Below are 111,699 nucleotides of genomic sequence, written 5' to 3'. Positions count from 1 at the left end.
TGATCAGTCAGTTCTTGCGGTCGCTCACTGGGGTCGGGAGGTCGGCATGGGGGCGCTCCTGTGGTTGTTGATTCCGCTCATCGCAGCGATCGGAGCCGGTCTGTGGGGCAGTTGGGCCAACCGGACCCGCAAGGTTCGCGGGGACGGGCCCGAGCTCGACGGGTACGCCCGCTTCCGTGAGGCCATGGAGAAGCCGCCCTCCCGTACGTGACATGACAGAGGTGGGGCTGACGGTGCGCTGACAGGACCTTCCCGTACTGTCTTGGCATGCCACGCCGCACCGCGACGATGCTCGCCTCCACCCTGATGCTGATCGCGCTCCTGTGCGCGGGAGTCTTCATTCCCGTGCCGTACTCGGAGATGTCCCCGGGACCCACGGTCAACACGCTCGGGAACCACGACGGCGAGCCGGTGCTGCAGATCTCCGGGCGCAAGAGCTACGCGGCCGACGGCCACCTCAACATGACGACCGTGCGGGTCACCAGCGCCGACTACAAGATGAACCTCGTCGAGGCCGTCTACGGCTGGCTGGCCCACGACAGCAAGGTCGTGCCGCACGACACGCTCTACCCGGACGGCAAGACCGAGGAGCAGTCGACCCAGGAGAACGCCGAGGAGTTCAGCCAGTCCCAGGAGAGCGCCAAGGTCGCCGCCCTCAAGGAACTCGGCATCCCGGTGAGGAGCTGGGTGATCGTCTCGACCGTGGTCAAGGGCTCCCCGGCGCAGGGCCGGCTGCACGCCGGAGACGTGATCAAGGCCGTGGACGGTACGGCCGTGAAGCAGCCCTCCGACGTCGCCAAGCTGGTGACCAGGCACCAGCCCGGCGAGAAGGTCGACTTCACGATCGTGCCCGCCAAGGAGAAGGCGGCCGCCGAGAAGAAGAACACGACGGCGACCACGACCCGCGACGTCACGATCACGACCACCACCTCCGACGACAGCGGCAAGAAGCGCGCCATCGTCGGGATCTCCGCGGGGACCGATCACACCTTCCCGTTCACCATCGACATCAAGCTCGCCGACGTCGGCGGTCCGAGCGCCGGTCTGATGTTCGCGCTCGGCATCTACGACAAGCTCACCCCGGGCAACCTGACCGGCGGCAGGTTCGTGGCCGGCACCGGCACGATCGACGACAGCGGCAAGGTCGGCCCGATCGGCGGCATCGAGATGAAGACGGTCGGCGCGCGCGACAAGGGCGCCCAGTACTTCCTGACACCGGCCGACAACTGCAAGGCCGCCGCCAAGGACACCCCGAGCGGCCTCACCCTGGTCAAGGTGAACACCATCGAGGACGCCCTCGGCGCGCTGAAGGACATCCGCACCGGAAAGACCGCCGACCTGCCGAAGTGCACGGCCAAGTAGCCCGAAGGGCTGCGGCGGCCTACTCCTCGAAGGTCGCGGCCAGGGCCTGCGCCAGGCCCGGCACCAGGTCGGAGCCCGTGACGACCTCCGTCGGGGTGTCCTTCTCGCGCAGCCGCAGCGCCGAGTCACGGGCACCGTCGCGCAGCACCGCCACCGTCATCCGGACCTCCTGACGGTCCGGGTGCCCGGCCACCCACTTCGCCAGCCCCGCCTCGTCCAGCCCCTCCGGGACCTGGGACTCGGCCGACGGCGGCAGCATCAGCCGCTCCACGGTGAGCGCGCAGCCGGCCACCGCGTCGGGCCAGGCGATCGTCGCGAGGAACTCGTCCAGCGGCTTGCCGGCCGGGATCTCGTCCTGCTCGACCGGGGTGAGACCGGTGGTGTCGGGTTCGTCCGCAAGGCCCAGCTGGGCCGCGAGCGCGGGCTCCTGGGACCGCAGCCGAGCGGTGTCTACGAGGGCGAAGAGGCGGGCGGGCTGGTCCCAGCCGAGGCCGGAGGCGTACTCGTCGATCTCGAGTACGGCCCGGGTGAGGGGGCTCGCTGCCATGGGAGTGTTGGACATGGTCACAATCCTGCCTCGTTCATGGCCGGAATCGGGAACCGAGTAAACGGTGAGTAAGTTGCATAGGTGTGGGCCCGCGATCACGGGGGGCCACGGAGGGGCTCACGAACACGCGGGGGCCTGACGAACCGACAGCGACTTCGAGGTGCGCACCTTGGCTTTCCAGATGCCGGACCGCGGCGGAGGCCCGACGGGGCCACGGATCAGAGTGGGCCGCCCGTCCCGGCGAGTCCGGACCCTGCTGATGACACTGGGCGTCCTCGCCGTCCTCGGCATGGCGTTCACCATGTTCGCGGGCTTCTGGACGGACTGGCTCTGGTACCGCTCCGTGAAGTACTCGTCCGTCTTCACCACCACCCTGTGGACCAAGATCGGACTGTTCTTCGTCTTCGGTCTGCTGATGGCCCTCGCGGTCGGGGTCAACATCTGGCTCGCGCACCGGCTGCGGCCGCCGCTGAGCGCCATGTCCATGGAGCAGCAGAGCCTGGACCGCTACCGGATGGGCATCGCCCCGTACAAGACCTGGCTGCTGCTCGGGATCACCGCCCTGGTCGGTCTGATCGCCGGCGCCTCGGCGTCGAGCCAGTGGCGCACCTGGCTGATGTGGGTCAACGGCGTGCCCTTCCACCAGAAGGACCCGCAGTTCCACCTCGACGTGTCCTTCTACGCCTTCGACCTGCCCTGGTACCGCTTCCTGCTCGGCTTCGGCTTCGCCGCCGCGATCCTCTCCCTGATCGCCGCCGCGCTCACCCACTATCTGTACGGCGGCCTAAGGATCACCTCCCCGGGCGCGCGCGCCACCGCCGCCGCGACCGGCCACCTCTCGGTGCTGCTCGGCATCTTCGTCGCCCTGAAGGCCGTCGCCTACTGGCTCGACCGGTACGGCCTCGCGGTCAAGTCCAGCGACTTCAAGGCGACGGACAACTGGACGGGCCTCAGGTACGTCGACGCGAACGCCTATCTGCCGGCGAAGACGATCCTGTTCTGCATCGCCGTCATCTGCGCGCTGCTGTTCTTCGCCACCCTGTGGCGCCGCACCTGGCAGCTGCCCGTGATCGGCTTCGGCCTGATGGTGCTCTCGGCGATCCTCATCGGCGGGCTCTACCCCGCGATCGTCCAGAAGTTCCAGGTCCAGCCCAACGAGCAGGCCAAGGAAGCGCCGTACGTCCAGAAGAACCTCAAGGCGACGCGTGAGGCGTACGGCATCGACGACACCAAGGTGACCGACTACTCGGGGACGAGCACCACCAAGGACAAGTCGAAGCTGCGCGACGGCGTCGACGACGCGGCGAGCATCCGCATCCTGGACCCGAACATCGTCTCGCCGACCTTCCAGCAGCTCCAACAGATCAGGAACTACTACGCGTTCCCGAACAATCTGGACGTCGACCGCTACAGCAAGGACGGCAAGGAGCAGGACACCGTCATCGGTCTGCGCGAGCTGAACCTCAACGGCATCCCGAAGAACAACTGGATCAACGACCACTTCCGCTACACCCACGGCTATGGAGTGGTCGCCGCCAAGGGCACCGAGGTCCAGGACGGCCAGCCCGTCTTCACCGAGTCCGACCTGCCGTCCACGGGTGACCTCGGGAAGTACAAGCAGCAGATCTACTACGGCGAGAAGACCACCACCTACTCGATCGTCGGCGGTCCCCAGCAGGAGATCGACTACTCCGACGACAGCGGTGAGAAGACCACCAGCTACAAGGGCAACAGCGGCGTCAACCTCGCCAACCCGATCAACCGGGCCGCCTACGCGGTCGCGTTCAACGAGCCGCAGATGCTCTACTCCGGAGCGATCGGCAAGGGTTCGCGGATCCTGTACAACCGCACTCCCAAGGAGCGCGTCGAGGCGGTGGCGCCCTGGCTGACCATCGACGGCGACGCCTATCCGGCGGTGGTGCACGGCCGTATCCAGTGGATCGTCGACGCGTACACGACGACCAACGGATACCCGTACGCCTCCCGGACGACCCTCGGCGACACCACCGCCGACTCGCTGACCGCGACCAACACCAACCGTGCGGTGGTGGCCCAGCAGAACCAGGTCAACTACATCCGCAACTCGGTGAAGGCGACCGTCGACGCGTACACCGGCGAGGTCAAGCTCTACCAGTGGGACACCGCGGACCCCGTCCTGAAGACGTGGATGAAGGCCTTCCCGGGCACGGTGAAGCCGAAGCAGGACATCTCGCACGAGCTGCAGGCCCACTTCCGTTACCCGCAGGACCTGTTCAAGGTGCAGCGCGAGCTGCTCAGCCGCTACCACGTGACGGACGCGCAGACCTTCCTCACCGGCAGCGAGGTGTGGCAGGTGCCGGACGACCCGACCAACAAGTCGGGCAACGCGGTGCCGCCGTACTACCTGAGCATGAAGATGCCCGGCCAGTCCTCGCAGGCGTTCTCGCTGACGACGACCTTCACGCCGAACGGCCGGGACAACCTCAGTGCGTTCATGGCGGTCGACGCCGACGCGAGCACCAGTGACTACGGCAAGATCAGAATCCTGAAACTGCCGACGAGCACCACCGTCGACGGACCCAAACAGGTACAGAGCAAGTTCAACTCCGAACAGAACATCGCCGCGGCGATCAAGCTCCTCAAGGGCGGCGACTCCGACATCGAGTACGGCAACCTGCTGACGGTGCCGCTCGACGGAGGACTGCTCTACGTGGAGCCGGTCTACGTACGCGGTGGTGGACTCAAGTACCCCCTGCTGCGCAAGGTGTTGGTGACCTACGGAGGCAACACCGCCTTCGAGGACACCCTCGACCAGGCCCTCAACAAGGTCTTCGGAGCGGAGAGTTCGACCCCGCCGCCGTCGGACACGGGGACGACCCCGCCGCCGACGTCGAACAACCCCACGGTCCAGCAGGCGCTGAACGACGCCCAGAAGGCCTTCGACGCCGGCCAGGAAGCCCTGAAGAAGGGCGACTGGCAGGCCTACGGCCAGGCGCAGAAGGACCTCCAGGACGCCCTCAAGCGGGCCGAGGACGCGCAGTCCAAGGCCGGCGGGACGAGTGGCGGCGGCAACAAGAGCAGCAGCAGTCCCAGTCCGAGCCCGAGCGGCAGCTCCGGCAGCGGCTGATCATGCCCGCCCCGCGTCGTGGTACGGTTGCCACACAACGACGCGGGGTGGAGCAGCTCGGTAGCTCGCTGGGCTCATAACCCAGAGGTCGCAGGTTCAAATCCTGTCCCCGCTACTGCAGTCGAAGGCCCGGATCCTCAAGGATCCGGGCCTTCGTGGTGTGCGAACGCATGTGCCGGTCAGGGGGATCGTCATGCCGCCTCCGGGAGTTGGGGGAACTGTGTTTGACTTGTCTCTCTGTGGGCATGTCGACAAAACGCTGAAGTGACCTCACTGGCTGCGGTATACCAGGTGTACCCAGGTTGCAGGTGGTGCGACGATGGACGTTATGGGGGACAAGGCAACTCTGTTCGAGACAGGGCGATTTGTGCAGCCTTCCGAACCGGGCGAAGCCGGGGAGGTGGCTGAGGAGGCCGTCGAGGAAGTTCGTCAGAGGCTCGCCGCCGAGGCCGGCGATGTCGAGGCGATGAGTGTCCTCGGGGCCATGCTGCTGCGCCGTGGTGATCTCGACGGAGCCGAGCCCCATCTGCGTGCCGCCACCGCCGCGGGGGACCGCGCCGCGGCCAACAACCTGGGAGTCCTTCTCCACCAGCGGGGATACGCCGACGACGCGGCCGGCTGGTGGCGGATCGCCGCCGTCGCCGGGTCCGCGGCCGCCGCCCATGCGCTGGGCCGTCACCACCGCGAGCGCGGGGACGAGCCCGCCGCCGAGTACTGGCTGCGGCAGTCCGCCGAACAGGGGCACGCCCTGGGCGCCTACGCGCTCGCCGACCTGCTGGAGCACCGAGGGGACGGCGGAGCCGAGGACTGGATGCGGGCCGCGGCGGAGCGCGGGCACCGGGAGGCGGCGTACCGCCTGGCGCGCGCACTCGACCGCAGGGCGGCCCACCAGGGCGAGGACGGGGCCGACAACGGTGTCGCACTGCTGGCCCAGGCCGAGCAGTTCTACCGGCAGGCCGCCGCGCGCGGACACCGGCGGGCCGCGCTGCACCTCGGCGCGATCCTGGAGAAGCGCGGTGAGCTCAAGGAGGCGGGGCGCTGGTATCTGACGTCCGCCAAGGACGGCGAGGCGCGCGCCGCCTGCGCGCTGGGGTTCCTGCTGCGGGACGCCGGAGACACCGAGAGCGCCGCCGTGTGGTGGCTGAGGGCCGCGCAGGACGGGGACGGCAACGCCGCCAACGCGCTCGGCGCCCTCCACGCCGAGCGTGGGGAGACGCAGACCGCCGAGCGCTGGTACCGCGCCGCGATGGACGCCGGTGACGACAACGGCGCCTACAACCTCGGGCTGCTCTGCGCCCAGCAGGGCCGGACCGCGCAGGCCGAGCAGTGGTACCGCCGGGCCGCGTACGCCGGACACCGGGAGGCGGCGAACGCCCTGGCGATCCTGCTGCTGCAGGGCGGCGACACGACCGGCGCCGAGCCGTGGTTCTCCAAGGCCGCGGAGGCCGGGAGCGTGGACGCCGCGTTCAACCTGGGCATCCTGCACGCCGGGCGGGCCGAGGACGACATCGCGCTGCGCTGGTACGAGCGTGCCGCGGCAGCAGGGCACACCGAGGCGGCGCTCCAGGTCGGCATGGCGCGGCTGCGGGACGGGGACGAGCGGGCGGCGGAGCGGCATCTGCGCTGCGCGGCAGGAGGCGGCAGCGCGGAGGCCGCGTACCGGCTGGCGACCGTGCTGGACGCCCGGCGGCCGCCCGCGCCCGCGCATGAGCTCGGGGAGTCCGTGCACGAGAAGACCGAGTGCGAGGAGTGGTACGAGCGCGCGGCCTCCCAGGGGCACCGGCGGGCGCAGGTGCGGGTCGGGATGATGGCCGCGGCCCGCGGCGACGTGGTGGAGGCGGCGCGGTGGTACCGCGCGGCCGCCGAGGCCGGGTCCCGCAACGGCGCCTTCAACCTCGGGCTGCTGCTGGCCCGCGAGGGGAGCGAGCCGGAGGCGGCCGTGTGGTGGACACGGGCCGCCGACGCGGGGCACGGGCGGGCCGCGCTGCGGCTGGCCCTGGTCTACGCGCGTCGGGGGGAGCTCGCGGAGGGGCAGCGGTGGGCGGACCGGGCGGTGTCCCTGGGGCCGGCGGAGGTGTCGGAGCGGGCGGCGCGGTTGCGGGACGCGTTGCTGGAGGAGCTGTCGGCGTAGCGGCTGAAAATCCACACCTGCGCCGGGCCCGCCGTAAGCGATTTGCCTCTGGTCGCGGGCTTCACGTAATGTTGCGTTCACCGACGCGGGGTGGAGCAGCTCGGTAGCTCGCTGGGCTCATAACCCAGAGGTCGCAGGTTCAAATCCTGTCCCCGCTACTGAAGGCCGAGGGCCGGAATCCAGTGAATGGATTCCGGCCCTCGGTGTTTCGCTGCTCTTGGTGCTTCCGTGCTCTTGGTGCTTCCGGGCTCTGGTGTCGCAGAGGCTGGTTACGCCGCCGCGCAGTTGGGGCAGATGCCGCGGTACGTGACCTCGACGTCCGAGACCGTGAAGCCGAAGCGCTCCGTGTCGGGGAGGTCGGCGAGCGGGTTGCCGCTCGGGTGGACGTCGCGGATCGCGCCGCACTGGGCGCAGACCAGGTGGTGGTGCGGCCGGTGCGCGTTCGGGTCGTACCGCTTGGCGCGCTTGTCGGTGGAGACCTCGAGCACCTCGCCGAGGGAGACCAGCTCACCCAGCGTGTTGTAGACGGTCGCGCGGGAGATCTCGGGCAGCTTGGCGACGGCCCGGGAGTGGACCTCGTCGGCGGTCAGATGCACATGCTCGCCGTCGAGAACCTCGGCCACGACGCGCCGCTGCGCGGTCATCCGCCATCCGCGTCCGCGCAGCCGTTCCAGAAGGTCGCTCATGAAATCCAGCCTAACAGCAGGGGGACCATTTTCCGAACAGGTGTGAGTTTGGATCGCTGCTCGAATTGGACTCGGTCCAATCTGGTTTCCGGTCCCCCTGCGTGGTCAGGCGGGCACGTGCTGCCGTGCCGGTGCCCAGCAGCGGATGATGTCGCGGACGGAGACGATGCCGGCCGGCTCCCCGTGGTCAAGGACGATGAGATGGCGGAAGCCGCCGTGGGCCATGGCGCGGGCCGCCTCCTCCAGCGTCCAGGACGGGGCGGCGAAGACGACGTCGTTGGTGGTGTGGTCGTGGGCTCGCTCGGTGTCGGGGCTCTGGCCGAGGCCGATGGAGTTGAGGATGTCACGTTCGGTGAGGATGCCGATACCACCGGCGTCGGGGTCCAGGACCAGGGCCGCGCCGACCCGGCGGGCGGACATCAGGGCTGCGGCCTGGCGGAGGGTGTGGGCGGGGCCGATGGTCAGAACCACCGTGCTCATGGCGTCGCGGACGAGCATGGACTTCAGCCACCTCCAAAGGAATCCACTTGGTTCCGGCCCGGCGCCGGAGGCGCCTATGGGAACTTCACAAGTTCACAAGTGGGGGGACTCTCAGGGTCGCAGGTAAAGCGGGGGTCAACAAGAGGGCGCGTGCGGCCAATTGAGGGCGCACGCGCTCATCTGTGCTTTTGCGGGTGCTCCTCAGTAGCGCTCGTTGAGATAACCCAGCAACTCGTCGTGCAGCAGGCCGTTCGAGGCGGCCGCGTTGCCGCTGTGCGGGCCCGGGCGGCCGTCCAGGCCCGTGAAGGTGCCGCCCGCCTCGGTGACGATGATCGTGTTGGCGGCCATGTCCCACAGGGAGAGCTCCGGCTCGGCGCAGATGTCGACCGAGCCCTCGGCGACCATCATGTACGGCCAGAAGTCGCCGTACGCGCGCGTGCGCCACACCTCGCGGGTCAGGTCCAGGAAGCCGCCCAGCCGGCCCTGGTCCTCCCAGCCGGACAGGGAGGAGTACGCGAACGAGGCGTCCGACAGCTTCGCGACCCGGGAGACCTGCAGACGGGAGGCGGAGGAGAGGCTGCGGCCCGTGTAGGCGCCATGACCCTTCGCGGCCCACCAGCGGCGGCCCAGAGCGGGCGCGGAGACCACGCCGACGACGGGCTGGAAGCCGGTCTCGCCCGCCTCCATCAGGGAGATCAGGGTCGCCCACACCGGGACACCGCGTACGTAGTTCTTGGTGCCGTCGATCGGGTCGACCACCCAGCGGCGGGGGCCCGTGCCCTCCAGGCCGTACTCCTCGCCGAGGATCGCGTCGCGTGGGCGGGCGCGCTGGAGCTGGCCGCGGATGAGCTCTTCCGCCGCCTTGTCCGCCTCGCTCACCGGAGTCATGTCCGGTTTCGTCTCGACCTTGAGGTCGAGCGCCTTGAAGCGGGACATCGTTGCCGCGTCGGCGGCGTCCGCGAGGACGTGGGCGAAACGGAGATCGTCGAGGTAGTCCGGCATGGAACGAACGCTATCCGGCGAGGTCGCGGTGGGGCCACCAGGCCATGCTCACGGTTTGGCGGCACATTGCTGCCTTCGGGGGCGGCACACGGCGGCCGGGAGGCGCCCCCGCGTGCGCTCGCGAACCCTTGACAGTGCCCTTGTGCGCGTCAAATCTGGGCGCAGAGCCGCTCGCCCCAGGGAGGCGATGATGCCTGCAGCGCGGGAATCCCTACTGGACGCCGCGTACACGGCGCTGGCGCGCCGACCGTGGTCCGCCGTACGGATGGTGGACGTCGCCTCGGCCGCCGGAGTGTCCCGGCAGACCCTCTACAACGAGTTCGGCAGCAAGGAGGGGCTCGCCAGGGCACTGGTGAGAAGGGAGGCGGACGGCTATCTCGCCGGGGTCGAACGTGCGCTCGCCACGCACAGCGACGCCCGCGACCGGCTCACCGCGACCGCCGAATGGACCGCGTCGACGGCGCGCGAGAACGCACTCGTACGGGCCATGCTGACCGGCTGCTGGAGTGAACGGCTGCCCTCGCCGACGCTGTCCGCGGTGCCGTCCTCCTCGGCGGTGCCGGCGCAGCGCCGGGCGGACGGTCCGCTGCCGTCGCCCGGCGACTTCGTGGCGATGGTCCGGGACCGGGCCGTGGCGGTGCTGTCGAAGCCGGGGGCGGTCAAGTCGGACACGGCGGATCTGGCGCGCTCCTGCGAGCTGGTGGTGCGGCTGGCCCTGTCCTGTGTGGCGGCGCCGCCGGGGGAGGGCGGGGTGGCGGACCTGGTCCGCACGGCCCTGCCCCGGCAGGCGGTGTGACGGGTCGCAGGGTCGCCCGCTGCTCGAAGTGACCGGTTTCGGCGCCGACTTCGGCAGGCGAGCGGCTGTACGCGGGCCGACCGCGCGCCGGAGCGCGGCGAAGTCCCCCGGCCAGTAGGGGAGTCGGGGTCCGCCGAGGAGGGAACTGCTCGACGGGCAGTGGCTGGTGGGCGCCGGAGAACGGGAGTTGACGACTTCGGGCGGCGGTCTGCGGCCGCCCGAAGTCGTCTAGTGGGCGGATCCGGAGAGCTGGAGGCCGATCACGCCCACGATGACCAGGCTGATCGAGACCAGCTTCAGCGTCGACACCAGGTCGCCGAGGAAGACCATGCCGTAGATCGCGGTGCCCGCCGCGCCGATGCCGGTCCACACGGCGTAGGCGGGGCCGACGTCCAGCTTCCTCAGGGACAGGGTGAGCAGACCGAAACTGCCCAGGGCGAAGGCGCAGAACGCGATCGTCGGCCACAGGCGGGTGAATCCGTGGGAGAGCTTGAGGCACACGGCGAAACCCGTCTCGAGCAACCCGGCCACCACTACCAGCAGCCACGCCATGTGCTGTCCTCCCGTATGTCCGGCTCGGTGCGATTATGCACTTACCGGGCTCGGCGCCTCACAAACACCGCGGAGGTCAGTCGCCCTCCTTGCGCTCCCGCGTGGACAGCAGCCGGCGCAGCGAATAGAGCCGGGCCGGGTCGGCGTGACCCTCGGCCACCCACTCGTCCAGCGCGCAGTCCGGCTCGTCGTGACTGCACGCGCGTGGGCAGCCCTCCGTCCCCGGCTCCAGGTCGGGGAAGGCATGGATGACGCGGGACGGGTCGATGTGGGCGAGGCCGAAGGACCGCACGCCCGGCGTGTCGATCACCCAGCCGTCGTCGCCGCTGAGCGGGAGCGCCAGCGCCGAGGTGGTCGTGTGGCGGCCGCGGCCGGTCACCGCGTTCACATGGCCGGTCAGCCGCCGGCGGTCCTCCGGGACCAGCGCGTTGACCAGGGTCGTCTTGCCGACGCCCGAGTGGCCGACGAACGCCGTGATCCTGCCGTCGAGTTGCTCGCGCACGCGGTCCGCCGCGTCGCCGTTCTCCAGCTCCTCGCGGCTGGTGACGACGTAGGGGATGTCCAGATCGCCGTACAGCTCCAGGAGCTTGTCGGGCGGGGCCAGGTCCGACTTGGTCATGACCAGGAGAGGTTCCAGGCCGCCGTCGTAGGCCGCGACCAGGCAGCGGTCGATCAGGCGCGGGCGGGGTTCCGGGTCGGCCAGGGCGGTGACGATGGCGAGCTGGTCGGCGTTGGCGACGACCGCGCGTTCGTACGGGTCGTCGTCATCGGCGGTGCGGCGCAGCAGCGAGGTGCGCTCCTCGATGCGGACGATGCGCGCGAGGGTGTCCTTCTTGCCGGACAGGTCGCCGACGAGGGCCACCCGGTCGCCGACGATCGCCGCCTTCCGGCCGAGTTCGCGGGCCTTCATCGCCAGCACGATCCGGTCGTCGACCAGGCAGGTCAGACGGCCCCGGTCGACGGTGAGGACCATGCCCTCGGCGGCGTCCTCGTGCTTGGGCCGGATGTTGGTGCGCGGCCGGTTGCCCTTGCGGTTAGGGCGGCTGCGGATGTCGTCCTCGTCGGTGTGCTTGCCGTAGCGGCGCATGGCGGAAGTCCCTACGCCCCGAGCATCCCGGCCCACATGTCGGGGAAGTCCGGCAGGGTCTTCGCCGTCGTCGCCACGTTCTCGATCTGCACACCCTCGACCGCGAGGCCGATGATCGCGCCGGCCGTCGCCATACGGTGGTCCTCGTACGTGTGGAAGATCCCGCCGTGCAGCTTGCGGGGGCGGATGTGGAGGCCGTCGGCGGTCTCGGTGACGTCACCGCCGAGCTCGTTGATCTCCTTGGTGAGCGCGGCCAGCCGGTCCGTCTCGTGCAGCCGCAGATGGGCCACGCCGCGGAGGGTGGAGGGGGAGTCCGCGAGGGCCGCGACCGCGGCGATGCCCGGGGTCAGCTCGCCGACCTCGCTCAGATCCACGTCGATACCCCGGATCGCGCCCGAGCCGGTGAACTCCAGGCCGTACTCGGTCAGTTCGCAGGAACCGCCCATGTCGGTGAAGATCTCCCGCAGCTTGTCGCCGGGCTGCGTGGTGCGGGACGGCCAGTCGGGGATCACGACCTTGCCGCCGGTCACCAGGGCGGCCGCCAGGAACGGCTGCGCGTTGGACAGGTCCGGCTCGATGGTCAGGTCCCGGCCGAGCAGCGCGCCCGGCGTCACCCGCCACACATTGGGCTCGCCGCCCGACTCCGGGGTGTCCACCTGGGCGCCGACCGCGCGCAGCATGTCGACGGTCATACGGATGTGCGGCAGGGAGGGCAGGGAGCTGCCGACGTGACGGACCTCGACACCCTGGTTGAAGCGGGGGCCGGACAGCAGCAGGGCGCTCACGAACTGGGAGGACGACGAGGCGTCGATCTCCACCGGGCCGCCGTCCAGGGCGCCCCCGCCGTGCACGGTCAGCGGCAGCGCGCCGCGGCCGTCGTCGTCGATGCGCGCGCCGAGCACGCGCAGGGCGTCGATGACGCCGTTCAGGGGGCGCTCGTACGACCTCGGGTCGCCGTCGAAGCGGATGGGGCCGTCGGCGAGCGCGGCCACCGGGGGCAGGAAGCGCATCACGGTGCCGGCGTTGCCGACGTCGACCGTGGCCGGGCCGTGCAGGCCCGTGGGGAGCACCCGCCAGGTCTCGCCGGTGCCGTCGGGGCCCACGCCCTCCTCGATGCCGACACCCAGCGCCCGCAGGGCGCCCGCCATCAGCAGCGTGTCGCGGGAGCGGAGGGGGCGGCGCAGCCAGCCGGGTTCGCTTGCCAGCGCCGCCAGGACGAGGGCGCGGTTGGTGACCGACTTGGACCCCGGCACGTGGACCGTCGCGTCGACGGCTCCGCTCGCGGTGGGGGCGGGCCAGAGGGCGGTGTGTGCGGGGTTTGTGGCCATGGGGCCACTTTATAAGCAGGGGGTTGCGCAGGACGTCTTGCGTCTGCGGCGCCATCGTGGCTGTTCGCGCCCCGCGGCGGAGCCGCTGATCGAACGGCCCCGCGCCCCTGCGGGGCGGCTGGTCATTGCGCCAGCAGCCAGCGCCCTCCGCCTATCAGCGAGCACAGGCTCACCGCGTGGAACAGGAACAGCCACAGGCCCGCCGGGACATGCGTCAACCGCGACAACTGGTCCGCGTCCGAGTCCCCGGCACTCCCACGGCTCCGCTTCGCCTGCAGTTCGAACGCCGGGCGTACCCCGCCGACCAGCAGGAACCACACCACCGCATACGCGAACGCGGCCTGCACCTGCGGTCCCGCCAGCCAGGACACCAGGAGGAACGTGCCGCCGGTCAGGACCACCGTCAGGGCGCCGTACGCGTTGCGGATCATCACCAGCATGGCGACGAGCAGGGCCGTCGCCAGCCACAGCAGCAGGGTGATGTGGCCGACGGCGAGCAGGGCCGCGCCGCCCAGGCCGAGGAGCGGGGGAGCGGTGTAGCCGGCGGCCGCGGTGAGGATCATCCCCAGGCCGTGCGGCTTGCCCCGGCTGACGGTGAGGCCGCTGGTGTCGGAGTGCAGCCGTATGCCTGTCAGCCGGCGTCCGGTGACCAGGGCGATCAGGCCGTGGCCGCCCTCGTGGGCGATGGTGATGGCGTTGCGCGAGATGCGCCAGACGTTGTGCGGGACGACCACGGCCAGCGCGGCGACCAGGGTCGCGATCACCACCCAGAGGTCGGGGTCCGGCTGGCTGCCGGAGACCTGGTCCCAGAGGGAGGCCAACGAGTCGGATGCGTGGGTGTGCATGTTCGGCTGTGGCTCCCTGGAGTCGTATCGAATCTGGCAGTGTGGCACGTATGTGCGGACGGTATGCAGCGAGTCGTGGGCCCGAGGATCTCGCAGGAATCTTTGAGATCGAGAAGTGGGAACCCGAGGAGACCCTCGCGCCCGACTACAACGTGGCCCCCACCAAGGAGGTCTACGCCGTCCTGGACCGCCCTCTTAAGGACGTCGACGACCCGCGGCCGGTTCGGCAGCTGCGCAAGCTGAAGTGGGGCCTGGTGCCGAGCTGGTCGAAGACCCCCGAGGGCGGCGCCCGCATGATCAACGCCCGGGCCGAGACCGTCCATGAGAAGCCGTCGTACAAGCGGGCCTTCGTCTCCCGTCGCTGCATCATCCCCGCCGACGGCTACTACGAGTGGGTCACCGGCAAGGGCGAGCGGGACCTGGAGGTCGAGGGGAAGAAGAAGCGGCCCCGCAAGCAGCCGTACTTCGTGCTGCCCGCCGACGGGTCGGTCTTCGCCATGGCCGGGCTGTACGAGTTCTGGCGGGACAAAACACTGCCGGACGACCACCCGCAGGCCTGGTGGGTGACCTGCTCCGTGATCACGACCGAGGCGGAGAAGACACCGCTCGCCGTCGCCCCGGCAGAGGGCCCGCACGCGCTCGCCGACATCCACCCCCGGATGCCGCTGATGCTCACCCCGGACCGCTGGGACGCCTGGCTCGACCCCTCGCGCACCGACCCCGAGGACCTGCGGTCGCTGCTGGATCCGCCGCCCGCCGGGCTGATGCGCGCCTACCCCGTGTCCACCGCGGTCAGCAACGTCCGCAACAACGGGCCGGAGCTGCTGAAGGAACTCGAAGGCCCCGAAGAAGGCACACTTTTCTGATGTGACAGATCTGACAGAAGTGACACAGGACGTCGAGACCGATGCCGGTCCCGCCCGCATCACCTGGCGCCACGCCGACCGGCCGCGGCTCGTCCTCGCCGTCAGCCACGGCGCCGGCGGCGGCATCGGGGCACGGGACCTCCAGGCCCTCGCCCGGGTCCTGCCCGGACAGGGAGTGACCGTCGCCCTCGTCGAGCAGCCCTGGCGGGTGGCCGGCAAGAAGCTGGCGCCCGCCCCGAAGACGCTCGACCTCGGCTGGCGCGGGATCTGGCCCGCGCTCGCCGAGCCCGGACTGCCGGTGGTCTCGGGCGGACGGAGCGCGGGGGCCAGGGTCGCCTGTCGTACGGCCGTCGAGCTCGGCGCCCGTGCCGTCCTCGCCCTCAGTTTCCCGCTGCATCCGCCGGGCAAGCCGGAGAAGTCCCGCGCCGACGAACTGCTGGGCTCCGGGGTGCCCACCCTCGTCGTACAGGGCGGGAACGACCCCTTCGGACGGCCCGAGGAGTTCCCGAAAGGGGCGTACGAGCTGGTCGAGGTCCCGTACGGCGATCACGGGTTCGCCGTGCCCAAGCGGGCGGAGATCACCCAGGAGCAGGCGCTGGAGATCATCACGGACGGCGTCACGCGGTGGACCGCGTCACTCGGGTGACGGCGGGGAATGCCGCGAGGACGGCCACTGTTGAGGCGGACAGAAGTGCTGGAGACCAGCACCGATCGTCGTAGGAGAGGAAGTCCGCCGCATGGGTTCGACCATCTGCCCGAGCCGCAGCAGCCGCACTGACCTGGACTGGACGGTGCTGACTGCGGCCAAGACCACCCCTATTCGAGGGGCGGCGGGGACGGGTCGTCGTCTATCCTCCGATTCTGGCGACACCGGTTTCGGTGCTGCCCGGAATCTTGAGGAGGTGGGTCCGGTCACTGGGATCGACGCAGGGACCGACAACGGCCAGGCGGAGCTGCCCGAGGGCCAGGGCATCAGCGCGGAGTCGACCGCGGAGCGCAGCGCGCGCTTCGAGCGGGACGCGCTCGAATTCCTCGACCAGATGTACTCGGCCGCCCTGCGCATGACGCGCAACCCTGCCGACGCCGAGGACCTGGTGCAGGAGACGTACGCGAAGGCGTACGCGTCCTTCCACCAGTTCCGCGAAGGCACCAATCTCAAGGCGTGGCTGTACCGGATCCTCACCAACACCTTCATCAACTCGTACCGCAAGAAGCAGCGTGAACCCCAGCGCTCCGCGGCCGAGGAGATCGAGGACTGGCAGCTCGCCCGCGCCGAGTCGCACATGTCGACCGGTCTGCGCTCCGCGGAGTCGCAGGCGCTCGACCACCTGCCCGACTCGGACGTGAAGGAAGCACTCCAGGCGATCCCCGAGGAATTCCGCATCGCCGTCTACCTCGCCGATGTCGAGGGCTTTGCGTACAAGGAGATCGCGGACATCATGGGGACACCCATCGGTACGGTGATGTCCCGGCTGCACCGGGGCCGCCGTCAACTGCGCGGCATGCTCGAGGACTACGCGCGCGAGCGCGGACTGGTCCCGGCCGGCGCCGGAGAGTCGGACGAAGCGAAAGGCTCGGGCTCATGAGCTGCGGAGAGCCGCACGAGACGGACTGCAGTGAGGTCCTCGACCATCTCTACGAGTTCCTCGACAGTGAGATGCCGGACGTCGATCGCGACAAGTTCAAGCAGCACTTCACGGAGTGCTCGCCGTGCCTGGAGAAGTACGGCCTGGAGCAGGCCGTGAAGAAGCTGGTCAAGCGGTGCTGCGGCCATGACGACGTACCGAGCGACCTGCGCGCCAAGGTCCTGGGGCGGCTGGACCTGATCCGCTCCGGACAGGCCGTCCCCGAGCACGACATCACCGCGACCCCGCAGGAGTCCTGAACTCCCCCGGACCTTCGTCCGGAATGCCTGGAACGGGCTGTCGTCACTCGAACGTGCTAATCCGCGGTTCATAAGCCCGCGGACTCCCCTCGGCCCGCCCTAGTCTCCTCAGCCGGAGCAGGTTTCGGCCGGAAGGGGCGTGATGGAGGCGGTTCCGGCACGGGCACGCGCGTACGTCGCCTGTACGGTCCTCGGGGCGCTGCTCTGTCTGCTTCCGCTGCTCGCCGTCCACACCTCCTGGCGGGCGGTCGCCCTGCTCGCCCTGCTGTACGCGGGCTGCGAGCAGGCCGCCGCCCGATGGCGCTTTGCCGGAACGTTCTACCCCGTACTGCTTGCCGGTGCCTTTCTGTTGCCGCCCCCGGCCGCCGCCCTGGTGGCGCTGCCGGGGGCGCTGCTGTCCCGGGTCGACCAGCGGCCGCGCCGGCTGCGGCGGAGCTGGCGCGCCGCCCAGCTGGTGCTCGGCGTGTGGGCCGCGGGCCGGGTGCACTGGTCGCTGGGCGGGCGGGACGCGGTCGTCGCCTCCGACTTCCCGTACGCACTCGTGCCCGCGGGCGCCGCGGTGCTGGCCTTCTGCCTGGTGCTGACCACCCTCGACGGCGGGATCCGCGCGCTGGCCGAGCGGGTGCCGGTACGCCGGGCCTGGCGGGGGCTGTTCGTACGGTCCCTCGCGCCCGTGGTGGTGCACGGTCTCGCCGGGCTGATGATGGCTGTCCTGTGGCGCAGCCCGTACGGGCCCGTCGCCGCGCTGCTGGTGCTACTGCCGATGTGTGTGTCCTGGTGGGTGTTCACGCAGTACCACCGGGAGCGCGCCGCCCACCGGGCGACGATCCGGGCGCTGGTGCAGGCCGTCGACATCAAGGACGAGTACACGCGCGGCCACAGCGAACGGGTCGGCCAGGCCTCCATGATGATCGCCCGGGAACTCGGCATGGACGACGAGCGCGTCGAGGTCCTCCGGTTCGCCGGGATCCTGCACGACGTGGGCAAACTCGGCGTCCCCACACGGCTGTTGAGGAAGGACGGGCCGCTGACGCCCGAGGAACGCCGGGTGATCGAGCTGCATCCCGAGTACGGCCACGAAATGGTGCGCGGAATCGGTTTTCTGGGCGAGGCCAGGGCCGCCGTACTCCACCATCACGAACGCCTTGACGGCAGCGGATATCCGTACGGGCTGCGCGGAAGCCAGATCCCCGAGTCGGCGCGGGTGGTGGCCGTCGCGGACGCCTTCGACGCGATGACGTCCACGCGGTGCTACCGGCGCGCCCGGCCGGTCCCGGCCGCCCTGGAGGAGCTGGAGCGGTGCGCCGGGGCGCAGTTCGACCCCCGCATGGTCGCGGCGCTGGCGCAGGCGCTCGGCCGCTGCGGCTGGCATCCCACGGTCACCGCGGAGGAGCAACCCCACGTGCCCGCACCCGCAGCGGCCGTCTCCAGCCGACCGGGGGCCCGCGGGTGAGCGCCCGGTGGCCGCGGTGGAGCGCCCCTGCGTGCCCGTGCCCGCCGGGGTTGTCTCCGGTGGGCCGGGGGCGTGGGGATGGGCCGGGGCCCTGGGGTCGGGGCCCGGTGGTCGCGGCGGAGCGTCCCTGCCCGCCCGTGCCCGCCGAGGCCGTTCCAGTCCGCAGGCGGCCTGGGGACGGGCGCCCGGCTGCCGTGGCGGGGCGCCCTGTGTGCCCGTGCCCGCCGGGGTTGTCTCCAGTGGGCCGGGGACCTGGGGATGGGCGCCTGGCAGTCGTGGCGGGGCGCCCTGTGTGCCCGTGCCCGCCGGGGTTGTCTCCAGTGGGCCGGGGACCTGGGGATGGGCGCCTGGCAGTCGTGGCGGAGCGTCGCTGCCTGCCCGTGCCCGCCGCGGGTGTCTCCAGTCGGCCGGGAGGTCACGGATGAGCGCCCGGTGGTCGCGGCGGCGCAGCTCTGCCTGTGAGCGCCCGGTGGTCGGGGCTGAGCAGCCCCGTCCGCCCCGGCGTGGGGAGGCCGTTTCCAGTAGGCGCGGAGGGCTCGGATGAGCGGCCGGCCACCGCTCACGCTCGTCATCCACGCCTGCGCCGGCCTTCTCGCCGTCGGCTCCCTCGCCGTCACCCACCGGGCCGGACTGGAGGAGCGCTCCACGGCCCTCGCCTTCGGTCTGCTCGTCACCATCGGTGAGCTCAGCCGCTGGACCGGCGCCCGGGTCAGGGAGGCCGCGCCGCTCGGGGCCGCGGGCGCGATGTCGTACGCCCTGCTCGGGGAGAACGCCGGGCAGCCCACCCACCACGGCGTCACCCAGGTCGTCGCCGTCGTCCTCGCCGCCGCCCTCATCGGCAGCGTGCCGCACATCGCCCGCGGACGCGGGCCCGTGCTCGACCATCTCGCGCGGCGCGTGCTCACCGTCGGGTTCGCCGCCGTCTGCTTCCAACCCCTGTACAACCGGGGGGCGTTCGGCGAATGGCACGGCCCCGCCTACGCCCTGCTGCTCCTCGCCCTCCTCGCGCTCACCGCACTGTGCGACGCCGTGCTCGCCGCCGCACTCGCCCACTCCCGTACCCGGTGGCCCTTCGGCCCGCTGCTGCGGGACGAGCTGCACGCCCTCCTCGGCATCGGCTCCGCCGTGTGCGCCACGGGCGCCGTGATGGCTCTCGCGGTCGCCGTCGTCGGGCTGTGGGCGCTGCCCGTGTTCTCGCTGCCGCTGCTGCTGACCCAGCTGTCCTTCAAGCGGTACGCGGCCGTGCGGACCACCTACCGGCAGACCATCACCTCCCTCGCCCGCGCCACCGAGATCGCCGGGTACACGCCCGCCGGGCACGCCCGCCGGGTGGCCGCCCTCAGCCGTGCCGTCGGTCGCGACCTCGGACTCACCCGTCCCGAACTGACGGTGCTGGAGTACGCCGCCCTCATGCACGACATCGGCCAGCTCAGCCTGGTCGACCCGGTACCGGCGGGCGCCACCGCCGGCCTGCCCGCGGCCGAGCAGCGCCGTATCGCCCTGCTCGGCGGGGCCGTCGTACGTCAGACCGGGGTCGACTCGGCGGTCGCCGTGGTCGTCGAGCGGCAGGCCGACCCCTACCGGGAGCAGCCCCTTGCCGCCCGGATCGTGCGGGCCGTCAACGCCTACGACGAGAAAGCACGCGACGCGGGGCCCGGCGGGCCCCTGACGGCGCTGGAGGAGCTGCGGCTGGCCACCGCCGGGGACTATGCGCCCGAAGTGGTGGAATCGCTGGCCCGGGTCCTCGCACGGGACTGTCTGACCCTGCCCGCGGCTGGGTAACCCATGGGTAATGAGCGCCCTTCCAGCCGTACGTGGTTGGATGCGAATGAGAGGGTGTGTCCGGGGGCAGCACTAGCCAGCCCACTCCACGGAACTGGCAGGGAATCGTGAGGATCTTCGGCAAGGGACGGCACCGGCCCTCCGCCTCCTGGCGGCAGGCCACCGACCGGGCTTTCACGCTGATCGGCGACGGCCGGTACGAGGACGCGGGCGCTCTGCTGACACGTGCCGCCGACCTGGAGCCCTGGCTCTCCGAGTCCTGGTTCAACCTCGCCCTGCTGCACAAGTTCCGGCACGACTGGGAGCAGGCACGCGCGGCAGGCCTGCGGGCCGTCGCGCTGCTCGACCGGGAGACCGGCGCCCCCGACTGGTGGAACGTCGGCATCGCGGCCACCGCCCTGCAGGACTGGCCGCTGGCCCGGCGGGCCTGGCAGGCGTACGGGCTGCGGGTGCCGGGGGCTGCCGCGGCGAACGGCGAGCCCGTCGGCATGGAGCTCGGCAGCGCTGCCGTACGGCTGTCCCCGGAGGGGGAGGCCGAGGTGGTGTGGGGGCGGCGGCTGGACCCCGCGCGGATGGAGGTCCTGTCCATTCCGCTGCCGTCCTCCGGTCGGCGGTGGGGTGAGGTCGTGCTGCACGACGGGGTGCCCCACGGGGAGCGGACGACCGCCGCCGGGCATGCCTACCCGGTGTTCGACGAGATCGAGCTGTGGGCGCCGTCGCCCGTGCCTACGTGGGTGGTGCTGCTTGAAGCCGCCACCGAGGCGGACCGGGATGCTTTGGAGCAGCTGGCTGCGGATGCCGGTTTTGCGGCGGAGGACTGGTCGTCGTCCGTGCGGCTGCTGTGTCGGATGTGCTCCGAGTCGCGGATGCCCTCCGATGAGGGTGATGGGGAGCATCTTGACCCCCATGACCACAGTGAGCCCGGGCATCCCGGTCCGTTGGGGCATCGGACCGATGGGCAGTTGTGGGTGCCTGAGCGGGAGTGTGGGGTGGCTGCTCCGGCTTCCCTGGTCAGGGGGCTGTTGGACGGGTGGGTCGCCGACAGCCCTGACTCCCGGGACTGGCGGGATCTCGAAGAGGTCTGTTAGCGCCTTTGCCGGGTGCGGGTTCGTTGTGGCTGGTCGCGCCCACGCGGCGGAGCCGCATATCGACACAGTCCCGCGCCCCTTGCGGGGCGCTTCCCCGTACCCTGTATCAGCAGCGAACCCCGGTTTTTGAGGAAGGCATACGTCGGCATGGCGCAGCAGGACACCGAAAAGCAGCACGCGGGCGTGCTCCCCGTCGACGACGAGGGCTTCGTCATCGACACCGAGGAGACCGAGGAGCGCGAGAACGCCTGGCGGGCGGCCGGGACCTCGCGGCCCATCACGGTCGTCGGGAACCCGGTGCTGCACAAGGAGTGCAAGGACGTCACCGAGTTCGGCGAGGAGCTGCAGCAGCTGGTCGCGGACATGTTCGCCTCGCAGCGCACCGCCGAGGGCGTGGGCCTGGCCGCCAACCAGATCGGCGTCGACCTGAAGGTCTTCGTCTACGACTGCGGTGACGACGAGGGCGTCCGGCACGTCGGTGTCGTCTGCAACCCCAAGCTGGTCGACCTGCCCGCCGAGCGGCGCCGTCTGGACGACAGCAACGAGGGCTGCCTGTCCGTGCCCACCGCGTACGCACCGCTCGCCCGTCCCGACTACGCCGAGGTGACCGGCCAGGACGAGAAGGGCAACCCGATCAAGGTCCGCGGCACCGGCTACTTCGCCCGCTGCCTGCAGCACGAGACCGACCACCTGTACGGCTACCTGTACATCGACCGCCTGTCCAAGCGTGAGCGCAAGGACGCGCTCAGGCAGATGGCCGAGAACGAGCCGCGCTACCCCGTCGTCGCGAACGACTGAGGCGCCCGGCGAGGGTCAGGCGGCCGCCTCGGGGCCCCTGAAGGTGCGCCGGTAGGCGTTCGGGGTCGTCCCGATCGCCTGGACGAACTGGTGGCGCAGCGCCGCCGCGTTGCCGAACCCCGCCCGGCCCGCGATCGCGTCCACCGTCTCGTCCGTGCCCTCCAGCAACCGCTGGGCCAGCAGCACGCGTTGGCGCAGGATCCACCGGTAGGGCGTCGTCCCCGTCTCCTGCTGGAAGCGGCGGGCGAAGGTGCGCGGCGACATGTGGGCGCGGTCGGCGAGCTGCTCGACCGTGACGTCCTCGTCGAGGTGCCGCTCCATCCACACCAGCACCTCGGCGACCGTGTCGCCGTGCGAGCGGGGCAGCGGGCGCTCGATGTACTGGGCCTGCCCGCCGTCCCGGTGCGGCGGCACCACCATCCGCCGGGCGATCTTGTTGGCGACCTCCGGGCCCTGTTCCTTGCGGACGATGTGCAGACAGGCGTCGATGCCTGCCGCGGTGCCCGCCGAGGTGATCACCGGATCCTCGTCCACGTACAGGACGTCGGGCTCGACCGTCAGCCGCGGGTACGCCCGCGCCAGCTCCTCCGCGTGGTGCCAGTGGACGGCACAGCGCCGGCCGTCGAGCAGCCCGGCCGCGGCGACCACGAAGACTCCGGAGCAGACGCTGAGGATCCGTGCGCCCCGGCCGGCCGCGCGCCGCAGCGCGTCAAGGAGCTCGGGCGGGAACTCCCGGGTCTCGAAGCAGGCGCCGGCCGGCACGGCGATGAGATCGGCCTCCTCCAGCCGCTCCAGACCGTGCTCGACGTTCATGGAGAAGCCCGCGCGCGTGCTCAGCACCGGGCCCTCTGCCGAGGCGACCGCGAAGTCGTAGACGGGCAGCCCGTCGTCGCTGCGGTCGGTGCCGAACACCTCGCAGACGACGGCCAGTTCGAAGGGGTTCACGCCGTCCAGGACGACGGCGGCGACGTTCTGCAGCATGCCACCAGTGTGCCTCGGCATTGGCAGTTTTTCGAGGGTCTACGGCAGTCCTGCCACTGTTTGTCAGGAGCTATCGGCGCGACAGTGGTGTCCATGGATACGGCACACCTCGAAGGACTGATCGGAATGCTGACCGTTCTCGCCCTCCTCGTTCTCCTGGTCCTCCCGTCCGTGCTCGGTATCGCGCGCGACCGGCGCATCGACCGGCAGATCCGCGAGGCCGAGCAGGCCCGCCGGCAGGCCGAGGACCGCGCCCCCGCGGGGCGTCCCGCCCGTCGGCCGCGCTACTTCACCACCACGGTGACCCACCACTCCTGAATCCCCAGGCACGAGACCCGGCCGGACTGGGCGGCGCACAGCGGCCGCGTGGACTCCAGCCGGGTCTTCCCGTCCGCCACGGCCTTGAAGGCGGCGCTCGCGTCGCCGGGTTGCAGGACGAAGCCGCTGTTGGTGGCCCGCAGGACGGAGCCGCTCGCGGTGACCGGCTTCCAGGGCCGCTTCGCGGTTCCGTCCAGGCTGATCCGGACGGTGTCGCCCACCGCCAGACAGACCGTGCGGCCGCTGTCGGCGGCGCCGAGCGTCGACGCCGTCGTACAGCCGCCCGAGGGACTCGGCGGCGGGCTCTTCTTGGGTGTGGGGGAGGACGACACGCTGTTGCTGTCGCCGCCCTTGCCGCTGTCGGTCTGGTTGCCGCAGCCGGCCAGGGCGAGGGTGAGTGCCGCGAGGGCGAGGGTCGTGTGGCGGATCGTTCGGCGCATGGGGGGCCTCCTCACCTCTGTGACGTGTGACCCCGACGTCCGGATCCACACCGGAGCCCCGGCCGCGAAGGCGGCGACCGGGGCCCGGGATCACTCAGGACGGATCGGGATCAGCTGGTCGTGACGGCGGTGTCGTCGACGACGAAGCTGGTCTGGAGCGAGGAGTCCTCGACACCGCTGAACTTCAGGGTGACGGTCGAGCCCGCGTAGGAGCTCAGGTCGAAGGACTTCTGTACGTAGCCGGAGGCGGCGTTGACGTTCGAGTACGTCGCCAGGGTGGTCGAACCGGCGCTGACCGTCAGCTTGTCGTACGCGGTGGAGCCGGTCTCCGCGGTGTCGATGTGCAGGTAGAAGGTGTAGGTCGCCTTGCAGCCGCTCGGCACGGTCACCGACTGGGACAGCGTGTCGGTGTGCGAGGAGCCGTAGCCGTCCAGCCAGGCGTAGTACGAACCGGCGTGCGCCGACTCACTGCTGGAGTTGGTGATGACCCCGCTGGACGCGGTCCAGGTGGTGTTGCCCGACTCGAAGCCGGGGTTGCCGAGGAGCTGCGTGGAGGAGCAGGTGCCGCCGCTGGAGCCGACCGTCCAGCTGAAGGAGGTCGAGCCGGAGGCGCCGGTGGAGTCCTTGGCGGTGACGGTGACCTGGTAGGTGCCGGCGGTGGACGCCGTACCGGAGATCAGGCCGCTGGAGCTGCTGATCGACAGCCCGGTCGGCAGGCCGCTCGCGCTGTAGGTGAGCGTCGCGCCCGCGCTGTCGCTCGCGCTGATCTGAAGGCTGACGGAGCTGCCGGTCGTCGTCGACTGGCTGCCCGGGTTGGTGACGGTCACCGTGTTGCCGGAGGCGCTGCCCGAGGTGAAGGCGGTGGTGCCGTTCGGGGTGCCCCAGCCGGTCGGGCCGTCGTAGCCGGTCTGAGCGGTGCAGAAGTAGGACGTGGAGCAGGAGCCGTTGTTGCCGCTGGTCACGTCGTACAGGTTGCTGGTGTGGCTGTAGGGGTACTTCGCCGGGTAGTCGCTGGAGCCGGGGGCGCCGGCCAGGGCGTACACGCCGGCGATGATCGGCGCCGAGGCGCTGGTGCCGCCGTAGACCGCCCAGCCGGAACCGCCGTACGTGTCGTAGACCGCGACGCCGGTGGCCGGGTCGGCGACGGCGGAGACGTCGGCCTCCATGCGCTTGCTGCAGCCGGTGTCCGTCTGCCAGCTCGGCTTCGGGTCGTAGGCGGAGCAGCCGGATCCGGTGCCCTCGGTGGAGTTGGTGTGCCACACCGACTCGGTCCAGCCGCGGGAGTTGGAGGACGTGGACAGGGCCGTACCGCCGACCGCCGTCACGTACTGCGAGGTCGCCGGGTACTCGGCGCCGTAGGCGGAGTCGCCCGCGGAGACGGTGATCGCGACACCCGGGTGCTTGAAGTACGAGGTGTCCTCGCTGGTCTGGGAGGAGGACTCGGAGCCGCCCCAGCTGTTGGAGACGAACTTCGCGCCGAGCGAGACGGCCTCGTTCTCGGCGATGCCGAGGTCGGTGTCGTTGGCGGAGTTGGCCTCGACGAGGATGATGTTGCAGTTCGGGCAGACCGCGCTGACCATGTCGAGGTCCAGCGCCTCTTCACCGGCCCAGCCGGTGTCGTTGCTGGGCAGCGAGGTCGTGGAACCGGTCTGGCTGACCTGCTTGAAGCAGCCGTTGGCCTTGGTGCACGAGGACAGGCCGTACGTCGAGCGGTAAGTGGCCAGGTCCGACTCGGCGTTGGGGTCGTTGTAGGCGTCCACCACGGCAACCGTCAGGCCTGAGCCGCCCGTTGACGGCAGGTTGTAGGCGCTGTGCAGGTTGGCCGGGGAGAGGCCGGAGGGAGCGGCGGCGGCGACCGCGGAGGCCAGCCGCTGCTTGATGTCGGTACGGCGCTGGGCGAAGCAGGACGCGTGGCCGGGGGCGGCGGTGGCGCACAGGTGCTGGGTCGGCACCTTCTGGCCGGCCTTGCCGGTCGAGTGGAACGTCTGCCGCTCGGGGGAGGTGAGGGCCTTGGCGTTCTGGGCGGTCCGCGTGGGGTGCGTCGCCGCGGGTGCCGCATGGGCCGGTGCGGCCACGAGGCCGGCGAGGCCGAGAGCGAGGGCGGGTATGGCGGTGGCCAGGAGTCTTCGCAGGCTCCGTCTGGGCTTTTCACGCATGGGGGTACTGCCTCCGTCGTTGGAGTGGGGTTCTCGACGCTGGTGGCAGGCCTGTGACGCGCGTAGCGGCGGCGGTGCGCGATGCCGTCATGGGCATGACACTTGGAACATCCTGGGCCGGTGTTGTGTGTACATGGCAGGACGGCCAGAAAGTAGCCGGAGGCGAGGAGCCCGGAACAGATGGGCCGGAAGAACTTTGCCGCTCCGTGGGAGGTCCATGGCCGTCCGATGGATGCCCTATGGACGCTCCATGGACGAGTCCCGGTGGGGCCAGTCCAGCACGGTGAGTTCCGGCCATTGCCCGCGCCAGCGCGCGGCCTTCGCTTCGTATACGGAACGCGGGGCGAGCACGGGGTTCGGCCGCACGAGGAGGTTGAAGACGTCGGAGAGGCCGTGCGGTGCGTAGACCCGCCACCGGCCGCCGGCCTCCAGCCGTACGCCCAGGCAGCAGGTCGTGGCGGCGAAGCCGTCGATCGCCGCCTCGGTGGAGTCGTACGGCGGGCACGGCACCCCGAACCTGTCCTCGTACCAGAGGTGCACGCGTGCCTCGTTGCGGATCTCGACCTCGGCCGGGAGACCCGCGAAGATCTCCCGGCCGGCCTTGATCACTGCGTCCTCGGCCTCCCAGGACAGGTCGTCGGCGTCGAAGTAGAAGACGTCGTAGTCCTTGATGCCGGCGGTGGGCGGCCGGTCGGTGACGACGTTCCAGACGGTCTGGAAGAGGCACCCGGCGGTGAGGTACCAGCCGGGCAGCGCCATCGTCGCGGTCCGCTCCAGCACCTCGGTCAGGACGCTGTTGCGGGACAACACCGCGCGCAGGGAGTCGAGTTGGTCATCGAGAGGGAGACGGCTGATCACCCTCCTGGCTTACCACAGGCGGGGCCTGCCGCAGCCGGGAGCGGTCAGAAGTCCTCGTCCAGGTCGACCGTGCCCTCGACCGCCACCTGGTACGCCGAAGGGCGGCGTTCGAAGAAGTTGGTGAGTTCCTGGACGCCCTGCAACTCCATGAAGGAGAAGGGGTTTTCGGAGCCGTACACCGGGGCGAAGCCGAGGCGGGTGAGGCGCTGGTCGGCGACGCATTCCAGGTACTGGCGCATCGACTCGGTGTTCATGCCGGGCAGACCGTCCCCGCACAGGTCGCGCCCGAACTGCAGCTCGGCCTCGACGGCTTCCCGCAGCATGTCCGTCACCTGCTGCTCGAGCTGGTCGTCGAAGAGGTCCGGCTCCTCCTTGCGGACGGTGTCGACCACGTCGAACGCGAAGCTCATGTGCATCGTCTCGTCGCGGAAGACCCAGTTGGTGCCGGTGGCCAGACCGTGCAGCAGGCCCCGGCTGCGGAACCAGTAGACGTACGCGAAAGCACCGTAGAAGAACAGGCCCTCGATGCAGGCGGCGAAGCAGATCAGGTTGAGCAGGAAGCGGCGGCGGTCGGCCTTGGACTCCAGGCGGTCGAGGCTGTCCACCGAGTCCATCCACTTGAAGCAGAACTGGGCCTTCTCGCGGATGGAGGGGATGTTCTCGACGGCCGCGAAGGCGGCGGCGCGGTCCTCCGGGTCGGGCAGATAGGTGTCCAGGAGGGTCAGATAGAACTGGACGTGGACCGCCTCCTCGAACAGCTGGCGGCTCAGATAGAGCCGCGCCTCCGGGGAGTTGATGTGCTTGTACAGGGTCAGCACCAGGTTGTTCGCCACGATCGAGTCGCCCGTCGCGAAGAAGGCGACCAGGCGGCCGATCAGGTGCTGCTCGGCGGGCGTGAGCTTCGCGAGGTCGGCCACGTCCGAGTGGAGGTCGACCTCCTCCACGGTCCAGGTGTTCTTGATGGCGTCCCGGTAGCGCTCGTAGAAGTCCGGGTAGCGCATGGGGCGCAGGGTCAGCTCGAAGCCCGGGTCGAGGAGATTGGCGTTACGGGTGGTCATTACTGGCAGGCCTCGCAGGACTCGGGGTTTTCCAGGGAGCAGGCGACCGCTTCGGGGTCGGCTGCTTGCTGCACGGGGACGGTCGCCCGGGCGGCTCGGGCGATCCGCGTCGCCGGGCGGGAGCGCAGGTAGTACGTCGTCTTCAGGCCCTGCTTCCAGGCGTACGCGTACATCGAGGAGAGCTTGCCGATGGTCGGCGTCTCCAGGAACAGGTTCAGGGACTGGGACTGGTCCAGGAACGGGGTGCGGGCGGCGGCCATGTCGATGAGCCCGCGCTGCGGGATCTCCCACGCCGTGCGGTACAGGGCGCGTACGTCGGCCGGGATCCAGGCGAAGTCCTGCACCGAGCCGTTCGACTCGCGCAGCGCCTCACGGGTGCGGGCGTCCCAGACGCCGAGCTCCTTGAGGTCCTTCACCAGGTAGGAGTTGACCTGGAGGAACTCGCCGGAGAGGGTCTCGCGCTTGAAGAGGTTGGAGACCTGCGGCTCGATGCACTCGTACGCGCCCGCGATCGACGCGATGGTGGCGGTGGGGGCGATCGCGAGGAGGAGCGAGTTGCGCATGCCGACGGCGGCGATGCGTTCCCTGAGGGCCGCCCAGCGCTCCGGCCAGGTGAGTTCGGTGTCGTAGTGGTCGGGGTGCAGGACACCGCGGGCCGTGCGGGTCTTCTCCCAGGCGGGCAGTGGACCGCTCCGCTCGGCGAGGTCGGCGGAGGCCTCGTAGGCGGCGAGCATGATGCGCTCGGCGATCCGGGTGGACAGGGCCTTCGCCTCCGGTGAGTCGAAGGGCAGGCGCAGCTTGAAGAAGACGTCCTGGAGGCCCATCGCGCCCAGGCCCACGGGGCGCCAGCGGGCGTTCGAACGGCCCGCCTGCTCGGTGGGGTAGAAGTTGATGTCGACCACGCGGTCCAGGAAGGTCACGGCCGTGCGGACCGTCTCGTCCAGCCGTTCCCAGTCGATGTCCCCATCGGCCACGAACGCGCCGAGGTTGACCGAGCCCAGGTTGCAGACCGCCGTCTCGCCGTCGTTCGTGACCTCCAGGATCTCGGTGCAGAGGTTGGAGGAGTGGACGACATGGCCCGGCTCGGCGGTCTGGTTGGCGGTGCGGTTGGCGGCGTCCTTGAAGGTCATCCAGCCGTTGCCGGTCTGCGCGAGGGTGCGCATCATGCGGCCGTAGAGGTCACGGGCGGGGATGGTCTTCTTCGCGAGCCCCGCGTCCTCTGCCTTGCGGTAGGCGGCGTCGAACTCCTGGCCCCACAGGTCCACCAGCTCCGGCACGTCCGCCGGGGAGAACAGGGACCACTGCTCGTCGGCGTTCACGCGGCGCATGAACTCGTCCGGGACCCAGTGCGCGAGGTTCAGGTTGTGCGTACGGCGGGCGTCCTCACCGGTGTTGTCGCGCAGCTCCAGGAACTCCTCGATGTCGGAGTGCCAGGTCTCCAGGTAGACGGCGGCCGCGCCCTTGCGCCGGCCGCCCTGGTTCACGGCGGCGACCGAGGCGTCGAGGGTCTTCAGGAACGGGACGATGCCGTTGGAGTGGCCGTTGGTGCCGCGGATCAGGGAGCCGCGGGCGCGGATGCGGCTGTACGACAGGCCGATGCCGCCGGCGTGCTTCGAGAGGCGGGCGACCTGGTGGTAGCGGTCGTAGATGGAGTCCAGCTCGTCCAGCGGGGAGTCGAGGAGGTAGCAGGACGACATCTGGGGGTGCCGGGTGCCGGAGTTGAAGAGGGTGGGGGAGGACGGGAGGTAGTCGAGGCGGCTCATGAGCCGGTAGAGGGCCGCGACTTCCTCGAGTGCGCGTGTGGTGTCGTCCTCGGCCAGTCCGCTCGCCACCCTCAGCATGAAGTGCTGGGGCGTCTCGACGACCTTTCGGGTGATGGGATGCCGGAGCAGATAGCGGCTGTGCAGGGTGCGCAGGCCGAAGTAGCCGAAACGGTCATCGGCCTGAGGGTCGATGAGCGCGTCGAGGCGGTCGGCGTGGACCCGTACGAACTCCGCCGTGCGATCGGCGATGAGGCCCTCGCGGTGCCCGACGGCGACGGACTCGGTGAAGGACCTGACGCCCTGGGAGGCGGCCTCGGCGGCGATGCCGATCGTCAGCAGCCGGGCGGCCAGCTGCGAGTAGGCGGGGTCCTCGGAGATGAGGCCGGCGGCCGCCTCCGTGGCCAGTTCGCGCAGCTCCGTCTCGTCCGCGCGGGCGGACCGGCCGCGCAGCGCGGCGGCGGCGACCCGGCCGGGGTCGGCGTCGGGGAGGTCGGCGGTCAGCTCGGTCAGGGTCCGCAGCAGCGCGGCCCCCAGGCCGTCGTCGGCCACGGCGGCGCTGGCTGAAACCGGGTCTGCTGGCGCGATGGTCACGTGAGGCTCTCCCTCGCTCGGCACGGGGGCCTTGCGGAGGGCAGGGGGCAGTCACGAGCGCGCACGGCGTCGCGTCCACCGGCCCACTCCACGAGGCCCGGACGTCGAAGCACCCGGGCCACGGCGGCCGGGCGCACTGTCGGCAGGTCCTCGGACTGACGCCCATATGTGTGCGAACACGTATGGGTACACCGTTGCGGGACAGTTCCGGATTCGCACCGGATTCCCCTGCGGCGACAGCGAGCATGAGCATACATCTTGTGCCGGGTGTGGGTAGCACCCCCATATGTTGTGTCGCGGCGACTTCGGAGCGTGTCAGAGCGTCAACTCATAGGCGAGGAGGGTGAAGTCCTGACCCGGGATGGGCTTCCAGTCGCGCTCGGGGGCGCGGACGAAGCCGGCGCGTTCGTAGATGCGATGGGCGGCGTGCATGACCGGCTGGGTGCACAGGACGATGCCGGTGCGCTCCGCGGCTCTTGCCCGGTCGATGCAGGCGCGTACGAGGGCTTCTCCGGCGCCTCGGCCACGGGCTGCCCGGTCGACGGCGAGCATGCGTATCTCGGCCTCTCCCGGGCCGGCCAGATCCGCCATGGGGCCGGTGGACGGGACGTAGGTGACGCCGCCGACCGGCCGGCCGCCCAGGTCGGCCGCCAGCACCTCGGCCGCCGCCGCCCGCTTGGCGACGTCCCTCAACTCGGCGAGATACCAGTCGCTTTCGCCGAAGGTGAGCAGACCGTCCTGGAGATAGGCCTGGGCGGTGATCTCGCCGAGGACCTCGTACTCGCCGGGTTCCGCCTGTCTGATCACGATGTCCATGGTCCCGAGTGTGCCGGACGGGTACGACAACGGGCCGCCGGATTTCTCCGACGGCCCGCCGATCGCCGTAACCGCTAGTGGGACGCGCCCGCAGTCGCCGGGGGCAGCTCCACCTGGACGCCCGGGTCGCCCGCGTCCGCCGTGTAGTCCCCCGGCTTCGTCTCGTCGACGCCCTCGGGGGCCTTCAGGGCCTTCAGGACGAAGGTGAGCACCACCGCGACCACCGCGTTCAGGACGAACGCCGTCAGGCCGATGTAGCCCATCTCGCCGAGGCCCGGGATGTTCGCGTTGGAGCCGCCGAAGTGCTTCTGGCCCGGGTTGGTCGGGGAGGCGACACCGTAGGCGGCCAGCGTGCCGTAGACCATGCCGACCGCCCAGCCCGCGAGCAGCGCCCAGCGGTGGAACCAGCGCGTGAACAGGCCGCCGACCAGGGCCGGGAAGGTCTGCAGGATCCAGATGCCGCCCAGCAGCTGGAAGTTGATCGCGACCGTCTTGTCCATCGTCAGGACGAAGACCAGGGCACCCACCTTCACCAGCAGCGAGACGATCTTGGAGACCTTGGTCTCCTGCTCCGCCGTCGCGTCGGGCTTGATGAAGTCCTTGTAGATGTTGCGGGTGAAGAGGTTCGCGGCCGCGATGGACATGATCGCCGCGGGGACGAGCGCGCCGATGCCGATCGCGGCGAACGCCACGCCCGCGAACCAGCTCGGGAACATGTTCTCGAACAGCTGCGGAATGGCCAGCTGACCGTTGGTGACCTTGACCCCGGCCGCGATCGCCATGAAACCGAGCAGCGCGAGCAGGCCCAGCATCAGCGAGTACAGCGGAAGGATGGTGGTGTTGCGGCGGATCACGTCACGGCTCTTCGAGGACAGCGTCGCGGTGATCGAGTGCGGGTACATGAACAGCGCGAGCGCGGAGCCCAGCGCCAGCGTGGCGTACGTCCACTGGTTCGCCGCGGCCGGGACGAGTCCGCCCGCGCCGGCCGCCGCGTACTTCCCGCCCGCCTTGGAGAAGATCTCGTCGAACCCGCCCAGCTTGATCGGGATGTAGATGATCGCGACGGCGATGACGATGTAGATCAGCGCGTCCTTGACGAACGCGATCAGCGCGGGGGCGCGCAGGCCCGAGGAGTACGTGTAGGCCGCCAGCACACCGAAGGCGATCAGCAACGGCAGGTCCTTCACGAACCAGTTGGAGTTCGCGCTGCCGCCGACGCCCATCACGTCGAGGACGGCCTGGATGCCCACCAGCTGCAGCGCGATGTACGGCATCGTCGCCAGGATGCCGGTCACGGCCACCGCCAGCGACAGCCCCTTCGAGCCGAAGCGGCCGCGCACGAAGTCCGAGGTGGTCACGTACCCGTGCCGGTGCGAGACCGACCACAGCCGGGGCAGGAACGTGAAGATCAGGGGGTACACCAGGATCGTGTAGGGCACGGCGAAGAAGCCGGCCGCGCCCGCCGCGTAGATCGCCGCGGGTACGGCGACGAAGGTGTACGCCGTGTACAGGTCGCCGCCGAGCAGGAACCAGGTGATCCAGGTGCCGAACGACCGTCCGCCCAGGCCCCATTCGTCGAGGCTCTGCTCGTTCTCGGCCTTGCGCCAGCGCGCGGCCAGGAAGCCCATGACCGTGACGGCCAGGAAGAAGAAGATGAAGACGCCGAGCGCGACGCCGTTCACGCCGGTCTTCACTTGCTGCCTCCCCGGCGTGCCCGCTGGTCGCGCTGCCACAGCTTGTACGCGGTCATGGTCAGCGCCGTGGAGATCAGTACCCACAGCATCTGGTACCAGTAGAAGAACGGGATGCCACCGAGCGCAGGGTCGGTCTTGGCGTAGGAGCCGACCCACAGCATCGCCACGAAGGGCGCGACGAGGCAGATGGCGATGACGACGCGGACCGGTGTCACCACCGGGGGTCTCACTTCTGGCGTTTCAGACATACCGCGACTCCGTCCCCTCACTGATCACCTGTGTAACGCGCAGGCAATCTAGGTCACGCTGTTACGGGTGCGGAAGACCTCGTCCGCATATCGGTATGTCGATTCCGTGAAGGTCCGACATCGGTGCGACATCGCTGTCAGCAGCAGCGGAAACCCTGCCGAGGATCCGCCTCCTGACGGTCCGTCCGCATCCGCTCGAACTCACGCCGGGACGGCACCCGCGCGCCCGGAAGGGTCTTGCGCAGATGCGCGACATAACGGTCGTACGCCGACTCGTCCGTCAGCTCCCGCACGTACCAGCGCACCCCCCTAATCGCCCGGCGCAGCAGTACCGACGGCAGCACGGCGCTCCTCCTCCTTCTCCTCCCGGGTCGCGATCAGCCCCGCCGGGGCGGTGATCCTCGACTCGACGTACGGCGACTCGCTCAGCGAGGAGAGCGCCGGCCGGCGGATGTGCCGGACGCAGACCCGCAGGGCGTCCGCGATCACCACGACGATCAGGACGGCCAGAACCGCCGAAAGGACGCCGTCCACCGTCGAGTTGGTGACCACGGTGTGCATGTCGTCCATGTTCTTGGCGGGCGGCAGCACCTTCCCGGCGTCGATCGCGTCCTGGAACACGGACCGCTGCTTGAAGAACCCGACCTTGGGGTCGCTGGAGAACACCTTCTGGTAGCTGGCCGTCAAGGTCACGGTCGCGTCCCAGGCCAGCGGAATCCCGGTGATCCAGGCCCACTTGAGGCGCCCCGACTTCACCAGCAGGGTCGTGCAGACCGCCAGCGCGACCGCGGCCAGCAGCTGGTTGGAGATGCCGAAGATCGGGAACAGCTGGTTGATGCCGCCGAGGGGCTCGTGCACGCCCACCCACAGGAAGTACCCCCACAGCGCGCACACGGCCGCGCTGGTGAGGACCAGGCCCGGCTTCCAGCTCACGTTCCTGAACGGCCGGACGACGTTGCCCAGCATGTCCTGCAGCATGAACCGGCCCACCCGCGTACCGGCGTCCAGCGCGGTCAGGATGAACAGCGCCTCGAACATGATCGCGAAGTGGTACCAGAAGGCCCTGAGGCTCCCGCCGGTGACCTTGGAGAAGATCTCCGAGACACCGATGGCGAGCGTGGGCGCGCCGCCGGTGCGGGAGAGCAGGCTGGACTCCTCGACGTTCTTCGCCGCCTGGGCGAGGTCGGCCGGTGAGATGTGATAGCCCCAACCGGTCACCACCTGGGAGGCGTTCTGCACGGTGGTGCCGATAGCGCCGGACGGTGCGTTCATCGCGAAGTACAGCCCCGGGTCGATGATGCTCGCCGCCACCAGCGCCATGATCGCGACCGACGACTCCATCAGCATGGAGCCGTAGCCGATCATCCGGACCTGCGTCTCCTTCTGGATCATCTTCGGCGTCGTACCGGAGGAGATCAGCGAGTGGAAGCCCGACAGGGCGCCGCAGGCGATGGTGATGAAGACGAAGGGGAACAGGGACCCGGCGAAGACCGGGCCGTCGCCGCGCGAGGCGAAGTCCGTCACCGCGTCCATCTTCAGCGTCGGCAGCGCGATGACCACGCCCAGCGCGAGCAGCGCGATCGTGCCGATCTTCATGAAGGTGGACAGGTAGTCGCGGGGCGCGAGCAGCATCCACACCGGCAGGATCGAGGCGATGAAGCCGTACGCCACCAGCCAGACGACCAGGGTCGAGGGCGCGAGGGTGAACGTGCCGGCCCAGGACGACTCGGCGACCCAGCGGCCCGCGACCAGCGCGAGCAGCAGCAGCGCCACCCCGATCAGGGACACCTCGGCGACCCGGCCGGGGCGAAGTACCCGCAGATAGAAGCCCATCAGCAAGGCGATCGGGATGGTCATCGCGATGGAGAAGGTGCCCCACGGCGAGGAGGCGAGCGCGTTGACGATGACCAGCGCCAGCACCCCGAGCAGGATGATCATGATGGCGAAGGCCGCGATCAGCGCGGCGGCACCGCCGAAGGGGCCGATCTCCTCGCGGGCCATCTGGCCGAGCGACCGCCCGTCGCGGCGCGTGGAGAAGAACAGCACCACCATGTCCTGGACCGCGCCCGCGAAGACCACGCCGGCGATGATCCAGATCGTGCCGGGCAGATAGCCCATCTGCGCGGCAAGCACCGGACCGACCAGGGGCCCGGCGCCGGCGATCGCCGCGAAGTGGTGGCCGAGCAGGACGCGGCGGTCGGTGGGGTGGAAGTCGATGCCGTTGTCGAGGCGTTCGGCCGGGGTGGCCCGGGTGCCGTCGACCTTGAGCACCTTGTACGCGATGAACTTCGCGTAGAAGCGGTAGGCGATCGCGTAGGTGCCGAGGGCGGCGGCGACCATCCAGGCGGCGGAGACGTTCTCGCCCCGGGAGAGCGCGAGCACGGACCAGCCCGCCGCTCCGACCAGGGCGACGAGGGTCCAGATGACGATGGAGCGGACGTTCGCGGTACGCACGAGGCGGTCCTCCCGTCCAGACGGAGTCGGGAGGACCGTAGAACAGGAGTCGCGCCGGCGCTACACCGCGTGCAGTACTACGGCGACTCAGTCCTGAGGGCGCTTCAGCCGGGCCACGAACTTGTAGCGGTCCCCCCGGTACACCGACCGCACCCACTCCACCGGCTCGCCCGTCTTGTCGTACGAGTGGCGGGAGAGCATCAGCATCGGCAGGCCCACGTCCGTGCCGAGCAGGCCCGCCTCGCGCGGGGTGGCCAGTGAGGTCTCGATGGTCTCCTCGGCCTCGGCGAGATGGACGTCGTAGACCTCGGCCAACGCCGTGTAGAGGGACGTGTACTTGACCAGTGAGCGGCGCAGCGCCGGGAAGCGCTTCGCGCTCAGGTGGGTCGTCTCGATGGCCATCGGCTCGGCGTTGGCCATGCGGAGGCGTTCGATACGGAGCACCCGGCCGCCGGCCGTGATGTCGAGGAGCTCGGCGAGGCGGTCGTCGGCGGTGATGTAGCCGATGTCCAGCAGCTGCGAGGTGGGCTCCAGGCCCTGGGCGCGCATGTCCTCGGTGTACGAGGTGAGTTGCAGCGCCTGGGACACCTTCGGCTTGGCCACGAAGGTGCCCTTGCCCTGGATGCGTTCGAGGCGGCCCTCGACGACCAGCTCCTGCAGCGCCTGCCGCACCGTCGTGCGCGAGGTGTCGAACTCGGCGGCGAGGGTGCGCTCGGGCGGTACCGGAGTGCCGGGGGACTGTGTCTCCGTCATGTCGAGCAGGTGTTTCTTCAGGCGGTAGTACTTGGGCACGCGAGCGGTACGGACACCTGCCCCGCCGTCGGTCTCCGCACTGCTGACGTCGCTGCTCATGCTCTGCCTTCCCGGCTCCGGATGCGGGTCACTTCGTGATCCCTTCTGTATACCGTCGCCAGCTCTTTTGGTCTAGTCCACGGAGGGCCCAGTGGTCTAGCGGACGAGAGTACTCCGGCACCGCTGATTTCGCTGCCTTCTTACTTAAAGGTTCCTGTATATGTAGCTCGCATAACAGCTGGTCAGAGCCGTTTCGAGCACTCTTGACAGGCTTCCTGGTCTGGTCCAAGCTCCCGGTACTGGTCTACACCATTGGTTCAGGTCCCGGCGCATGAGCGGGGAGGTGTGGGCATCCCTGAGGAGGGTGGCGTGAAGCGCAAGCTCATAGCCGCGATCGGTATCGCGGGCATGATGGTCTCCATCGCGGCGTGTGGCAGCAACGACGGCAAGGGTTCTTCCAACAGCGGCGCGGACGCCAAGGAGCTGACTGTCTGGCTCACCGTCGACGCCCAGAACAACTGGCCGAACCTGGTGAAGGCCGCCGACGCGGCCGTCCAGAAGAAGCACCCCGGTATCAAGATCAACCACGAGTACTACGGCTGGCCGGACAAGAACACCAAGCTGGACGCGGTCCTCGCCACCGACAAGGCCCCCGACGTGGTCGAGATGGGCAACACCGAGATGCTGGGCTACATGGTCAAGGGCGCCTTCGCCCCCCTGGACCCGGCGAAGTTCAGCAACTCCGCCGCCTGGCTGGACGGCCTCAAGGCCTCGGTGACGTACGGCGGCAAGACCTACGGCGTGCCGTACTACGCGGGCGGCCGGGTCGGCAACTGGCGCAAGGACGTCTTCGCCGCGGCGGGCGTCAAGTCCACGCCGAAGACGTACGCCGAGCTCACCGCCGACCTCGACAAGGTGCAGAAGAAGGAGGGGGACAAGTTCTCCGCCTGGTACCAGCCCACCCGTGACTGGTACGCGGCCATGTCCTTCGTCTACGACGCCGGTGGCTCCATCGCCAAGGAGGAGGGCGGCCAGTGGAAGGCCAACCTCTCCTCGCCCGAGTCGGTCAAGGGCCTCACCGAGTTCAAGAACGTCATCGACAAGTACATGCACGGCGACAAGACCAAGGACGAGTCCGACCGTTACATCGTCTACGGCCAGGGCAAGTCCGGCATGATCTTCGGTGCCGCCTGGGAGGGCGCGACCGCCGCCGACCCGAAGAACGACAAGACCGGCAAGCTCAAGGACAACCTCGAGAACTTCGTGGTCCCCGGCCCGTCCGGCAAGAACCTCCCGGTCTTCCTGGGCGGTTCCGACCTCGCCGTCCCGGTCAAGTCCAAGGCGCAGGCCGTCGCCGCCGAGTGGATCAACGCGTTCACCGGCCCCTCCGGCCAGAAGGGCCTGATGGCCAAGGGCAACCTGCCCAACAACAAGACCGACCTCGCGACCCTGAAGAACGACCCCGCGACGGCGGTCCCGGCCACCGCGGCCGAGTCCAACTGGTTCGTCCCGATGGCACCCGGCTGGGGCCAGGTCGAGAAGGCGCAGATCCTGCAGACCATGCTGCAGACCATCGGCACCGGCAAGAAGTCGGTCGAGGCCGCCGCCAAGGACGCGGACGCCGCGATCGACAAGGTCATCAACACCAAGTGACCTGCAAGCGGGGTTCCGCCCGGGCGGAACCCCGCTCTCCGTACGACCTGAGGGACCGCTGAGGAGCGCGCGATGAGTGCCGCAGACACGACCACCCCTGCCAAGGTGCCGCCGCCGCGGCAGGCGCCGCCACCGCCGCCGGTCGCGGGGAACCCACGCAGAGCCCGGACTTCGAGCGGCGCGACCACCCCCTGGGTGCTGCTCGCCCCCTGTCTGCTGATCCTGGGCCTGGTACTCGGCTATCCGCTGGTCCGCCTGGTCACCCTGTCCTTCCAGAAGTTCGGCCAGTCCCAGCTGTGGGGCTTCCAGCCGGCCGAGTGGGTCGGGTTCGACAACTTCACCGGGGTGCTGGGCGACGGCGAGTTCTGGCAGGTCGTGCTGCGCACGATCGTCTTCGCGGCCGGTTCCGTCGTTTTCACGATGGTGCTGGGCATGCTGATCGCCCTGCTGCTGCAGCGGGTCTCCGGCTGGATGAAGACGCTGGTCAACATCGTGCTGGTGGCCAGCTGGGGCATGCCGATCATCGTCGCCACCACCGTCTTCAAGTGGCTGTTCGACGCCGACTACGGCATCCTCAACGCCCTGCTCAGCAAGGTCCCCGGCGTCGAGATGATCGGCCACAACTGGTTCGCCAGCGGCCCGCAGGGCCTGGCCGTGATCATGCTCCTGGTGGTCTGGGGAGCCGTTCCCTTCGTCGTCATCACCCTCAGCGCCGGCCTCACCCAGGTCCCCGCCGAACTGGAGGAGGCGGCCCGCCTCGACGGCGCCGGCTCCTGGGGCGTCTTCCGTTACGTCACCCTGCCCGTCCTCAAGCCGATCATCGTGATGCTCACGACCCTGTCGGTCATCTGGGACATGGGCGTCTTCCCGCAGGTCTTCGTGATGCGAAACGGCCATCCCGAGCAGGAGTTTCAGCTCCTGACCACCTACTCGTACGACCGTGCCTTCGTGGTCAACGACTATGCGCAGGGCTCCGCGATCGCCCTGATCACCGTGGTGCTGCTGCTCGGCGTGGTCGCCGTGTACATGCGCCAGATGCTGAAGATCGGAGAGGTCGAATGAGCGCGATCACCACCGGGCGGCCCGCGACCACGGACGGCCGGCCCCGGAAGACCAAGGCCGGCTGGAACCTCCTCGGCCTCCTGGTCTTCCTCACCGCCGGCTTCCCCGTCTACTGGATGCTCAACACGGCCATCAAGCCGGCCAAGGACACCATCGACCCCGACCCGAGCCTGTTCCCGACCGGTTTCACCCTCGACAACTTCCGCCGGGCGCTGGCCATCGCGGACTTCTGGGGCCCGGTCGGCCGCAGCCTGATCGTGTCCCTCTCGGTGGTGGCGATCGGCATCGTCGTCGGCCTGCTGGCGGCGCTCGCCATCTCCCGGTTCGCCTTCCGCGGCCGCAAGATCGTGATCGTCGGCATCCTCGCGGTCCAGATGGTCCCGCTGGTCGCCATGATCATCCCGATCTTCCTGCTCCTCAACGACCTGGAGCAGTACGACAAGCTCTCGGGCCTGATCATCACGTATCTGACCTTCATCCTCCCCTTCACCGTGTGGACGCTGCGCGGCTTCATCGTCAACATCCCGAAGGAGCTGGAAGAGGCGGCGATGGTCGACGGTTGCAGCCGCACGGGCGCCTTCATCCGGGTCGTCTTCCCGCTCCTGGCCCCCGGCATGGTCGCGACCTCCGTCTACGGCTTCATCCAGGCCTGGAACGAATACCTCTACGCCCTGATGCTGCTCAGCCAGGAGCACCAGACCGCGACCGTCTGGCTCGGCAACTTCACCACCAAGCACGGCACCGAATACGCCCCGATGATGGCCGGAGCCACGATGATGGCCGTGCCGATCGTCGCCCTGTTCCTCCTCGTCCAGCGCAAGATGGCCGCGGGCCTGACCGCCGGCGCAGTGAAGGGATAACGCCACCCGATGACGACAATCGCCAGCGGCACAGACACCCTGACGCGCGACGCCCTCACCGTCCTCCAGCCCGGCTTCACGGGAACGACGGCCCCCGACTGGCTGCTGCGCCGCCTCGGTGAAGGACTCGCCTCCGTGGGCCTCTTCGGCCGCAACATCGCTTCCCCCGAACAACTCGCGGCCCTCACCGCCCAGTTGCGCGCCGAACGCGACGACGTCCTCGTCGCCATCGACGAGGAGGGCGGCGACGTCACCCGGCTCGAGGTCCGCACCGGCTCCTCCTTCCCCGGCAACAACGCGCTGGGCGCGGTGGACGACGTGGAGCTGACGCGGCAGGTGGCCACGGAACTCGGCCGCCGCCTCGCAGCCTGCGGCGTCAACCTCAACTGGGCTCCCTCGGCCGACGTGAACTCCAACCCGTCCAACCCCGTGATCGGCGTCCGCTCCTTCGGCGCCGACACCGACCTGGTCGCCCGGCACACGGCTGCCTATGTCACCGGCCTGCAGTCCGCCGGGGTCGCCGCCTGCACCAAGCACTTCCCGGGCCACGGCGACACCGCCGTCGACTCCCATCACGCACTCCCGCGCATCGACGTGGACACATCGGTGCTCCAGAACCGCGAACTGACCCCCTTCCGCGCGGCGATCGCGGCCGGCACCCGCGCGGTGATGAGCGCGCACATCCTGATCCCCGCCCTGGACCCGGACCGGCCGGCGACCCTCTCGCCGCACGCGCTCACGGAGTTGCTCCGCGGTGAACTCGGCTACGACGGCCTCATCGTCACCGACGGCATGGAGATGCAGGCCATCGCCGGTACGTACGGCATCGAGCGCGGCAGCGTCCTCGCCGTGGCCGCCGGCGCCGACGCGATCTGCGTGGGCGGCGGCCTCGCCGACGACGAGACGGTACGGCGCCTGCGCGACGCCCTCGTCTCCGCGGTCCGCGCCGGCGAACTCCCCGAGGAACGCCTGGCGGACGCGGCGGAACGGGTCCGGGCGCTGGCCCGCTGGACCGCCGCCGCGGCGGCCGCGGACACGGAACGCACCCCCGACACCGAAGTGGGCCTCCGCGCAGCCCGCCGCGCCCTGAGGACGACCGCGGCGGAGCCCTTCACCCCGCTGACCGAACCGCCCTACGTCGCCGCCCTCACCCCCGTCGCCAACATCGCGGTCGGCGACGAGACCCCCTGGGGCGTCGCGGCGGAACTCTTCCGCCTCCTGCCCGGCACGGAGACGGGCACCTTCGCCGGCGAGGACGCGGCCCGCACCGCCCTGGCCGCGGCCGGCTCCCGCCGCATCGTGGCCGTGGTCCGCGACGAACACCGCCACCCCTGGATGACATCCGCCCTCGACACCCTGCTGTCGGCCCGCCCCGACACGATCGTGGTCGAGATGGGCCTCCCCCAGGCCACCCCCCGAGGCGCCCTCCACATCGCCACGCACGGCGCGGCCCGGGTGTGCGGCAGGGCGGCGGCGGAGGTCATTGCGGGGGTGTAGCGACTACGACGAGTCAGGCGCCGGTCCTTTCAAGGGATCGGCGCCTGCACGTTTTCAGGGGCGCGGGGCTGTATTGATGTGCGGCTCCGCCGCGTGGGCGCGAGCAACCCACCACGACCCGCAGCCCGAAGATCACAGATCCCGGCAGACGAAACCGCCCTAAATCCCCTGCCAGTCGGGCTTGTTGGCAAACGTGTGCCGGAAGTAGTCCGCGAACTTCAGCTTGGAAGCCGCCCCCTCATCGACGACAACCGTCGCATGCGGATGCAACTGCAATGCCGAAGCAGGACACACCGCGGCCACCGGCCCCTCGACAGTGGCGGCGACCGCGTCGGCCTTCCCCTCGCCGGTGGCGAGCAGCACCAGATGCCGTGCCTCCAGGATCGTCCCGATCCCCTGAGTGATCACGTGATGCGGCACCTGCTCGATGTCCCCGTCGAAGAACCGCGCATTGTCCACCCGGGTCTGCTCGGTCAGCGTCTTGATCCGGGTCCGCGAGGCCAGCGAGGAGCACGGCTCATTGAACCCGATGTGCCCGTCGGTCCCGATCCCGAGCAACTGCAGATCCACCCCGCCGGCCTCGGCCAGCGCCCTGTCGTACGCGGCGCACGCCAACTGCACGTCCTCGGCCGTCCCGTCGGGACCCATGAACGCGTCCATCCCGATCCCGAGCGGCTCCAGCACCTCGCGCCCGAGCACCGAGCGATACGACTCCGGATGCTCGGCCGGCAGCCCCACATACTCGTCGAGCTGCGCGATCCGCGCCCGCGAGGTGTCCACGGCACCGGAGCGCACCTTGGCCGCGAGCGCCTCGTAGACGGGCAGCGGGGTGGAGCCGGTGGCCACACCGAGCAGCGCCGCCGGCTTGCGCCTCAGAAGCTGCGCCATGGCCTCGGCGATGAGCTCGCCGCCCGACTTGGCGTCCGGAACTATGACAACTTCCACGCTGGCCTGCCGATCTGAAGAAACGGTCTGGAGAGGGGGGCTCAACCGGCACCCGGAACGGGCTGTGTGGTTTAGACCAATCTAACAGAGCCGCCCCTTGTGGCCCAGGTCGAGCGGGGTCATCGTCTTTCCATGCGGAGGACAGGCGCCATTCGCCGTGGGGGAGTGGAATGGGGGCGGCGCCGCCCCGCGCAGCACCCCGCAGCACTCCGCAACCGACCCGCAAGGAGCCCACCATGACCGCCGCGACACCGGACCCCCGGACCGACGTCCCGGGCCGGATCATGGCCCGTGAGATGGCCGAGCAGCCCGCCGTGCTGCGCCGCATCCTGGAGGAGGGCGCCCCCGGCATCCGGCAGGTGGCCCAGGAGATCGCCGCCCGCAAACCCCGCTTCGTCCTGCTGACCGCCCGCGGCACCTCCGACAATGCCGCCCTCTACGCCAAGTACCTCCTGGAGATCCGCCTCGGCCTGCCCTGCGGCCTGACCTCGATGTCCACCACCACCGCGTACGGCGCGCGCCCGGACCTCACCGACGTCCTCGTCGTCACCGTCAGCCAGTCCGGCGGCTCCCCGGACCTGGTGGCCTCCACCCGCGCCGCCCGCGAGGCGGGCGCGATCACCCTCGCCGTGACCAACAACCCCGGCTCACCGCTGGCCGGCGTCTCCGAGTACCACGTCGACATCATGGCCGGGCCGGAGAAGGCCCTCCCCGCGACCAAGACCTATACGGCCTCCCTCCTCGCTCTCTACCTCTTCGTCGAAGGCCTGCGCGGCGGCGACGGCGCCCCCGCGAAGGTACTGCCGGACCTCGCCCAGCAGTTGCTGGCCCGGCAGGACGAGGTCCGCGCCCTCGCCGCCCGCTACCGCTTCGCCGAACGCATGGTGATCACCTCTCGCGGCTACGGCTACCCCACGGCCAAGGAAGCCGCCCTCAAGCTCATGGAGACCAGCTACATCCCCGCCCTCTCCTACTCCGGCGCCGACCTCCTGCACGGCCCCCTCGCCATGGTCGACAACGTCTCCCCGGTCATCGCGGTCGTCACCGACGGCAAGGGTGGCGAGGCCCTCCAGCCCGTCCTCGACCGGTTGCGCGGCCGTGGTGCCGACCTGTTCGTCCTCGGACCCGGCAACCAGGTCGAGCAGGCGTCCGCCGGCTTCGTCCTGCCCACCGAGGGCGTGGCCGAGGAGGTCCAGCCGATCCTGGAGATCATCCCGCTCCAGCTGCTGGCCCACGAGATCACCATCGCCCGCGGCCAGGACCCGGACGCCCCGCGCGCGCTGGCGAAGGTGACCGAGACCCACTGAGCCTGTGGACGGCCGCCGGCCGAGTCCTGTCCGCGGGCGGCCGCCACCGGCCTCGTAGGAACCCTTACGTCAGCGAACCCCCCGTCGCGTCCACCCAGCTTCCCGTCACCCACCGGCCGGCGTCCGAGGCCAGGAACGCCACCACGTCGGCGACGTCGGCCGGCTCGCCGACCCGGCCCAGCGCGGAGAGCCCCGCCCCCCACTCCCACGCGCCCGGGCTGCCGTGCAGAACCTCGTACGTGTTGTCCGTGTCTATGAGTCCCGGCGCCACCGAGTTCACGGTGATGCCCCGGGGCCCCAGCACCTTGGACAGGTCGCGCGAGAGAACGTCCAGCGCGCCCTTGGTCATCGAGTACGCCATGTTGTGCGGCATCGCGGCGCTCCTGGCCAGCCCCGACGAGATGTTGACGACCCGGCCCCCGTCCCGCAGGCGCGCCGCGCCCTGTTGGACGAGGAAGAACGGCGCCTTCACGTTCACCGCGAAGAGCTTGTCGTACTCCTCCTCGTCCATCTCCTCGATCGGCCGCGACTTCCCGATCCCCGCGTTGTTCACCAGGATGTCCAGCCCGTCCGCATGCCGGTCGAACTCCGCCCACAGGGCGTCCACGTCCCCCGGCAGTCCCAGCTCCACCCCGATCGCGAACGCCGAGCCGCCCGCCGCCTCGATCGCGGCCACTGTCGCCTTCGCCGCCGCCTCGTTCCTCCCGTAATGGACCGCGACCCGAGCCCCCTCGCGCCCCAGCCGCTCGGCGATTCCGCGCCCGATCCCCCTGCTCGCCCCCGTGACGAGTGCGGTCCTGCCAGCAAGCACACCCATGTCGGCGCCCCTCTCACGCAATATCTAGCGGTCGCTACAAAAAGACCGTACAGCAGCCCGCCGACATTTCTCTAGCGCCCCCTATACAATTCACTCCATGGTGGGCAGTGAGGACACGAAGGCAAAGACGCAGGCCGCATCCAAGCCCCGCGGCCGCCCTCGCTCCTTCGACCGCGAGACCGCGCTGGAGAAGGCGGTCATGGCCTTCTGGGAGCACGGATACGAGGCGACCTCCGTCTCAGACCTGACCCGCGTCATGGGCATCGGTGCGCCGAGCCTGTACGCGGCCTTCGGTGACAAGCGTGCGCTGTTCGACGAGGTCGTGACCGTGTACGGCGCCCGCTACGGCTCCTTCGCCGACCGGGCCCTTGCCGAGGAGCCCACCGCCCGCGCGGCCGTGGAGCGGATGCTGCGGGAGGCCGCCGCCGAGTACACGGCCCCCGGCCGACCCCACGGCTGCCTCATCATCCACGCGGCCACGAACTGCACGAGCCCCGAGGTCGAGGCGTCACTGCGCGAGCGGCGCAATGCCAACATCGCCGCCCTCGAGAGTCGTCTGAGGGCCGACATCGCATCGGGGGAGCTGCCGCCCGGCACCGATGCCGCCGCACTCGCCCGGCACACCGGCGCCATCATCCAGGGCATGTCCCAGCAGGCGCGGGACGGCGCGAGCCGTGAGGAGCTGGAGGCGCTCGCGGAAATTGCCATGTCCATCTGGCCCCGCACATGAACCCACACGGGTTAGGCTGCGTGGTGAACGCCAGGGCGTTCGACCAGTCGTAGCAGCCGCAGAACTGACAACAACAAACAGGCTCCAACGCATGGACACAGGTAGTGGTCTAGTCCACAATGCGTAAAGAGCGTGTACGCACGAGCTTCCGTCTTCCCCGCACAGGAAGACGGACGGAGGATCCGGAGCTCTCTGCCCTGACTGCCCCGGCTCCTCATCCTTCGGCCATCCGGGACCGCACACCCCGCGGCCGATATTGCTCCGGGCTGCGGTGCCGGGAGGGTTGAGGGTCCCTCCCAGGCGCCGCGGCCCGCGGGTGTTTCCAGGGCCCGTACGGACCTCCGGTCGTATTTAGGACCTGCACATACCCCCAGGTACGCTCACACACGTGCCCTCCATGAACGAACTGGTCCGCCAGCACACCGCCCTCGACGACTCCGACCTCGAGTGGCTCCATCTGCTGGTCTCGGAGTGGCAGCTGCTGTCCGACCTCTCCTTCGCCGACCTGGTCCTGTGGGTCCCCACCCGCGACGGCACGCGCTATGTCTCCGTCGCCCAGATGCGCCCCAACACCGGCCCCACCTCCTACCAGGACGACATGGTCGGCCACCTCGTCCCACGCGGCCGCCGGCCCATGCTGGACGCGGCGCTGGACGAGGGCCGGATCGTGCGCGAGGGCGACCCCGAGTGGCGCGAGGAGGTCCCCGTCCGGGTCGAGTCGATCCCCGTACGACGGGACGGTCGCGTCCTCGGTGTCATCGCGCGCAACACCAACCTCCTGACCGTACGCACCCCGAGCCGCCTCGAGCTGACGTATCTGCAGAGCGCCTCGGACCTGGCGCAGATGATCGCGGCCGGCTCCTTCCCGTTCGCGAACCAGCAGATGGACATGGATGCCGCGCCGCGCGTCGGCGACGGACTGATCCGCCTCGACGCGGACGGCCTCGTCCAGTACGCCTCCCCGAACGCGCTGTCGGCCTACCACCGCATGGGCCTCGCCTCCGATCTCGTCGGCCAGCACCTCGGCAAGACCACCGCCGAACTCGCCCCGACCCGCGGGCCGGTGGACGAGGCGCTCTCCAAGGTGGCCAGCGGCTGGGCGCCCCGCGAGTTCGAGATCGAGGCCAGGGACGGGGTCATCCAGTTCCGCGCGATCCCGCTCAAGCCCAAGGGCACCCGTATCGGTTCGCTGGTCCTGCTCCGTGACGTCACCGAACTGCGCCGCCGCGAGCGCGAGTTGATCACCAAGGACGCGACCATCCGGGAGATCCACCACCGGGTGAAGAACAACCTCCAGACGGTCGCGGCCCTGCTGCGCCTGCAGGCCCGGCGCATCGAGTCCGACCGTGGCCGGGAGGCCCTGGAGGAGGCCGTCCGCCGCGTGGGATCGATCGCGATCGTGCACGAGACGCTCTCCCAGAACCTGGACGAGCGTGTGGAGTTCGACGAGATCGCCGACCGGGTGCTGGCCATGGTCGCCGAGATCTCGCCGGGCAAGGTCACCGGCCGGCGCAGCGGCCGCTTCGGCATCCTGGACGCCGAAGTGGCCACCCCGCTCTCCATGGTCCTGACGGAAATCCTGCAGAACGCTCTCGAACACGGCTTCCGCGAGGGTGACACCGGCACGGTCGAGGTCTCCGCGGTCCGCGGCGGCACGACAAAGGAGGCCCGCCTGCTGGTCACCGTCCAGGACGACGGCGTCGGTCTGCCCGAGGGCTTCGACCCGCACACCGCCGGCAACCTGGGTCTGCAGATCGTACGGACCCTGGTGGAGGGGGAGTTGGGCGGCACGTTCGACATGGTCCCGGCACCGGAGCGGGGGACCCGGGTGATCCTGGACGTTCCGGTGCGGGCCAACAAGTAGCCCCGTACGGCGGACATCCGTGGACAGCAAGAAGCCCCGGACCGTTCCCAGGTCCGGGGCTGAAATGCTCGTTGCCAGCTTGTGCTGCGCATCGGGGGTACTGCGCGCTGCGGCTCGGGGGCGGGAGATGCGTACTCGCTGTACGCGCCGCCAAGCTCAGGCTGTTGCGGGGCGGGTTGTCAGGCGGAGGCCTGACGGGCCCGGTTGCGGGCGGCACGGCGCTTCATGGCGCGACGCTCGTCCTCGCTGAGACCACCCCAGACGCCGGAGTCCTGGCCGGACTCGAGCGCCCACTGCAGGCACTGCTCCATGACGGGGCAGCGGCGGCAGACGGCCTTGGCTTCCTCGATCTGCAGCAGCGCAGGACCGGTGTTGCCGATGGGGAAGAAGAGCTCGGGGTCTTCCTCGCGGCAAACGGCGTTGTGACGCCAGTCCATGGCTGCTACCTCTCCTTGGTATTACATGCAGGTTGCTTGTGAATGTGAACGCTTTCACGAATCCCTCAACAAGTGAAGGGCCGAGCGCCAGGTTCCCTGGCGAGGTCCTGTGATTTGAAGAGGGGTTCCGGTGATCTGTGGAGGCCGGTGTTGCGGGCCGTCCCGATCGCCACGTAGAGACTCGCAAACCTCAGCGGCGGATACAACCCCTTCCGGAAAGTTTTTTTTGATTCCTCGGTGTCGACTAGGTCACAGCCGTACTTCCATGGGGTGGATCCTGGCCTAAACGTTCGAGTGAAAGGACTTCAGCCCTTTCTGCTCACACAATCACACGCAGTGCACGGCGTACGCCTGTGAACGTCACGCTCGTACGCAGCCCCAGGTGGTCGCCGTCCATCTGGAGGGGGAGGGGCACCTTCGAATGCAAGGTGAACCGGTCCAGGTCGTGCAGGGAGACGACGTTCTTGCCGTGGGGGCCGCGCTCGGGGGACGAAGTGAGCAACTGCGTGGCATACCGGGCAGCCGAGAGCGTGGACATACGGCTGAGACCCAGCAGGTCGAGCCCGGTATCGAACGAGGCCTTAGGTGCCGCGTACACCGGACGATTGCCCAGATACGTCCACGGCGAGGTGTTGCAGATTATCGACAGGACCAGATCGGTCACCGGCTCCTCGCCGGGCCGCTCCAGAGTGATCGACCCGTGCCGCCGGTTGGGTTCCTGCAGGAACTGGCGTGCGACCTGTCGCAGATACAGGGCGTGGGTGGATTTCCGGCCCTGCTCGCGCTGCTGCTCGACCCGCCCCACCACGCCCGCGTCGAAGCCGAGCCCCGCGCAGAAGGTGAACCAGCGGGAGGGCACCGCCTCGTCCTCGGTGCCCGGCGTGCCTTCGGCCAGGCCCATGCCGACCGTACGTTCGCTGCCCTCGCGCAGGGCGTCCAGCAGTGCACCGGTCGCCTCGACGGCGTCGTTGGGCAGGCCCAGGGCGCGGGCGAAGACGTTGGTGGAGCCGCCGGGGACCACGGCGAGACGGGGGAGGCCCTCCGGGGCGGGCCCCGCGTGCAGCAGGCCGTTGACCACCTCGTTGACCGTGCCGTCGCCGCCGAGCGCCACGACCAGGTCGATGTCCTCGCTCTCCGCCGCCTGCCGGCCGAGGTCGCGCGCGTGCCCGCGGTACTCGGTGGTGACCGTCTCGAGCTTCATCTCGCTCGCCAGGGCGTGGATCAGGACATCGCGCGTACGTGCGCTTGTGGTGGTTGCTGCCGGATTGGCCACGAGAAGTGCACGCATGGGTTGCAGCGTACCTACTGGGAAGTACCGGGCACAGGTCGAGGTAGGGATCAGGTAAGAGGTGCGGGAGTGAGGATCACCACGGGGTGGTGTCTCAACCTCGCCGTGGCGGTCCGCGTCCCACGGGCTCGCCATGGAGGCGCACGTCCCCAGGGCTACCCTTCAGGGGTGACCAGTGAGCAGACCCCCGCCACCGAGGAAAAGGCCGGCCCCCGTCCGCGCCGCCTGACGTACGCCGCGGCGCTCGCCGCGCTGGAGGGGTTCGCGCTGGCCGTCGGAGGCGTCTGGATGCTCGTGGAGGGCCTCACGGGCGCCCCGGACGACCGCCGGTCCGCCGTCACCGGCGGTATCACCCTGGTCGTCCTCGCCCTGCTGCCGCTGCTGGCCGCGCGGGGGCTGCTCAAGCAGAAGAGCTGGAGCCGGGGCCCGGCGGTGATCACGCAGATCATGGCGCTGCCGGTGGCCTACAACCTGCTCCAGGCCGACAGCGTGGCGATCCCGGCGGGCATCGTGCTGGCCGTCGTGGCCGTCGCGGCGCTGGTCCTGCTGGTCAATCCGGCGACGACCCAGGCCCTCGGGATCAAGGGTCCGGGCCGTGCACAGGACGGCAAGCGGTAGTCCTACGTGCCGCAGTCGCCGCAGGGCGACGGGCTCCTACTCCTCCACCAGGAGCTTCTCCCGCAGCTGAGCGAGTGTGCGGGCCAGCAGGCGGGACACGTGCATCTGTGAGATGCCGACTTCCTGGGCGATCTGCGACTGGGTCATGTTGCCGAAGAAACGCAGCAGCAGGATCCGCTTCTCCCGGGGCGGGAGGTCCTCCAGGAGCGGCTTGAGCGACTCGCGGTACTCGACGCCCTCCAGGGCCTCGTCCTCGGCGCCCAGGGTGTCGGCCACCGCCGGGGACTCGTCGTCCGTGTCGGGGACGTCCAGGGACAGTGTGGAGTACGCGTTGGCGGACTCCAGGCCCTCCAGGACCTCCTCCTCGGAGATCGCCAGCTTCTCGGCGAGCTCGTGGACCGTGGGGGAGCGGCCGTGCTGCTGGGAGAGCTCCGCGGTCGCCGTGGTGAGTGCCAGGCGCAGCTCCTGCAGGCGGCGGGGCACGCGCACCGCCCAGCCCTTGTCACGGAAGTGCCGCTTGATCTCGCCGACGACCGTCGGGGTCGCGTACGTCGAGAACTCGACGCCGCGCTCCGGGTCGAAGCGGTCGACGGACTTGATCAGGCCGATGGTGGCGACCTGTGTGAGGTCGTCCAGCGGCTCGCCGCGGTTGCGGAAGCGGCGCGCGAGATGCTCGACGAGCGGCAGGTGCATACGGACCAGCTTGTTGCGCAGCTCCGCGTACTCCGGACTGCCATCCTTCAGGCTGCGCAGCTCGATGAACATCGCGCGCGCCCCGCTGCGGTCCTGTGCGTCGTGCTGCGTGGCCTGCTGCACGCTCTGCGCGTCCTGCCCCTCGCCCTCGGCGTTTCGCTCGTGCTCGCTCATCGTCCCGCCCGTCGCCCTTCTCCGAGCCCTCGCCTCTGCTCGGACCGGGGTGACCCCGTTCCGTCCGTCCAGAGGCGTGCTCTGCACGGCACCTTCCCGATCCCGCTGCCCGTCGTCCGGGAAGCCGGCCGCCGCTGCGCTGTCGGCCTCGTCCTCCGGATGCGGCCGGGCCTGCTCGGGGATGCCGTCGATGCCGTCGGCGCCGCCCACGGAGTCCCCGATGCGTCGGGACCCGTCTGCGCCCTCGGCCGGCAGCTCTCGTGTGCCGCGCTCTTCGTCACGCACCGGCCCGTCCCCTGTCCTCACGCCGGCCCGGGTCCCGCGCCGCGCTGTTTGTAGAGGCTGATCGAAACGGTTTTGTCCTCGTCCACGGCGGAGGAGACCTTGCCCGCGAGTGCGGACAGGACGGTCCAGGCGAAGGTGTCCCGCGAGGGGGCGTGGCCGTCCGTGGTCGGAGCCGAGACGGTGACCTCGAGCGAGTCGTCGACGAGCCGGAAGACGCAGCTCAGCACCGAGCCGGGCACGGCCTGCTGGAGCAGGATCGCGCAGGCCTCGTCCACCGCGATGCGAAGGTCCTCGATCTCGTCGAGGGTGAAGTCCAAACGGGCCGCGAGGCCGGCAGTCGCCGTACGCAGCACCGACAGGTAGGCACCCGCAGCCGGCAGCCGGACTTCCACGAAGTCCTGGGTCGCGGGCTCGCCTGCGATCTGGGACACCCTCACCTCCAAGGTGGTACAAGCTTCTCGGGGCCGAGGGTTGCCCCCCGGGATAACGCGATGTGTGGTTCAGCGGTGACGCTATCGCGCTCTCAAGTTTCCCGTCCCCGGGACCCCGACCCCTTGCCGTCACTCACAGTAAAACTGTGGACACGCTCCGTGTCTAGGGGTCTGCGGCTCCAATTGGGAAGAACGCGCGCCGGGTTGACGTACCCAGACGTCAGACGGTCGAACCGTCCGGATCGTGGGTCGTCCCCCGGCTGTCCAGGGTCACACGAGAACGTGGTCCACGAAGCACCAACGCCAGTTCTCGCCGGGCTCGAATGTGCGCATGATCGGGTGGCCGGAGTCCTTGTGGTGCTCTGTCGCATGCCGGCCGGGCGAGGAGTCGCAGCAGCCGACGTGGCCGCAGGTGAGGCACAGCCGCAGCTGTACCGGGTGTGTGCCCGCTGCCAGACACTCCGGACATGTCTCGGTCACCGGACCGGGTTCCGGATCCGGCAGCGCGTCGGCGTGCGTGCACTGTTTCATGATTGCCAGATTACGACGGGCGTGCGGATGACCGCGCGGAAAAACGAGGGCGGGCGAGAACGATGGACGTGATGCCACTGCTGTTGCTGGTGGCGGGGAGCGCCGCGATCGCCGCGGTGGCCCGGCGCACCCCGGTGCCGGCCCCGCTGCTGCTCGTCGCGGTCGGGCTCGCCGTCTCGTACGTCCCAGGCGTCCCGGACTACACCCTCGACCCGGACATCGTGCTGCCCCTGGTGCTCCCCCCGCTGCTGCACAAGGAGGCCGTCGAGAGCTCGTACCTCGATCTGCGGGCGACGATGCGGCCGGTCGCCCTGCTGTCGGTGGGCTACGTGCTGTTCGCGACCTTCGTCGTGGGCTGGGTCGCCTATCTCGTCGTGCCGGGACTGCCCCTGCCCGCGGCGCTGGTGCTGGGCGCGGTGGTGGCGCCCACGGACGCGGTCGCCGCGGCGGCGGTCGCCCGCCGGGTCGGGCTGCCCTCCCGGATCACCACGATCCTCCAGGGTGAGTCCCTGCTGAACGACGCGACCGCGATCACCGCTTACCGGGTGGCCGTCGCGGCCGCCGTCGGGGAGGGCGCCTCCTGGATCGGCGGGATCGGCGAGTTCCTGCTGGCGGCGGTCGGCGGCGTGGTGGTGGGGCTGGTGCTGATGCTCCCGATCCACTGGCTGCGCACGCACATCAAGGAGGCGCTGCTGCAGAACACCATGTCCCTGCTGATCCCGTTCGTCGCCTACGCCGTCGCCGAGCAGGTGCACGCCTCCGGCGTCCTCGCGGTCGTGGTCGTCGCCCTCTACCTCGGGCACCGCGCGTGGGAGGTCGACTTCGCCACCCGCCTCCAGGAGGAGGCGGTGTGGAAGGTGGTCGCGTTCGTCCTGGAGTCGGCGGTGTTCGCCCTCATCGGCCTGCAGCTGCCCGTGGTCCTCAAGGGGCTCGGCGAGTACGAGGGCGTGGACGCCGCCTGGTACGCGGTCGCCGTCTTCCTGGTGGTCGTCGTGACCCGGTTCGTGTGGGTGTATCCGGGGACGTTCGTGCCGCGCATGCTGTCCGCGCGGATCAGGGAACGCGAGGACAACCCCACCTGGAGAGGGCCGATCGTCACCTCCTGGGCCGCGATGCGCGGCGTCGTCTCCCTCGCCATCGCCTTCTCGATCCCGCTCACCGTGCACGGCGGCGGCCCCTTCCCGCAACGCAACCTCATCCTCTTCCTGACCTTCACGACGGTCATCGGGACCCTGGTGGTGCAGGGCCTCACCCTGGCGCCGGTGATCCGTCTGCTGCGGTTCCCCGGCCGGGACGCACAGGCCGAGACCCTCGCCGAGGCCAACGCCCAGGCGCAGGCATCCCGCGTCGCCGAGCAGCGCCTCGACGAACTCCTCACCGACGAGCGCAACGCGCTCCCGCCACCCCTCGCCGACCGTCTCCGGCAGGTCCTGGAGCGCCGCCGCAACGCCGTCTGGGAACGGCTCGGCCAGACCAACCCCGTCACCGGCGAATCCGTCGACGACACCTACCGCCGGCTGTCCCGGGAGATGATCGGCGCCGAGCGCGCGATGTTCGTCAGGCTGCGGGACGGCCGCTACATCGACGACGAGATGCTGCGGACGTTGCTGCGCAGGCTGGACCTGGAGGAGGCGGCGGCCTACCGGGAGACGGTGGAGGGCTCCTGAGGGAAGGGCCGTCCGGTGACGACGGCCGCCACCGTCGTTCCGCGCGCGAAGGCGCCCTCCTGCGCGAGGGCGACAAGTCCGTACAGCAACTTGGCGACATAGAGACGCTCGACCGGCACCCCGTGACGCTCCTCGAAGTCCTCGGCGAAGGCGTCGAGTTCGCCGGGCACGCGCGCGTAGCCGCCGAAGTGGAAGCGGTCGTCGAGGGCCCATTCCCCGCACCGGCCGCCGAAAGCGCGCTCCTGGAGTTCCTGTATGTCGGCGGAGAGGAAGCCGCCCTTGAGGACGGGAACGCCGAGCGCGCGCTGACCGGGCGCCAGGCCCGCGGCCAGCCCGGCCAGCGTTCCGCCGGTACCGCACGCGATGCCGACGACATCCGCCCGCCCGCGCAGCTCTTCGCCGAGGGCCCGGCAGCCGCGCACGGCTTCGGCATTGCTGCCGCCCTCCGGGACGACATACGCGCCCTCCGCGCCGGCCGTGCGCAGCACGCGCGCGAGGACCTCCGGTTCGGTCTTGCGGCGGTACGTCGACCTGTCGACGAAGTGCAGCCGCATCCCGTCGGCCGCGCACCGCGCCAGGGAGGGGTTGAGGGGTCGGTCGGCCAGCTCCTGGCCGCGGACCACGCCGACGGTCGGCAGCCCGAGGAGGCGGCCCGCGGCGGCCGTCGCACGCAGATGGTTGGAGTACGCGCCGCCGAAGGTGACGACGGTGCGGCCGGTCGCGGCGGCGAGATTGGGCGCCAGCTTGCGCCACTTGTTGCCGATGAGCTCGGGGTGGATGAGGTCGTCCCGCTTGAGGAGCAGGCGGAGGCCGCGCTGGGCGAAACGGTCGTCCTCGATGTCCTGCAAGGGTGAGGGCAGCTGGGGGTGCAGGTTGCCGAGGCTGATCACGACTCCATTGTGACCGGAGACGTTGCCAGGGGCCGGGTGTCGCTCGCCCGCGCCGGCGGGGTGCCGCCCTGTCACTTCAGCCGTTCGCGGATCCGCCCCCTCAGCCAGTCCATCGTGAACCCCCGCGGATCCACCTTCCCGGGCTGCCACTCCAAGTGGCCGATCACCGACCGTTCCGTCCACCCGTGGTGCCGGCACACCGCCGCCGCGGCCTTCTCGATGGCGTCCAGCTGGGCCGCGGGCCAGGGGTCCTCGCCGTCGCCGAGGTTCTCGCACTCGAAGCCGTAGAAGTGGCGGTTGCCGTCGGTGTTCGCCTCGTTGTCCGGCGGGAGCGCCTTCTCGGCGATCACCGCACGCAGCACGTCGTCGTCACCGAGCCCCGCGTGGTTGGCGCGGCCGTAGCCGACCAGATGGATCGTGCCGTCCTTGGTGATGACGCCGTGACAGAGGGGGCCGGGCAGGCCGGCGTAGCCGTCACGGCAGATCTCGACGGTGCGTTCGCTGCCGCTGGTGACGGTGTGGTGGATCATCACGCCGTGCACCGGGCCCCAGGGTCCCTTGTGGTTGCGGTTGTGATGTTCCCAGTCGCCCACCTCGACGACGGTGAGGCCCTCCGCCCTGAGGTCGTCGAGGAAACTGCTCGCGGACATGGGTGAGGCCATGACCGCCTCCTTCTTACCCGTGCCGACGGCCGCCCGGCGCGACCGCCTGTACAGGGGGTTGTACCTAAAGTGATGGTGCGGTCACACCTCGTGTTCGCGGTGGGGGAGTGGATCCGGCCATTCCGTACGCGCCCGGCTGCTGGACAGGATCCCCATTTGTGCCCAGCCGGCGGTGATCCATTCCCGCTCTTTCGGGTAATAGCACAGACACGTTCCGTGATGGAAGGCTTGCCCGCGGAGATCGACGCAGCGGCGCACACAGGCGCCGGCTGCGAGAGCGGGGAGGGCAATTCTCATATGTCGGTAGGCGAAGAGGTCCGTTCGGAGCAGGGCAAGCCGCAGCAGAGCCTCGGCACCGCTGCCGCGCGGAACCTGGCCACGACGACCAAGTCGGCACCCCAGATGCAGGAGATCAGCTCGCGCTGGCTGCTGCGCACGCTGCCATGGGTGAACGTCCAGGGCGGTACGTACCGGGTGAACAGGCGACTGACCTACGCAGTGGGGGACGGCCGTATCACGTTCGTGAAGACCGGCGACCGGGTCGAGGTCATCCCGGCGGAGCTGGGTGAACTTCCCGCGCTGCGGTCGTACGAGGACGAGGAGGTGCTCGCGGAGCTCGCCCAGCGCTGCCGGCAGCAGGAGTTCGCGCCGGGCTCCCTGATCGCCTCGTTCGGCAGCCGGACCGACGAGGTGTATCTGCTGGCGCACGGCAGGGTCGAGAAGGTCGGCACGGGCCCGTACGGCGACGACGCGGTCCTCGGGGTGCTCGCCGACGGCGCCTACTTCGGTGACGCGGCGCTGCTCGACCCGGACGCCATCTGGGAGTACACGGCCCGCGCGGACACCGCGTGCACGGTGCTGACCCTCTCCCGTCAGGACGTCGAACTGGTCGCGGAGCGCAGCGACTCCCTGCGCGAGTACCTCCAGCGGCAGCGCGCGATCCCGGAGCAGCACACCAACAAGTACGGCGAGAAGGCCGTCGACCTCGCCGCCGGCCACAGCGGCGAGCCGGACATCCCGCACACCTTCGTGGACTACGAGGCCAGGCCCCGCGAGTACGAACTGAGCATCGCCCAGACGGTGCTGCGCATCCACTCGCGCGTGGCCGACCTCTACAACCAGCCGATGAACCAGACCGAGCAGCAACTCAGGCTCACCGTGGAGGCGTTGAAGGAGCGCCAGGAGCACGAGCTGGTCAACAACCGCGAGTTCGGACTGCTGCACAACTGCGAGTACGACCAGCGGCTCCAGCCGCACGACGGCGTGCCCAGCCCCGACGACCTGGACGAGCTGCTCAGCCGGCGGCGCGGTACCAAGCTGCTGCTCGCCCACCCGCGCGCGATCTCCGCGATCGGCCGCGAGCTCAACAAGCGCGGCCTCGTCCCGGAGACGATCGAGGTGGCCGGCAACCGCATCCCGACCTGGCGCGGTGTGCCGATCTACCCGTGCAACAAGATCCCGGTCTCCGAGGCCCGTACGAGCTCGATCATCGCCATGCGTACCGGCGAGGCCGAGCAGGGCGTCATCGGACTGCAGCAGGCCGGCATCCCGGACGAGATCGAGCCGAGCCTGTCCGTGCGCTTCATGGGCATCAACGAACAGGCGATCATCAAGTACCTGGTGACGGCGTACTACTCGGCCGCGGTTCTGGTGCCGGACGCGCTCGGTGTGCTGGAGAACGTCGAGATCGGCCGGTGGCGGTGACGTTTCTGCACCTGGGAGCCGTGTCCCCGCCCCGTGGGGCGGGTACACCCCGGTCGTACGCGCCCAGCCACAGCGGAAGCGCCACCGTCCGCGGACTGACCGAGGGAGATCCCATGGCCGAGTTCAAGACGGAGGCGAAGCAGCGCACCACGGGGGCGCAGCCGCTCGAGGGGCACGAGGCGGCCGCGATCCTGGAGCGCACCCGGTCCCGCGTCGACCCCGAACTGCGCGCCGCCATCGACTCGTTGCCCGGCTCCATGCGCCGGATCGCGCTCTACCACTTCGGCTGGGAGCACGCGGACGGCACTCCGGCGGCGGGCAACGCGGGCAAGGCGATCCGTCCCGCGCTCGTCCTCACCGCGGCCGCCGCCCTCGGCGGCCCCGGCGCGCGCGAGGCGGCCGGGCGGGCGGCCGCGGCGGTGGAGCTGGTGCACAACTTCACGCTGCTGCACGACGACGTGATGGACCGGGACACCACCCGCCGGCACCGGCCCACCGCGTGGACCGTGTTCGGCGACGCCGACGCGATCCTCGCCGGGGACGCCCTTCAGGCACTGGCCCTCGGGCTGCTCGCCGAGGACCCGCACCCGGCGTCCGGGCCGGCCGCGGCCCGGCTCGCGGCCTGCGTGGTCGAGCTGTGCGCGGGCCAGCACGCGGACACGGAGATGGAGCGGCGCGGGCCCGGAGAGATCACCCTCGACGAGGCGCTGACCATGGCCGAGGCCAAGACGGGCGCGCTGCTCGGCTGCGCCTGTGCCCTGGGCGCGCTGTACGCGGGGGCGTCCGCCGAGGACGTCGAGGCGCTGGACGCGTTCGGCCGCCAGGCCGGGCTCGCCTTCCAGCTCATCGACGACGTCATCGGGATATGGGGCGACCCGCACCGCACCGGGAAACCGGTCGGCGCGGACCTGATGGCACGCAAGAAGTCCCTGCCGGTGGTCGCCGCGCTCACCTCGGGCACCCCGGCGGCCGCGGCACTGGCCGAGCTGTACGACATGCCGTACGGGAAAGGGGACGAGGAGGAACTCGCGCGGACGGCTCTGGCCGTGGAGCAGGCCGGCGGGCGCGACTGGGCTCAGGTCCAGGCCGCCGACCGGATGGCCCGCGCCATGCAGGAACTGGCCCGTGCGGTTCCCGACCCGGAGGCGGCAGGCGGTCTGCTGGCGCTGGCGGAGTTCGTGACACGGCGCACCGGCTGACACCGGCCCTCACAGACCCCGGAGCCCACCGGGGCGGCCGCGCGGCTCCTGACCCCGCGCGACCGCCGAGGCTCCGGCCCGGCGGGTCCCGCACATCCCCACGGTGTGCGGGGCCCGCGCCCCCGGTTCTCGAGCGCTCGGTTCGCCTCCGAGGGCACCACAGCCTGTGCCGGGACACGGGAGCCCCCTCCGGCCCACTCGCCGCGCAGCCGCCGTATAGGCTCAACAGCCGTACAACCGAAGTCGGTTGAGGTGAAAGGGCGGCACATGGGTGTGGCGATCCGGGCGGCGGACGAGGGCGACCGGGAGCTGGTCGTGCGGCTGCTGGACGAGGCCTTCCAAGGCGATCCGGTCAGCGGCTGGGTCTTTCCCGGGGAGGAGTACCGCCGTGCCACCCACCACCGGCTGATGGCCGCCTTCACCGGGATCGTGCTCGACGAGGGGTGGATCGACGTCACGGAGGACGGCAGCGCGTGCGCGTTGTGGCTGTCCGTGCCCGCCGCAGAGCACGAGTCCGAACAGGACGCGGCCGACGAGGGGCCCGCCCAGTTGCGCGCCGCCGTCGATCCCGGGAACGAGCGCGTCGAACTGATCGCCCGCCTGACCGCGGAGATCCACCCCGCCGGACGCGCCCACGAGTACCTGTGGATGATCGGTGTGGCTCCGGAGCGCCAGGGCGAGGGGATCGGCAGCGCGCTCGTCCAGCACGTCCTCGACCGCTGCGATCGCGAGGGCCTGCCCGCCTATCTGGAGGCGAGCAGCGCCCGCAGTCGCGCGCTGTACGAGCGCCTCGGCTTCCAGCTCACCGGCCGCCCCCTCGACCTGCCGAACGGCCCGCAGATGTGGCCGATGTGGCGGGAGCCCCGCGGCTGACCCGCCGCTTCGGCGACCCCTGCCCGCTGCGGCACGACCGGCGCCACGACCACCTTCGGCAACGGCGTCCCCGTCCGCACCCACGCGCGCCGGCGCCGACCGGCCTACGCTGAGGGCATGGACAGCTCAGAACACGTCTGTCCGGTGTGCGGACAGCCCGTGGAAACGGTCGTCAAACGCCACAAGACCCTGGGCGCGTGGGTCCCGGTCTGGGTGCCGGGCCCCTGTCGCAACCCCGAGTGCGAGGCCTACGCCGCCGAGGGCGCCGAACCGGACCAGGAGCCCGGAAAACCCGCCGCGAAGAATTCCTGAGCCCCGTGTCGATAACCCCGGCCCGGCTCCGACGTCCCCCGTGAGAGCCGCTGCCACGGGCGGCGCGAGCCGAAGGAGCAGAGTCATGAAGTACCTGGTCATGGTGCAGTGCACGCAGGCGGACTACGAGGGCATGCAGGGCAGGGCCAATGTGACCTCCCCGGCCTGGAGCCAGGAGGACGTCCAGGCCATGTACGCCTTCATGGGCGCCCTCAACGACGACCTCGCCGAGACCGGCGAGATGATCGACGGACAGGGCCTGGCCGAGCCGGCGAGGGCCCGGCTGGTGGGCCTCGGCGAGGACGGCAAGCCCGTGATCACCGACGGCCCGTACAGCGAGACCAAGGAGGTGCTTGCCGGCTACTGGGTCCTGGACTGCGCGAGCCTGGAGCGCGTCACGGAGATCGCCGAGCGCATCCTCCAGTGCCCCCAGCCCGCCGGGGCCACCAACTACCCCGTGGTGATCCGGCCCATCGACAGCGGCTCCGCGGACGTCTGAGCATCCATGGGCGTTCGGGCGTGGCCCTAGGAACCGCGAGCCCCCTGCGCGGGCAGTCCGCCCGTCTCCGGGTCCCGCCCCGTCAGGCAGTACGTGCCGCCCGCGGGGTCCCGCATCACCGTCCAGTGGGTGCCGCGGGCGACCAGCCGTGCGCCGATGCGTTCGTGGGCGGTGCGGGTCGCCTCGATGTCGGCGCAGGCCAGGTCCAGGTGGGCGGTGGCGGGGCGTTCCTCGCCGAGACGCTGGAGGAGGATGCGGATCGGGAGGCCCGTCGGCGGCACCAGCACATGGAACTCGGGGAGCGAGCCCGGCCGTGACTGCCACTCGGGCAACAGGGCGCTCCAGAAGGCGACTTCGGCCTCGTACGCGGAAGGCGCGATGTCGAGGCAGACCTGGTCGAGGCGGCTGCCCCGCACGACGGGCGGGCGCGTCGCCTCCGCGCGCCACGGCATGGTGCACAGCTGCTGTCCCGCGGGCGACCGCAGCACGGCCCACGCCCCGTGATCGGCGACCACCTCGGCCCCGAGAGCCACCGCCGACCGTATGAACCCGCGTTCGTCGGCCACCGGGAAGTCCAGATGCGCACCGCCCGGCCCCGAGGCGACCCCCTGCACCTTGACGCAGGCGTCGGCCCCGTCGTGCAGAAGGGTCGTGAACTCCTTGTTCTCGCCGCGTGGTTCGGAAAGGCGCGTATCCGTGACGGCCGTCCAGAACTCGCAGGCGGCCGAGAAGGATTCGATCGGTCGGTCCATGAACGCGTAGGTCCACAGGACCTGCCGGCTCATCCCTTCCGCTCCATGAACCGCAGCATGTTCCCCGCCGGATCCCGGAACGCGCAGTCCCGGACCCCGTACGGCATGTCCGTCGGCTCCTGGAGCACCTCGGCGCCGGACTCCTGGACGCGGGCGAAGAGGGCGTCGCAGTCCTCGGTGGTGAAGTTGACCCCGCGCAGCACGCCCTTGGCCAGCAGCTGCTCCATCGCGTCACGGTCGGCGGGGGAGAGATCGGGGTTGGCGGCGGGCGGCTCCAGGACGATCGACACGTCCGGCTGCAGCGGCGACCCCACGGTCGTCCACCGCATCCCCTCGTACTTGACGTCGTTGCGGATCTCCAGGCCCAGGACGTCGCAGTAGAAGGCGATCGCCTTGTCGTGGTCGTCGACGGCGATGAAACAGGTGTGCAGTTTCAGGTCCATGGGTCCAACCTAAGGTCGGTCACGGCCTCATGTCCGTCGCGGACGCGTGTACGCGCGCACCACACAGGGCGGGATCTCCGCGCTCTCCTCGTGCGAACGGGCGCGGTAGGAACTCGGCGTCTCGCCCACCAGTTCGGTGAAACGGGCGCTGAAGGAGCCCAGCGAGGTACAGCCCACCGCCATGCAGACCTCCGTGACGGTGAGGTCGCCGCGCCGCAGCAGGGTCTTGGCGCGTTCGATGCGGCGCGTCATGAGATAGCCGTACGGGGTCTCGCCGTACGCCTCGCGGAAGCTGCGCTGGAAGTGCCCGGGCGACATCAGGGCGGTGCCCGCGAGGGCGGCCACGTCGAGGGGCTCGGCGTACTCCCGGTCCATACGGTCGCGGGCCTGTCGCAGGCGTACCAGATCCTCACGGTTCACCACGTCAGCATCGCACGACCCTCACCGGGCGGGTGCCGGGTTCTGGCACGGGCTTTGCCTTCAGTTCGCCTGCCGTATGAAAGCGCTTGTTCCCCTAAGGGGATGGACCACATCACGTTCCTCGTGGCGGTAGTCATCGTCACGGCCCTGGCCTTCGACTTCACCAACGGATTCCACGACACCGCCAACGCGATGGCCACCTCCATCGCCACCGGCGCGCTCAAGCCGAGAACAGCGGTGCTCGTGAGCGGAGTCCTCAACATCGTCGGAGCCTTCCTGTCGACGGAGGTCGCGAAGACGATCTCCGGGGGAATCGTCGACGACACCCTCGTCAGTCCGGGAATGATCTTCGCCGGGCTGGTCGGGGCGATCCTGTGGAACCTGCTGACCTGGCTGGTCGGACTGCCCTCCAGCTCCTCGCACGCCCTGTTCGGAGGGCTGATCGGCGCCGTGTGGGTGGGCGCGGGATCCCAGGGCGTGCACTTCGACAAGGTTGTCGAGAAGGTGCTGATCCCGGCGGTGGCCTCGCCGGTCGTGGCCGGAGTCGCGGCCCTGATCGCCACCTACCTCGCCTACAAGCTCACCGCCCCCGGCCGCAAGGACTCCGTCACCAGGGGCTTCCGCATCGGTCAGATCGCCTCGGCCTCGCTGGTCTCGCTCGCCCACGGCACCAACGACGCGCAGAAGACCATGGGCATCATCACGCTGACCCTGATCTCCGCCGGTGCCCTCGGCCACGACGCCGGCCCGCCGGTCTGGGTGATCGCCTCCGCCGGTCTCGCCATCGGCCTCGGCACCTACCTGGGCGGCTGGCGGATCATCCGCACCATGGGCAAGGGCCTCACCGAGATCCAGTCCCCGCAGGGCTTCGCCGCCGAGACGGCCTCCACGACCGTCATCCTCACCTCCGCCCACCTCGGCTTCGCCCTGTCCACCACCCAGGTCGCCTCCGGCTCCATCCTCGGCGCGGGCCTGGGCCGGCGCCTCGCCGAGGTCCGCTGGGGCGTCGCGGGCCGCATGGTCGCCGCCTGGCTGATCACGCTGCCCTCGGCCGCACTGGTCGGCGGCGTCTCCGCGAGCGTGGTCAAGCACGGTGGCAACCTCGGCACCGTCGTCGTCGCCCTGGTCGGGGCCGCCCTGGCCACCGGCATCGTCCTCGTCTCCCGCCGCAACCCGGTGCACGCGAGCAACGTCAACGACGCCCACGAAGTCACCCTCCGCGCCGAACCGCCGGCCCGCGTCGGCACGGCCGCCTGAAACACGGGGAGTTCGCATCATGAACCTCGACTGGAACGCACTCGGCCAGGTCACCGCGGTGAGCGTCGGTGTCACCGTCGCCGTGGTCGTCGTCTTCGCCCTCGGCGTCCTCGGCCTCGCCCGCTTCGAAGGGGCCCGCGAGGACGGCGGCGGGACCTCGTCCCTCGGCCTCGCCCAGGCGGGCCTGTGCTTCCTCGCCTGCGCGGCCGTGGTGGCGTACGGGATCTATCTGATCGTGCCGCAGTTCCACTGAGACCCAAGAAGGACATCGGGATGACGACGCCACCCCTGTCGGCCGATCTGAAGGTCGACTACACCGACCCCGACGACCCGGTGCTCATCCGCCCGGACGGCAGCCCGATCGACACCTGGCGGGAGAACTACCCGTACGGGCACCGCATGGAGCGCAAGGAGTACGACTGGCACAAGCGGCTCCAGCAGATCGAACTGCTCAAGCTGCAGAGCTGGATCAAGGAGACCGGCCGCCGGCTCGTCATCGTCTTCGAGGGACGGGACGCGGCCGGCAAGGGCGGCACCATCAAACGCTTCACCGAGCACCTCAACCCGCGCGGAGCCCGGGTGGTGGCCCTGGAGAAGCCGACCGAGCGCGAGCGCGGTCAGTGGTACTTCCAGCGCTACGTCGAACACCTGCCGACCGCGGGCGAGATCGTGCTGTTCGACCGCTCCTGGTACAACCGGGCGGGCGTCGAGCGGGTCATGGGCTTCTGCTCGGACGACGAGTACCGGCGCTTCATGCGCCAGGCGCCCGCGTTCGAGCGGATGCTCGTGGACGACGGTGTCGACCTGATCAAGTTCTGGTTCTCGGTCTCCCAGGGCGAACAGCGCACCCGCTTCACCATCCGTCAGGTCGACCCCGTACGGCAGTGGAAGCTCAGCCCCATGGACCTGGCCTCCCTGGACCGCTGGGACGACTACACCGCCGCGAAGGTCGCCATGTTCCGCGAGACGGACACGGAGCACGCGCCCTGGACGGTGGTCAAGAGCAACGACAAGAAACGGGCCCGCGTCGAGGCCATGCGCAGTGTGCTGGCCCGCTTCGACTACACCGGCAAGGACGAGGAGGTCGTCGGCCGCCCCGATCCGCGGATCGTGGGGGCGGCGGCGGGTCTGCTGGAGGTGGGGGAGGACGACGACGGGGGCCTGGCGGCCGGTCGGTAGGGTGCGGCCGCCGGCGAAGTCCTCGGCACGGGAGCAGCCGAAGGGGCCCGGCCGTTGCCGACCGGACCCCTTCGGAGTGCCCGTGGACCTGCGATGGTGCACCGATCGCGGGTCCGCGCGAACGGGACGTTCGTCAGGCCTTCTTGGTCTCCCAGAAGATCTTGTCGATCTGGGCGATGTAGTCCAGAGCCTTCTGGCCCGTGGCCGGGTCGGTCGAGCCCTTGGCGGCCGAGAGGGCCTTCAGGGCGTCGTTGACCAGCTGGTGCAGCTCCGGGTACTTCTCGAAGTGCGGGGGCTTGAAGTAGTCGCTCCAGAGCACGGAGACGTGGTGCTTCGCGAGCTCGGCGCGCTGCTCCTTGATGACGGTGGCGCGAGCCTGGAAGTGCGGGTCGTCGTTGGCGGCCATCTTTTCCTGCACGGCCTTCACCGACTCCGCCTCGATGCGGGCCTGGGCCGGGTCGTACACACCGCAGGGCAGGTCGCAGTGTGCGCTGACCTTGACCTTGGGGGCAAACAGGCGGGAAAGCATGGAGCATTCCTTCCTCGTGATCGTCTTCTCAGGTGGGACATTACTCCCTGCGAGACGGGTTTTCGCGAGTGCCCCCATGGGCTTAGGACAAAAGTCCGGGTCAGACTGAGACTGGTGGAGGAACGTACCGGGGAGGTGCCGGGGATGCCGGAGCTGTCGCAGGAGATCGAGCGCGGGCGGGCACTGCTGCCCTTCGGAGCGGCCGAGGTGACCGGTCCGTCCATGGTGCCCACGCTCCACCACGGGGACCGGCTCGTGGTGCAGTACGGCGCCCGGATCCGGCCGGGTGACGTGGTCGTCCTGCGGCATCCGTTCCAGCAGGACCTGCTGGTCGTGAAGCGGGCCGCCGAGCGGCGCGACGGCGGCTGGTGGGTGCTCGGCGACAACGCCTACGCGGGCGGCGACAGCACGGACTACGGGACCGTCCCGGAGGACCTGGTCCTCGGCAAGGTGCGCTTTCGCTACCGGCCGCTGAAGGCGGATCAGCGCTCGCCGTTCGCGCTGGCGCGCTGGGTGCTGTCGGCGGCCAGGCCCGTGCTGTCGGACCGGTCGGCCTCCAGGCGCTTGCGGGCGCGGTAGGCGGCCACGTTGGCGCGGGTCGCGCAGCGGTCGGAGCAGTAGCGCCGGGAGCGGTTCGTCGAGGTGTCCAGGTAGGAGTTGCGGCACGGCGCCGCCTCGCACAGGCCCAGCCGGTCGACGCCGTGCTCCGTGAGGTGGAAGGCCAGGCCCATCGCCGCGATGGCCGCGTAGCCGGCGGTGGCGTTCGAGGGGTGGTCGGCCAGGTGCATGTGCCACAGCGGGCGGCCGTCCTCGTCCCGGAAGTCGTGGCCCGAGATCTGCGGGCTGACCGGGAACTCCAGCAGGAGTGAGTTCAGCAGGTCCACGGCGAGCGTCTCGTCGCCCTTGTCGGCGGCCTCGAAGACCGCGCGCAGCCGGGCCCTGACCGAGCGGAAGCGGGTGACGTCGGCGTCGGTGGCGCGGCGGGCCGCCGACGCGTTGCCGCCGAACAGGTCGCGGACGGCCTCGACGGAGGTCAGGTTGTCCTTGCCCCGGGCCGGTTCCTCGCTGTTGACGAGTCGTACGGCGTAGTCCGAGTAATAGGCCAGTTCCACTTGTGGTCCTTACGAAGGCGCTCTATGGTCGTGGGTGCGAAGAGGTAACGACTGCCTGCACTTCCAGGGTATTACGCGCGTGAGGGGAGAGGGATTCCATGACGGGAACCACGGCAACCGGAACCGGTACGACGGGAACCGACTGGCAGGCCTGGCAGGAGAGCTGGGACCGGCAGCAGGAGTGGTACATGCCGGACCGCGAGGAGCGCTTCCGCGTCATGCTCGACATGGTCGAGGCCTGTGTCGGCCCCGAGCCGCGCGTCCTCGACCTCGCCTGCGGCACCGGCAGCATCACGGCCCGTCTGCTCGCCCGCTTCCCGAAGGCCACCAGCACCGGCATCGACCTCGACCCCGCGCTCCTCGCCATCGCCCGCGGCACCTTCGAGGGCGACGACCGGGTCACCTTCGTCGAGGCCGACCTCAAGGACCCCGACTGGCCGACGCGGCTGCCGTACGAGACGTACGACGCGGTGCTCACCGCCACGGCCCTCCACTGGCTGCACAGCGCCCCCCTCGCGGCCCTGTACGGCCGGATCGCCGGGCTGGTCCGCCACGGCGGCGTCTTCATGAACGCCGACCACATGATCGACGAGACCACGCCCCGGATCAACGCGGCGGAGCGCGGCCTGCGCCACGCCCGCATGGATCAGGCCATGCGGGACGGAGCCCTGGACTGGTCCCAGTGGTGGCAGCTCGCCGCGAAGGACCCCGCCCTCGCCGGCCCGACCGCCCGCCGCTTCGAGATCTACGGCGACCACGCGGACGGCGACACGCCCTCGCCGCAGTGGCACGCGCGGGTGCTGCGGGAGAAGGGGTTCGGGGAGGCTCGGGCGGTGTGGTGTTCGCCGGCGGACACGTTGCTGCTGGCGCTGAAGTGACGTCGGCGGGCCGGAACTGAGAAGGGGCGGTACGGGAATCCCGTACCGCCCCTTTCCCTTCGTACCGCTACAGCACCTTCGACAGGAACGACTGCGTCCGCTCGTGCTGTGGGTTGGTCAGGACGTCGCGCGGGTTGCCCGACTCGACGACCACGCCGCCGTCCATGAAGACCAGGCTGTCGCCCACCTCGCGGGCGAAGCCCATCTCGTGGGTGACGACGACCATCGTCATCCCGGACTCGGCCAGGTCGCGCATGACGTCGAGGACGTCGCCGACCAGCTCCGGGTCGAGGGCCGAGGTCGGCTCGTCGAAGAGCATCAGCTTCGGATCCATGGCCAGCGCGCGGGCGATGGCCACGCGCTGCTGCTGGCCGCCGGAGAGCTGCGAGGGGTAGTTCTTCGCCTTGTCGGCGAGGCCCACGCGCTCGAGCAGCTGACCCGCGCGCTCCCGCGCCTGGGACTTGCTGACGCCCTTGACCTGGATCGGGGCTTCCATGACGTTCTCGAGCGCCGTCATGTGCGGGAACAGATTGAAGCGCTGGAAGACCATGCCGATGTCCCGGCGCTTGAGGGCGACTTCGCTGTCCTTGAGCTCGTAGAGCTTGTCGCCCTTCTGGCGGTAGCCGACCAGGTCACCGTCGACGTACAGCCGACCGGCGTTGATCTTCTCCAGGTGGTTGATGCACCTGAGGAACGTCGACTTGCCGGAGCCGGACGGGCCGATCAGGCAGAAGACCTCACCCGTGTTCACCGTGAGATCGATGCCCTTGAGGACCTCGACAGTGCCGAAGGACTTGTGCACGCCTTCGGACTTCACCATGGCGGTCATCACACCGCTCCCCTCGGGCTGCCCTTCGAGAACAGGTTCATCCTGATCTTCTGGAAGACGGTCGGCGGCAGGCTACGGCTGGAACCGCGTGCGTAGTAGCGCTCGAGGTAGTACTGGAAGACGCTGAACACGCTCGTCATCACCAGGTACCAGATCGAGGCGACGAAGAGCAGCTCCATCACGGCGTACGAGGTGGAGCCGATCGCCGACGTCGAGCGCAGCAGCTCGTTGTACGTCACCACGTACACCAGCGACGAGGTCTTCAGCATGTTGATGAACTCGTTGCCGGTCGGCGGCACGATGACCCGCATCGCCTGCGGGATCACGATCCTGCGCAGCGTCTTGCCGTGGCTCATGCCCAGCGCGTGGGCGGCCTCCGTCTGGCCCTCGTCGACGGCCAGCAGACCGGCGCGGCAGATCTCCGCCATGTACGCGGCCTCGTTCAGGCCGAGGCCCAGCAGGGCGGCCATGAACGGGGTCATGACGTCCACCATCTCGTCCTTGTAGATCGGGCCGAGGTTGAGGACGGGGAAGATCAGCGCCAGGTTGAACCACAGCAGCAGCTGCACATAGACCGGGGTGCCGCGGAAGAACCAGATGTACAGCCAGGCGACCCAGCTGGTCACCGGGTTCTTCGAGAGCCGCATCACGGCGAGGACGATGCCGAGCACCACACCCATGACCATGGCGAGCACGCTGATCAGCAGCGTGCGGCCCGCACCCTTGACGACCGAGGAGTCGAAGAGGGTGTCGGAGACCGCGTGCCACTGGATGTCGCCCTGCGAGAACGCGAAGACGAGTGCCGCGAGCAGCGCGATCACGATGATGCCGCTGGCCCACCGCCCGTAGTGCCGTACCGGGATCGCCTTGATGGCCTCCGGCGGGGTGACGGACTCCGATGTGGAGACCTCACCCGCGGGTGGCGTGTCCGCAGGGGACTTGTCGAACTTGTCAGTCACGTGACTGCCCTTCAGTGGTGCGCCCGGCTCACTTGCCGCCGTTGATCGCGGACTTGTCGATCGCGCCGGACTGCGCGCCCCACTTCTCCAGGACCTTCTGGTACGAACCGTCCTTGATGATCGCGTCGACGGCTTCCTTCAGCACATCACGCAGCTGCGTGTTCTTCTTGCTGAGGACGATGCCGAACGGGCCGGCGTCGTACTGCTTGTTGATCACCTCGTAGACGTTGCCGCCGCCGGCCTTGCGGGCCAGGTCGATCGCCACCGGGTAGTCGTTGATGCCGGCCACCGCGCCGCCGGACTTCACACGGGTCTGGGCCTCGGTGTCGTTGTCGAACGACTCGATGTCGATGGCCTTCTTGCCCGAGCTCTTGCACTTCGCGGACTGGTCCTGCAGGGCCTTCTCGTACGTGGTGCCCCGCTGGACGGCGGCCGTCTTGCCGCACAGGTCCTCGATGCCCTTGACGCCCTCGGGGTTGCCCTTCTTCACGTAGATGGCCGTACCCGCGACGAAGTAGTCGACGAAGTCGACGCCCTGGCCGAGCTTCTTGCCCTTGTCGTCCAGGCCCTCCTGGCGCTGCTTGTTGTCCGTGATGGACGAGATCGCGACGTCGTAGCGCCCGGAGTTGACCGCCGTGATCAGCCCGTCGAAGGAACCGGAGGTCCACTGGAACTTCACGCCGAGCTGCTTGCTCAGAGCCTCGCCCAGGTCAGGGTCGACGCCGACGATCTTGCCGCCCTCGGTCGACTCCATGGGGGCGTACTCGGCGTTGGTGCCGACCTTGATGACACCGGCGTCCTGGATCTTCTTCGGCAGCTTGGAGAAGAGGGGGGCGCTGTTGCCCGACTCCTTCTTGCCCCCGTCATTGCTGTTGGTCTGGTCACCGCAGCCGGTGAGGATCAGGGCGCCTGCGACCGCGATCGCACCGGCCGCTGCCAGACGGGTGGGTGCGGCGGTCGTACGACGGGTGGAGCCTGCGGTCATTTTGGGTTCCTCCGGCGGATCGGTGGAGTTGCCGATGGGTCGACGAGAACACACACCTTCGGGTGTCGCGACCTCGTGGGTTTACGGCATCTTGCCATTCGGACTCAGCCGTTCAGGGGACCCGTCATGTCAAAATCGGATAACGGGTGACCCCCGAACCGCACCAGGCCGGTACAACATGGCCGGACCATCTGCGGGAATCCGGCCTTCCGGCCGGAAGATCTTCGACGCATCTCGGGATGCGGACCTGCACTCCGAGGTGTTGATCACTGTTCGACCGCCGGTCAAGGGCCCGTCGGGGAATCGTCGAGGACGTGTCCCTATTTTTCGGGACGAACCTTGTGGCCGAGATGTGACCTTCGGGTTCCGCGATGTGACCTTGCCCTTATTGGACTCGTCCTTGGCCCGGTGCGTCCGGTAAGAAGGTTCTTTACACCCCTCATCCGGGGCTCAGGGCGCGTGTGCGGCGCGCCCGTCGCGCAGGACCCGTACGCAACACCGACCGGGACTGACGCGGTGCCCGCCCACCCCTCACCAGGAGTGGCCACCCTCAACCAATGAAGACTTAAGGGGTAAAACAAAGTGGCAGCGGAGATCGTCAATCCTCGCAGCGACAGCAATACGGATCAGGACGGCGGGGCCGAGCCCCTCGATTCCTTCGATCCGGCGTTCGCGCTGCACCGCGGCGGCAAGATGGCCGTGCAGGCCACCGTGCCGGTCCGTGACAAGGACGACCTGTCCCTGGCGTACACGCCCGGCGTTGCGAAGGTGTGCAGCGCCATCGCCGAGCAGCCGGAACTCGTCCACGACTACACGTGGAAGTCGTCCGTCGTGGCCGTGGTCACCGACGGCACGGCGGTGCTCGGACTCGGGGACATCGGCCCCGAGGCCTCCCTTCCGGTGATGGAAGGCAAGGCGATTCTGTTCAAGCAGTTCGGCGGCGTCGACGCCGTGCCGATCGCGCTCGACTGCACCGGCGTCGACGAGATCGTCGAGACCGTGGTGCGGCTCGCGCCGTCCTTCGGTGGCGTCAACCTCGAGGACATCTCGGCGCCGCGGTGCTTCGAGATCGAGCGGAAGCTGCAGGAGCGGCTGGACATCCCGGTCTTCCACGACGACCAGCACGGTACGGCGGTCGTGACGCTGGCGGCCCTCAGGAACGCCGCGCGGCTGAGCGGACGTGCCGTCGGGGACCTGCGGGCCGTGATCTCGGGTGCCGGCGCGGCCGGTGTCGCCATCGCCAAGATGCTGGTCGAGGCCGGTATCGGGGATGTCGCGGTGGCCGACCGCAAGGGCATCGTGTCGGCCGACCGGGACGACCTGACGGACGTCAAGCGGGAGCTCGCCTCCTTCACCAACAAGGCCGGCATCACCGGGTCGCTCGAGGCGGCCCTGGAGGGTGCGGACGTCTTCATCGGCGTCTCCGGCGGTACGGTCGCGGAGGAGGCCGTCGCCTCGATGGCCGAGGGCGCGTTCGTGTTCGCCATGGCCAACCCGAACCCCGAGGTGCACCCCGACGTCGCGCACAAGTACGCGGCGGTCGTGGCGACCGGACGGTCGGACTTCCCGAACCAGATCAACAACGTGCTGGCGTTCCCGGGCATCTTCGCGGGCGCGCTCCAGGTTCGGGCCTCCCGGATCACCGAGGGGATGAAGATCGCGGCGGCCGAGGCGCTGGCCGGGGTCGTCGGGGACGACCTTGCCGCGGACTACGTGATTCCGTCGCCGTTCGACGAGCGGGTGGCTCCGGCCGTCACGGCGGCTGTGGCGGCCGCGGCCCGCGCGGAGGGTGTCGCTCGGCGCTGACGCGCCGTCGGTACTGATGGCCCCGCCCGTCTGGGCGGGGCCATTTTTTGCCCAGCCACCCGCCCGTTCGGGTGGTTTGCGCGGACGTCCGCCCCGTCCTCGAACGACGGAGGGGCTTGTAGTGCAAGAGGGCGTGTGTCACAGAGCTCTGCGGTTCCGTCGGGGCGGTGTGCCGCCTATCGTCAAGGTCATGTTCGCCGTCTACGCCGCCCGCATCGACCGTGACCAGCCACTCAGCGGCCTCGAGTTGGGGGACCGGCCCGCTCCCGCGGCCCGGCCCGGCTGGAGTGTCGTCGACGTCAGGGCCGCCTCCCTCAACCACCACGACCTCTGGTCCCTCAAGGGTGTGGGCCTGTCCGAGGACAAACTGCCGATGATCCTCGGCTGCGACGCCGCCGGTGTCGACGAGGACGGCAACGAGGTCGTCCTGCACTCCGTGATCGGGCAGAGCGGTCACGGCGTCGGCCCCAGGGAACCCCGTTCCATCCTCACCGAGCACTACCAGGGCACGTTCGCCGAGCAGGTCGCCGTGCCGACCTGGAACATCCTGCCCAAGCCCAAGGAGCTGTCCTTCGCGGAGGCAGCCTGTCTGCCCACGGCCTGGCTGACGGCGTACCGCATGCTCTTCACCAACGCGGGCGTACGTCCCGGTGACTCGGTCCTCGTGCAGGGCGCCGGCGGCGGGGTCGCGACGGCTGCGATCGTGCTCGGGAAGGCGGCGGGGCTGCGGGTCTTCGCCACCAGCCGGGACGAGGCCAAGCGGAAGCGCGCCGTGGAACTGGGTGCCGTCGAGGCGCTGGAGTCGGGGGCGCGGCTGCCGCAGCGCGTCGATGCCGTCATAGAAACCGTGGGCGCCGCCACCTGGTCGCACTCGGTGAAGTCGCTGAGGCCGGGCGGCACGCTCGTCATCTCGGGCGCGACGAGCGGTGACCGGCCCTCGCATGCCGAACTGACCCGCATCTTCTTCCTCGAACTCAAGGTCGTCGGCTCCACGATGGGCACCAAGGACGAGCTGGAGGACCTGCTGTCCTTCTGCGCCGCGACCGGGGTACGTCCCGTCATCGACGAGATGCTGCCTCTGGACCGGGCGCGGGAGGGCTTCGAACGGCTGCAGTCGGGCGAGCAGTTCGGAAAGATCGTGCTCACCAACGACTGACCTCTCCTGTCCGCACATGCTCACGGCCGGCCCGGCTTCGGGCCGGCCGTCGGCATGTGTCAGCTGGGCGGGGGTGTCCGTGGCGGGTTCTAGGGTGGGCCTGCCGAGGTTGGCCTGGTCCTTCGAAGGAGTTCTCATGACCGTGTCCGAGCCCGTGCCGCTGGTGTTCGTCCCTGCGGAGGGGGCCGTGCGTGAGGCGGTGACCAAGGTGGGCGGGCAGCCCGTGTGGCTGGAGGAGCCGCAATGGCCGCTGTCGCGCGAGACGGGCCGGCCGATGGAGTTCCTGGGCCAGTTCGCCCTGGAGGGCGGCCGGCTCGCCTGTCTGTTCATGACCGGGGACGAGGGGGAGTACGTCGACGGCACCTGGGAGCCGGAGGGCGGGGAGAACGCCCTGGTGATCCAACCCGGCGGCCACATCCCGGACTTCGTGGCCGTCGAGCGACGGGCGGAGGGGCCGAGCGCGGGAGCCGACCATCTGCCGCGGCACACCGACTCCGGTGAGCACTCCGGTGAGCACTCCGGTGAGCACTCCTCCGAGGAAGAGGACCGTCGGCCCTGGCAGTTCCTCGGCGGGCCCGGTGTCGAACCGCACTGGCTCCAGGGCGACGAGACGCCCGGCGAAGGATGGCAACTGGTGGTCCAGCTCGACTCCGGGAAGCTGCCCTTCCACGTCAACTTCGGTGACGCGGGCTTCGGTTATGCCTTCCTCTCACCCGACGGCAAGGAGGGCCGCTTCCTCTGGCAGTGCACCTGAAAGGGTGACGTCCGCGCTCGCGGAAAGCGGCCCGCCGGCGCTCACGCCCGCGGTGTGCGCAGTATCGCTCCGATGTGCGCCGCCGCCGTCGAGAGATGGCGGCGGGCGTCGCGGAGCTGTTCGTCCGTGACTCCGTGGTCCCGGGCCGCGTCACGGATGTCGTCCCGGAACCGGTCGAGCAGGCGGTCGAGGTCGCGGGACGGGTCTCCGGTGGTGGCCTCGTGCGCCCACGACGGTTCGTACTGCGCCGGGAAGTCCTCCTTGGTGTGCGAGTACTCGGGCCGCGGTGCCGAGGTGCCGGTGCCGCCCCGTCCGAACCCGAAGTCCTTTCCGAACTCCCTGCCGAAGTCCTTCCCGAAGTCCCCGAACTCCTTGGCCAGTTCGGTCAGGCCCTCCCGCACCCCCGTCGGCCAGTCGCCCCGCGCGAAGTGGTCCTGCACCTGCTCCTGCACCCGCCTGGCGATGCGCTGCAGCTCCTCCTGGGCCTGGGCCCGTGCCTGCTCCTGCGCCTCCTTGGCCTGGCGCCGGGCGCGCTGGGCCTCCTCGCGGGCGCGGCGGCTCTCGTCCTTGGCGCGCCGCGCCTGCTCCTTCCACTCCTGCTTGACGCGCCGCATCTCCTCCTTCGCGGCACGCCAGGACTCCTTGTCGCCGTACTCGCCGAAGTCACCGGGGGAGCCGTCCCCTTCGCCGCGTCCCTTGCCGCCGGGGCCCCGCCGGGCCTCCGTGGCCGCGGCCCGCATCTCGCGCCGCAGATCGCCCGCAGCACCGCGTACGTCGGCCCGGATCTCGGCGGCCAGTTCCGCGACCGACTCGCGGATCTCCAGCTCCAGGTCGGCCAGCTCGCCGCCGCGGTCGGCCAGTTCGGCGCGGCCCGCGTCCGTGATGGCGTACACCTTGCGGCCGCCCTCGGTGGTGTGGGTGACCAGGCCCTCGGCCTCCAGCTTCGCCAGGCGGGGGTAGACGGTGCCCGCCGACGGTGCGTACAGACCCTGGAAGCGCTCCTCGAGGAGGCGGATCACCTCGTAGCCGTGGCGCGGGGCCTCGTCCAGCAGTTTCAGCAGGTAGAGGCGGAGGCGGCCGTGGGCGAAGACGGGAGGCATGTCAGAGCACCTTCTTGTCGGTCGTGCCGTCGGCCGGGGCGTCGGTCGAGTCGTCGTCCTGGCCGGAAACGGAATTGTCCCCCGAGTCTTCGCGCGGTCCCTCCGCCGGGGTGCTCGCCGGGCCGGTCCCCGCGGCCGGCTTCGCACCCGCCGGAGGTGTGTCCTCGACCAGGGGGCCGATGTCCTCGGGCGCCACGTCCCACGGCTCGTCCTCCGCGGGAGGCCGCCGCAGCAGGGCGATCGAGCCCGAGACGGTCGTCGCCTTCAGGCTTCCGCTGCCCGAGCCGAGCCGGCCGGTGATCCTCTTGGCGCCCCACTGACCGCTGACCCGCAGGTCCTCGAAGGCGTTGGACACCGTCCCGCTCGCGGTGTTCGCCTCCACCTCCGCATCCGCCGGGTGGGGGAGCCGGATGGCGATCTCGCCGGAGACGTTGGCCAGGACGATGTTCGTCGGGCGGCTCGCCGGATCGAGGTCGACGATCATCGAGCCGCTCACCGAGTCGGCCTTGACCGAGGAGCCCGCCTCGACCACGGTCAGATCACCGGAGACGGAGTTGAACCGGAGGTCGCCGCGGAGGGCCTGCGCCTCCAGGTTCCCCGAGACGGTGTCGGCGCGCACCGGGCCCGTCAGCCCTACCAGGGTGGTGTCCCCGGTGACCCCCTTCACCTCCGTACGCCCGTCGATCCCCGAGACCACCGCCGCGGCGCCGACCACGCCCACCTCCACGCGCGTGTCGGCGGGGACGGCGAGGGAGACGACGGCGCTGCGGCGCCATCCCTTGCGGTCGAGCCACTTGAGGAAGCCCTTCCAGGGCAGGTCGTCGTACGCGACGGTGAGGGTGCCGCCCTGCTGGCTCACCAGCAGCGGGGGTCCCTCGATCTCGGAGACCTCCAGTCGGGCGGAACCTTCGTCCGTGCCCACCACGTTCACCGTTCCGTTGACGATGCGTACGTGGAGTTCGCTCACGGGCTTGTCGAAGGTGAGTTTCCGCGGCTCACCGACAGACCACTCGGACATGGTGCAGACCTCCCCGTCACAACGCGCCATATCGCGTCTCCTGCAATTCACGATATATCGCGGACGGGGAAAGTCAAGACACTCGTTCTGGTGATCTCCGCGGTCCCGGAAATGACCAAAGAGGGCGTATCGCCCTAGCGTGTGACCATGTCGAACGTCGGTGCCCTGCTCCTGTGCCGGGCGCGGCCCGAGTCCGTCGCCCCCGCCGCCCACCTGCTGCGCGACCCCATGCTGCTCGCCCCGGCGGGCGCCACCTGGAGCGTGCTTCTTCCCGAGGGCCGGCCCTGGCTGGACGGCGGCGAACCCGTCGACCGCGTGCTGACCGGCTGGGCCGCCGCTCTCGCCGTCGGCGCCCCCTGGCCCGTACTCGCCCTGTGGTGGGACGCCGACCGCGCGGGCTTCACCCTCGCGTCGGGCTTCCGACGCCCCGTGGGCTACGTCTGGCTCGCGAACGGCACCCCGGCCGGTGAGGACGAGGCCATGCGCACGTTCGCCGCCCGACTGGGCCTGGACCCGGTGCTCGACGTGCAGGACCTGGACCGGCTCACGAAGCCCGACCCCGGGACCGACGCCCGCGCCCGTCTGCGCGCTCTGATCGCCGTCCTCACGCGCGCGGGAGTCGCACTCCCCGAGGGCATCACCCCGGGCGAATCCACCGACCGCCTCCGCGAGGCCGCGCACGCCCTGCCGGACACCCGCCCCACCGAGTGGCCGGACCGGCGCGAGGCGGAACTCGACGCCATCGGGAGCCGCCACCTGGGCCCGTGGCTGCCGTGGACGGGAACGCCCCGGGCGCGCGCCCTGGCCCTGGCCCAGGTGGCGGCCGGACTCCCGCTCACGGCCTGGGGCCTATGGCGCCGCAGCGGCGGCTGGACCGCGGCCGGGACGCTGCTGCTGGCGCACGGGGCGCTGGGGCTGACGTACGACCTGGTGCGACCGTGGGACTGAGGACGACGCAGCCCCTGGGACCGCGGGCCGCGAAAGCCTTGCGACTGCGGGCGGTGCAGCTCTGGGGCCGGGGCTGCGAAAACTTGGGACTCGGGGGGAAGCGCACGGGAGCCTTGGGACTGTGGGCCGTGCGGCTCTGGGGCCGGGAGCTGCGAAAGGCTCGGGGCTCGGGGACAGCGCACGGGAGCTTTGGGATTGCGGGCCGTGTAGCCCTGGGGCTCGGGCTGCGTGAGCATCGGGGCTCAGGGGCGTGAAGGCCTGGGGCTGAGGCGCACGTGGGCCCTGCGGGTGCGGGCCGGGAAGCCTTGGGATTGCGGCTCGTGCAGCCCTGGGACCGAGCGCTGCGAAGCTCTTGGGACTCAGGGAAGTGAAACCCCGGGGACTGAAGCACACGAGTGCCCTGGGGATTAGGCGCACGGGACTGTGGCGCACCAGTGCCCGGGGGCTGAGGCGCACGGGACTCAAGCGCACGACTGCCCTGGGACTGAAGCGTGCCAGTGCCCCGAGGCCGACAGGCGCGAAAAAGGGGCGCCGCGCGGGCGTCCCGGGAGGTGGGGTCCTACTCGTCGTCCTCGTCGTCCAGTCGTGCCAGCCACGTCGCCAGTCGCTCCACCGGTACCTCGAAGTCCGGGTTGAGGTCGACGAACGTGCGCAGTTGCTCCGCGAGCCACTCGAAGGTGACCTCTTCCTCGCCGCGCCGCTTCTCCAGCTCTTCGATGCCTCGGTCGGTGAAGTACATGGGGTCAAGGATAAGTGGGCCGAAACGGCTGGGCCGCACCCCCGGAAGCGGGAGTGCGGCCCAGCCGCGCATGACCTGTGGAGCGGTTACGCCTCGAACACCTCGCGGACGAGCTGCTCCTGCTCCGCCTGGTGCCGCTTCGCGGAACCGACGGCCGGGGACGAGCTGTGCGGGCGCGAGATGCGGCGCAGGCGCTCGCCGTGCGGGACGTCCGCGCCGACCGCCAGGTCGAGGTGGTCGATCAGGTTGAGGGCGATGAACGGCCAGGCACCCTGGTTCGCCGGCTCCTCCTGGGCCCACAGGTACTTCTCGACGTTCGGGTACTTGGCGATCTCCGCCTGGAGCTCGGCACCCGGCAGCGGGTACAGCCGCTCGACACGGACGATGGCGATGTCCGTGGCGCCGCGCTTGGTGCGCTCGGCCTCCAGGTCGTAGTACAGCTTGCCCGCCACGAAGACGACCTTGCGGACCGCGGCCGGGTCGACCGTGGAGTCGCCGATGACCGGGCGGAACTGACCCGAGGTGAACTCCTCCGTCTTCGACGCGGCGGCCTTCAGGCGCAGCATCGACTTCGGGGTGAAGACCACCAGCGGCTTGTGGTGCGGGTTGTGCACCTGCCACCGCAGGAGGTGGAAGTAGTTCGACGGGAGGGTCGGCATCGCGACCGTCATGTTGTTCTGGGCGCAGAGCTGCAGGAAGCGCTCGACGCGGGCCGAGGAGTGGTCCGGGCCCTGGCCCTCGTAGCCGTGCGGGAGGAGCAGGGTGACGCCGGACGTCTGACCCCACTTCTGCTCCGCCGCCGAGATGTACTCGTCGACCACCGTCTGCGCGCCGTTGACGAAGTCGCCGAACTGCGCCTCCCACATCACGAGCGCGTCCGGGCGGGCCAGCGAGTAGCCGTACTCGAAGCCCATGACCGCGTACTCGGAGAGCAGGGAGTTGTAGACGTTGTAGCGGGCCTGCTCCTCGGCGAGGTACTGGAGCGGGGTGTACTCCTCGCCCGTCTCGCGGTCGATGAGGACCGCGTGGCGCTGGCCGAAGGTGCCGCGCTGGGAGTCCTGGCCCGACAGGCGCACCGGGGTGCCCTCGAGGAGCAGGGAGCCCACGGCGAGCGTCTCGCCCATGCCCCAGTCGATCGTGCCGTCCTCGACCATCGTCGCCCGGCGCTGCAGCTGCGGCAGCAGACGCGGGTGGACGTGGAAGTGGTCGGGGATGTTGACCTGGGACTCGGCGATCCGCTTCACGACCTCCGTGGAGATCGCGGTGTTCACGGCGACCGGGAACTCGGCCTGCGGGTCCGAGGCCGGAGCCGCGGCCGGCTGCGAGACCGCCTCGCGGACCTCCGTGAAGACCTTCTCCAGCTGGCCCTGGTAGTCCTGCAGGGCCTGCTCGGCCTCTTCCAGGGTGATGTCGCCGCGACCGATCAGGGACTCGGTGTAGAGCTTGCGCACCGAGCGCTTCTTGTCGATCAGGTCGTACATCAGCGGCTGGGTGAAGGCCGGGTTGTCCGACTCGTTGTGACCGCGGCGGCGGTAGCAGATGAGGTCGATCACCACGTCCTTGTTGAACGCCTGGCGGAACTCGAAGGCCAGCCGCGCGACGCGGACCACGGCCTCCGGGTCGTCGCCGTTCACGTGGAAGATCGGGGCCTCGATCATCCTCGCCACGTCCGTCGCGTACATCGACGAGCGGGAGGACTCCGGGGCGGCGGTGAAGCCGACCTGGTTGTTGATGACGATGTGGACCGTGCCGCCGGTGCGGTAGCCGCGCAGCTGCGACATGTTCAGGGTCTCGGCCACCACGCCCTGGCCCGCGAAGGCCGCGTCGCCGTGCAGGGCGACCGGAAGGACGGTGAAGTCCGTGCCGCCCTTGTTGATGATGTCCTGCTTGGCGCGGGTGATGCCCTCGATGACCGGGTCGACCGTCTCCAGGTGGGAGGGGTTCGCGGCCAGCGAGACGGTGATCTGCTCGCCGTCCAGGCCGGTGAAGGTGCCCTGGGCGCCCAGGTGGTACTTCACGTCGCCGGAGCCGTGCATCGACTTCGGGTCGAGGTTGCCCTCGAACTCGCGGAAGATCTGCGCGTACGACTTGCCGACGATGTTGGCGAGCACGTTCAGGCGGCCGCGGTGGGCCATGCCGATGACGACCTCGTCCAGGCGGGACTCGGCGGCGGAGTCGATGACCGCGTCGAGCAGCGGGATGACGGACTCGCCGCCCTCCAGGGAGAAGCGCTTCTGGCCGACGTACTTCGTCTGCAGGAAGGTCTCGAAGGCCTCCGCGGCGTTCAGCCGGCGCAGGATGCGCAGCTGCTCCTCGCGCTCCGGCTTGGAGTGCGGGCGCTCCACCCGGTCCTGGATCCACTTGCGCTGCTTGGGGTCCTGGATGTGCATGAACTCGATGCCGGTGGTGCGGCAGTACGAGTCGCGCAGCACACCGAGGATGTCGCGCAGCTTCATCATCGACTTGCCGGCGAAGCCGCCGACGGCGAACTCGCGCTCCAGGTCCCACAGGGTGAGCCCGTGCTCGGTGATGTCCAGGTCGGGGTGCTTGCGCTGGCGGTACTCCAGCGGGTCGGTGTCGGCCATGACGTGGCCGCGGACCCGGTAGGAGTGGATCAGCTCGAAGACCCGGGCGGCCTTGGTGACGTCGTCGTCGTGGCTGGCGTCGATGTCCTTGAGCCAGCGGACCGGCTCGTAGGGGATGCGCAGGGCCTCGAAGATCTCGTCGTAGAAGCCGTTCTCGCCGAGGAGGAGGTTCGCGACGATCCGCAGGAACTCGCCGGAGGCGGCGCCCTGGATGACCCGGTGGTCGTAGGTCGACGTGAGCGTCATGACCTTCGAGATGCCGAGCTTGTTCAGGGTGTCCTGGCTGGTGCCCTGGAACTCCGCCGGGTAGTCCATGGAGCCGACGCCCATGATGACCGACTGGCCGGGCATCAGACGCGGGACCGAGTGGACGGTGCCGAGACCGCCGGGGTTGGTCAGGGAGACCGTGACGCCGGTGAAGTCGTCCATCGTCAGCTTGCCGTCACGGGCGCGGCGGACGATGTCCTCGTAGGCCTGCCAGAACTCGAAGAAGTTCAGCGTCTCGGCCTTCTTGATGCCCGCGACGACCAGCTGGCGGTCGCCGTTGGGCTTCACCAGGTCGATGGCGAGGCCGAAGTTGATGTGCGGCGGCTTGACGAGGGTGGGCTTCCCGTCCTTCTCCGCGTAGTGCCAGTTCATCGACGGCATCGTCTTGATGGCCTGCACCATCGCGTAGCCGATCAGGTGCGTGAAGGAGATCTTCCCGCCCCGGGCGCGCTTGAGGTGGTTGTTGATGACGATGCGGTTGTCGAACAGCAGCTTCACCGGGACCGCGCGCACGGACGTGGCCGTGGGCAGCTCCAGCGAGGCGTTCATGTTCTTCGCGACGGCGGCGGCGGGACCGCGCAGGGTCACCAGCTCGGGGCCGTCGGCGGCCTCGGTCGCGGGCGCGGCCTTGGCGGCGGCGGGCTTCGCCGGAGCCGGGGCGGGGGCCGCGGCGGCCGGCTTCGCGGGGGCGGGCGCCGCAGCGGCGGCCGCGGGCTTCGGGGCCTCGGGGGCCGGCGCGGGAGCGGGCGCCGCGGGGGCGGCCGGGGCCTGCGCCGCCGGAGCGGCGGGCGCCGCGGGTGCCGGAGTGGTGGTCTCTGCGGCCCCCGCGGCCGCAGTACCCGCCGGAGCCGAGGCGGCGGGGGCCCCGGGCTTGTAGTCGGCGAAGAAGTCCCACCAGGCTCGGTCTACCGAATTCGGGTCCTGGAGGTACTGCTGATAGATCTCGTCGACGAGCCACTCGTTGGGGCCGAACGCCGCAGCGGGGTTCTTGCCCGCTTGGTCTGCGTCGGTCGAGATGCTCGAGTTACTGGGGGACTGTGGCGACACGGCGGCAACCGCCCTCTTCCGCTTCACAAGGTGATGGACAGCGGGAATAAAGGCTACGCCCCCAAGACCCAGAAGGTCAGGCCGGGCAGGTTCATCGTCGTGTAAGTCACATCGGAAACCGTGTTTCGGGCCTGGAAATGGCGGGAAACAAACGCGGTTCCGGTACGGAGGGGGGCGGCGGGAAACGCCGACGCGAGCCCTGCACGCTCAGCGCGCAGGGCGGGTGCCTGATCACACGTGTCCGTCCGTGCGGACCCCGGTGGATCTTGAGGCTCCGGTTCGGACTTTACGTCAACTTTGAACGGATGTCTCTCCCGGGAGGGTGACGAGAATCCGGCAGCCCCGCTCGGATTCGGCCACTCCGATCCCGCCACCGTGCAGGTCGACGGCCCAGCGGGCGATCGCGAGGCCCAGCCCCGTACCGCCGTCGCCGCCCTGTCCGTTGGAGGCGCCCGCGCCTCCGCGGTTGAACCTCTCGAAGACCCGGTGCCACTCCGAGCGCGGAATGCCGGGGCCCTCGTCCAGCACCTCCAGCTCCAGCGACTCCGGCTGCGTCCCGCGCCGCGCCTTCACGGTCACACGGCCGTGCGGCGGGCTGTGCTTGACCGCGTTGTCGATGAGATTTGCCACTACCTGGTGGATCCGCTCGGGGTCCGCGTGCGCCGTCAGCTCCGGCGGGGACACGTCGAGGTGCAGATGGACGTCCGTACGGGTGTGGCTGCCGGAGCCGGAGGCGATGCCCGCGCGCGCGGGCACGGCCATGTTGGCCTCCTTCAGCACGCCCGAGAGGTACGGCCAGACCTCGAAGCGCCGCCGGCGCAGCGGTACGACGCCGTTGTCCAGCCGGGACAGGTCCAGCAGCGTCTCCACCAGCCGGCCGAGCCGCTCGGTCTGCTTCAGGGCCGTACGCATGGTCTCCGGGTCGGCCGGGGAGACACCGTCGACGATGTTCTCCAGCACCGCCCTCAGACCCGCGATGGGTGTGCGCAGCTCGTGCGAGACGTTCGCCACCAGCTCCTTGCGCTGGCGGTCCTGGGCCTCCAGGTCGTCGGCCATGCGGTTGATCGTCTGCGCCAGGTCGCCGAGTTCGTCACGGCGGTTCTCGCGCACCCTGCGGGTGTAGTCACCGTGCGAGATGGCCTTGGCCACCGCGTTCATGTCGTCCAGTGGCGCGGTGAGCGAATGCGCCACGAACTGCGTAATGAGCAGTGTGGCGATCATCGAGAAGACCGTGATGAAGCGCAGCTCGGTCGCCGTGCGCATCGCGATCATCATCAGCCCGGTGGTGATCAGGACCGCGATGACGACGAGGGCGCCCAGCTTGGTCTTGATCGAGAACGGGCTCACGCCGCCCCAGGGCTCCCCGGGGCTTCTCCGGCCGGCCGGATCGCCGCTCATGGCGTCGGGGTCTCCAGCGCGTAGCCCACGCCGTGCACCGTGCGGATCCGCTCGGCGCCGATCTTCCGGCGCAGCGCCTTGATGTGGCTGTCGACCGTACGGGTGCCGGAGGCGTCCGCCCAGTCCCACACCTCGGCCAGCAGCTGCTCACGGGAGAGCACCGCGCGCGGCGTGTTCGCGAGGCACACCAGCAGGTCGAACTCGGTGGGCGTCAGATGCACGTCCTCGGAGTGCACACGCACCCGCCGCTGGGCGTGGTCGATCTCCAGCTCGCCCAGGCGCAGGATGCCGCTTCTGGGCGTCGTGGCGGCCAGCGCGGCCCGCTCCACCCGGCGCAGCAGCACATGCACGCGTGCGGCCAGCTCCCGCATGGAGAAGGGCTTGGTCATGTAGTCGTCGGCGCCGACGCCGAGCCCGACCAGCATGTCGGTCTCGTCGTCGCGCGCGGTCAGCATCAGCACCGGCACCGGGCGCTGGGCCTGCACACGGCGGCAGACCTCCAGGCCGTCGAAGCCGGGCAGCATGATGTCGAGGATCAGCAGGTCGGGCTGCCAGGCCTCGGCGGTGTCGACGGCCGCCGGGCCGTCGCCCGCGGTCTGCACGAGGAAACCCTCTGCGCGCAGGCGGGCCGCGATGGCGTCGACGATGGTCGCGTCGTCCTCGACCACCAGGACCCTGCGCTGCGCGCCCGGGGTCGCCGTCGTGCCGTTGTGGGATGTGTGGGTCTGCTCCATCGCCCGCCCCTGAGTTGCTTTCCGGAATCCGTGGGGTGATCCGTTACCTGGCTCATGCCTGCGCATGCTTGCGATTGACGCTTGAATGATCTGCGCCAGAGAAGCAGAGTACGGGGAGTCACCGTCCCACGGCTATCCAGGTCGGACGGCGATGTGCACAACGTCGGGAACGCCACGGGCAACCGGGATCTCTTCGGTACGCACCTGTTGGAACCCGGCATTCCGCAAGGTTTCTTCGAAATCCGGAGAGGGCTGCGCGGACCACACCACCAGCACTCCGCCCGGCTTCAACACCCTTGCGCAGCTTGTCAGTCCGACGGGTGAGTAGAGATCGTCGTTGCCCTCGGTGACGGTCCAGTCGGGGCCGTTGTCGATGTCCAGGCACAGGGCGTCATAAGTGGCGGATGTCTCATGGACGTACTCGATCAGATCGGCCTCCACGATCCGCGTACGCGGATCGGCGACGGCCCGGGCCGACAGGGCGGCGAGGGGGCCGTTCAGGTGCCAGTCGATGATCGCGCGCTCGCGCTCCACGACCGTGATCGCGCCCCAGCGGGGGTCGGCCGCCGCGTGTGCGAGCGAGAAGCCGACACCGAGGCCTCCGATCAGCACGTCCGGCGCCCCGCGGGGGCCCAGGGCGTCGAGTGCGGCGTCCACGAGGAGCCGCTCCGAGCGGCCGTCCGAGGTGTCCATCAGAAAGCAGCCGTTGGCGATGATCTGCAGCAACTCGCCGTGCCGGCGGAGCACGACCTCGCCGTACGGGCCCTCGCGACGGTCCAGGACCACAGGGGTGTCGTAGGTGGCGGTCATGGCCCCATCCTGCATGAACTCGGGTTCACAGCCAGGGGAATTACCGGGGGCGCCGCGGGGTGTCGCGCGCCTCGCGCCCGCTGCGGGGCGGGCCTACGCTCGAAGCAGAGCGCTCCGCGTCGGGGCGTGGATCGTCCGCGGGTTAGTTGTGGCTGGTGGTGCCCCGCGGCGGAGCCGCTGAGGTCACGGCCCCGCGCGTCTTCGGGGCGCCGGTGAAGCCGAGGCCTGCGAGAAGTGCGGGGTGGCTGCATGGCCGCGAATTACCCGTTCGTGGGACGCGAGGACGTGCTCGGTGAGCTTCGGGGGGCCTTGGAGCGCGCCGCGTCCGGCCGGGGAGGGCTCGTCACCCTCACCGGGCCCGCCGGTGCGGGCAAGACCCGTACCGCGGAGGAGGTCACGGCGCACGCCGGTGCCTTTCGCGTCCTGTGGACCTGGTGTCCGCCGGAGACCGCCGGGCGGGCCTTTCGGCCATGGTCGCGGCTGCTGCGGGAGCTGGTCGCGGAGGATGTGGCCTGTGGGCGGCTGGTGGCCGCGTCGCCGCCGCTGCGGGCGCTGGTCTCGGCCGCGGCGGGCGGCGCCCTGCGCGGTGCCGACCCGGAGACCGCACGGCTGCGGCTGGCGGGCGATGTCTCCGAACTCCTGGCCACCGCCGCGCGCCGCCGCCCGCTGCTCCTGATCCTGGACGACGTGCACGCCGCCGACGCCTCCTCGCTGCGGCTGCTGCTGGAGACCGCGGACGCGGCCCGCAGCTGCCCGGTCCTGCTGCTGGCGACGGCTCGGGACGAGGACGCGGCCTGGGGGGACGACGGATGGGCCCGGGCTCAACTGCTGCGGCGGGGGCGGGCGTTGGGGCTCGGCCCGTTGCAGGAGCGGGACGTGGCGGTGTTGGTCGAGGCGGTGACGGGGGCCGCACCGGAGGCGGATGCGCTGCGTGCGCTGGTACGGCGGACGGGCGGGGACGCGTTCTTCGTCACCGAGCTGCTGCGGGCCGGGAGTTGGGGCGCCGCGCCGCCCGGGGACGGGGGCGGCCCCGGTGTCCCCTCGGTCGCCGTCCGGGCCGCCGTACGGGACCGGATGGACGACCTGACCCCGCGCGCCGCGCGCGTGCTGGAGGTGGCGGCCGTCCTCGGCACCCGGTTCCGGCTCGATGTGCTCGCCGAGGCCGCGGAGGTGCCGCTGGGCGAACTGCGCACGCTGCTGGGGGAGGCCGCCGGGGCCGGGCTGCTGGGCGAGGCCGGGGCCGACCGGGGCGCCTTCCGGCACGACCTGCTCCGGGACGCGGTCCACGACACCCTCGCCCCGGCCGAACGCGCCGACCTCCACCGGACGGCCGCCGAGGTCCTCGCCGGCTACGCCCGCCGCGGCCGCGACACCGGCCCGGCGGAAGTGGCCCACCACCTGCTCCTCTCCGGCCCCGAACAGGCGGTGGAAGCCGCGAGATACGCCCACGAGGCAGCGACCCGCGCGGAGGCCCTGTTCGCGTTCGAGGATGCGGCCCGGTGGTACGAGCGGGCGGTGGAGCTGTGGGACGGGGGTGCTGTCGGGGCCGGTGGCGGTGGCACGGGGGCCGTGGCTCTAGGTGGTGGCAGCGCGACGGCGAGGCCTTCGGGCGTTCGTGTCGAAGGGGTCGGGGCGGATGGCCGTGGGGGCGGTCGCGGGTCTGGCGGGGGTGCTGTCGGGACCGGTGGTGGTGGCAGGGGGGCCATGGCTCTAGGTGGCGGCAGCGCGACGGCGAGGCCTACGGGCGTTCGTGTCGAGGGGGTCGGGGCGGATGGCGGTGGGAGCGGTCATGGGGCCGGGCGTGGTGCTGACGAGGAGCACGGCTCCGGGCGTGGTGCCGACGAGGAGCGCGGTTCCGGGCAGGGGTATCGCGTCGAACTCGTGGAGGCTCTTCTCGGGCTTGGCTCCGCGCTGCTCGGGGCCGGGGAGCGGGAGGCCGCGCGGGCCGCGCTGCTCAGGGCCGCCGGGTTGGCGCGGGAGGCCGGGCGGGCCGATCTGCTGGCCAGGGCCGCGCTGGGGCTCGGGACCGGGCCCGTCGGGTTCGAGGTCGACCTCGAGGACCGTGAGCAGCTCGACCTGCTGACCGAGGCCCGCGCCGCGCTCGCCGCCGAGCCCGCGCTCCCCCACTCTCGGCTCCGCTCGAGCGGGGGGACCCCCATGGCCCTGCGCGCCGCCGTCACCGCACGGCTCTCGCTCGCCGCCGGGCTGGTGGAACCGGAGAAGCACCGCATAGCCCTCGCCGAGGAGGCCGTCCACACCGCACGGGAGGCCGGTGATCCGGCGGCCCTCGGCCCGGCCCTGGCCGCGCTGTGCGACGCCCGGCCCGGCCCCGACCACTGCCGCGACCGGCTCGACTGGTCCACGCGGATCGTGACCACCGCCCGCGACCTGCGCGACCCCGTGCTCGAACTCCTCGGCCGGAGGCTGCGGTTGGTCGCGCTGATGGAGACCGGCGACTTCGCCGGGGCCGACGCGGAGGCGGGGGCGTACGAGACCGCCGTACGACCGCTGCGGCGGCCCCTGTACGCCTGGTACGTGCCCCTGTGGCACGGGACGCGGGCCCTGATGGAGGGCCGGTACGAGGACTGCGCCGCCGCGCTCGACGAGGTCGAGGACCTGGGCCGCAGGGCCGGCAGCGCCAACGCCGCCATGCTCGCCGTCACCCAGCGCTGGTGCCTGTACGCAGAGACCGGCGACGCGGCCGGCCTGGAGCGGGTGCGGGCGGAGGCGACCATGCTGGAACGCTCCCCGATGCTCTGGCCCCGCGTCAGCCTCGCACTCGTGGCGGCGCAGTTCGGACGGTTCGACGAAGCCGCGCGCCGCCTTTCGGCCGTCGCACCCCGGCTCGGCGGTGCGCCCCGGGACAGCGAGTGGCTGCCGATGCTGGCGCAGGCGGCGGAGACGGTCGCCGCAGTGGGCTCCCACCCCTGCGCGCCCGCCCTCTACGACCTCCTCGCCCCGTACGCCGGCCTGTTCGCGGTGGAAGGCATCGGTGCGGCGGTACGCGGCCCGGTCGACCGCCATCTGGCGCTGCTGGCAGCGGCCATGGGCGATGCGGACCGCGCCCGCGAGCACCGCGAGAGGGCACTGCGGGCGGCCACGGCGGCGGGCGCGGTCGCACTGACGGAACGCATAGCGGGTGAGACGAACGGCAGGCGGCGGGACAGCGGGGCGCAGGCCGACACCCCGTCCGACACGCCCGGCTCCGCCCTCTTCCGGCGCGAGGGCCCCCTCTGGCACCTCCGCTACGCCGGTCACGCCGTACGTCTCCCCGACAGCAAGGGGCTGAACGACATCGCCGTCCTGCTCGCGCGCCCCGGCACGCCCGTGCCCGCGGTCGAGCTGGCGGCACCGGCCGGCAGGGGGGAGCACGTCGAGGGCCTGCATCCGCAGGGCGACACCGGCGAGGTCGTCGACGCCACCGCACGGGCCGCATACCGGCGCAGGCTGCGGGAGCTGGAGGAGGAGGCCCGGGACGCCGACGAGGCCGGCGACGCCGGGCGTTCGGAGCGGATCGCCGTCGAGCGGGACGCCCTGGTCGGGCAGCTCGCGGCCGCGTACGGCATCGGGGGCCGGGTCCGCCGTACCGGATCGGACGCCGAGCGCGCCCGCACCACCGTCACCGCCCGCATCCGGGCCGCCGTACGGCGGATCGCCGCCGCCCACCCCGAACTCGGCCGGCACCTCGAAACCGCCCTGCACACCGGCACCCTCTGCGTCTACCAGCCGGAACACACGCCCGAGTGGCGGCTGTGAGGCCCCGCCCCACACCGTGCCGTCCGATCTCACGCCCCCTGGGTGAAGCACCCGAACCGGCACACTCAGGGAAGGCAGGACACCATGCCACGCACCGCCAAGGCCGAGGCCGAACTCAAGGTCGACGAGCCCGTCATCGAGGGGCGCTACGCCCAGCTCGGCCCGTACACCGTCGCGTACGAGTCGATGAAGCAGGACATGGACCCCGCCCCGCTCTTCCGGGGCCTGCCCGAGGACCGCTGCCAGTGCCCGCACTGGGGCCAGGTCGTCTCCGGCAAGGTCGTGTTCCGGTACGCCGACCACGACGAGGTCTTCCACGCCGGCGACGCCTACTACGGCGCCCCCGGCCATCTTCCCCTGATCTTCGCCGGCACCGAGATCGTCGAGTTCAGCCCCACCGCGGAACTGAACCGCACGATGGAGGTCGTCGGCCGCAACCTCGCGGGAGCGCAGTCATGACCACCGGCACCGGCACCCGCGTGAAGGAACTCGCCGATCTCTTCGTCCGGTTCCTGGAGACCAACACGGCCCCGGACGGGCTGTTCACGGACGACGTCTTCCTCGACTTCACCGTTCCCCAGTGGCGCCTGCAGGCCGCCGGCCGCGAGGAAGTCGTCGCCGCCCGCCGCCGCAGTCACCCCTTCCTCGGCACCGTGCCGCGCCACCGCGTCGACGCCACGCCGACCGGACTCGTCCTCGAGTTCGAGGAGCAGTGGGAGGACGGGCACGGCGGCACCTGGTACTGCAGGGAGCTGATGCGCGCCGACGTCCGCGACGGCGCCATCAGCGAGGCGTCCGTCTACTGCACCGGCGACTGGGACCCGGCGACACAGGCCGCGCACGCGAGGGAGGTCCACCTGCTGAGGCCGTGAACAAGCCCGGAACGGGAAGCGGGGGTTGCCCTCTGACGCAGGAAAAGCATGAGAGGTTGCTGTGAATCGCCTCTCGCGTGGCGTCGGTCACAGACAGGGACCCCTGTGGTTGCGAAGGGTGGGGCGCAACGGAAGGAGCGCCGCACCGTGGAACCCATCGCGACGGCCGAGAACGAACCATCGGTCGCGCCCCTTCCCGACGTGTCCGAACTCCTCGACGGTATGCCGCGTCAGCGCGGCGCGGCCACCGCCGCCGGACCGACCGTGCAGGTGCCCCTCCCCGCGGCCCGCACCCTGCGCCCCTGGCGCCTCCTGCCGACCCCCACCGGCACGCCGTTCACCTTCGCCTACGCGGCGGTCCTGGCGCTCACCACACTGATCACCACGTACGCCGCCCCGTCCCTCGTCGACACCCTGCTCCAGGCCTCCAGCACGGACGTCGCACATCTCGTGCAGACGCCCGTGCTGGTGCTGCTCGCCAGCGCGCTGTGGATCGCGGGCGGGCTCGCGTCGCCGTACGTGATCTGCTTCCTGCTCGTCCTGACGGCGCTGGAGCGGCGGATAGGCGGGGCGCGCACCGCCGTCGTCTTCCTGCTCGGCCATGTCCTGGCCACCCTCGCGACCGAGGTCCCCATCGGCCTTGCCGTCCTCGTCGGCCACCTCCCCGACAGCTCACTGCACCGCTTCGACTACGGCATCAGCTTCGGCGTCGCCGCCAGCGTCGGAGCCCTGGCCGGGCTGCTCACACCCTGGCTGCGCTGGCCGGTGCTGGTCCTGTTCGGCGGCATGCTGGTCGAGGACCTGATCGAGTTCACGGACCCCATGACCAACTGGGGCCACCTCATCTCACTGGCCATAGGCATCGCGACCTGGCCGATGATTCGCCGCTGGTACCGAGCGGTCACCCCCAGCCCGTCCGGCGTTTGAGGACAAGGCCCCGTCAGGGCCGAAAGGCGGGGGTCTGGGGGCTGCAAACCCCCAGCGAACGCCCACTGCACCGCCGTGATCGCTGACAGCGAACGGGGTCCCGGGAACATTGGCGGAGCGCCATGCATTGAGTCGGCATAACTCAACTTGACTGCCGGAGGGTAGATCATGGCATCGACGTCCACACCGCTCACCCTGCCCGTGCTGCCGCTCGACGACGAGGTCGTGCTGCCCGGCATGGTGGTTCCGCTGGACCTGAACGACGCCGACGTACGCGCCGCGGTGGAGGCCGCCCAGGCCGCCGCCCGCTCCGAACCGGGAAAGCCCAAGGTCCTGCTGGTGCCACGCATCGACGGCACATACCCCGGCACCGGTGTGCTCGGCACCGTCGAGCAGGTCGGCCGGCTCGCCGACGGTGACCCGGGCGCCCTCATCCGCGGCCGCGGCCGTGTGAAGATCGGCGCCGGCACCACCGGCCCGGGTGCGGCGCTGTGGGTCGAGGGGACGAGGATCGACGAGAGCGTGCCCGAGCCGCTGCCCGGTCACGTCACCGAACTGGTCAAGGAGTACAAGGCCCTTGCCACCGCCTGGCTCCGCAAGCGTGGTGCCTGGCAGGTCGTCGACCGTGTCCAGGCCATCGACGACGTCTCCGCGCTCGCCGACAACTCCGGTTACTCGCCCTTCCTGACCACCGATCAGAAGATCGAGCTCCTGGAGACCACCGACCCCGTCGCCCGCCTCAAGCTGGCCACCCAGCACCTGCGCGACCACCTCGCCGAGCAGGACGTCGCCGAGACCATCGCCAAGGACGTCCAGGAGGGCGTCGACAAGCAGCAGCGGGAGTTCCTGCTCCGCCGCCAGCTGGAAGCCGTACGCAAGGAACTGCGCGAGCTCAACGGCGAGCAGGACGGCGAGGAGTCCGACGACTACCGCGCCCGGGTGGAGGCAGCCGACCTGCCGGAGAAGGTCCGCGAGGCGGCGCTCAAGGAGGTCGACAAGCTGGAGCGGTCCAGCGACCAGTCCCCGGAGGGCTCCTGGATCCGCACCTGGCTGGACACCGTCCTCGAACTCCCGTGGAACGAGCGGACCGAGGACGCGTACGACATCCAGGGCGCCAAGGCGATCCTCGACGCCGAGCACGCGGGCCTGGAGGACGTGAAGGAGCGCATCACCGAGTACCTGGCGGTGCGCAAGCGCCGCAGCGAGCGGGGCCTCGGCGTCGTGGGCGGCCGCCGCGGCGGCGCCGTACTGGCCCTCGTCGGCCCGCCCGGCGTCGGCAAGACCTCGCTCGGCGAGTCCGTCGCGCACGCCATGGGCCGCAAGTTCGTCCGCGTCGCCCTCGGCGGCGTCCGTGACGAGGCGGAGATCCGCGGCCACCGCCGTACATACGTCGGTGCCCTGCCCGGCCGTGTCGTCCGCGCCATCAAGGAGGCCGGTTCGATGAACCCGGTCGTCCTGCTCGACGAGATCGACAAGGTGGGCTCGGACTTCCGCGGCGACCCCGCGGCCGCCCTCCTGGAGGTCCTGGACCCGGCGCAGAACCACACCTTCCGCGACCACTACCTGGAGGTCGAACTCGACCTGAGCGACGTCGTCTTCCTCGCCACGGCGAACGTCCTGGAGGCCATCCCGGAGGCCCTGCTCGACCGTATGGAGCTGGTCCGCCTCGACGGCTACACCGAGGACGAGAAGATCGTCATCGCCCGCGACCACCTGCTGCCGCGTCAGCTGGAGCGCGCGGGGCTGCGGTCGGACGAGGTCACCATCGACGAGGGCGCGCTGCGCAAGCTGGCCGGCGAGTACACCCGCGAGGCGGGCGTCCGCACCCTGGAGCGCTCGATCGCCCGGCTGCTCCGCAAGGTCGCGGCGCAGCACGAACTGGGCGACCGGGAGCTGCCGTTCACCATCATGGACGGCGATCTGCGCGGCCTGATCGGGCGGCCGCACCACGTGCCCGAGTCCGCCCAGGACCCCGCGGAGCGCCGTACGGCGGTCCCGGGCGTGGCGACCGGTCTCGCGGTCACGGGAGCGGGCGGCGACGTCCTCTACGTGGAGGCGTCCCTGGCCGACCCGGAGACGGGTGCGGCGGGGCTGACCCTCACCGGTCAGCTGGGTGACGTGATGAAGGAGTCGGCGCAGATCGCGCTGAGCTTCCTGCGCAGCCACGGCGCCGAACTGGAGCTGCCGGTCGCGGACCTGAAGGACCGTGGAGTGCACATCCACTTCCCGGCGGGCGCGGTCCCGAAGGACGGCCCGAGCGCCGGCGTCACCATGACGACGGCCCTGGCATCCCTCCTCTCCGGCCGCCTGGTCCGCACGGACGTGGCGATGACCGGTGAGGTCTCGCTGACCGGCCGTGTCCTGCCCATCGGCGGCGTGAAGCAGAAGCTGCTCGCCGCGCACCGGGCCGGGGTCACCACCGTGATCATCCCCAAGCGCAACGAAGCCGACCTGGACGACGTCCCGGCGGAGGTGCTGGACAAGCTCGACGTCCACGCCGTCACCGATGTCCGCCAGGTCCTGGAGCTGGCCCTCGCGCCCGCCACGAGCGACGCGAAGCCGGAGGTTCCGGTGGCGGCGTGACGGACGCCATCGGATAAGGGAAGGCCCGGGTCCCGTGAGGGAGGCTCGGGCCTTCGCCGTACGCACCGACGGATCAGCCGTTGGCCAGCGCCTGCACCCGATCCAGTGCCCCGTTGCTGCATGTCCCGGGGGCTGACCCCGGACCCCCAGCCGGGGTGGTGGGTGTCTTAACCGTTGGCCAGCGCCTGCACCCGATCCAGCGCCCCGTTGAATTTGTCGTGATCTCCGACGGTTGGGCCGGACGAGGTGTACTGCCACATCGTGTAGTAGCTCCAGCCCGCCGGCAGTGTCCCCACGTCCGACGCGTACCGGGCGATCCACAGGGGGTTGGCCGAGGCGAATCCCGCGTAGTTGCCCGTGCAGTCGCTCCACCAGCTCGTCGCCGTGTAGATCACCGCGTCCCGGCCCGTGCGTGCCTTGTACGTCTTCAGGAAGTCGGCGATCCAGCCGACCATCGCGCTCGCCGACTTGCCGTAGCACTCCGCGCCGTACGGGTTCCACTCGATGTCGAGGGTGCCGGGGAGGGTCTTGCCGTCCTTGGACCAGCCGCCGCCGTGGTCGACGAAGTAGTTCGCCTGGGTCGCGCCGCTGGTGGTGTCGGGGGTGGCGAAGTGGTACACGCCGCGGATCATGCCGACGTTGTACGAGCCGTTGTACTGCTGGGCGAAGTAGGGGTTCGTGTAGTACGTCCCTTCGGTCGCCTTCGTATAGGCCCACTTGACCCCGCTGCCCCACAGCGTCGACCAGGCGACGTTGCCCTGGTGGGCGGAGACGTCGACGCCCTCCGTCTGGGTGACGGCGGTGGGAGCGGGAGCGCCGTTCTGCCCGTCGTGGGCGAGGACGCCCATGCCCATGCGGGCGGAGCCGCGCGGCGGTTTCGCCGCGTCAGCCGCGTCGGCCGGAGCGGTGAGGGCGAGGGGGAGTGCGGCGAGCAGAAGCCCGGCGAGGAAGAGGCGCCGGGGGCGGACCGATCCGGGTCTGTGCACGGGCATGGCGGGCCTCCGAGGGCTCGGTGATGCTCGGTGGGGGAAGCGCTGCACTGCCGGGATGCTGCCGGTGGGAGCAGTCGGCAGTCTCCTGGTAGGAAGCTACGCACGTAGATGAACGAGTGGGAAGGGGGGCCGGAGGCCGCCGTTGGTCTAGCCCTGCGAAATACTTGGGGAGCTGCGGCAACGACGGGGTCTGGCGGAAACTTTCAGTATCGGGAAAACCGAGGCAGGGGCTGACGTGCACGAAGGCGGAAACGGGGACGAGGGCCGGCTCCCGGACCGGACGGCACCGAGCGGCGCGGACCAGGAGTACCTGTCCCTGGAGCGCGAGCTGACGGTTCTGCTGCGGCGCGCCCGGGCCAACCAGGGCGAGATGGCCCGCGAGGTCCACCCCGACCTGGAGTCCGCCGCGTACGGCCTGCTGGTACGCCTCGACGAGCACGACCGCCTGCGCGCCACCGAGCTCGCCGCCTACATCGGCGTGGGCAAGGCCACCATGTCCCGGCAGCTGCGCGCCCTGGAGGACCTGGGCCTGGTCGCCCGCGAACCCGACCCGGCGGACGGGCGGGCCTGGCTCGTCCACCTCACCGAGGAGGGACACCGCCGGGTGAGCAGGGTCCGCGACGCCCGGCGGGCACGCTACGTCAGCCAACTGGCCCACTGGGACCGGCGCGAGGTGGCCGAACTGGCGCGGCTGCTGGGGGAGTTGAACCGGGGCATGGAGAAGTAGACGGACGCCGGTCATCCGGCCGCCCTTCATGTGTCGGCGCAGCCGCCCTCGTCGGGGTGGTTTGTGGAAGGTGAGCGGCCGGGTCTGGCCGGTGGCGATGGGGTCCGGACCCGTGTCCGGGTCGGGTTGCCCGGCCGCCTTTCAGGCGTCGGCGGCGCCGCCCCCGCTGAGGCGCAGGGTCGCCTCCGCACCCCCGTCGGGATGGTTGCGGAAGGTGAGACAGGCGCCGAGCAGGCGGGCCTGGCCGGAGGCGATGGTCAGGCCCAGGCCTGTTCCCGCCGACCCGGAGCCGGTGCGGAAGCGCTGCGGGCCGGAGGCGGTGAGGACGCTCAGCAGATCGGGCGGGAAGCCGGGGCCGTGGTCGCGGACCCGGACGATCGCTCCGCCGTGGTCCTTGTCCACGTCGACCGTCACCGGCGGGGCACCGTGCCGCAGCGCGTTGGTGACCAGGTTGGTGAGGATCCGCTCCACACGCCGCGGATCGGTCTCCACGAGCGTGTCCGCGACGATCCGCACCTCCACCCCCTCCAGTCCGGCGACCGCGCGCCGGGCCATGGCGCTGACCTGGCGGGGTTCGGTCTCCACACAGGCCACCTGGGCATCGAGGCGGGCGACTTCGAGGACGTCCTCGACCAGCCCGCGCAGCTTGTGCACCCCGCCCGCGACCAGGTCGGTGGCCGGATGGGCCGGCAGCAGGCCGGTCGCCGTCACCATGGCCGCGACCGGTGTGCGCAGTTCGTGCGCGATGTCGGCGGTCACCCGCCGCTCGGCCTCCAGCCGGGCGCCGAGCGCGTCCGCCATGGTGTTCACGGATGCCGCCAGCCAGGCGATCTCGTCCCGCCCCTGAGGGCCGATACGGGCGTCCAGGTCGCCGTGGGCGATGCGTCCGGCCGTACGGGCGGCGGCCGTGGCCCGGTGGCCCATCCGCACGCCGAGAGCCAGCCCGGCGAGGGACACGACCACGGTGGCCGCCGCGCCCGTGGTGACCAGTGTCCGGTCCAGCGCGGCCAGTTCGTCGGCCTCACAGCCGTAAGGCCGCGACAGCGCGAGCACCGTCCGGTCGGAGATGCGGGTCGCCGCCCACAGCACCGGGTCGGGTCCGTCCTGGAGGTAGGTGACGCGAACGCCGCGACGTACCGCCCTCGACACGGGCGCGGGCAGGTCCGGCGGGTCGAGCCGGGCCTCCGACTTGCGGCCGGCCGCCTGGTCGTAGACGGCGGTCATCAGCCGCCGGTCCATGTCGGAGCGGGCCGTGGTCAGCTGGTTGGCGGCGGTGATGCGGTGGACGAGCAGCCCGACCGTGCTCGCGACGCAGACGGCCGCCGTGGCGACGGCCAGGGCCACCTTCGTGCCGATGTTCAGCCGTATGTTCATGGGAGCCGTACCGATGTGCCGGCCCACTACGGGCGCAGCTTGTAGCCGAAGCCGCGCACCGTCTCGATGCGGTCACGGCCGATCTTGCAGCGCAGCCGCCGTATGTGGACGTCCACCACCCGGGTGTCGCCGGACCAGGCGTAGTCCCACACCCTCTCCAGCAGCAGGTCCCGGGTGAACACCATGCCGGGCGCGGCGGCGAATTCCTGAAGCAGCTTCAGCTCCGTGGTGGTGAGGGCGAGTGGCCTTCCGTCCCGGCACACATTCAGGGTCTGCGGGTCGAAGGCCAGGTCGCCGAAGACGAGCGGGGCGCTGTCCGGCCGCCGCTCGGCGGGCGCGGCGCGCCGCAGCAGGGCGCGGATCCGGGCGGCCAGCACCAGCCCGTCGAACGGCTTGGTGACGTAGTCGTCGGCGCCGGCCTCCAGGCCCATCACCACGTCCACGGGATCGTTGCGGGCCGAGATCAGCAGCACCGGCACCCGCGACTCCTCGCGGATACGGCCCGCGAGGCTCACCCCGTTGAGGCCGGGCAGCATGATGTCCAGGACGGCCACGTCCGGCGCCTGCTCCCGGAACAGGGCGAGCCCGCTCGTCCCGTCGGCGGCGGTGCGGACCGCGTAGCCGCTGCACTCCAGGGTGAGACGAGTCGCCTCCCGGATCATCTCGTCGTCCTCGACCAGCAGGACCTCGTGCATGTGTGTCTCCTGAGACGTCGTGCTCCGGCCCCAGAGGACCAGTCCTATGTGTCGGTGACCCGGCGACCGGTTCACAGTTGCGGGGCGAAAACGTTGTCATGCCGCCGGCACCTGTAGGTGCAGGTCACCGACGGCCCTCGCCCATTGGGGCGCGGGCGGGTGAGCGGGGCTGAGCACGGCGTGGCCGTAGTAGGCGGCGTACTCGCGCTTGACCAGGTCGCTGAGAACGAGACGCACGGGGTAGTACGGCGGGTTGTCCTTGCCGTGGGGACACAGCGACACGCAGGCGAAGTCGACCACCAGCCCGGTCCCGACCGCCCGGGGCGTGCCCCAGCCGCGCCACTTCATGCCGTACAGAGTGGTGACTTCGGTCAGATCCATCACGTCGGGGCGCTGCCGCGAGATGGAGCGTGCGTCGCTGACGTAGACCGGCCCCGTCCAGGGGATCGCGGTCGGTGCCGGGCCCTCGATGTGCGCGCCACCTGCCCCCGTGCCGCATCCGGCGAGGCCCAGGCAGCTCATGGCGAGCAGCAGACACCGCGCCCGTCCGCCGTATCGCATGCCGTTTCCTTTCCCCTGCGCCCACGGGACGACCAGCTTCACGGCCCCCCGTTAACGAGAAATGTCCTGACAGCAAGGACTCGGCAATGCATGGAATCGCTCCCACATCTCTGTAACAGCCGTACGTCATTTCCGTCCGGCAGCCGTGATCCGGCCGCCGGGCCACTGTCATGCGCGGCTGGTCCTCTTTGGTCAGCCGGAGCGCACCGCCCCGGAAAGGGTCCGGAACCAGGATCCGAGACAAGACCAAGGAGCCACCATGTCCTCGTCCGAGATGTTGGAGACGCCGCCCGAGAAGCGGCGCGGCCGCGCACGGCGTGCCCGGATGGTCGCCGTTCCCGCCATGCTGCTCAGCCTCACCGTCGGCGGGCTCGGCCTGTCCGCCACCGCGCACGCCGCCGATAGTCCCCAGTGCCCCCCTGGGGCGCCCCCGTCCTGCGGGGCGGCCAACAAGGGCAAGGCGCCGGTCTCGGGCGACGAAGAGCACCCCGGAAGGCTGACTCCGGGAAAGATGCAGGACAAGACCCTGAAGACCTGGCAGCGCATCGGCTGGCCGAACTGGCGCAACATCGGCGACCGTGACACCTCCATTCAGGTCAGCAGTTGGGTCGACCAGCAGCGCCGCGCGCACGGTGAGTGGGTCGAGACGGGTGGTCGATACTGGGACAACGGCGGCTCTCTCCGGGACTTCATGAACGAGGGCTTTGCGGGCTCGTCGTCGCAGAACTACCAGGGAACGTTCCAGGAGTACGTCGCGACCACCTTCGACCACGACCCCAGCGGGGAGGGGGAGCGGACGGGCCAGGACCGGTTCGTGCGTGCGATCAGCACCGGTGATGTGTGGTTCACGCGGGACCACTACAGGAGCTTCATCTACCTCGGCAAGCAGCAGTAAGTCCAGGGCCGGCAGGAACCCCCGGGACGGGAGCCCGGGGGTTCCGTGACTTTCACCTTCCGTGCCCGATCGGCTTCGAAGCGTGCCTATTCTCGGAAGCATGCCTCAGCCGAAGAATCTTGACCCCGCCTCCATGAAGGAGTTCTACGGCGCCGAGCTCAGGCGGCGCCGCGAGGAGGCGGGGCTGTCGCAGTCCGGGCTCGGAGACCTCGTGTTCTGCTCGGGGGCGTACATCGGGTACCTGGAAATGGCCGCCCGCAGCCCGCAGTTGGACCTGGCCGAGCAGATCGACTCCGTCCTGAAGACGGACGGGTTCTTCCGGCGGCTGTGCGGGGCCGTTCTCAAGGGGTCCAAGTTCGCCGGTTATTTCGCGGCGGCAGCCGAGCTGGAGCAACGGGCCCTGACCATCTGCGACTTCGCCACGACCGTCGTGCCGGGGCTTCTCCAGACGCCAGCCTTCACGCGGGCCTTCATTCGTTCCCTCCGGCCCCTGGTGGACGAGCAGGAGATCGAGCAAATCGTCGGCGCACGGCAGGAGCGGGCTCGGGCTCTGCTCAAGAACCCTCTGGAACCCGAGCTGTGGTTCGTCATCCATGAGGCCGTGCTGCGCACTCATGTCGGCGGAACCGAGGTGATGCGCGAACAACTGGAACACATCGCCGGCGTCTCCCGGAACCATCAGGCGGTCATCCAGGTCCTGCCGTTCTCGGCCGGGATGACTCCACTCATGTACGGCCCGATGAGGGTCATGACCTTTGCCGAGGAGCCGTCCGCCGCCTACACGGAGACTGCCCACACCGGCCAACTGATCGAGGATCCGGCCGTAGTCGCGAGCATCGCCAAGTCATACGATCTGGCCAGGGCCGCAGCCATGTCCCCGGAAGCGTCCCTGGGCTTTGTCGATCGGCTACTCGCGGAGGACTTCACACCATGAACGGCACGCCCGACCTGCGGTCCGCTTGCTGGCGCAAGTCCTCATACAGCAACGCGGAAGGCGGAGAGTGCGTGGAGGTCGCCGACAACTTCCTCGGCGTCATACCCGTCCGCGACAGCAAGGTCCCCGACGGCCCAGTCCTGCTGGTGTCGCCGGCGGCCTGGACGGCGTTCATACGCAACGCCGCCAAGTAGCCCACCGGCTCACAACTCCACGTACACGACCGTCGCGTCGTCATGCGTCTTGCTGCGCCGCAGATACCTCCGCTCCTCCGCGTCGGCCCGCTCCAGCACCCGTACCCGGTCGACCAGCGCCTGCGCCCCCTCCTTCCGCACAAAGCGGAAGCAGTCCGCCCAGTCGCCCTCCCGGAACTTCTCCACCCACCGGGTGGCGCCGTCCGTCAGGGCGGCCAGGGCCCGGACGTCGCCCCGCGACAGCACGCCCGTCACCGCCCGCGGCGCCACGGCCGGATCCGCGGCGGCCGTAAAGAAGCCGCCCTCCTTGTTCCGGACCGTCGAGTCCACGATGGCGTCCGTGGCCAGGGACGAGCGCGGCAGCCGGGACAGGCGGTCGTCCAGGAGGGAGGTGACCGTGCCCTCCGGTGACTCCACCAGCAGGGCCGAGTCCGACAGGACCAGGTACTCGACCCTCTCCACGCCCCACCGCGCCATGACCACCGTTGCCTGTGGGGTGCGTGGGTGAGAAAGGTCACAGGTGGTCGCGTGGGCCTCGGCCGTACGGCTGATGGCGCGGGCCAGCGCCTCCTGTAGCGGAACATCCGGGAGGGAAACGGTCAGTTCGGTCAGGGCTCCGCCGAGACGGGACGTGTACCAGGGGACGGAATGCAGACAGCCCGTCCCGCCGCGCGGTGGCGTCACACCGTCCAGGACGACGAGGGTCCCGCCCTGGCCGGAAGCGGGGAGCGTGGCCGCGGCGAAGTCCTCGTTGGGGTAGGCGGGATCACCCGGCTCCGAGACAAGTTCCGTATGCATTCGGCCAGTCTGCACGACGTCTTCACAAGGTTCGCCAAAGCCTGGCATCGGTCGCGGAATTGACGCACTCGCGCAGGTCAGGCGCCCTGTTTGGGGTGGAATCCGTTGTTCCGGGAAGCCGTGGCGGCGAATACTGCCACCGCCCGGCGCGGACGTCCAACCGGCCTGCCGCACAGGGCCGCTGAACCCTTCCCAGGAACTTGCTCGCCAACTCCCCTCCGATGTTCACTCCTTCGGGTGGCGGGTCAGGTGATGCTCGTCCACTGCCCACCGGCACTGGGAGGGTCGGCACCGTACTGGGCGTACGTACAGTCGACGTCGGTTGACGGAGCGTCACACCCGGGCCCATGAGTACCACGAGTCAGGATTGCGAGCACCGGTGCAGAAGACGCGGCCTCGTCGCACAGGCAAGCAGACGGACCCCGCAGCGGGCGTGGAGCACACGTCCGGCAGCACCGCCACCACCGGCAAGGGCCGGCCCACGCATGTACGCAACCGGCTCGTCGTCGCCGTCGCCGTGGTGGCCGCCGCGATAGCCGGGGCCGGTGTCCCTTCCGTCCTGGCCGCCTCCGGGCAGCTCAGCGACTCCCAGGACCTGGTGACGCTCGCCGGGCGGACCCAGGACGCCCTGGCCCTGGCGCATTCGCTCGCCGACGAGCGGGACGAGGTGACGTCCTACATCGCCGCCGGACGGCCCAAGTCCAAGGCTCCCTCCGAGCAGCGCAGCGCCCGCGTCGACCGGCAGGTCGAGGAGCTCCAGCAGAACACCGACACCCCCGCCGCCCTCCGCGGCGATCTGGACGGCATCGCCGCGCTGCGCCGCGCCGCGCTCACCGGCAAGAGCGACGCCCTGCAGACGCACGACGCCTACTCCGCCGCCATCACCGAGCTGCACCGGCTCGCCGAGCAGCTGGCGCAGCAGATGCCGCCCCGCGCCGGATCGGGCGCCTACGCCCTCGCCGAGCTGGACACGGCCGTGCAGCAGGCCGCCGCCACCCGAGGCCTGCTCCTCGCGGCGCTCAACGTGCCCAGCGCCACCCAGACGGTCATCAGCCCGGTCACCGGACTGCCGACCACGGTCACCTCCTCCTCGGCCACCGAGACCAAGCAGCGCAATGCGCTGACCGCGGCCGCCCAGCAGGCCAGGCTGCGCTCCGACGCGGCCCTCGCCGACTTCCACGACACGGCGACCAAGGCCGCCCGGACGTCGTACGACTCCACGGTCACCGGCCCCGAGGTCAACTCCGCCGAGAAGTACCTGGCCAGGCTCACCGACCAGCCGACGCTGACCGAAGCCGAACTCGGCACCAGCGCCGCGAAGGTCGACGCCGCGCTCTCCGCCCGTATCGACGCGATGCGCGGCGCGGAGTCCGCCCTCTACGACCGCCGTACCAAGGACCTGGCCCAGCTGCGCGACGACGACGTCAACGCTTTGGAGCTGCGGATCGCCGTCCTCGGCGCTCTGATGCTGCTCGCCGTCGGCATCGCCACGGCGATGGCCCGCACCCTCACCCGGCCGCTGTCCGTGCTGCGCCGCGGCTCGGCCCGGCTCGCCGAGGCGGCGGACCCCGCCGCCGAGGAACCGGTCACCTTCACCGGCCGCAACGACGAGTTCGCGCAGGTCGTCCGCTCCGTCAACGCCCTGCACGCGCACGCCGCGGCCCTCAGCGAGCGCATCGTCACGCTGGAGGCCGACCGCAAGCACCTGGTCGGCCAGCGCCAGAAGATGGCGGACGCCCGTGAGGAGCTGCGTGCCGAACTCGGTGAGTCGGCGGCCCGGTTGGAGCGGCTGCGGGAAAGCATCGGCGGCACGTTCGTGAACCTCTCCCTGCGCACCCTGGGCCTGGTCGAGCGCCAGCTCGCCGTCATCGAGAGCCTGGAGGAGCGCGAGCAGGACCCCGAGCGCCTGGCCACCCTCTTCAAGCTGGACCACTTCGCGACGGTCATGCGCCGCCACAGCGAGAACCTCCTGGTCCTCGCCGGCACGGAGCACGTCCAGCAGCACGCGGGACCCGTCCCGCTCGTCGACGTCGTGCGCGCCGCGGTCAGCGAGATCGAACGGTACGAGCGCGTCCGTATCGCCGTGCTGCCGCCGCACGCGCACGTGGCGGGCTTCGCCGCGGACGACCTCTCCCACTTGCTCGCCGAACTGATGGAGAACGCCACCTCGTTCTCCCCGCCGGACCTGCCCGTCGAGGTCTCCGGCTGGCTCCTGGAGAACGGCGAGGTCATGCTCTCCGTCCAGGACGAGGGCATCGGGATGACGAGCGACCGCCTGACCCGCCTCAACGCCCGCCTCGCCGAGTTCGACCCCGAGTCCCCCTACGACCAGGAGGGCGAGGAGGGCCTGGGTCTCGGCCTCTACGTCGTCGCACGCCTGGCCCACCGCCACGGCGTCCGCGTCCAGCTGCGCGAGCAGAAGCAGGGCGGCGTGGCGGCGGTGGTGGTCCTCCCGAACCCCCTGCTGGCGGCGGCCCCCTCCGCCGCGGTCCCGTCGTCGGCCTCCCCGGCGACCGGCAGCACGCTCGGCTTCTCCCTCCCGGGGGCGGACGCGGAGGCCAACTCCAACGAGCTGCCCGCCCGCCCGAAGCCGACGGACCCCCTGGTGGCCCTGGCGGAGGAGGCCCTCCAGCGCGAGACACCCACGCCGGCCGAAACCACGATGGAACTCCTGCTCCCTGACCTGGCGCCCGAGGCCCAAGGCCAGCCGGCCGTCGAGGGGGCGGAGGCCCATGGCCGGTCGGCCGTCGCAGGGGTGGAGGCCCATGATCGGTCGGCCGTCGCAGGGGCGGACGCCCATGGCCCGTCGGCCGCCGAAGGTACGGAGAGCCATGGCGGGCCCGCGCCCGAGGCGACGGAGGGCCAGCCCCTCGCGTCCGGGATGATCCCGCACCAAGCCCGACCGGCAGCCGCCGACGGCGAGTCCGCCCCACAGGGGCCACCCGCAGCCGAAGACGAAAGTGGTACGGGTGGTGCGGGTGGGACCACATCCGTCGATGGCGAAGCCGAGACGGAACACGAACGCGCCGAGGACGAGCAGCTCACCGACAAGGGCCTCCCCAAGCGCACCCCCAAGATCACCGCACCGACCGAGTCCACACCCCAGCGCCCCCGCACCGTAGACGCGGAAGCCCTCCGCAGGAGACTCGGCGGCTTCCGTACCGGCGCCCAGGCCGGCTACCGCGCCGTAGAGGCGGAGGTCGCCGAACAGACCGCCCAGAACCAGATGCCGGGCGCCGCACCAGCCGTATCCGAAGAAACCACGGGGGGCACTGTCGAGGAGGCAAGCAGTTGACCGCGCCCAGTACCTTCGGACTGAGCAGTGAAGCCCGCAACCTGCACTGGCTGCTGACGAACCTGGTCGAGGAGGTGCCGGGCATCCAGTCAGTAGCGGTGGTCTCCTCGGACGGCCTGCTCCTGCTCTCCTCCGACCCCGGCCGCAACGACGAGGCCCGCCAGGCCCGTGACACAAAACCCACCGGCCCAAGGGGCTCCTCCGCCGACCTCGCCACCATCGTCTCCGGCATCGGCAGCCTCACCATCGGCGCGGCCAAGCTGATGGACGGCGGCGCCGTGAAGCACACGATGGTCGCGATGGAGGAGGGCAGCCTGTTCGTGATGTCGATCAGCGACGGCTCGCTGCTCGGCGTGCACGGCTCCGCGGACTGCGACATGAGCGTGGTGGCGTACCACATGGCCCTGTTCGTGGGCCGCGCCGGCCACGTCCTGACGCCGGAACTCCGCAGCGAGCTACGAAAATCCCTGGAGTCCGAGTCCGCCGGGAGCCACCGATGAGCAGTTCGCCCAGGAAGCTGCCCGTTCGCGGCGGCGACCGCAAGCCGGCCCGGGTGCGCCCCTACTCGCTCACCGGTGGCCGTACCCGCTTCGGCCACGTCCTCCTCGTGGAGACGTTCGTGGCGGCGCTCGACGCCCCGGAGGAGCGCAAAGAGCTGACGAACGGTTCCCTCAGCACCCGGGTCATGCCCGAGATGCAGGCCATCGTCGAACTGTGCCGCCGTATGCGCACGGTGGCCGAGATCGCAGCACTGCTGAAGATGCCGCTGGGCGTGGTCCGCGTGCTGCTCAGCGATCTCGCGGACCAGGGCAGGATCCGCGTGTACGGAACAGGTACCGGGCACGGCACGGGCCGCCCGGACCGCGCTCTGCTGGAAAGGGTGCTGAGTGGACTCCGTCGCCTTTAGAGACACCGCCTTCACGGACACCGACGAGGACCTGAAGTCCTGGCAGACGGACCGCACCCGGGCCCCGATCGCGACGAAGATAGTCGTGGCGGGCGGTTTCGGCGTCGGCAAGACCACCCTGGTCACCGCCGTCTCGGAGATCACGCCCCTGCAGACCGAGGCGCTGATGACCGAGGCGAGCGAGGAGACCGACGACCTCACCGCCACACCGGGCAAGCTGACCACCACCGTGGCCATGGACTTCGGCCGTCTCACGCTCGACGACGACCTGGTGCTCTATCTGTTCGGCACGCCGGGCCAGCAGCGGTTCTGGTTCATGTGGGACGACCTGGTGCGCGGCGCGATCGGCGCGGTCGTCATGGCCGACACCCGTCGCCTGAAGGACTGCTTCCCCGCGCTTGACTACTTCGAGAGCTGCGGACTGCCGTACGTGGTCGCGGTCAACCACTTCGACGGCAGCGAGCTGTTCGAACCGGAGGACGTGCGGGAGGCGTTGACGATCCCCGCGCACATACCTGTAATGATCATGGACGCACGCCGCCGGATCTCGGTGATCGAGACCCTGCTGTCCCTGGTGGGCCACGCTCTGGACGTCACCCCCGAGTAGCCCCCGGCAGCCCCGCGAGCAGTCCCCGAGCAGTCCCGGAGTAGGAGAACAGCCCCGCATGCGGAAGATACTCGTCGTAGGAGCCGGCCAGTCCGGTCTCCAGATCGCCCTCGGACTCCAGTCGCACGGGTACGAGGTCACCCTGATGTCGAACCGGACGGCGGACGAGATCCGCTCCGGCCGGGTCATGTCGACGCAGTGCATGTTCCACACGGCACTGCAGCACGAGCGCGATCTCCAGCTGAACTTCTGGGAGTCCCAGGCCCCGAAGATCGAAGGACTCGGCGTCTCGGTCGCGGCCCCCGGCTCGCACGACCCGGGTCCGACGCAGCGCGTGATCGACTGGGTGGGCAAGCTGGACGGGTTTGCGCAGTCGGTGGACCAGCGGGTGAAGATGGCCGGCTGGATGGAGACCTTCGCCCAGCGCGGCGGCCAGCTGGTCATCCACGGCGCGGCGGTCTCCGACCTCGACTACTTCTCCCGTACGTACGACCTGGTGCTCGTCTCGGCGGGCAAGGGCGAGCTGGTGTCCATGTTCGGCCGGGACGCGTCCCGTTCGCCGTACAGCGAGCCGCAGCGCGCCCTGGCCGTCTCGTACGTCCACGGCCTCGGCCCCCGTCCGGAGCACCCGGACTACGACGCGGTCCGCTGCAACCTGGTCCCGGGCGTGGGCGAGCTGTTCGTCATGCCGACGCTCACCACCTCCGGCCGTGCCGACATCCTCTTCTGGGAGGGCATACCCGGCGGCCCGCTCGACGTCTTCAACGGCGTCAAGGACCCGGCGGAGCACCTCTCCCTGACCCTGGAACTCATGGAGAAGTTCACGCCCTGGGAGTTCGAGCGGGCCAAGGGGGTCGAACTGACCGACGCGGGCGGCGTGCTGGCCGGCCGCTACGCCCCCACCGTCCGCAACCCCATCGGCCGGCTGCCCGGCGGCGGACTGGTCCTCGGCGTCGCGGACGTCGTCGTCGCCAACGACCCGATCACCGGCCAGGGCTCCAACTCCGCCTCCAAGTGCGCGGCCTCGTATCTCGCGTCGATCCTGGAGAACGGCGAGAAGGAGTTCGACGAGACCTGGATGCAGGCCACGTTCGACCGCTACTGGGAGACCGCCCGGCACGTCACCAAGTGGACGAACGCGATGCTCGCCCAGCCGCCGGAGCACATCCTCAACCTGATCGGCGCGGCCGGCCAGCTCCAGCCGGTCGCCGACCGCTTCGCCAACGGCTTCAACGACCCGTCCGACTACGAGAACTTCTTCTACGAGCCGGAGAAGACGGCCGCCTACCTCGCGGAAGTGACCGGCTAGGCGTTCTTGTGGCGTCGGTCCGGGCGCACGGCTCCCAGGATCGGGTAGGACGCGAGAGGTGAGACCCTGACCGTCTCGCCCGTCCGCGGGGCCTGGATCATCATGCCCTCGCCCAGGTACATCGCCACATGCGTGGCCTCCGGGAAGTAGATCACGAGGTCGCCCGGGCGCAGCTTCTTCAGCGGGATCCGCGGCAGCCGCGCCCACTGCTCCTGGCTGGTGCGGGGGATCGGCGTACCGGCCCTGGCCCAGGCCTGGGAGGTCAGGCCCGAGCAGTCGTACGACTTCGGGCCCTCGGCCCCCCACCGGTACGGCTTCCCGAGCTGCCGCACGGCGTATCGGAGGGCCCGGGCGCCTTTCCGTGAGGGACGGCGTTCGCCGCTCAGCACACCGGAGGCCATCAGCCGCTGTTGCGCCGCGGCGGTGCCCTTCTTCTCCAGCTCGCCGAGCGCCGCCAGCTGTTGCGGGGTGAGGGAGGCGAGGAGCTTCTCGACGTCCTTCAGACGCGCCTGTACGTCGTCGCGGTCCTTCCTCTGCCGTTCGGCGAGGGCGAGTTGTTCGTCGAGGGCCCTGCGCGCCCGGCGGTCCAGCTCGCCGGCCTGCTTCTCACTCGCGGTCAGCCGGCCGACCGCCTCGACCCGCTCCCGCGCCAACTGGCCGATCACATGCCCCTGGTCGAGCGCCTGCTGGGGGTTGCGGGCGAGCAGCAGACGTACGTACGCGGAGATCTCGGTGCTGTCCTGGTACTGCTGTCTGGCCAGCCGTCCCGCGGCGATGCGGCTGTCGTGCAGCGAGCGGCGGGCCAGGGCCAGTTCGCGGTCGAGACGGGCCACTTCCGCGCGCTGTTTCGTCAGCTTCTCCGCGGTGGCGTTGTAGGTCTCGGTGGCCTTCTCGGCCTCCCGGTACAGCCGCTGAAGATCCGTCAGCTGCTGGGCGACGGTACGCCCGCCGGGCTCCGCCCCGGGCACGGCCGCGGCGGGCGGCGGCACGAGGAGAGCGCCGGCGGCCATCGCCACCGTGCAGACCAGACGCACGAGCTTTCCTGACACATCATCACCTCCGGTGCGGGGCAGCCCCTCTGCTCCGCACAGTGAGGTGTTGACGTCCCCGCGGCCGATGACGCGCCGCGTGTGCGCCGATCAGCGCAACCTCGTCACCCGTCCGTGTCGTCCGGCTTGCGGCCCGGCGTGGCGTCTGGATCGGCGTCCGGCTTGGACCACGGCCACTTCAGCCGGTCGCTCGGCCTTCCCTCGGGGTCGTACGCGTACTTCCAGCCCTGCGGCAGCCCGAGCCGCTTGCTGTGGCCGCGCGGGACGCGCCGGTAGACGAACACGGTGGGCGGGCCGCCCGCCGCGTCCGGCACGGGGATGCGGTACGTCTTGGGCGGGTGCCCGGTGGGGCCCACGAGGACCGGCAGCACCCGGCCGTCCATCGGCCCGCCCTCGAACGGTGTCTCTTCGCTCTTCACGGCACCAGTCTCAGACATCCTCGGCCAGCGCCCGCACCAGCACGGCGGTCTGCGGGTCGCGGGACGCGGTCACCGAGAGGACGGCGACGAACTGCTCGACCAGCCAGTCCCGCAGCTCGTCGAGCGGCGGCCGCTTGTCCTCGTCGAGCCAGATCAGGGAGGCCGCCTCGACCGCGGTGATCCACATCCGCACGGTCATACGCAGCAGCAGCCCGGGGTCCGTGACCTCCAGATGGCTCAGAATGTGCTCGGCGGCGGCCCGCCGCACCCCGTCCACGATGGCGGTCGTCCGGGACGTCTCCACCACGCTGCCGCCCTGCAACAGCGCACTGAACCCGGCGTCGTGCTGGTCGACGAACGCGAGATACCGGTCGAGCGCCCGGGCGAGCCTGGGCAGCAGCGGCCCGACCCGCGCCTCGTCGAAGCACTGCTGGAGCTCGTCCGCGGCGGACCGCAGGGCAGCCTCGTAGAGCTGCTGCTTCCCGCCGGGGAAGTACCGGTACACCAGGGGACGGGAGACCCCGGCCGCCTCGGCCACGTCGTCGAGGGAGACGTCCTCGGGGGCACGGTGAGCGAAGAGGCCGAGCGCGGCTTCGAGCAGCTGGCTGCGGCGCTCTTCGACACTGAGTCGACGGTAGGCGGGGGCGGAGGGGGTCATACGGTGCAGCGTAACCGCCTCAGCTGCGGGCAGTCGTGCCGCTTGGGGCGGCACCCGTCCCACAGAGAGCGGCACCCCGCCGGCGCGGGCAAGCGAACCCACCCCACCGGCCCGCACTCTGCACTCAGGCCAGCAGCCCCGAGCTCTTCCACAGCCGTCGCCCGACACCCCGCAGCACCCCGATGTCGTCCAGGAAGTCGGTCAACCTCTTCGCTCCGGTCTGCATGACTTCCCTCCGGTGCGCGCTGCCGCGAACCTGCGCCATCGCCTCCCGCCTGTCCAGCCCCACATTGGTATAGACCTCTGGATTGATGAACGCCACCGAGAACACCCGCGCAAACTCACCGGAGGTGACCCGCGTGAACTCCTGCGACCACCGCGGCGCGGTCACCATCTGCCGCCGCAGCTCCTCCCGCGCGTAGCGCACATGCCGGGCCTCCTCCACGACATGGATCCGCGTGACCCCCCTGATCAGCGGCTGCACCCGCTCGTCCGGGAACGTCAGCCGCTGCATCCAGTCGAGCACCTCCTCACCGAGGAGCGTGGCCGTGAAGGACCCGGGCGTGGTGGAGATCGTCTTGAACAGGCGCCCCAGGTTCTGGTGCACCCGGGCCACCGGATACCACGGCGCGTCCCCGCGCGAGATCAGCCGCGCGAACATCTTCGAGTGCCGGCACTCGTCCTCTATCTCCGTGAGCGCGTACCGCACATGCGCGCTCGTGGCCGCCTTGTCGTAGATGTGCCGTACCAGCAGCTGCATGAGGATCAGCTCGAACCAGATCCCGAGCGAGGCCAGCGCCGCCGCCTCGTGCTGCGAGAGCAGGATCCGCTGCTCCTCGCCCATCCGCTTCCACAGGGGCGTGTCGTACAGCGACACCAGCTCCGGCGGCCAGAACCACTTGCCCTCCTCGAAGGGCGCGTCCCAGTCCAGCTCCTTGTCCGGGTCGAAGGAGTGCTTGGCGGAGGAGGCGAGGAGCCGTTCGGCCACCTGTTCGCGGTCCTTGAGCAGTCCGAGCGCGTCGCGCAGACCGTCCAGCGCGTCGGCTTCCGTCAGGGTCGTCATCGTTCTCCCACCTCTGTTACCCGGGGTCACATCCTCCACCGCTTATGAGACTGCTTGTCAGCAAGCTCGTCAATCCCCTGCGCGCGACTTGTTGACCCCGCGTCTACCACGTGTGAGCCTGCGAAGCATGCCGACTTACGACCTGTACGCCATGGACTCGGGAGACCCTCTCTGGCAGGTGCCGGCGACCGGCGCGGCCCGTTTCAGCTGGGAGGCCATGTTTGTTGGCCAAAAGAATGGCTCCGGCCGCGACCGCCTGCTCGCCCTGTACCAGAAGGGCAAGGACAAGCAGTGGGACGGCCAGAAGCGCATCGACTGGGATCTCGAAGTCGATCCGTACGACCCCCTCGGCACCCCCGACGAGGCGATGTCGCTGTACGGCACCAAGCACTGGGCCAGGATGACAGACAAGGACAAGGGCGAGCTGCGCAAGCACTACGCCTCCTGGCAGTTCAGCCAGTTCCTGCACGGCGAGCAGGGCGCGATGATCTGCGCGGCCCGGATCGTGGAGTCGGTCCCCGATCTGGACGCCAAGTTCTACTCGGCGACCCAGACCATGGACGAGGCACGGCACGCGGAGATCTACGGCCGCTTCCTGCACGAGAAGATCGGGATGCTCTACCCGATCAACGACAACCTCCAGTCACTGCTCGGCGACACCCTCCGCGACAGCCGCTGGGACATGCCCTACCTGGGCATGCAGGTCCTGATCGAGGGTCTGGCGCTGGCGGCCTTCGGCATGATCCGCGACACGACGGACAAGCCCCTGCCCAAGCAGATCCTCGCCTACGTCATGCAGGACGAGGCCCGGCACGTGGCTTTCGGCCGTATGGCGCTGCGCGACTACTACAAACAGCTCACCGACGCCGAACTGCGCGAGCGCGAGGAGTTCGTCATCGAGGGCTGCTATTTGATGCGCGACCGGCTGCGCGGGGTCGAGGTCCTGGAGAACTTCGGCATCCCGAGGGCCGAGGCGGAGGAGTACAGCGAGCAGTCCGAATTCCTCGCGCTGTTCCGGCAGTTGCTGTTCTCCCGGATCGTCCCCTGCGTCAAGGACATCGGCCTGTGGGGCAAGCGGCTGCAGCAGGCGTACGTCGACATGGGCGTGTTCGAGATGGGCGACTCGAACCTGGACCTGCTGATGGCCCAGGACGAGGAGATCGCGGAGCAGCTGGACGCGGAACGGTTCGCGGCGGAGGAGCAGGAACGGGTCGCGGAGGTGGAGGGGGCGATCGAGGCGGGATCGGCCGAGGTGTGACGGTTGCCGAGCAGTGGGGTCAGGCCGGGCAGCCCAGGTCCTCCGGGATCGTCACCGCGGCCGCCTCCCGGGCTCCCGGTGGGAACGACGTCCGCAGGGTGAAGGCGTACGGCGTCGGGCCGTTCGCCCGCAGGTGCAGCAGCCGCTGCTCGGCCTCCGCGACCGTCGGCCGGTGTCCCGCCGGGACCCACCACAGGACGACCATGGCCTCCTGCACCCGCTCGAAGAACTCCCGGCGGCGGGCCAGCATCTCGCGGTGGCGGCCCTGGTACATGTACGCGGTCAGGGCGTCGCTGTCGCGCCACACCGACATGTTGATGATCAGCCACTCGTCGCCGAGGACGGGCACGTCCGTCGCGTTGCCCGAGTCGCTCTCGAGCCGCCAGACGAAACCGTCGGCCGCGTCGGCGTCGGCGTTCACGGGGTCGAGGTTGTCGACGAAGTCCTTCAACTGCGGGGAATCCAGAGGGGCTTTGAGGCGTCCGATGTTGACCTGGGCGAGTTGGTACGCGGCATCGGGTGTCGTCATGGACCGAACGATAGGTCGGGAGGGCCGGGCGATCCCAGACCCCGTCTCAGCATGTGAGCAATGTCCGCCTTTCACAGCCCGCCCACGGCCCGGGTGAGCTCCTGTGTACCGGCGCCTTACGGCGGGGAAACCCTGATTGGACCTGCCCGTCCGTAGCCTCGCGGGACATGACGGGGAATGCATCGACCACCCTCCGACCGGCTTGGCTCCGCCTGCCCGCGCTGCCCGGCTGGAACTCCATCCGAGGCCGTATGGCCATCGTCCTGGCCGTCCCGACCTGTCTTCTGCTCGCCCTGACCGGGCTGGGCGTGGCGGGCCGGGCCTCCGACTGGTCCGCCGCCCGGACGACCGAGGCGCACGTCGGCGTCCTGCTGCGGGTGCAGGACGTCGTACGCGAGGTCCAGCGTGAACGCGGGCTCACCAACGGGCTGCTGGGCGGCGCCGAGGAGTACCGGGACGACGTACGCAGTCAGCGGGAGCGGACCGACGCGGCGCAGGAGGCGCTGAGGGCGGCCCTCGACGACGAGCGCGGGGACCTGCCCGGCGCGGCCGTCAGGGCCCTCGACGCCGCGGAGCTTCCGCTCGCCGCGCTCACCTCGACCCGTACCGGCGTGGACGCCGGCACCGCCGACCGCACCGCCACCCTGAACACCTACACCAAGGCGGTGAGGGCCCTGATCGACGCCGAGTCCGCGGGGGCGCCGGGCGGTGACGGCCGGATCGCGCAGGAGGTGCAGGCACTCCAGGCGCTCGCCCGGGCCACCGAGGCGGTCGCGCTCGAACGCGGTGCCCTCAACGGGGTGTTCGCCGCGAAGCACTTCCGTTCCGGGGAGTACCTCGACTTCACCGAGATCCGCGCCACCCGCGTCGCAGCCCTCAACCAGTTCCGCGGTCTGGCGGGCAAAGCACAGCAGTCCGCGCTCGACAAGGCCTTCGCCACCGCCGCCGCCCGCCGTGTCTCCGGGTACGAGAAGCAGGCCGAGTCCGGCGCCGACGGATCCGCCCTGGCCGTCGCCCCCGGACGCTGGTGGGCCGACATGACCACCCTCGTCGACGATCTGCACGCCGTGCAGAAGCAGGTGGGCGACGACGTACGGGCCCGGGCGGCGGACGCCGGCGCCTCGGCCACCCGGGAACTGGTGGGCCATCTCGCCCTCGGGGCACTGATCCTCGCCGTGGCCACCGCCCTGGCCGTCTTCTCGGCCCGCTCCATCACCCGCCCGCTCGGCGCCCTCGCCGACGAGGCGGACGCCGTCGCCGGCGACCGGCTGCCCGCCGCGGTCCGGCGCATCCAGCAGGCCGATCCGGACACCCCGCTGCCCGCCGAAGAAGGAAACCCCGGGCTCCCGGGCAGCGCACGGGAGATCACCCGGCTCGCCGCCGCCCTGCGCAACGTGGAGCGCACCGCCGTCGACCTCGCCGCCGAACAGGCCGTCCTACGGCGCAACAGCACCGAGTCCCTGGCCAGCCTCGGCCGCCGCAACCAGGCGCTCCTCAACCGCCAGCTCGGTCTGATCACCACCCTGGAGAGCCAGGAACTCGACCCGGACGCCCTCGGGGAGCTGTTCGAGCTGGACCACCTGGCCACGCGGATGCGCCGCAACGCCGAGTCGCTGCTGGTGCTCGCCGGTGAGGAGTCCCCGGCCCGCTCCTGGTCCGGCACGATCGCCGTCGCCGACGTGGTGCGCTCGGCCGTCGCGGAGGTCGAGCAGTACCGGCGGGTCGCCGCCGTCGACCTCGAACAGTGCCGCATCCGCGGTCATGCGGTCGCCGAACTCTCCCACCTGCTCGCCGAGTTGGTGGAGAACGCCCTGATGTTCAGCCCGCCCAAACAGCCGGTCGAGATCTACGGCTGGCGGGACGGCACCGAGTACTGCCTCGCGGTGGTCGACCGGGGCATCGGTATGACACGGGAACGGATGGCACAGGCCAACTCCCTGCTCACCGGCCGGGGCGGCACACTCCTCACCGCCCCCACCCGCTTCCTCGGCCACCACGTAGTCGGCGCCCTCGCGGCCCGCCTGGGCGCCCACGTCGAACTGCGCCCCACCCAGGGCACGGGCGTCACGGCGTACGTGGCCCTGCCGGCCAAGCTGGTCCAGGAGCAGCCGTCAACTGCTGCTGTCGGGTGAGGAGTTCAGTACCGCCCGCATTACCTCCCGGGCGATCGGGGCGGCCATTCCGCCTCCGGTGATGTCCCCGCGCTCCGCCGAGGCGTCCTCCACCACCACGGCCACCGCGACCCTCGGCAGCACCTCGCGCTCGCTCTGCGCCCAGGACACGAACCAGGCGTACGGCGTACCGGAGTTGCCGACCCCGTGCTGGGCCGTGCCGGTCTTTCCGCCGACGATCGCGCCGGGGATCGCGGCGTTCGTGCCGGTGCCCTCCGTCACGACGTCCTCCATCAGCTGCTTCATGACGTCGGCGGTCTCCGGGCGCATCGCCTGACGCACCGGGCGCGAGCCCGCCGTGGTCATCGTGGCGCCGTTGCCCGTGGTCGTCCGCTCCACCAGATACGGCGAGCGCACCTGCCCGCCGTTCGCCACGGCCGCCGCGACCATCGCCATCTGCAGCGGCGTGGCCCGCGTGTTGTACTGCCCGATCGACGACAGCGCGAGCTGCGCCCGGTCG

At 70.5% G+C, this 111,699-nt stretch carries 108 protein-coding genes, 2 tRNA genes and 1 riboswitch (1 of these 111 cut by a window edge); of the genes, 55 read left to right on the top strand and 55 right to left on the bottom strand.

Annotated features, from left to right (window positions below; genetic code table 11):
• Positions 1-46 precede the first annotated feature (46 nt).
• Together ABT254_RS26110 and ABT254_RS26105 are read left to right on the top strand one after the other, a co-directional pair.
• Positions 47-211 (top strand): hypothetical protein, encoded by a 165-nt coding sequence (locus ABT254_RS26110; RefSeq protein WP_351474619.1) that lies wholly within the window; start codon positions 47-49, stop codon positions 209-211.
• Between the two features lie 56 nt (positions 212-267).
• The gene (locus ABT254_RS26105; protein WP_351474616.1) at positions 268-1,362 is read left to right on the top strand and encodes a YlbL family protein; all 1,095 of its coding nucleotides are present in this window, start codon (positions 268-270) and stop codon (positions 1,360-1,362) included.
• A 19-nt stretch (positions 1,363-1,381) separates the two neighbouring features.
• On the opposite strand, the gene ABT254_RS26100 is transcribed toward ABT254_RS26105, so the two are convergent.
• Positions 1,382-1,924, bottom strand: coding sequence for a PPA1309 family protein (locus ABT254_RS26100; RefSeq protein ID WP_351474614.1), 543 nt, complete (start codon positions 1,922-1,924; stop codon positions 1,382-1,384).
• Positions 1,925-2,090: 166 nt separating this feature from the next.
• Between ABT254_RS26100 and ABT254_RS26095 the strand changes: the two genes are divergently transcribed.
• The 4 genes from ABT254_RS26095 (at position 2,091) to ABT254_RS26080 (ending at position 7,304) form a co-directional block, all read left to right on the top strand.
• Positions 2,091-5,015, top strand: coding sequence for a UPF0182 family membrane protein (locus ABT254_RS26095; protein WP_351474692.1), 2,925 nt, complete (start codon positions 2,091-2,093; stop codon positions 5,013-5,015).
• Between the two features lie 41 nt (positions 5,016-5,056).
• Positions 5,057-5,130 (top strand) — tRNA-Met (locus ABT254_RS26090).
• Between the two features lie 204 nt (positions 5,131-5,334).
• The gene (locus ABT254_RS26085; RefSeq protein ID WP_351474612.1) at positions 5,335-7,146 is read left to right on the top strand and encodes a tetratricopeptide repeat protein; all 1,812 of its coding nucleotides are present in this window, start codon (positions 5,335-5,337) and stop codon (positions 7,144-7,146) included.
• An 84-nt stretch (positions 7,147-7,230) separates the two neighbouring features.
• Positions 7,231-7,304 (top strand) — tRNA-Met (locus ABT254_RS26080).
• A 111-nt stretch (positions 7,305-7,415) separates the two neighbouring features.
• Here the strand turns inward: ABT254_RS26080 and ABT254_RS26075 are convergent.
• From ABT254_RS26075 to hisN, 3 genes are all read right to left on the bottom strand, one after another.
• The gene (locus ABT254_RS26075) at positions 7,416-7,832 is read right to left on the bottom strand and encodes a Fur family transcriptional regulator (RefSeq protein WP_115906041.1); all 417 of its coding nucleotides are present in this window, start codon (positions 7,830-7,832) and stop codon (positions 7,416-7,418) included.
• 105 nt (positions 7,833-7,937) lie between these two features.
• Positions 7,938-8,330, bottom strand: coding sequence for a CBS domain-containing protein (locus ABT254_RS26070; RefSeq protein ID WP_351474608.1), 393 nt, complete (start codon positions 8,328-8,330; stop codon positions 7,938-7,940).
• Between the two features lie 183 nt (positions 8,331-8,513).
• Positions 8,514-9,314, bottom strand: a complete 801-nt coding sequence (gene hisN / locus ABT254_RS26065; RefSeq protein WP_351474605.1) for a histidinol-phosphatase — start codon at positions 9,312-9,314, stop codon at positions 8,514-8,516.
• A gap of 187 nt (positions 9,315-9,501) precedes the next feature.
• Here hisN and ABT254_RS26060 point away from each other — a divergent pair, with 187 nt between their 5' ends.
• Positions 9,502-10,110 (top strand): TetR/AcrR family transcriptional regulator, encoded by a 609-nt coding sequence (locus ABT254_RS26060; protein WP_351474602.1) that lies wholly within the window; start codon positions 9,502-9,504, stop codon positions 10,108-10,110.
• Positions 10,111-10,338: 228 nt separating this feature from the next.
• On the opposite strand, the gene ABT254_RS26055 is transcribed toward ABT254_RS26060, so the two are convergent.
• The 4 genes from ABT254_RS26055 to ABT254_RS26040 all read right to left on the bottom strand — a co-directional run bounded on the left by ABT254_RS26055 (position 10,339) and on the right by ABT254_RS26040 (position 13,922).
• Positions 10,339-10,662, bottom strand: coding sequence for a DMT family transporter (locus ABT254_RS26055; protein WP_351474599.1), 324 nt, complete (start codon positions 10,660-10,662; stop codon positions 10,339-10,341).
• 76 nt (positions 10,663-10,738) lie between these two features.
• A complete protein-coding gene (gene rsgA / locus ABT254_RS26050) occupies positions 10,739-11,749 on the bottom strand; it encodes a ribosome small subunit-dependent GTPase A (RefSeq protein ID WP_351474598.1) in 1,011 nt (336 codons plus the stop codon).
• Positions 11,750-11,760: 11 nt separating this feature from the next.
• Positions 11,761-13,077, bottom strand: coding sequence for a 3-phosphoshikimate 1-carboxyvinyltransferase (aroA, locus tag ABT254_RS26045; RefSeq protein WP_351474597.1), 1,317 nt, complete (start codon positions 13,075-13,077; stop codon positions 11,761-11,763).
• Between the two features lie 122 nt (positions 13,078-13,199).
• Entirely contained in the window at positions 13,200-13,922 is a 723-nt protein-coding gene (locus tag ABT254_RS26040; protein WP_351474594.1) for a M50 family metallopeptidase, read from the bottom strand.
• 50 nt (positions 13,923-13,972) lie between these two features.
• On the opposite strand from ABT254_RS26040, the gene ABT254_RS26035 reads away from it, so the two are divergent.
• The 8 genes from ABT254_RS26035 (at position 13,973) to def (ending at position 21,794) form a co-directional block, all read left to right on the top strand.
• On the top strand, positions 13,973-14,788 hold the full coding sequence (locus ABT254_RS26035; RefSeq protein ID WP_351474591.1) for an SOS response-associated peptidase: 816 nt from the start codon (positions 13,973-13,975) through the stop codon (positions 14,786-14,788).
• Positions 14,789-14,807: 19 nt separating this feature from the next.
• Positions 14,808-15,434 (top strand): alpha/beta hydrolase family protein, encoded by a 627-nt coding sequence (locus ABT254_RS26030; RefSeq protein WP_450751393.1) that lies wholly within the window; start codon positions 14,808-14,810, stop codon positions 15,432-15,434.
• 256 nt (positions 15,435-15,690) lie between these two features.
• On the top strand, positions 15,691-16,374 hold the full coding sequence (gene sigR, locus ABT254_RS26025; RefSeq protein ID WP_351474585.1) for an RNA polymerase sigma factor SigR: 684 nt from the start codon (positions 15,691-15,693) through the stop codon (positions 16,372-16,374).
• On the top strand, positions 16,371-16,673 hold the full coding sequence (gene rsrA, locus ABT254_RS26020; protein WP_351474582.1) for a mycothiol system anti-sigma-R factor: 303 nt from the start codon (positions 16,371-16,373) through the stop codon (positions 16,671-16,673). Before sigR ends, rsrA begins: the two co-directional genes overlap by 4 nt.
• Positions 16,674-16,815: 142 nt before the next feature.
• The gene (locus tag ABT254_RS26015; RefSeq protein WP_351474580.1) at positions 16,816-18,126 is read left to right on the top strand and encodes an HD-GYP domain-containing protein; all 1,311 of its coding nucleotides are present in this window, start codon (positions 16,816-16,818) and stop codon (positions 18,124-18,126) included.
• A gap of 540 nt (positions 18,127-18,666) precedes the next feature.
• Positions 18,667-19,908, top strand: coding sequence for an HD-GYP domain-containing protein (locus ABT254_RS26010; protein ID WP_351474577.1), 1,242 nt, complete (start codon positions 18,667-18,669; stop codon positions 19,906-19,908).
• Between the two features lie 107 nt (positions 19,909-20,015).
• Positions 20,016-20,996 carry a tetratricopeptide repeat protein gene (locus ABT254_RS26005; protein WP_351474574.1) on the top strand — a complete coding sequence of 327 codons (981 nt, stop codon included), beginning with the start codon at positions 20,016-20,018 and terminating at the stop codon, positions 20,994-20,996.
• Between the two features lie 147 nt (positions 20,997-21,143).
• A complete protein-coding gene (def, locus tag ABT254_RS26000; protein WP_099931211.1) occupies positions 21,144-21,794 on the top strand; it encodes a peptide deformylase in 651 nt (216 codons plus the stop codon).
• A 15-nt stretch (positions 21,795-21,809) separates the two neighbouring features.
• On the opposite strand, the gene ABT254_RS25995 is transcribed toward def, so the two are convergent.
• Complete coding sequence (locus ABT254_RS25995; protein ID WP_351474571.1) at positions 21,810-22,775, bottom strand: GlxA family transcriptional regulator; 966 nt, start codon at positions 22,773-22,775, stop codon at positions 21,810-21,812.
• 93 nt (positions 22,776-22,868) lie between these two features.
• On the opposite strand from ABT254_RS25995, the gene ABT254_RS25990 reads away from it, so the two are divergent.
• Positions 22,869-23,093, top strand: a complete 225-nt coding sequence (locus ABT254_RS25990) for a hypothetical protein (protein ID WP_351474568.1) — start codon at positions 22,869-22,871, stop codon at positions 23,091-23,093.
• Here ABT254_RS25990 and ABT254_RS25985 read toward each other — a convergent pair.
• The 11 genes from ABT254_RS25985 to ABT254_RS25935 all read right to left on the bottom strand — a co-directional run bounded on the left by ABT254_RS25985 (position 23,060) and on the right by ABT254_RS25935 (position 36,023).
• On the bottom strand, positions 23,060-23,533 hold the full coding sequence (locus tag ABT254_RS25985) for a hypothetical protein (RefSeq protein WP_351474565.1): 474 nt from the start codon (positions 23,531-23,533) through the stop codon (positions 23,060-23,062). The two genes, ABT254_RS25990 and ABT254_RS25985, sit on opposite strands and share 34 nt — an antisense overlap.
• Before the next feature lie 110 nt (positions 23,534-23,643).
• A complete protein-coding gene (locus ABT254_RS25980) occupies positions 23,644-25,689 on the bottom strand; it encodes a putative Ig domain-containing protein (protein WP_351474563.1) in 2,046 nt (681 codons plus the stop codon).
• 237 nt (positions 25,690-25,926) lie between these two features.
• Complete coding sequence (locus ABT254_RS25975) at positions 25,927-26,547, bottom strand: nucleotidyltransferase family protein (RefSeq protein WP_351474560.1); 621 nt, start codon at positions 26,545-26,547, stop codon at positions 25,927-25,929.
• A gap of 44 nt (positions 26,548-26,591) precedes the next feature.
• A complete protein-coding gene (locus ABT254_RS25970; RefSeq protein ID WP_351474557.1) occupies positions 26,592-27,605 on the bottom strand; it encodes a ribonucleotide-diphosphate reductase subunit beta in 1,014 nt (337 codons plus the stop codon).
• Complete coding sequence (locus ABT254_RS25965) at positions 27,605-29,959, bottom strand: ribonucleoside-diphosphate reductase subunit alpha (protein WP_351474555.1); 2,355 nt, start codon at positions 29,957-29,959, stop codon at positions 27,605-27,607. The genes ABT254_RS25970 and ABT254_RS25965 overlap by 1 nt, the downstream gene beginning before the upstream one ends.
• A gap of 124 nt (positions 29,960-30,083) precedes the next feature.
• Positions 30,084-30,212: riboswitch (cobalamin riboswitch) on the bottom strand.
• 62 nt (positions 30,213-30,274) lie between these two features.
• Positions 30,275-30,775, bottom strand: a complete 501-nt coding sequence (locus ABT254_RS25960; protein ID WP_351474552.1) for a GNAT family N-acetyltransferase — start codon at positions 30,773-30,775, stop codon at positions 30,275-30,277.
• Between the two features lie 74 nt (positions 30,776-30,849).
• Positions 30,850-32,469, bottom strand: a complete 1,620-nt coding sequence (gene mctP, locus ABT254_RS25955) for a monocarboxylate uptake permease MctP (RefSeq protein WP_351474549.1) — start codon at positions 32,467-32,469, stop codon at positions 30,850-30,852.
• Positions 32,466-32,717 carry a DUF3311 domain-containing protein gene (locus ABT254_RS25950; RefSeq protein ID WP_351474546.1) on the bottom strand — a complete coding sequence of 84 codons (252 nt, stop codon included), beginning with the start codon at positions 32,715-32,717 and terminating at the stop codon, positions 32,466-32,468. The genes mctP and ABT254_RS25950 overlap by 4 nt, the downstream gene beginning before the upstream one ends.
• 137 nt (positions 32,718-32,854) lie before the next feature.
• Entirely contained in the window at positions 32,855-33,061 is a 207-nt protein-coding gene (locus ABT254_RS25945) for a YbdD/YjiX family protein (RefSeq protein WP_351474543.1), read from the bottom strand.
• Positions 33,027-35,171 (bottom strand): carbon starvation CstA family protein, encoded by a 2,145-nt coding sequence (locus ABT254_RS25940; RefSeq protein ID WP_351474540.1) that lies wholly within the window; start codon positions 35,169-35,171, stop codon positions 33,027-33,029. Before ABT254_RS25940 ends, ABT254_RS25945 begins: the two co-directional genes overlap by 35 nt.
• A gap of 87 nt (positions 35,172-35,258) precedes the next feature.
• On the bottom strand, positions 35,259-36,023 hold the full coding sequence (locus ABT254_RS25935) for a GntR family transcriptional regulator (RefSeq protein WP_351474538.1): 765 nt from the start codon (positions 36,021-36,023) through the stop codon (positions 35,259-35,261).
• 309 nt (positions 36,024-36,332) lie between these two features.
• Between ABT254_RS25935 and ABT254_RS25930 the strand changes: the two genes are divergently transcribed.
• The 4 genes from ABT254_RS25930 (at position 36,333) to ABT254_RS25915 (ending at position 41,035) form a co-directional block, all read left to right on the top strand.
• On the top strand, positions 36,333-37,616 hold the full coding sequence (locus ABT254_RS25930; RefSeq protein WP_351474535.1) for an extracellular solute-binding protein: 1,284 nt from the start codon (positions 36,333-36,335) through the stop codon (positions 37,614-37,616).
• Between the two features lie 72 nt (positions 37,617-37,688).
• The gene (locus tag ABT254_RS25925) at positions 37,689-38,678 is read left to right on the top strand and encodes a carbohydrate ABC transporter permease (protein WP_351474533.1); all 990 of its coding nucleotides are present in this window, start codon (positions 37,689-37,691) and stop codon (positions 38,676-38,678) included.
• Positions 38,675-39,538 (top strand): carbohydrate ABC transporter permease, encoded by an 864-nt coding sequence (locus tag ABT254_RS25920; RefSeq protein WP_351474530.1) that lies wholly within the window; start codon positions 38,675-38,677, stop codon positions 39,536-39,538. Before ABT254_RS25925 ends, ABT254_RS25920 begins: the two co-directional genes overlap by 4 nt.
• Before the next feature lie 9 nt (positions 39,539-39,547).
• Positions 39,548-41,035 (top strand): glycoside hydrolase family 3 protein, encoded by a 1,488-nt coding sequence (locus ABT254_RS25915; RefSeq protein WP_351474527.1) that lies wholly within the window; start codon positions 39,548-39,550, stop codon positions 41,033-41,035.
• A gap of 159 nt (positions 41,036-41,194) precedes the next feature.
• On the opposite strand, the gene nagB is transcribed toward ABT254_RS25915, so the two are convergent.
• Complete coding sequence (nagB, locus tag ABT254_RS25910; protein WP_351474689.1) at positions 41,195-41,980, bottom strand: glucosamine-6-phosphate deaminase; 786 nt, start codon at positions 41,978-41,980, stop codon at positions 41,195-41,197.
• A gap of 236 nt (positions 41,981-42,216) precedes the next feature.
• Between nagB and ABT254_RS25905 the strand changes: the two genes are divergently transcribed.
• Complete coding sequence (locus ABT254_RS25905) at positions 42,217-43,287, top strand: SIS domain-containing protein (protein ID WP_351474524.1); 1,071 nt, start codon at positions 42,217-42,219, stop codon at positions 43,285-43,287.
• 64 nt (positions 43,288-43,351) lie between these two features.
• On the opposite strand, the gene ABT254_RS25900 is transcribed toward ABT254_RS25905, so the two are convergent.
• Positions 43,352-44,104 (bottom strand): SDR family oxidoreductase, encoded by a 753-nt coding sequence (locus tag ABT254_RS25900; RefSeq protein WP_351474522.1) that lies wholly within the window; start codon positions 44,102-44,104, stop codon positions 43,352-43,354.
• Positions 44,105-44,201: 97 nt separating this feature from the next.
• Between ABT254_RS25900 and ABT254_RS25895 the strand changes: the two genes are divergently transcribed.
• On the top strand, positions 44,202-44,834 hold the full coding sequence (locus ABT254_RS25895; protein ID WP_351474519.1) for a TetR/AcrR family transcriptional regulator: 633 nt from the start codon (positions 44,202-44,204) through the stop codon (positions 44,832-44,834).
• A 397-nt stretch (positions 44,835-45,231) separates the two neighbouring features.
• Positions 45,232-46,698 carry a sensor histidine kinase gene (locus tag ABT254_RS25890; RefSeq protein WP_351474686.1) on the top strand — a complete coding sequence of 489 codons (1,467 nt, stop codon included), beginning with the start codon at positions 45,232-45,234 and terminating at the stop codon, positions 46,696-46,698.
• A 179-nt stretch (positions 46,699-46,877) separates the two neighbouring features.
• On the opposite strand, the gene ABT254_RS25885 is transcribed toward ABT254_RS25890, so the two are convergent.
• Positions 46,878-47,135 carry a WhiB family transcriptional regulator gene (locus ABT254_RS25885; RefSeq protein ID WP_016639615.1) on the bottom strand — a complete coding sequence of 86 codons (258 nt, stop codon included), beginning with the start codon at positions 47,133-47,135 and terminating at the stop codon, positions 46,878-46,880.
• 319 nt (positions 47,136-47,454) lie between these two features.
• Positions 47,455-48,423 carry a diacylglycerol/lipid kinase family protein gene (locus tag ABT254_RS25880; RefSeq protein ID WP_351474517.1) on the bottom strand — a complete coding sequence of 323 codons (969 nt, stop codon included), beginning with the start codon at positions 48,421-48,423 and terminating at the stop codon, positions 47,455-47,457.
• Positions 48,424-48,591: 168 nt separating this feature from the next.
• Here ABT254_RS25880 and ABT254_RS25875 point away from each other — a divergent pair, with 168 nt between their 5' ends.
• Positions 48,592-49,041 (top strand): hypothetical protein, encoded by a 450-nt coding sequence (locus ABT254_RS25875; RefSeq protein WP_351474514.1) that lies wholly within the window; start codon positions 48,592-48,594, stop codon positions 49,039-49,041.
• 36 nt (positions 49,042-49,077) lie between these two features.
• Here the strand turns inward: ABT254_RS25875 and ABT254_RS25870 are convergent, their stop codons facing one another.
• The 3 genes from ABT254_RS25870 to ABT254_RS25860 form a co-directional block, all read right to left on the bottom strand.
• The gene (locus ABT254_RS25870; protein ID WP_502972039.1) at positions 49,078-50,214 is read right to left on the bottom strand and encodes an RNA polymerase sigma factor SigF; all 1,137 of its coding nucleotides are present in this window, start codon (positions 50,212-50,214) and stop codon (positions 49,078-49,080) included.
• Positions 50,211-50,624, bottom strand: coding sequence for an ATP-binding protein (locus ABT254_RS25865; RefSeq protein ID WP_004925829.1), 414 nt, complete (start codon positions 50,622-50,624; stop codon positions 50,211-50,213). Before ABT254_RS25865 ends, ABT254_RS25870 begins: the two co-directional genes overlap by 4 nt.
• A gap of 270 nt (positions 50,625-50,894) precedes the next feature.
• On the bottom strand, positions 50,895-51,155 hold the full coding sequence (locus ABT254_RS25860; RefSeq protein ID WP_344405347.1) for a UBP-type zinc finger domain-containing protein: 261 nt from the start codon (positions 51,153-51,155) through the stop codon (positions 50,895-50,897).
• 62 nt (positions 51,156-51,217) lie between these two features.
• Between ABT254_RS25860 and ABT254_RS25855 the strand changes: the two genes are divergently transcribed.
• The gene (locus ABT254_RS25855) at positions 51,218-52,822 is read left to right on the top strand and encodes a Na+/H+ antiporter (RefSeq protein WP_351474508.1); all 1,605 of its coding nucleotides are present in this window, start codon (positions 51,218-51,220) and stop codon (positions 52,820-52,822) included.
• Here the strand turns inward: ABT254_RS25855 and ABT254_RS25850 are convergent.
• Both ABT254_RS25850 and ABT254_RS25845 read right to left on the bottom strand, forming a co-directional pair.
• Positions 52,795-53,712 carry a 1-aminocyclopropane-1-carboxylate deaminase/D-cysteine desulfhydrase gene (locus tag ABT254_RS25850; protein WP_351474505.1) on the bottom strand — a complete coding sequence of 306 codons (918 nt, stop codon included), beginning with the start codon at positions 53,710-53,712 and terminating at the stop codon, positions 52,795-52,797. The genes ABT254_RS25855 and ABT254_RS25850 overlap by 28 nt on opposite strands.
• Positions 53,713-53,783: 71 nt before the next feature.
• Complete coding sequence (locus tag ABT254_RS25845) at positions 53,784-54,374, bottom strand: N-acetylmuramoyl-L-alanine amidase (RefSeq protein ID WP_351474502.1); 591 nt, start codon at positions 54,372-54,374, stop codon at positions 53,784-53,786.
• Positions 54,375-54,671: 297 nt separating this feature from the next.
• Here ABT254_RS25845 and ABT254_RS25840 point away from each other — a divergent pair, with 297 nt between their 5' ends.
• From ABT254_RS25840 to ABT254_RS25820, 5 genes are all read left to right on the top strand, one after another.
• Complete coding sequence (locus tag ABT254_RS25840) at positions 54,672-56,078, top strand: family 2B encapsulin nanocompartment shell protein (RefSeq protein WP_351474499.1); 1,407 nt, start codon at positions 54,672-54,674, stop codon at positions 56,076-56,078.
• A 113-nt stretch (positions 56,079-56,191) separates the two neighbouring features.
• Positions 56,192-57,277 (top strand): family 2 encapsulin nanocompartment cargo protein polyprenyl transferase, encoded by a 1,086-nt coding sequence (locus ABT254_RS25835; protein WP_351474496.1) that lies wholly within the window; start codon positions 56,192-56,194, stop codon positions 57,275-57,277.
• Between the two features lie 267 nt (positions 57,278-57,544).
• On the top strand, positions 57,545-58,150 hold the full coding sequence (locus tag ABT254_RS25830; protein ID WP_351474493.1) for a GNAT family N-acetyltransferase: 606 nt from the start codon (positions 57,545-57,547) through the stop codon (positions 58,148-58,150).
• 117 nt (positions 58,151-58,267) lie between these two features.
• Positions 58,268-58,462, top strand: a complete 195-nt coding sequence (locus ABT254_RS25825) for a hypothetical protein (RefSeq protein ID WP_351474490.1) — start codon at positions 58,268-58,270, stop codon at positions 58,460-58,462.
• 85 nt (positions 58,463-58,547) lie between these two features.
• Positions 58,548-58,961, top strand: coding sequence for a YciI family protein (locus tag ABT254_RS25820; RefSeq protein ID WP_351474487.1), 414 nt, complete (start codon positions 58,548-58,550; stop codon positions 58,959-58,961).
• A 26-nt stretch (positions 58,962-58,987) separates the two neighbouring features.
• Here ABT254_RS25820 and ABT254_RS25815 read toward each other — a convergent pair whose 3' ends face one another.
• From ABT254_RS25815 to ABT254_RS25805, 3 genes are read right to left on the bottom strand one after another with little or no spacing between them, the layout of a single operon-like run.
• On the bottom strand, positions 58,988-59,746 hold the full coding sequence (locus tag ABT254_RS25815) for a VOC family protein (RefSeq protein ID WP_351474484.1): 759 nt from the start codon (positions 59,744-59,746) through the stop codon (positions 58,988-58,990).
• On the bottom strand, positions 59,743-60,156 hold the full coding sequence (locus ABT254_RS25810) for a VOC family protein (protein ID WP_115905991.1): 414 nt from the start codon (positions 60,154-60,156) through the stop codon (positions 59,743-59,745). The genes ABT254_RS25815 and ABT254_RS25810 overlap by 4 nt, the downstream gene beginning before the upstream one ends.
• Positions 60,157-60,183: 27 nt before the next feature.
• Positions 60,184-60,576 carry a helix-turn-helix domain-containing protein gene (locus ABT254_RS25805; RefSeq protein ID WP_115913281.1) on the bottom strand — a complete coding sequence of 131 codons (393 nt, stop codon included), beginning with the start codon at positions 60,574-60,576 and terminating at the stop codon, positions 60,184-60,186.
• Between the two features lie 102 nt (positions 60,577-60,678).
• Here ABT254_RS25805 and ABT254_RS25800 point away from each other — a divergent pair, with 102 nt between their 5' ends.
• From ABT254_RS25800 to ppk2, 3 genes are read left to right on the top strand one after another with little or no spacing between them, the layout of a single operon-like run.
• The gene (locus ABT254_RS25800; RefSeq protein WP_351474480.1) at positions 60,679-61,833 is read left to right on the top strand and encodes an inorganic phosphate transporter; all 1,155 of its coding nucleotides are present in this window, start codon (positions 60,679-60,681) and stop codon (positions 61,831-61,833) included.
• A 19-nt stretch (positions 61,834-61,852) separates the two neighbouring features.
• Entirely contained in the window at positions 61,853-62,086 is a 234-nt protein-coding gene (locus tag ABT254_RS25795; RefSeq protein ID WP_344405333.1) for a hypothetical protein, read from the top strand.
• 20 nt (positions 62,087-62,106) lie between these two features.
• Positions 62,107-63,012: a polyphosphate kinase 2 gene (ppk2, locus tag ABT254_RS25790; RefSeq protein WP_351474477.1), complete on the top strand. Its 906-nt coding sequence runs from the start codon at positions 62,107-62,109 to the stop codon at positions 63,010-63,012.
• Between the two features lie 133 nt (positions 63,013-63,145).
• Here the strand turns inward: ppk2 and sodN are convergent, their stop codons facing one another.
• Positions 63,146-63,541, bottom strand: coding sequence for a superoxide dismutase, Ni (gene sodN, locus ABT254_RS25785; RefSeq protein ID WP_007491258.1), 396 nt, complete (start codon positions 63,539-63,541; stop codon positions 63,146-63,148).
• 144 nt (positions 63,542-63,685) lie between these two features.
• On the opposite strand from sodN, the gene sodX reads away from it, so the two are divergent.
• A complete protein-coding gene (sodX, locus tag ABT254_RS25780) occupies positions 63,686-64,120 on the top strand; it encodes a nickel-type superoxide dismutase maturation protease (protein ID WP_123970629.1) in 435 nt (144 codons plus the stop codon).
• Here sodX and ABT254_RS25775 read toward each other — a convergent pair.
• On the bottom strand, positions 64,024-64,653 hold the full coding sequence (locus ABT254_RS25775) for a CGNR zinc finger domain-containing protein (protein ID WP_351474473.1): 630 nt from the start codon (positions 64,651-64,653) through the stop codon (positions 64,024-64,026). The two genes, sodX and ABT254_RS25775, sit on opposite strands and share 97 nt — an antisense overlap.
• A gap of 98 nt (positions 64,654-64,751) precedes the next feature.
• Between ABT254_RS25775 and ABT254_RS25770 the strand changes: the two genes are divergently transcribed.
• Positions 64,752-65,531 carry a class I SAM-dependent methyltransferase gene (locus ABT254_RS25770; protein ID WP_351474471.1) on the top strand — a complete coding sequence of 260 codons (780 nt, stop codon included), beginning with the start codon at positions 64,752-64,754 and terminating at the stop codon, positions 65,529-65,531.
• Positions 65,532-65,598: 67 nt separating this feature from the next.
• Here ABT254_RS25770 and ABT254_RS25765 read toward each other — a convergent pair whose 3' ends face one another.
• From ABT254_RS25765 to ABT254_RS25755, 3 genes are read right to left on the bottom strand one after another with little or no spacing between them, the layout of a single operon-like run.
• Positions 65,599-66,360: an amino acid ABC transporter ATP-binding protein gene (locus tag ABT254_RS25765; protein ID WP_351474468.1), complete on the bottom strand. Its 762-nt coding sequence runs from the start codon at positions 66,358-66,360 to the stop codon at positions 65,599-65,601.
• Complete coding sequence (locus ABT254_RS25760) at positions 66,360-67,319, bottom strand: amino acid ABC transporter permease (protein WP_351474465.1); 960 nt, start codon at positions 67,317-67,319, stop codon at positions 66,360-66,362. Before ABT254_RS25760 ends, ABT254_RS25765 begins: the two co-directional genes overlap by 1 nt.
• Before the next feature lie 28 nt (positions 67,320-67,347).
• Positions 67,348-68,304: an ABC transporter substrate-binding protein gene (locus ABT254_RS25755; protein WP_351474463.1), complete on the bottom strand. Its 957-nt coding sequence runs from the start codon at positions 68,302-68,304 to the stop codon at positions 67,348-67,350.
• 582 nt (positions 68,305-68,886) lie between these two features.
• Between ABT254_RS25755 and ABT254_RS25750 the strand changes: the two genes are divergently transcribed.
• The 3 genes from ABT254_RS25750 (at position 68,887) to ABT254_RS25740 (ending at position 72,020) form a co-directional block, all read left to right on the top strand.
• Positions 68,887-70,110: an NAD(P)-dependent malic enzyme gene (locus tag ABT254_RS25750; RefSeq protein ID WP_351474460.1), complete on the top strand. Its 1,224-nt coding sequence runs from the start codon at positions 68,887-68,889 to the stop codon at positions 70,108-70,110.
• A gap of 190 nt (positions 70,111-70,300) precedes the next feature.
• Positions 70,301-71,266, top strand: coding sequence for a zinc-binding dehydrogenase (locus ABT254_RS25745; protein ID WP_351474457.1), 966 nt, complete (start codon positions 70,301-70,303; stop codon positions 71,264-71,266).
• Positions 71,267-71,402: 136 nt separating this feature from the next.
• Positions 71,403-72,020 (top strand): YwqG family protein, encoded by a 618-nt coding sequence (locus ABT254_RS25740; RefSeq protein WP_351474454.1) that lies wholly within the window; start codon positions 71,403-71,405, stop codon positions 72,018-72,020.
• Positions 72,021-72,061: 41 nt separating this feature from the next.
• Here the strand turns inward: ABT254_RS25740 and ABT254_RS25735 are convergent, their stop codons facing one another.
• Entirely contained in the window at positions 72,062-73,120 is a 1,059-nt protein-coding gene (locus ABT254_RS25735; protein ID WP_351474451.1) for a PadR family transcriptional regulator, read from the bottom strand.
• Between the two features lies 1 nt (position 73,121).
• The gene (locus tag ABT254_RS25730; RefSeq protein WP_351474448.1) at positions 73,122-74,138 is read right to left on the bottom strand and encodes a DUF4097 family beta strand repeat-containing protein; all 1,017 of its coding nucleotides are present in this window, start codon (positions 74,136-74,138) and stop codon (positions 73,122-73,124) included.
• Positions 74,139-74,285: 147 nt separating this feature from the next.
• Here ABT254_RS25730 and ABT254_RS25725 point away from each other — a divergent pair, with 147 nt between their 5' ends.
• Positions 74,286-75,086, top strand: coding sequence for a hypothetical protein (locus tag ABT254_RS25725; RefSeq protein ID WP_351474446.1), 801 nt, complete (start codon positions 74,286-74,288; stop codon positions 75,084-75,086).
• Between the two features lie 559 nt (positions 75,087-75,645).
• On the opposite strand, the gene ABT254_RS25720 is transcribed toward ABT254_RS25725, so the two are convergent.
• From ABT254_RS25720 to ABT254_RS25700, 5 genes are all read right to left on the bottom strand, one after another.
• Positions 75,646-75,825 carry a DUF6104 family protein gene (locus ABT254_RS25720; protein WP_003992906.1) on the bottom strand — a complete coding sequence of 60 codons (180 nt, stop codon included), beginning with the start codon at positions 75,823-75,825 and terminating at the stop codon, positions 75,646-75,648.
• A gap of 86 nt (positions 75,826-75,911) precedes the next feature.
• Entirely contained in the window at positions 75,912-79,724 is a 3,813-nt protein-coding gene (locus tag ABT254_RS25715; RefSeq protein WP_351474443.1) for a multifunctional oxoglutarate decarboxylase/oxoglutarate dehydrogenase thiamine pyrophosphate-binding subunit/dihydrolipoyllysine-residue succinyltransferase subunit, read from the bottom strand.
• 291 nt (positions 79,725-80,015) lie between these two features.
• Entirely contained in the window at positions 80,016-81,122 is a 1,107-nt protein-coding gene (locus ABT254_RS25710) for a HAMP domain-containing sensor histidine kinase (RefSeq protein ID WP_351474440.1), read from the bottom strand.
• A complete protein-coding gene (locus ABT254_RS25705; RefSeq protein WP_099931261.1) occupies positions 81,119-81,856 on the bottom strand; it encodes a response regulator transcription factor in 738 nt (245 codons plus the stop codon). The genes ABT254_RS25710 and ABT254_RS25705 overlap by 4 nt, the downstream gene beginning before the upstream one ends.
• A 132-nt stretch (positions 81,857-81,988) precedes the next feature.
• A complete protein-coding gene (locus tag ABT254_RS25700; protein ID WP_351474437.1) occupies positions 81,989-82,666 on the bottom strand; it encodes a spermidine synthase family protein in 678 nt (225 codons plus the stop codon).
• A gap of 249 nt (positions 82,667-82,915) precedes the next feature.
• On the opposite strand from ABT254_RS25700, the gene ABT254_RS25695 reads away from it, so the two are divergent.
• From ABT254_RS25695 to lon, 5 genes are all read left to right on the top strand, one after another.
• A complete protein-coding gene (locus ABT254_RS25695) occupies positions 82,916-86,422 on the top strand; it encodes an ATP-binding protein (protein ID WP_351474435.1) in 3,507 nt (1,168 codons plus the stop codon).
• Between the two features lie 84 nt (positions 86,423-86,506).
• Positions 86,507-86,881 (top strand): cupin domain-containing protein, encoded by a 375-nt coding sequence (locus ABT254_RS25690; RefSeq protein WP_351474432.1) that lies wholly within the window; start codon positions 86,507-86,509, stop codon positions 86,879-86,881.
• Positions 86,878-87,294, top strand: a complete 417-nt coding sequence (locus ABT254_RS25685; protein WP_351474429.1) for a hypothetical protein — start codon at positions 86,878-86,880, stop codon at positions 87,292-87,294. The genes ABT254_RS25690 and ABT254_RS25685 overlap by 4 nt, the downstream gene beginning before the upstream one ends.
• Before the next feature lie 147 nt (positions 87,295-87,441).
• A complete protein-coding gene (locus ABT254_RS25680) occupies positions 87,442-88,221 on the top strand; it encodes a rhomboid-like protein (RefSeq protein ID WP_351474426.1) in 780 nt (259 codons plus the stop codon).
• Between the two features lie 168 nt (positions 88,222-88,389).
• A complete protein-coding gene (gene lon, locus ABT254_RS25675; RefSeq protein WP_351474424.1) occupies positions 88,390-90,804 on the top strand; it encodes an endopeptidase La in 2,415 nt (804 codons plus the stop codon).
• 167 nt (positions 90,805-90,971) lie between these two features.
• Here the strand turns inward: lon and ABT254_RS25670 are convergent, their stop codons facing one another.
• Positions 90,972-91,796, bottom strand: a complete 825-nt coding sequence (locus ABT254_RS25670) for a lysozyme (protein ID WP_351474422.1) — start codon at positions 91,794-91,796, stop codon at positions 90,972-90,974.
• A gap of 235 nt (positions 91,797-92,031) precedes the next feature.
• Here ABT254_RS25670 and ABT254_RS25665 point away from each other — a divergent pair, with 235 nt between their 5' ends.
• The gene (locus ABT254_RS25665) at positions 92,032-92,523 is read left to right on the top strand and encodes a MarR family winged helix-turn-helix transcriptional regulator (protein WP_351474420.1); all 492 of its coding nucleotides are present in this window, start codon (positions 92,032-92,034) and stop codon (positions 92,521-92,523) included.
• A gap of 141 nt (positions 92,524-92,664) precedes the next feature.
• Here ABT254_RS25665 and ABT254_RS25660 read toward each other — a convergent pair whose 3' ends face one another.
• The 3 genes from ABT254_RS25660 to ABT254_RS25650 form a co-directional block, all read right to left on the bottom strand.
• Positions 92,665-93,897 carry a sensor histidine kinase gene (locus tag ABT254_RS25660; RefSeq protein ID WP_351474417.1) on the bottom strand — a complete coding sequence of 411 codons (1,233 nt, stop codon included), beginning with the start codon at positions 93,895-93,897 and terminating at the stop codon, positions 92,665-92,667.
• 26 nt (positions 93,898-93,923) lie between these two features.
• Positions 93,924-94,592: a two-component system response regulator CseB gene (gene cseB / locus ABT254_RS25655; protein WP_351474414.1), complete on the bottom strand. Its 669-nt coding sequence runs from the start codon at positions 94,590-94,592 to the stop codon at positions 93,924-93,926.
• A 96-nt stretch (positions 94,593-94,688) separates the two neighbouring features.
• Positions 94,689-95,153 (bottom strand): hypothetical protein, encoded by a 465-nt coding sequence (locus ABT254_RS25650; RefSeq protein ID WP_351474411.1) that lies wholly within the window; start codon positions 95,151-95,153, stop codon positions 94,689-94,691.
• Between the two features lie 259 nt (positions 95,154-95,412).
• Between ABT254_RS25650 and ABT254_RS25645 the strand changes: the two genes are divergently transcribed.
• The 3 genes from ABT254_RS25645 to ABT254_RS25635 all read left to right on the top strand — a co-directional run bounded on the left by ABT254_RS25645 (position 95,413) and on the right by ABT254_RS25635 (position 97,176).
• A complete protein-coding gene (locus ABT254_RS25645) occupies positions 95,413-96,048 on the top strand; it encodes a hypothetical protein (RefSeq protein WP_351474409.1) in 636 nt (211 codons plus the stop codon).
• A gap of 100 nt (positions 96,049-96,148) precedes the next feature.
• Positions 96,149-96,982, top strand: a complete 834-nt coding sequence (locus ABT254_RS25640; RefSeq protein ID WP_351474407.1) for a helix-turn-helix domain-containing protein — start codon at positions 96,149-96,151, stop codon at positions 96,980-96,982.
• Entirely contained in the window at positions 96,979-97,176 is a 198-nt protein-coding gene (locus ABT254_RS25635; protein WP_351474405.1) for a DUF397 domain-containing protein, read from the top strand. The genes ABT254_RS25640 and ABT254_RS25635 overlap by 4 nt, the downstream gene beginning before the upstream one ends.
• A 9-nt stretch (positions 97,177-97,185) precedes the next feature.
• On the opposite strand, the gene ABT254_RS25630 is transcribed toward ABT254_RS25635, so the two are convergent.
• The gene (locus tag ABT254_RS25630) at positions 97,186-97,974 is read right to left on the bottom strand and encodes a protein phosphatase 2C domain-containing protein (RefSeq protein ID WP_351474402.1); all 789 of its coding nucleotides are present in this window, start codon (positions 97,972-97,974) and stop codon (positions 97,186-97,188) included.
• Between the two features lie 379 nt (positions 97,975-98,353).
• On the opposite strand from ABT254_RS25630, the gene ABT254_RS25625 reads away from it, so the two are divergent.
• Genes ABT254_RS25625 through ABT254_RS25605 form a run of 5 tightly spaced genes read left to right on the top strand, consistent with a single transcriptional unit; the run spans position 98,354 to position 104,092 of the window.
• Positions 98,354-101,269, top strand: a complete 2,916-nt coding sequence (locus ABT254_RS25625) for a sensor histidine kinase (RefSeq protein ID WP_351474399.1) — start codon at positions 98,354-98,356, stop codon at positions 101,267-101,269.
• Positions 101,266-101,769, top strand: coding sequence for a roadblock/LC7 domain-containing protein (locus ABT254_RS25620; protein WP_351474396.1), 504 nt, complete (start codon positions 101,266-101,268; stop codon positions 101,767-101,769). Before ABT254_RS25625 ends, ABT254_RS25620 begins: the two co-directional genes overlap by 4 nt.
• Positions 101,766-102,176, top strand: coding sequence for a DUF742 domain-containing protein (locus tag ABT254_RS25615; protein ID WP_351474393.1), 411 nt, complete (start codon positions 101,766-101,768; stop codon positions 102,174-102,176). The genes ABT254_RS25620 and ABT254_RS25615 overlap by 4 nt, the downstream gene beginning before the upstream one ends.
• Positions 102,157-102,783 carry a GTP-binding protein gene (locus tag ABT254_RS25610; protein WP_351474391.1) on the top strand — a complete coding sequence of 209 codons (627 nt, stop codon included), beginning with the start codon at positions 102,157-102,159 and terminating at the stop codon, positions 102,781-102,783. The genes ABT254_RS25615 and ABT254_RS25610 overlap by 20 nt, the downstream gene beginning before the upstream one ends.
• Before the next feature lie 58 nt (positions 102,784-102,841).
• Positions 102,842-104,092 carry a styrene monooxygenase/indole monooxygenase family protein gene (locus tag ABT254_RS25605; RefSeq protein ID WP_351474388.1) on the top strand — a complete coding sequence of 417 codons (1,251 nt, stop codon included), beginning with the start codon at positions 102,842-102,844 and terminating at the stop codon, positions 104,090-104,092.
• Here ABT254_RS25605 and ABT254_RS25600 read toward each other — a convergent pair.
• The 4 genes from ABT254_RS25600 to ABT254_RS25585 all read right to left on the bottom strand — a co-directional run bounded on the left by ABT254_RS25600 (position 104,089) and on the right by ABT254_RS25585 (position 107,281).
• Positions 104,089-105,141 carry a C40 family peptidase gene (locus ABT254_RS25600; protein WP_351474386.1) on the bottom strand — a complete coding sequence of 351 codons (1,053 nt, stop codon included), beginning with the start codon at positions 105,139-105,141 and terminating at the stop codon, positions 104,089-104,091. The genes ABT254_RS25605 and ABT254_RS25600 overlap by 4 nt on opposite strands.
• 104 nt (positions 105,142-105,245) lie before the next feature.
• Positions 105,246-105,560, bottom strand: a complete 315-nt coding sequence (locus tag ABT254_RS25595; protein ID WP_351474383.1) for a DUF8847 domain-containing protein — start codon at positions 105,558-105,560, stop codon at positions 105,246-105,248.
• Between the two features lie 10 nt (positions 105,561-105,570).
• On the bottom strand, positions 105,571-106,218 hold the full coding sequence (locus ABT254_RS25590; RefSeq protein ID WP_351474380.1) for a TetR/AcrR family transcriptional regulator: 648 nt from the start codon (positions 106,216-106,218) through the stop codon (positions 105,571-105,573).
• A gap of 124 nt (positions 106,219-106,342) precedes the next feature.
• Positions 106,343-107,281, bottom strand: coding sequence for an AurF N-oxygenase family protein (locus tag ABT254_RS25585; RefSeq protein ID WP_351474377.1), 939 nt, complete (start codon positions 107,279-107,281; stop codon positions 106,343-106,345).
• 127 nt (positions 107,282-107,408) lie between these two features.
• Here ABT254_RS25585 and ABT254_RS25580 point away from each other — a divergent pair, with 127 nt between their 5' ends.
• Positions 107,409-108,539, top strand: coding sequence for a ferritin-like domain-containing protein (locus ABT254_RS25580; RefSeq protein WP_351474374.1), 1,131 nt, complete (start codon positions 107,409-107,411; stop codon positions 108,537-108,539).
• Between the two features lie 19 nt (positions 108,540-108,558).
• On the opposite strand, the gene ABT254_RS25575 is transcribed toward ABT254_RS25580, so the two are convergent.
• The gene (locus tag ABT254_RS25575; protein ID WP_351474371.1) at positions 108,559-109,068 is read right to left on the bottom strand and encodes a DUF3291 domain-containing protein; all 510 of its coding nucleotides are present in this window, start codon (positions 109,066-109,068) and stop codon (positions 108,559-108,561) included.
• A gap of 167 nt (positions 109,069-109,235) precedes the next feature.
• On the opposite strand from ABT254_RS25575, the gene ABT254_RS25570 reads away from it, so the two are divergent.
• Complete coding sequence (locus tag ABT254_RS25570) at positions 109,236-111,200, top strand: sensor histidine kinase (RefSeq protein WP_351474368.1); 1,965 nt, start codon at positions 109,236-109,238, stop codon at positions 111,198-111,200.
• On the opposite strand, the gene ABT254_RS25565 is transcribed toward ABT254_RS25570, so the two are convergent.
• A protein-coding gene (locus ABT254_RS25565) for a penicillin-binding transpeptidase domain-containing protein (protein WP_351474365.1) crosses the window boundary here: on the bottom strand, positions 111,180-111,699 show its 3' portion. Its footprint extends 956 nt past the window's final position; 520 of the gene's 1,476 nt are visible here — the last part of the coding sequence; the start codon falls outside the window, past its right edge — the gene reads right to left on this strand; the stop codon is at positions 111,180-111,182. The genes ABT254_RS25570 and ABT254_RS25565 overlap by 21 nt on opposite strands.

This window comes from Streptomyces sp. NPDC001137, from assembly GCF_040298885.1.
Lineage (GTDB): Bacteria > Actinomycetota > Actinomycetes > Streptomycetales > Streptomycetaceae > Streptomyces.
The sequence above is the reverse complement of the archived record's forward strand: the minus strand, read 5'-3'. Positions and strand labels throughout refer to the sequence as shown.

Excerpts from the sequence above, each read along its gene's own strand:
- ABT254_RS26110 (WP_351474619.1), top strand. The coding sequence starts at position 47 with ATGGGGGCGCTCCTGTGGTTGTTGATTCCGCTCATCGCAGCGATCGGA.
- ABT254_RS26105 (WP_351474616.1), top strand. The coding sequence starts at position 268 with ATGCCACGCCGCACCGCGACGATGCTCGCCTCCACCCTGATGCTGATC.
- ABT254_RS26100 (WP_351474614.1), bottom strand. The coding sequence starts at position 1,924 with ATGTCCAACACTCCCATGGCAGCGAGCCCCCTCACCCGGGCCGTACTC.
- ABT254_RS26095 (WP_351474692.1), top strand. The coding sequence starts at position 2,091 with ATGCCGGACCGCGGCGGAGGCCCGACGGGGCCACGGATCAGAGTGGGC.
- ABT254_RS26085 (WP_351474612.1), top strand. The coding sequence starts at position 5,335 with ATGGACGTTATGGGGGACAAGGCAACTCTGTTCGAGACAGGGCGATTT.
- ABT254_RS26075 (WP_115906041.1), bottom strand. The coding sequence starts at position 7,832 with ATGAGCGACCTTCTGGAACGGCTGCGCGGACGCGGATGGCGGATGACC.
- ABT254_RS26070 (WP_351474608.1), bottom strand. The coding sequence starts at position 8,330 with ATGCTCGTCCGCGACGCCATGAGCACGGTGGTTCTGACCATCGGCCCC.
- hisN (WP_351474605.1), bottom strand. The coding sequence starts at position 9,314 with ATGCCGGACTACCTCGACGATCTCCGTTTCGCCCACGTCCTCGCGGAC.
- ABT254_RS26060 (WP_351474602.1), top strand. The coding sequence starts at position 9,502 with ATGATGCCTGCAGCGCGGGAATCCCTACTGGACGCCGCGTACACGGCG.
- ABT254_RS26055 (WP_351474599.1), bottom strand. The coding sequence starts at position 10,662 with ATGGCGTGGCTGCTGGTAGTGGTGGCCGGGTTGCTCGAGACGGGTTTC.
- rsgA (WP_351474598.1), bottom strand. The coding sequence starts at position 11,749 with ATGCGCCGCTACGGCAAGCACACCGACGAGGACGACATCCGCAGCCGC.
- aroA (WP_351474597.1), bottom strand. The coding sequence starts at position 13,077 with ATGGCCACAAACCCCGCACACACCGCCCTCTGGCCCGCCCCCACCGCG.
- ABT254_RS26040 (WP_351474594.1), bottom strand. The coding sequence starts at position 13,922 with ATGCACACCCACGCATCCGACTCGTTGGCCTCCCTCTGGGACCAGGTC.
- ABT254_RS26035 (WP_351474591.1), top strand. The coding sequence starts at position 13,973 with ATGTGCGGACGGTATGCAGCGAGTCGTGGGCCCGAGGATCTCGCAGGA.
- rsrA (WP_351474582.1), top strand. The coding sequence starts at position 16,371 with ATGAGCTGCGGAGAGCCGCACGAGACGGACTGCAGTGAGGTCCTCGAC.
- ABT254_RS26015 (WP_351474580.1), top strand. The coding sequence starts at position 16,816 with ATGGAGGCGGTTCCGGCACGGGCACGCGCGTACGTCGCCTGTACGGTC.
- ABT254_RS26010 (WP_351474577.1), top strand. The coding sequence starts at position 18,667 with ATGAGCGGCCGGCCACCGCTCACGCTCGTCATCCACGCCTGCGCCGGC.
- def (WP_099931211.1), top strand. The coding sequence starts at position 21,144 with ATGGCGCAGCAGGACACCGAAAAGCAGCACGCGGGCGTGCTCCCCGTC.
- ABT254_RS25995 (WP_351474571.1), bottom strand. The coding sequence starts at position 22,775 with ATGCTGCAGAACGTCGCCGCCGTCGTCCTGGACGGCGTGAACCCCTTC.
- ABT254_RS25990 (WP_351474568.1), top strand. The coding sequence starts at position 22,869 with ATGGATACGGCACACCTCGAAGGACTGATCGGAATGCTGACCGTTCTC.
- ABT254_RS25985 (WP_351474565.1), bottom strand. The coding sequence starts at position 23,533 with ATGCGCCGAACGATCCGCCACACGACCCTCGCCCTCGCGGCACTCACC.
- ABT254_RS25980 (WP_351474563.1), bottom strand. The coding sequence starts at position 25,689 with ATGCGTGAAAAGCCCAGACGGAGCCTGCGAAGACTCCTGGCCACCGCC.
- ABT254_RS25970 (WP_351474557.1), bottom strand. The coding sequence starts at position 27,605 with ATGACCACCCGTAACGCCAATCTCCTCGACCCGGGCTTCGAGCTGACC.
- ABT254_RS25960 (WP_351474552.1), bottom strand. The coding sequence starts at position 30,775 with ATGGACATCGTGATCAGACAGGCGGAACCCGGCGAGTACGAGGTCCTC.
- ABT254_RS25950 (WP_351474546.1), bottom strand. The coding sequence starts at position 32,717 with ATGTCTGAAACGCCAGAAGTGAGACCCCCGGTGGTGACACCGGTCCGC.
- ABT254_RS25935 (WP_351474538.1), bottom strand. The coding sequence starts at position 36,023 with ATGAGCAGCGACGTCAGCAGTGCGGAGACCGACGGCGGGGCAGGTGTC.
- ABT254_RS25925 (WP_351474533.1), top strand. The coding sequence starts at position 37,689 with ATGAGTGCCGCAGACACGACCACCCCTGCCAAGGTGCCGCCGCCGCGG.
- ABT254_RS25920 (WP_351474530.1), top strand. The coding sequence starts at position 38,675 with ATGAGCGCGATCACCACCGGGCGGCCCGCGACCACGGACGGCCGGCCC.
- ABT254_RS25915 (WP_351474527.1), top strand. The coding sequence starts at position 39,548 with ATGACGACAATCGCCAGCGGCACAGACACCCTGACGCGCGACGCCCTC.
- ABT254_RS25905 (WP_351474524.1), top strand. The coding sequence starts at position 42,217 with ATGACCGCCGCGACACCGGACCCCCGGACCGACGTCCCGGGCCGGATC.
- ABT254_RS25900 (WP_351474522.1), bottom strand. The coding sequence starts at position 44,104 with ATGGGTGTGCTTGCTGGCAGGACCGCACTCGTCACGGGGGCGAGCAGG.
- ABT254_RS25895 (WP_351474519.1), top strand. The coding sequence starts at position 44,202 with ATGGTGGGCAGTGAGGACACGAAGGCAAAGACGCAGGCCGCATCCAAG.
- ABT254_RS25890 (WP_351474686.1), top strand. The coding sequence starts at position 45,232 with ATGAACGAACTGGTCCGCCAGCACACCGCCCTCGACGACTCCGACCTC.
- ABT254_RS25885 (WP_016639615.1), bottom strand. The coding sequence starts at position 47,135 with ATGGACTGGCGTCACAACGCCGTTTGCCGCGAGGAAGACCCCGAGCTC.
- ABT254_RS25880 (WP_351474517.1), bottom strand. The coding sequence starts at position 48,423 with ATGCGTGCACTTCTCGTGGCCAATCCGGCAGCAACCACCACAAGCGCA.
- ABT254_RS25860 (WP_344405347.1), bottom strand. The coding sequence starts at position 51,155 with ATGAAACAGTGCACGCACGCCGACGCGCTGCCGGATCCGGAACCCGGT.
- ABT254_RS25855 (WP_351474508.1), top strand. The coding sequence starts at position 51,218 with ATGGACGTGATGCCACTGCTGTTGCTGGTGGCGGGGAGCGCCGCGATC.
- ABT254_RS25845 (WP_351474502.1), bottom strand. The coding sequence starts at position 54,374 with ATGGCCTCACCCATGTCCGCGAGCAGTTTCCTCGACGACCTCAGGGCG.
- ABT254_RS25840 (WP_351474499.1), top strand. The coding sequence starts at position 54,672 with ATGTCGGTAGGCGAAGAGGTCCGTTCGGAGCAGGGCAAGCCGCAGCAG.
- ABT254_RS25835 (WP_351474496.1), top strand. The coding sequence starts at position 56,192 with ATGGCCGAGTTCAAGACGGAGGCGAAGCAGCGCACCACGGGGGCGCAG.
- ABT254_RS25830 (WP_351474493.1), top strand. The coding sequence starts at position 57,545 with ATGGGTGTGGCGATCCGGGCGGCGGACGAGGGCGACCGGGAGCTGGTC.
- ABT254_RS25825 (WP_351474490.1), top strand. The coding sequence starts at position 58,268 with ATGGACAGCTCAGAACACGTCTGTCCGGTGTGCGGACAGCCCGTGGAA.
- ABT254_RS25820 (WP_351474487.1), top strand. The coding sequence starts at position 58,548 with ATGAAGTACCTGGTCATGGTGCAGTGCACGCAGGCGGACTACGAGGGC.
- ABT254_RS25815 (WP_351474484.1), bottom strand. The coding sequence starts at position 59,746 with ATGAGCCGGCAGGTCCTGTGGACCTACGCGTTCATGGACCGACCGATC.
- ABT254_RS25810 (WP_115905991.1), bottom strand. The coding sequence starts at position 60,156 with ATGGACCTGAAACTGCACACCTGTTTCATCGCCGTCGACGACCACGAC.
- ABT254_RS25800 (WP_351474480.1), top strand. The coding sequence starts at position 60,679 with ATGGACCACATCACGTTCCTCGTGGCGGTAGTCATCGTCACGGCCCTG.
- ABT254_RS25795 (WP_344405333.1), top strand. The coding sequence starts at position 61,853 with ATGAACCTCGACTGGAACGCACTCGGCCAGGTCACCGCGGTGAGCGTC.
- ppk2 (WP_351474477.1), top strand. The coding sequence starts at position 62,107 with ATGACGACGCCACCCCTGTCGGCCGATCTGAAGGTCGACTACACCGAC.
- sodN (WP_007491258.1), bottom strand. The coding sequence starts at position 63,541 with ATGCTTTCCCGCCTGTTTGCCCCCAAGGTCAAGGTCAGCGCACACTGC.
- sodX (WP_123970629.1), top strand. The coding sequence starts at position 63,686 with ATGCCGGAGCTGTCGCAGGAGATCGAGCGCGGGCGGGCACTGCTGCCC.
- ABT254_RS25770 (WP_351474471.1), top strand. The coding sequence starts at position 64,752 with ATGACGGGAACCACGGCAACCGGAACCGGTACGACGGGAACCGACTGG.
- ABT254_RS25765 (WP_351474468.1), bottom strand. The coding sequence starts at position 66,360 with ATGACCGCCATGGTGAAGTCCGAAGGCGTGCACAAGTCCTTCGGCACT.
- ABT254_RS25755 (WP_351474463.1), bottom strand. The coding sequence starts at position 68,304 with ATGACCGCAGGCTCCACCCGTCGTACGACCGCCGCACCCACCCGTCTG.
- ABT254_RS25745 (WP_351474457.1), top strand. The coding sequence starts at position 70,301 with ATGTTCGCCGTCTACGCCGCCCGCATCGACCGTGACCAGCCACTCAGC.
- ABT254_RS25740 (WP_351474454.1), top strand. The coding sequence starts at position 71,403 with ATGACCGTGTCCGAGCCCGTGCCGCTGGTGTTCGTCCCTGCGGAGGGG.
- ABT254_RS25735 (WP_351474451.1), bottom strand. The coding sequence starts at position 73,120 with ATGCCTCCCGTCTTCGCCCACGGCCGCCTCCGCCTCTACCTGCTGAAA.
- ABT254_RS25730 (WP_351474448.1), bottom strand. The coding sequence starts at position 74,138 with ATGTCCGAGTGGTCTGTCGGTGAGCCGCGGAAACTCACCTTCGACAAG.
- ABT254_RS25725 (WP_351474446.1), top strand. The coding sequence starts at position 74,286 with ATGTCGAACGTCGGTGCCCTGCTCCTGTGCCGGGCGCGGCCCGAGTCC.
- ABT254_RS25720 (WP_003992906.1), bottom strand. The coding sequence starts at position 75,825 with ATGTACTTCACCGACCGAGGCATCGAAGAGCTGGAGAAGCGGCGCGGC.
- ABT254_RS25710 (WP_351474440.1), bottom strand. The coding sequence starts at position 81,122 with ATGAGCGGCGATCCGGCCGGCCGGAGAAGCCCCGGGGAGCCCTGGGGC.
- ABT254_RS25705 (WP_099931261.1), bottom strand. The coding sequence starts at position 81,856 with ATGGAGCAGACCCACACATCCCACAACGGCACGACGGCGACCCCGGGC.
- ABT254_RS25700 (WP_351474437.1), bottom strand. The coding sequence starts at position 82,666 with ATGACCGCCACCTACGACACCCCTGTGGTCCTGGACCGTCGCGAGGGC.
- ABT254_RS25695 (WP_351474435.1), top strand. The coding sequence starts at position 82,916 with ATGGCCGCGAATTACCCGTTCGTGGGACGCGAGGACGTGCTCGGTGAG.
- ABT254_RS25690 (WP_351474432.1), top strand. The coding sequence starts at position 86,507 with ATGCCACGCACCGCCAAGGCCGAGGCCGAACTCAAGGTCGACGAGCCC.
- ABT254_RS25685 (WP_351474429.1), top strand. The coding sequence starts at position 86,878 with ATGACCACCGGCACCGGCACCCGCGTGAAGGAACTCGCCGATCTCTTC.
- lon (WP_351474424.1), top strand. The coding sequence starts at position 88,390 with ATGGCATCGACGTCCACACCGCTCACCCTGCCCGTGCTGCCGCTCGAC.
- ABT254_RS25670 (WP_351474422.1), bottom strand. The coding sequence starts at position 91,796 with ATGCCCGTGCACAGACCCGGATCGGTCCGCCCCCGGCGCCTCTTCCTC.
- ABT254_RS25660 (WP_351474417.1), bottom strand. The coding sequence starts at position 93,897 with ATGAACATACGGCTGAACATCGGCACGAAGGTGGCCCTGGCCGTCGCC.
- cseB (WP_351474414.1), bottom strand. The coding sequence starts at position 94,592 with ATGCACGAGGTCCTGCTGGTCGAGGACGACGAGATGATCCGGGAGGCG.
- ABT254_RS25650 (WP_351474411.1), bottom strand. The coding sequence starts at position 95,153 with ATGCGATACGGCGGACGGGCGCGGTGTCTGCTGCTCGCCATGAGCTGC.
- ABT254_RS25645 (WP_351474409.1), top strand. The coding sequence starts at position 95,413 with ATGTCCTCGTCCGAGATGTTGGAGACGCCGCCCGAGAAGCGGCGCGGC.
- ABT254_RS25640 (WP_351474407.1), top strand. The coding sequence starts at position 96,149 with ATGCCTCAGCCGAAGAATCTTGACCCCGCCTCCATGAAGGAGTTCTAC.
- ABT254_RS25635 (WP_351474405.1), top strand. The coding sequence starts at position 96,979 with ATGAACGGCACGCCCGACCTGCGGTCCGCTTGCTGGCGCAAGTCCTCA.
- ABT254_RS25630 (WP_351474402.1), bottom strand. The coding sequence starts at position 97,974 with ATGCATACGGAACTTGTCTCGGAGCCGGGTGATCCCGCCTACCCCAAC.
- ABT254_RS25615 (WP_351474393.1), top strand. The coding sequence starts at position 101,766 with ATGAGCAGTTCGCCCAGGAAGCTGCCCGTTCGCGGCGGCGACCGCAAG.
- ABT254_RS25605 (WP_351474388.1), top strand. The coding sequence starts at position 102,842 with ATGCGGAAGATACTCGTCGTAGGAGCCGGCCAGTCCGGTCTCCAGATC.
- ABT254_RS25590 (WP_351474380.1), bottom strand. The coding sequence starts at position 106,218 with ATGACCCCCTCCGCCCCCGCCTACCGTCGACTCAGTGTCGAAGAGCGC.
- ABT254_RS25585 (WP_351474377.1), bottom strand. The coding sequence starts at position 107,281 with ATGACGACCCTGACGGAAGCCGACGCGCTGGACGGTCTGCGCGACGCG.
- ABT254_RS25580 (WP_351474374.1), top strand. The coding sequence starts at position 107,409 with ATGCCGACTTACGACCTGTACGCCATGGACTCGGGAGACCCTCTCTGG.
- ABT254_RS25575 (WP_351474371.1), bottom strand. The coding sequence starts at position 109,068 with ATGACGACACCCGATGCCGCGTACCAACTCGCCCAGGTCAACATCGGA.
- ABT254_RS25570 (WP_351474368.1), top strand. The coding sequence starts at position 109,236 with ATGACGGGGAATGCATCGACCACCCTCCGACCGGCTTGGCTCCGCCTG.